We start from the raw sequence: 110,611 nt of genomic DNA, 5'->3' as shown, positions 1-110,611 counted from the left end.
CGGCCAGATCTATTCGTACCCGTACATCACGCCCCGCACGCAGCGCCTGATCGCGTCGGTCGAGGAGTACGGCCCGGGCCTGTTCCCGGACATCCTGGCGAGCGAGCAAGACGGCGAGCGGATGATCCTGCGCGGCGAGCATTGGAGCGCCTTCGTGCCGTTCGCGGCGCGCTGGCCGATCGAGGTGCACATGCTGCCGCACCGGCAGGTCGCCGATTTCGCCGGGACCACGCTCGAGGAGCGCGACGAGCTCGCGGTGCTGTACCGGCGGCTGCTGCGCGGCATCGACGAGGTCTATGAGACGCCGACGCCCTACATCGCCGCCTGGCACCAGGCGCCCGTCGCGGTGCATCAGGGCGACATCCGCCTGATGCTGCAGCTGACTAGCCCGCGCCGGGCCGAGAACAAGCTGAAGTACCTGGCCGGGTCGGAAGCCGCGATGGGCGCCTGGATCGGCGACGTGACGCCGGAGCAGGCGGCCGCAAGCATCCGGGACGCCGTGGAGCGTGCCGCAGGAAAGGACGACGCATGACCGCACCGACCGAGCTCCTCGAGGCCGCCGCCGCCGGGTTCCGCAGCCGGTTCAACCAGGAGCCCGACGGCATCTGGTCGGCGCCCGGCCGGGTCAACCTGATCGGCGAACACACCGACTACAACGGCGGGTTCGTGCTGCCGTTCGCGATCGACCGCCGCACGGTCGTCGCCCTGCGGCTGCGCGACGACCGGATCGTGCGCGTCGCCAGCTCGTTCGCCAAGGAGGCCGTCGAAATCTCCCTCGACGAGCTGATTCCCGAGAACCTGCACGGCTGGTCGGCGTATCCGCTCGGTGTGGCGTGGGCGCTCGGGCAGTTCGGGGCCGACCTCGGCACGCCCCCTGTCGCTAACTCCGGAAAAGCGGACGGGCCCAGTGCCCCAGGCCGCGAACCGGTGGGCGCGTTGGACGGCCAGACGGCCGAGTTTCCGGAGTTAGCGACGGGGAGCGGGCGAGGCTTCGAGGCCTACATCGAATCGGATGTCCCGGTGGGAGCCGGGCTGTCGTCATCCGCTGCGATCGAGAGCGCCGTCGGCGTCGCCCTCAACGACTGCTGGGAACTGGGGTTCGACCGGCGCACACTTGCCCGCGTGGGGCAGCTGGCCGAGAACCGGGTGGTGGGGGCGCCCACCGGCATCATGGACCAGTCCGCGTCGCTCCTCGGCGAGCGCGACGCGGCCGTGTTCCTCGACTGCCGCGACCTCGCCTCGGAGGTCGTGCCGCTCGGCTTCGACGAGGCCGGGCTCGAGCTGCTCATCATCGACACGAAGGTCGACCACGCCCACGCCACGGGCGGCTACGGCGACCGGCGGCGCTCCTGCGAGGCCGGGGCTGCGGCCCTCGGCGTGGAGTTGCTGCGCGACGTGAGCGTCGACGACCTACCGCGGGCCGCCGAGCTGCTCGACGAGGAGACCTTCCGCCGGGTGCGGCACGTCGTCACGGAGGACCAGCGGGTGCTCGACACCGTGCACACGCTTCGCGAGGGCGGGCCGCGCGCCATCGGTCCCCTGCTCGACGCCTCGCACGTGTCGATGCGCGACGACTTCGAGATCTCGGTTCCCGAGCTCGACGTGGCGGTCGATGCGGCGCGTGCCGGGGGTGCGATCGGCGCACGGATGACAGGTGGCGGGTTCGGCGGGTCGGCCATCGCCCTCACGCCCCACGCGCAGATACCGGCCGTGACGAACGCGGTGCTCACCGCCTTCGCCGAGCGCGGCTTCCGCGCGCCGGAGCTCTTCGTGGTGCACGCCGCGGACGGCGCCCGCCGGGAGAAGTAGGCTCGACCGCATGATCATCACGCTGCCGGACGTCCCGACCCCGAGCGTCGCCGAGAGCGCGTTCGTGGCGCCGGGCGCGATCCTCGTGGGCGATGTGACCCTCGGCGACGACGCAAGCGTCTGGTACAACGCGGTGCTCCGCGCCGAGCACGAGCCGATCCACATCGGCCCCGGCTCGAACCTGCAGGACAACGTCTCGTGCCACGTCGACCGCGGCTTCCCCCTCACGGTGGGCCGGGGCGTCTCGGCAGGGCACGGCGCCGTGCTGCACGGCTGCACCGTCGAGGACGACGTGCTCATCGGCATGTCGGCGACGGTGCTGAACGGGGCGGTCATCGGCGCGGGCTCGCTCGTCGCCGCCGGCGCCGTGGTGCTCGAGGGCACCGTCGTGCCACCCGGCTCACTCGTGGCGGGCGTGCCGGGCAAGGTCAGACGCGAGCTAACGGATGACGAGGTGGCCGGCATCCGTCGCAACGCCCAGAATTACCTGGGCCACGCCGCCGCCCACCGCCTCGCGCTCGACCCGCAGGCCTGACCACTCACAGGCCTGACTACGTCGCCGAGACGGACAGATCCGGTCGAGACGCACAGGGGCACCTGGCCACCTCGACCGGACAGGTCAGTCTCGGCGGGAGGGCGCGCGACTACGCCGCCGCGTTCCGCTCCGCGGCCTTCACCACGTTGGCCAGCAGCATGGCGCGGGTCATCGGGCCGACGCCCTTCGGGTTCGGCGACAGGAACCCGGCGACGGATGCGACATCCGGGTGCACGTCGCCGGTGAGCTTCCCCTTGCCGGTCGCGAGGTCCTCCACGCGGGTGATGCCCACGTCGAGCACGGCCGCACCGGGCTTGATCCACTCCGGCAGCACCAGGTGCGGCACGCCCACGGCCGCCACGACGATGTCCGCGCGGCGCACCTCGTCGGGGAGGTCGAGCGTGCGGGAGTGCGTGAGCGTGACGGTGGCGTCGAGGCCCTTGCGGGTGAAGAGCAGGCCGAGCGGGCGTCCCACAGTGAGGCCGCGGCCGATCACGGTCACGTGCCGCCCGGCGATCGGAACGTCGTAGCGCTGCAGCAGCTCGACGATGCCGGCAGGCGTGCAGGGCAGCGGCGAGTGCAGCTCGCCCTCGATGCCGAGCACCAGGCGCCCCAGGTTGGTGGGGTGCAGGCCGTCGGCGTCCTTCGCCGGGTCGATGAGCTCGAGCATGGCGTTCTCGTCGTGCCCGCCGGGCAGCGGCAACTGCACGATGTAGCCGGTGACCTCCGGGCTGTCGTTCAGCTCGGCGATCGCGGCGCGCACGTCGGCCGGGGTCGCTGTCGCCGGCAGGTCGACGCGGATCGACTCGATGCCGACCTCGGCGCAGTCGCGGTGCTTGCCCGCGACATACGAGCGCGAGCCGGGGTCGTCGCCGACGAGCAGGGTGCCGAGTCCGGGCGTGATGCCCTTCGCCTTGAGCGCGCCGATACGGCCGGCGAGTTCCGCCTTCACAGCGGATGCCGTGGCCACGCCGTCGAGAGTGACGGCGGTCACTGCACGAGGCCCGGGTACAGCGGGAACGCGTCGGTGAGGGCCTTCACCCGGGTGCGAAGCGCCGCGGTGTCGGCGCCGGGCTTCAGCGCCTCGGCGATGACGTCGGACACCTCGGTGAACTCGGCGTCGCCGAAGCCGCGCGTGGCGAGCGCCGGGGTACCGATGCGCAGGCCCGAGGTCACCATGGGCGGACGCGGGTCGAACGGGACGGCATTGCGGTTCACGGTGATGCCCACGTCGTGCAGCAGGTCTTCAGCCTGCTGGCCGTTGATGTCCGAGTGACGGAGGTCGGCGAGCACGAGGTGCACATCGGTGCCGCCGGTGAGCACGTCGACGCCGCCGGCCTTGGAGTCCTCGGCGGTCAGGCGCGACGCGAGGATGCTGGCGCCGCGCACCGTGCGCTCCTGGCGGTCCTTGAATTCCTCCGTCGCCGCCAGCTTGAACGCGGTGGCCTTCGCGGCGATCACGTGCATGAGCGGGCCGCCCTGCTGCCCCGGGAATACGTTGGAGTTCAGCTTCTTCGCCAGCTCCATGTCGCGGGAGAGGATGAAGCCCGAGCGCGGGCCGGCGAGGGTCTTGTGCACGGTGCTCGACACGACGTCGGCGTACGGCACCGGCGACGGGTGCAGGCCGGCGGCGACGAGCCCGGCGAAGTGCGCCATGTCCACCCAGAGCTTGGCGCCCACCTCGTCGGCGATCTCCCGGAACGCGGCGAAGTCGAGCTGGCGCGGGTAGGCCGACCAGCCGGCGATGATGACGGTCGGCTTGTGCTCGCGGGCCTTCTCGCGCACCACGTTCATGTCGACCAGGAAGCTCTCCGGGTCGACGCCGTAGGTGACCGGGTTGTACAGCTTGCCGGAGAAGTTCAGCTTCATGCCGTGCGTGAGGTGCCCGCCGTGGGCGAGCTCGAGACCGAGGATGGTGTCGCCGGGCGTCGCGAGCGCGGAGAGCACCGCGGCGTTCGCGGAGGCACCCGAGTGCGGCTGCACGTTGGCGTATGCGGCGCCGAAGAGGCTCTTGGCGCGGTCGATCGCGAGCTGCTCGGCGATGTCGACGAACTCGCATCCGCCGTAATACCGACGACCGGGATACCCCTCGGCGTACTTATTGGTGAGCACCGAGCCCTGGGACTGCAGCACCGCGCGCGGAACGAAGTTCTCGCTCGCGATCATCTCCAGGTAGTCGCGCTGGCGGCCGAGCTCCTGCTCGAGAACGGCGGCGATCTCGGGGTCGACGACCTCAAGGGGCTCATTGAACGTGGAAGTCTGTTGCGTGGACACGGGCGTCTCCTCAAACATGATCAGGTAGTGGAGTGGCCCAGGCGCGCGGCCACCAACCGTGTCGGTCGCTCCCCGATGGTGACCCATCTACGAACTACGCCAGTCGCGACCGGTCCAGCTTATCAGCGGCGCCGAGCGGCCTTCCAGACGGCCACCGCACCCCCGCCGAGCAGCGCCCAGCCCAGCAGGGTGCGTAGGCGCATCCGTTGCGTGCCCGCCCAGCCGCCGGTGATCGTGGCGACGTCGTCGGGCGGCGCATACAGGTTACCGCTCGTGTCAGGCGCCGGCGTGTGCGGCGAGAGCTGGGCCTTGTCGGTGAGGGCCGCCAATTCCCATTCGACGGATGCCGGGTGCCGGCGATGCTCACGCACGGTCGCCTTGCTGAACGCCCCGACCGCCACCTCGTCCCGCGGATCCTTCGCCAGGCCGACGATCGTGCGCGCCACCTTGCCCGGCCCGTACACCGGCGGCATGGCGAGCACCTTGCGGCCCGTGTAGTTCGCCGCGTGCCGGAAGAACGGGGTGTCGATGGTGGCCGGCAGCACGGTGGAGACGTGCACGTGCTTCAGGCCCCGCAGCTGGAGTTCGGAGCGCAGCGTGACGCCGAGAGCGCGCACGGCGGCCTTCGACATTCCATAGGCCGCGGTGTACGGCTGCGGCACCTCACCGAGCACGGACGCGACGTTCACCAGCACGCCCCTCCCCTGCAGCCCCATGTGGATGAGCGCCGCCCGCGAGCCGTACACGTAGCCCATCAGGTTGACGTCGATCACCCGCCGGAAGTCGTCGAGCGGCACCTGCACGAACTCGGCGAAGACCGAGACGCCCGCCGCGTTCACCCACACGTCGATGCGGCCGAACCGCGCGACGGCGGCGGCCGCCAGCGCGTCGACGGCGTCCGCGTCGGTGACGTCCGTGGGCACGACCAGGGCGGGGACGCCGAGCTCCTCACACTGGCCGGCGACCTCCTCGAGGGCGTCGCGGCGACGGCTGGCCAGCACCACGCAGTCGCCGTCGGCGGCGAAATGCAGCGCCGTCGCGCGACCGATGCCGCTGGAGGCCCCGGTGATCACGACGACTCGGTTCTTTCTGGACATGTGCACTCCCACCATCGACGTCACTACCCGGTCTACCCGCAAAGCCGGGCGGAAGGCAGCCCTGCGGCAGGAACCGCGGCGGTTATGCGCTCAGGCGGGGGTAATCGACGTAGCCCTCGGGTCCGGAGCCGTAGAACGTCGCCGCGTTCGGCTCGTTCTCCGGGTGCTGCTCCTGCCAGCGCTCCACCAGGTCGGGATTGGCGATGGCGAGCCGGCCCACCGCCACGGCGTCGGCGTGCGCGTCTTCGACGAGCGCGAGGGCCTCCTCCCGCGTGGTCACCTGGCCGAAACCGCTGTTGACGATGATCTTGCCGTCGAAGCGCGAGCGGATGTCCTGCACGAGCTCACCGGCCGGCTCGCTGTGCAGCACGCTGAGGTACGCGAGGCCGAGCGGAGCGATGCCGTCGATGAGCGCGTCGTAAGTCGCGGTGACGTCGCCCCGGTCGAGCTCCAGCACGTCCTGGATGTTGTGCATGGGCGACAGACGGATGCCGACGCGGCCCGCGCCCACAGCATCCGCGATCGCCGTTGTCACCTCGATCACGAACCGGGCGCGGTTCTCGGGCGATCCGCCGTACTCGTCGTCGCGCTGGTTCGAGACCGGCGACAGGAACTCGTGCAGCAGGTAGCCGTTGGCCCCGTGCACCTCCACGCCGTCGAGCCCGGCGGCCACGGCGCGCTTCGCTGCGGCCACGAACTCGTCGCGCACGTCGGCGAGTTCGGCGGATGTCAGGGCGTGCGGCACCGGGAACGGCGCCTTGCCGTTCGGGGTGTGCGCCTCGCCGTTGATGGCGATCGCGCTGGGTGCGACGATGCGGTCGGTTCCCGTGATCTCGGTGTGCGAGACGCGCCCGCCGTGCATCAGCTGCATGACGATGAGGCCGCCCTTGGCGTGCACGGCGTCCGTCACGCGCTGCCACCCGTCGGCCTGCGCCTTCGTCGCGATCCCGGGCTGGCCGGGGTACGCCCGCGACTCGGCGCTGGGGTAGGTGCCCTCGGTCACGATCATGCCGATGCTCGCCCGCTGCGCGTAGTGCTCCACAATGAGGTCGCCGGGAACACCGGATGCGTCGGCGCGCAGCCGGGTCAGCGGCGCCATGACGACGCGGTTGGCGAGCTGGAGGTCTCCGAGGGTGACGGGCGTGAACAGGTTCAAAAGGTGCCTTCCGTTGGGATTTCGCGGCCGGGTCGCGGGCGACCGGCGCCCTCGCTCCAACGTGGGCCCCGTCCCGGGTATTCCGGGACGGCACGTCGGTCGGCGAGCCCGGGCTTCTGGCCGCCGTCGCCAAACCAGTCGGCAGGCGGCTCCGAACTACTCTCAGACCGGATCCCTGGCCGGTCCAGAGCGAACCCGGAGCACGAGACCATGACCCAGACGCAGACACGTGCCGGCAACCACGTCAAGACCGGGCGGGCGGCGGACGAACCGGCGATCGCATCCGTTCTGACCTGGCCGCTTGCCGGACGGCCCGCGCATTCCGCCTGGCGGCTTGTGGCCGCAGCGGGCGCGATCACCGAAGCCGTCGCCCACATCCCCGTGATCGAGGACCATTTCAGCGAGGCTCCGTATGTCGGCGTGCTGTTCGCCCTGGTCACCGTCGCGGGCTTCCTGCTCGCGATCCTGCTGCTCACCGCCGATTCCCGCGCCGTGTGGGTGTCGACGCTGGTCGTCTCGGCCCTCGCGCTGGCGGCCTACGTGCTGAGCCGCACCGTGGGCCTGCCCCAGATCGACGACGACATCGGCCACTGGGCCGACGCGCTTGGAACCATGGCGATCGTGGGTGAGGCGGTCATGCTGGTCAGCGCCGTCGCCCACATCCTCAGTCCACGCTGGCGCTCCCGGCCCGCTGGGGCAAGAGTGGAGGAATGACTGCTGCCACCGACCTGCTCACCGATGCCTTCCAGCGAATCCAGGGCGCCGTGCGCCGGGCCGTCGACGGGCTCGACGAGAACGCCCTGACGTTCCGCCCGGATCCGGCTGCGAACTCCATCGCCTGGCTGGTCTGGCACCTCACCCGCGTGCAAGACGACCACATTGCGGATGTCGCGGGCACCGAGCAGCTGTGGGCGTCGGCCGGGTGGGCCGAGCGCTTCGGCCTGGCCTTCGACGCGGATGCCACGGGGTACGGCCACTCGTCGTCGCAGGTCGGCGAGGTGCGCGGCGTCTCCGCCGCCGACCTCATCGGCTACCACGACGCAGTCTGCGCGAGCACGGTCGCGTACCTGGCGACGCTCGGCGACGAGGACCTCGAACGCGTCGTCGACACCTCCTGGGACCCGCCCGTGACCCTCGGCGTGCGCCTCGTGAGCGTCATCACCGACGACCTGCAGCACGCCGGGCAGGCCGCGTTCGTGCGGGGGATCGCCCAGCGGGCCCGCTGATCGGGCCCACTCATCGGGCCCGCTGACACGCGCGCCGCGCCAGCTGGCAAGGTCCTCCATCCCCGACCACGCCCGCAGAGGCCGGGTATAGCGTCGAATGACAGTCGAAATGTGAGAAACGATCCGTCACCGGAGGTACGAAGACATGGCAGACACCAGCAAGCTCATCAAGCTCAGCGACAGCGACGAGGCCATCGCGCACGCGAGTGAAGACATCCGCGGCCGCACCATGAAAGACAGCGCGGGCGAGGACATCGGGAAGGTCGACGACCTCCTCCTCGACCCCAGCGAGAATAAGGTGCGTTTCCTCGTCGTCGCCTCGGGCGGTTTCCTCGGCATCGGCAAGGACAAGACGTTCATTCCCGTCGACGCCATCACGCGCATCACCGATGACGCGGTGCACATCGACCAGACGCGCGAGCACGTCGCCGGCGCGCCGGGCTACGACCCCGAGCTCATCGACGTGCCGGACGACGCCGACTACTACGGCAGCGTCTACGGCTACTACGGCTTCGTGCCGTACTGGACGCCCGGATACGCCTACCCGAGCTACCCCGTCTACTGACGCCCGCTCAGAACCCTTCGGGCGCCCGCGGCACGTACGGCGCCGACAGCGACGCGAGTTCGTCGGTGGTGAGCTGCAGGTCGACGGATGCGACGGCATCCGTCAGATGACCGAGCCTGGTCACCCCGACGATCGGTGACGTGACCGCGGGCTGCTGCCGCACCCAGGCGAGGGCGACCTGCGCGCGCGAAACGCCGCGCTGCGCCGCGATGGCGGCCACGGCATCCACGACGGCGCGGTCGGCGGACTCGGCCTGTGTGTAGAGCGTGTGCGCGAAATTGTCGGTCTCGGCCCTCGTCGTCGACGCGTCCCAGTCGCGGGTGAGCCGGCCGCGGGCGAGGGGGCTCCACGGCAGCACGCCGACGCCCTGGTCGAGGCAGAACGGGTGCATCTCGCGCTCCTCCTCCCGGCTGATCAGGTTGTACTGGTCCTGCATGGAGATGAAGCGGGTCCACCCGCCGAGGTCGGCGGTGTACTGCGCCTTGGCGAACTGCCACGCGTACATGGAGGACGCCCCGATGTAGCGCGCCTTGCCGGCCTTCACGACGTCGTGCAGCGCCTCCATGGTCTCTTCGACGGGCGTCCGCGGGTCGAAGCGGTGGATCTGGTAGAGGTCGACGTAGTCGGTGCCGAGGCGCCGCAGGCTGTTGTCGATCTCCGTCATGATGTGGCCGCGCGAGAGGCCGGCGCCGTTCGGGCCGGGGCGCATGCGCCCGTGCACCTTCGTCGCGATGACGATGTCCTCCCGGCGGGCGAAGTCCTTCAGGGCGCGGCCGACGATCTCCTCGCTGGTGCCGTCGGAGTAGACGTTCGCCGTGTCGAAAGTGGTGATGCCGAGCTCCAGCGCCTTCTGCAGGAAGGGGCGGCTCTCGTCTTCGGTGAGCGTCCACTCGTGGTTGCCGCGGTGCGGGTCGCCGAAACTCATGGTGCCGAGGGTGATCGCCGAGACCTCCAGGCCGCTGCTGCCGACGCGAACGTATTCCATGTGCACTCCTCGGTTTCGACGCGTATCCGTTCGTTCCATTATGGGCGTGGGCGGAACGCTGCCGATGGGCATCCGGGTGGGCTTGTAATCTGAACGGATGAACAGTCTTGCCGCGGTGCCGCACCACCACTGGGTCATCTCCCTCGTCTGCCCCGACCAGCCGGGAATCGTGCACGCCGTCAGCGGGGCGATCGTGGCCGCCCGCGGGAACATCACCGAGAGCCAGCAGTTCTCCAGCGCCGACACCGGTCGGTTCTTCATCCGGCTGCAGGTCGAGTCGCCGGCGGACCGCGCCGAACTCGAGGCCGCCCTCGCGCCCGTGATCGCGTGCTACGACATGCACGCCACCATCGACGTGGTCGGCCGCCCGGTGCGCACGCTGGTTCTCGCTTCCAGCGCCGGGCACTGCGTCAACGACCTGCTCTTCCGCCAGCATGCCGGAGCGCTGCCGGTCGAGATCCCCCTGGTGCTCAGCAACCACAGTTCGCTGCGCGACCTCGTCGGCTTCTACGGGGTGCCGTTCGAGTCGTATCCCATCACGGATGCCGCGAGCAAGGCCGCGTTCGAGGCCCGGGTCATCGAGGCGGTCGAGGAGCACGACATCGAGCTGGTCGTGCTCGCCCGCTACATGCGCATCCTCTCGCCGGAGCTCTGCGAGCGCCTCGAGGGCAGGGCGATCAACATCCACCACTCGTTCCTGCCCGGCTTCAAAGGCGCGAACCCGTACAAGCAGGCGCACGCGCGCGGCGTGAAGCTCATCGGCGCGACGGCGCATTTCGTGACGAGCGACCTCGACGAGGGTCCGATCATCGAGCAGAACGTGGTGCGCGTGGACCACTCGCGGAACCCCGCCGAGCTCGTCGCGATCGGCCAGGACGAGGAGAGCCGCACGCTCAGCCAGGCGGTGAAGTGGTTCGCCGAGAACCGCATCCTCCTCGACGGCGCCCGCACCATCATCTTCCAGTAGCTGTCGGCCCATCCGCCCCGCCCCTCCGCTTCCTCCCCCGTGCGTGACTTGCGGAGAAGGCACCTTCGCGGGCGGGTCGCGTCAGCGGGTGCCGGCGGCGATGCCGGCCCGGGTGTCGGCGACCAGCGCAACGGCCTCACCGATCGAGCGGTTCAGCTCAGCGGATGCCTGCCCAAGGTCGCCCGTGATGCGCGCCGCCCGCTCGGCGAAGCGGGCGGGCGCGGTCGGAAGGGACGCGGCGAGCAGCACCGCGCCCTTCTCGTTGGTCACCCAGCCTCCGGGGTCGGCAATGATGCGCCCGAGCCCGACCTCCGCGGCATACCCGTATTCCGGCACGCCGAACGGATGCCCGAGCTGGTAGTGCCGGGTGATGTCCCCCTGCTGTGCGGCCGCGATGCTCGCCTCCACCCGCCCATGAGTTGCGGAAAATGCACGTTGCCGACCGCGAGGAAGGTGCAAGCCCGCACGTCATGCGGCCGTGCCCCTTCGAATGGGCGCCGCGCGTCGTCAGTACGGGGCGGACAAGTCAGGAAACATGGGGAAGTGCTTGATGTTCCTGGTGAGCAGTTGAGCGTCCAGCGCGATGGCGGTCGCGGCGATGGCGAGATCGGCTGAGTCGATGCCGCGACTACCGGGGAGCCAGTGCCGTCCGAGTTCACCGGCGATCTCCGCCAGTTCCTCGCCGACCGGATGCCAGGTGAAGGCCCCGAAAAGCACTCGCGTGGCGTCCTCCTCCCGAGCGCGCATCCCGGCCAGCACTTCCAGACGGGTCACCTCGCTCGCATGCAACGAACCGGCCTGGCGCGCTACCCGGAGGACCGAGGCCGCCGCGGGTTCCCCTCTGAGCACGTCGATGAGGATCGAGGTGTCGACAACGACTGTCACCGCGCGCCTGCTTCGTCCAGCCGCGTGCCGGGCCGAAGGCGCTCGACATAGCCCTCGCCGTCGACGTCGCGCTCGCCCCAGGCTCCGAGCGCGGCGTCGATCGCCCGCAGGTCGTCGTCGGCCTCTCGCCGCGAACCGTACACCTGGGAGACAGCGTCCCGGATGAGCGCGGAGATCGATCGTCCGGTTCGCGCCGACTCCACGTCGAGCAGTCGCCGCTCCTCTGAGGTCAACGAAATCTGCGTCCGAAGCATGATGTAAGATTACATCACTCGCATTTCAGCTGGCATCGGCCCGGTGAGCGCTCGACCGGCCCCGCCGCATCCGCTCACTAGGATGGCGGGGTGACAGACACGCGCACACAGATTTCGCTCGGACCCAACGACGTCCTCCGGTTCCTGCTGGAACTCTTCACCTTCGTGAGCCTCGGCATCTGGGGCTTCGCTGCCTGGCCGCTGCCCTGGCCCGGCGTACTCATCGGCATCGGAGCCCCGGCACTCGCCATCCTGCTCTGGGCGCTGTTCCGCTCACCACGGGCCGTGTTCGCCATGGACCCCTTCGGCAAGGCCGTCATCGAGATCTTCATCATGGGGGCCGCCGCCCTCGCCTGGTGGGACCTCGGCCACCCCATCGTGGCCGTCGTGTTCGCGGTGGTCGCCACGGCCAGCGGCGTTATCGCGGGGCGCAAGGAATTCCCGGCCTAGCCCGCCGCAGGCCGTCCCCGAACCTGAAGCGCATCGGGGAGCGGCGAGGGCTTCTCGGCGCTTTGGCGGCGGTCGTCGTCCTCACGACATTCCTGCTCGTGGGCATGACGGGATTCCTGGACGATGCCGCCACCACCGGAACGCGCGCGATCATCGCCTCGGCCCCCGCGCGCGACCGGGCGATGCAGGTGCAGCTGCGGTCGGCCGACCAGGCGACAACGGATGCCGTCGGCGCGGCTCTCGAGGCCGGCCTGGCCTGCACCCGCGCGGCGCTCCTCCCCAGCACGCGCAGCCGCCCAATCCCCCTCCTCGCGCCCGCAGAATCCCAACCCGCCGCCGTCATCGTCGGCGCCGACCCGGGCCTGGCGGAGCACGCGACCCTCGTGGACGGCAGCTGGCCGGAGCCGCTCATCGGCTCCGATTCCGGCACCGGCGCCCCCGTGCCGGCTGCCCTGCAGGCCGACGCAGCGGATGCCCTCGGCGTCGCGGTCGGCGACACAATCGGCGCCGGCTGGCCAGGGAAGACCGCCCGTTTCCGCATCACCGCCACCTGGCGGCCCACCGACCCCAGCGCGGCTTCCTGGTTCGGAGACCCGGCGGCGGCGACCGGGTTCGATCACGACGCGGTCGGTCCCCTCCTCGTCGGCGGCGCCTGGCCGCACCAACTGAGCTCCGTGCTCGGCGCCCCGACGGCCCGCTGGACGCTCACGCCCTCCGCCGCGATCACGCCCGACGCTCTCCCCGTCCTGGCCAAAGCGATCGGCGGCCTGCAGGAGACCGGCGTCCCCGGCGTCGACGCCGTGAGCGTGACCGGCGACCTCGACCAGACGCTTGCCCGGGTGCAGCATGGGCTCGTCATCGCCCGGGCGATCGCGGCCATCCCTGCCCTGCTGGTCGTGCTGCTCGCCCTGATCACGCTGGGCAGGCTTGCGGGACTGGTCGCCTCGGCGCGCCGCAGCGAGACGTCCCTGCGCGCCGCGCGTGGTGCATCCGTTGCCGCGCTCGCCGCGTTCCACACGGGCGAAGCCGCCCTCGTGGCCGTGCCGGCCGCCGCCATCGGGTCGCTGGCCGCTGCACTCGCCCTCGGCGCGGCGGGCGTCACAGCGTCGCCCTCGGTACTCCCGATCGCCGCCGGAGTCGCAACGGGCGCGGTGGCCACCGCCGCTGTCGTGGCCTGGCGTGGAATCCGCGGTGCGGTGCGGGTGACCCGCGGCACCGAGTCCGGCCGGGCCCGCGCCGCTGCAACCGCCGGCATGACGCTGCTCGTCGCGGGAGCCGCCGCGCTGTCGCTCCGGCAGTTCCTGCTCTACCGGTCGCCGCTCACGGCCGGCCCCGACGGATCCGTGCACCTCGACCCGCTCGCGGCGCTGGCCCCCGCACTGTGCCTCGTGGCGCTCGCGCTGGTCGGCCTGCTGTGCTTCGGCCCGCTGCTGCGGAGCCTGCAGTCCGTGACGACCCGCAGCCGCGGCCTTGCCGTGGTGCTCCCCGCCCGGCAAGTGGCACGGCGCCCGGGTGTCTTCGCCGTCGCCCTGCTCCTCGTCACCCTCGCCGCAGGCGCCGCCACCGTGGCCGCGGGCTTCACCGCCACCTGGGCGGCGCTCGACCAGGGTGCCGGCCTCACCCGGAACGGCAGCGACGTGCGGGTGCAGCTAGACGCGGACCGCACGGCCGGGGGCCCGGGCACGCTCGTCACCGCGGTTCCCTACGCCTCGCTGCCGCAGGTCGACGCCGCTCTTCCCGTGCTCGCCGCGCCGGGCCGCATCGCCACCGACGCCGTCTCCGTGCTCGCACTGCGCAGCGATGCGCTGGCGTCGATCGCGCCCGCCCTCCCACCGGCGCTCCGCGACGCATCCGTTGCGGGGCGGCTCATGCCGGCGAGCGTGGGCAGTGAGCTCGCCGGCACCCGGCTCAGCACGACCCTCACGGTCGACCCCGTGGCGGGAGCGGGACCCGGCGCACGCGTGGACGTCTTCAGCTGGGTCGTCGACGCCGATGGGGCGCTCACCCGCCTCCCGCTTGGCCGCGTCGCCCTCGATTCCGGCGCGCCCGTGGAGCTCAGCACGATGCTTCCCACCGGCCGCGCCCCGTGGCGGCTGCTCGCTTTCGAGGCGACGCGAGCGGATGTCGGCACCTCCGCCCCCGTGCAGGTTCACTTCCGCACCGCGAAAGTCGGTCCAGCCGCTCTCCACACCGCCACGGCCACGTGGAACCATCCCACCGGGCGGGTCATGACGGGCGCGGGCGAAGCCGAACCGCTTCCCGTCGTGCTGACCGATGAGCTCGCCCGGCGGCTGGGCGCGCAGCCGGGCGCGACACTGTCCTTCCTCCTGCCGGGGAGTGGCGCGACGGTCGACGCGGTCGTCGCCGGAACCGCCCCGTACCTGCCCGGAACCGTCGACGACGATGCCATCCTCGCCGACCTGCGGATGCTCGACGACCACCTCCTGCGCGCCGGCGACATCCCGCCGCCGGCCGCCGACATCTGGCTGAGCACCGACGCTCCCGCCGACGTCGCCGGGGAGGCGGCGCTCCTCCCCCACGTCGCCGCCGCGGTGTCGACCGCCGACACCGGTTCGACGCGTGCGCTCCTGGCCCCCGTCGTCACGGCGCTCTGGTGGGGAGTGGCCGGCATCCTCGTGCTCGCTGTCGTCGCCGTGGTCTCGACGACCGTCTCGCTCGCCGACTCGAGGCGCGGAGAGGTGGTCCTGCTCCGCACCCTGGGCCTGACCGCCGGGGCGCAGGTGCGGTCGCGCCTGGCCGAACTCGGGGTGGTCGTCGCCGGCGCGTTCGTGCTCGGCGGCGCCGCCGGTGCCGTCGTCACCCTGCTCACCGTGCCCGACCTCGCGCGCACCGCCGTCGGCGATCCGGGCGCCGCGATCCCCGTTCCCCTGCTCGTCGCGTGGCCGGCGTGGGGCGCGAGCCTGGGCGCCCTGGCGGTCCTCCTGGCCGCCGCCGGGCTCGGCTACGCCGCCCGCATCCGCCGGCAGGCCGCCGACACCGCCTGGCGGGAGGAGACCCGATGAGCGTGAGGTCCTCCCGCCGCAGCCTCCCCGGCCTCGTCGCCCGCCAGGCCGCGACCGGCGTCGGCACGACGCTCACCGTCGCCGTCATCGTGTTCGCGATCGCGCTCCTGGCCAGTGGGGCGCCACGGGCCGTCGCCGCTCTCTTCACCGACAGCCTGCGCGCGGCCGTCGCCGGCACCGCCCCGGGTGAACGCAACCTCACCGTCACCGCCCGCGGACTCCCCGCGCCCGGGCCCGGCACCCCCGAGGCGAGCGCCCTGCCCGGGCCCCTCGAGGCGGTGTGGGGCCGGCACGAGGCGGGCCTCGCATCCGTTCGCGCCGACATGCCCGCCGCGCTCCGGCGCGTCACCGGGCCGGCGCAGTACGTGGTCACCGTCGATCCGGCACCCGCGCTCCCGGTGGCGCCGATCGGAGCCCCGCACACCCAGCTGTCGCTCGCCTTCGACCCGCACCTCGCCGAACGGGTCACGATCGTCGAGGGGCCTGCCCCGGGCGCCATCACCGGCGACCTGCCCTCCGACGCGCCCATCGGCATCCTGCTGTCGCGGGCGTCGGCCGAGCGGATGCAGCTGGCCGTCGGCGACGAGCGGATGCTGACGCTTCCGGGCGGTTCCCGCCAGCTCGTGGCGCTCCGCGGCATCTTCGAGGCGACCGACCCGGACGCCGACTACTGGGAGCAGGTGGCGTCCTCCCTGCATCCCACGGTGCTGAGCGCCGGCATGGAGCCGGTGGTCTTCGGTCTCGCCTACGCCGACCCGGCATCGTGGCCGAAACTGCAGCCGTTCGCGATGTACGCAAAGACGCAGGTCTGGTACCCGGTGCTCCCCGAACGGATGACGGCGGCCGGCGCGCCGGCGTTCGCCGAGGGACTGCGAGCGTTCACGCGCCTGCCGCACGCCATCGGGGCTGCTGACGCCGCTTCCGTCGGCGGCTCCTTTCCCCCGGTCTCGTCGGTCGCATTCGCGAGCAAGCTGGGGCGCGTCGTGCAGGAGGTCGCCGTGCGCACCGCAGCCACGAGCGCGGTGCTCGCGATGACCGCGGCCGGACCCATCGGCGTGGCGCTCGGCGCCCTGCTCCTCGGCGCGCGCCTCATCGTCGACCGGCGAACGACCGCACTGCGGCTCGCGGCGGCTCGCGGCGCGAGTCCCGGGCAGCTGCGTGCGGTTCTCGCCGCCGAGGGAGCCGTCGTCGGGCTTCCGGCCGCCGCCGCAGGCACGCTCGTCGCGGCCCTGCTGGTTCCCGGCCCGCCGAGCCTCGCCGGCCTGCTGCTGCCGGCGCTGGTCGGGCTGGTGCCGGTGGCGCTGCTGGCCGGAAGTCTTCCCCGCGACGGCCGACGGCGGCGCACCGACCTGCAACGGAACCGGCACCGGGTCATTCTCGAAGTCCTCATCGTCGGACTCGCGGCGGCCTCGGTGCTGCTCCTCACCCAGCGCGGGTTGACGACGGCCACCGCCCACCTCGGGGTCGACCCGCTCCTCGCAGCCGCGCCGTTGCTGCTCTCCCTCGCCGCCTGCGTGCTCGTGCTGCGCCTGTACCCGATCCCGCTGCAGCTGCTCATCACCCGCATGAAGGCGGGCCGGGGCCTCGTCGGCTTTCTCGGGGCGGTGCGTGCCGTGCGCGATCCGCTCGCCGGATTCGCGCCCGTGCTGGCCATGGTCGTCGGGGTGTCGGTCGCCGTCTTCTCCGTCGGCGTGCTGGCCACCGTGAACGCGGGCGTGGATGCCGCCGCCCGCGCGGCCACGGGCGCCGACGTGCGCATCAGCGCCCCCTACTTGTCGGCCGAGCAGCTGGCGGCCGTGGGCGACCTGCCCGGCGTCGCCTCCGTCGCCCCCGTCGACGAGGTCGGCACCACGCTCACCATCGACGGCGGCCGCGAGCCCGCCGCGGTGCTGTCGGCGCCGGTGGCCGACCTGGCGGCCGTGCAAGGGGGCGTGCCGGCCGCCCTCAACGTTCCGGCGCGGCTCGGCCAGGCAGCGGATGACCATATGCCGGTGGTCGTGTCGGCCGACCTGGCCGCCGGCCTCGGGCCGGACTCGCACCTCGAACTGGCCGGGATCACCCTCGACGTCGTCGGCACCGCGCCCAGCGTGAGCCCGCTCACCAACCGCCGGGACTGGCTGTTCGTGGACCGGGCGAACGCCGAGGCCCTCACCGGGTACGCCCCGGCACCGGGCCTTGCCCTCGTCGACCTCACAGCCGATTCCGACGTGCGGGCGGCGACCGACGGCATCCGTCGCGTGCTGGGGCCCGACGCGGTCATCGACACACCCGCGGACGCCGCCCAGGCCGCCGGTGCCGACCCGGCCGTGCGCGGGCTGCAGGCGGCCCTGTTGCTCGCGGTGCTCGTGGCGTGGCTGCTGACCGCGCTCACCGTCATCCTGACCCTTGTGCTCGGAACGCCCGCCCGGGCCCGGCTGCTCGCGCTGCTTCGCGCCCTCGGGGCTCCGCCGCGGGCGGCGGGGTCGCTGGTGGCGTGGGAGATCGGGCCGGTCGCAGTCAATGCGCTCGTGGTCGGGACGGTCCTCGGCTGCGCGCTGCCCCTGGTGGTGCTGGCCGGCGTGGACCTCCGGCCCTTCACCCACGGCCAGGTGCAGCCGGCGTTCCGGCTCGACCCCGGCCTGCTCGCCGTGGTGCTCGGCGGCTTCGCGGTCGTCGTGATCGCGGCGTCCGCGTTCGCCCTCCGGCTCGCCCGGCGGGCCGACCAGGCCGGCCAGCTCCGCAGCAGTGAGGAAGGATGACCCTGTGACCGACACCACCTCGCGCTCAGCGCAGCCGCACATCGAGTGCGTCGACCTGGTGCGCATCTTCACCGCGCAGGGCGTGGAAGTTCAGGCGCTGCAGGGCCTGAACCTCCGCGTCGACGAGGGCGACCTCGTGGCGCTGGTCGGCGCATCCGGGTCGGGCAAGTCGACCCTCATGACGATCCTCTCCGGTCTCGACACCCCCACCGCCGGCATCGCCCGCGTCGCCGGCCACGACCTGCTCAGCATGAAGGGCCGCGAGCGCCTGGAGTTTCGGCGCCGGAGCGTCGGCTTCGTGTGGCAGCAGACCTCCCGCAACCTCCTGCCGTACCTGACCGCGGCCGAGAACGTGTCGCTCGCGATGGCCATCGGCCGCGCCGAGCCCGCGGCGAAGCGACCGGCGCGCGTACGCGAGCTCCTCGACCTACTCGAGGTGGGCGGCATCAGCGACCGGCGACCCGCCGAGATGTCAGGCGGCCAGCAGCAACGCGTGGCCATCGCGGTCGCCATCGCCAACTCCCCGCGGGTGCTGCTCGCCGACGAGCCCACCGGTGAGCTCGACGAGGCGACGAGCGCCAACGTGCTGGGGGCGCTGGAGGCGGTGAACCGGGACCGCGGCGTGACGGTGCTGATCGTCACCCACGACCCCACCGTGTCGGAGCATGTGCGGCGCACCGTGCAGATCCGCGACGGGCGCACGTCGACGGAGGTGCTGCGGAGCACGCACCGCGACGAGCACGGCCGGGAACACCGGGTCGCGGAGGAGTTCGCGGTGCTCGACCGGTCGGGCCGACTGCAGCTGCCCGAGGAGTTCACGACGAGCCTGCAGTTGCGGGAGCGCGTGCGGCTGGCACTCGAACCCGACCACGTCGGGGTGTGGCCGGGGCAGCGAGGCCGGGGGCCCGGGCCGGGCAACGCAGAGACCAAGCAGGGGGAATCATGACCGCCACCGGTGCAAGCGTCGCGCGTGCGGCATCCGTCAGTCGTTCATTCCGCATGCCGGGCGGTGACGTGCACGCCCTGCGCGATGTGAGCCTGGCGGTGGGGGCGGGCGAGCTGCTCGTCGTGCGTGGGCCGAGCGGCTCGGGCAAGACCACGCTGCTGAACATCCTCGGCGGCCTCGACCGGCCGGACTCGGGACAGGTGTGGCTCGACGGGCAGGACCTCGGCGGCATGGGCGAACGCGCGCTCGCGGAGCTGCGCCGCACGCGGCTGGGTTACGTCTTCCAGGCGTTCGGGCTGATCCCGGTCTTCTCGGCGAGCGAGAACGTCGAGGTGCCGCTGCGCATCCAGGCGACGGATGCCGCCGAGCGCGACGAGCGCGTGGCCGCCATGCTCGAGCTGGTGGGCCTCGGCGAGCACGGCGCCCAGCGTCCCTACGAACTCTCCGGGGGCCAGCAGCAGCGGGTGGGACTGGCGCGCGCGCTCATCGCGCGGCCGAGCATCCTGATCGCCGACGAACCGACGGGCCAGCTCGACAGCGCGACCGCGGCATCCGTCATGGATCTCATCGCGGACCTCGTGCACTCGGAGGGCGTCGCGGCCATCGTGGCGACGCACGACCCGCTGCTCATCCGCCGCGCCGACCGGGTGGTGGAGTTGCACGACGGCCGGGTCGTTTCCGCGAGTTAGGCCGGCGCCCGCGGTCAGTCGCGGCTGGCCTGCCACTCATCCCAGGCGTAGCCGCCGATGTAGTAGTGCGCCATGCTGTCGAGATTGAGCACCAGCGGCCGTGCCGACTCCCAGTCGGCGTCGTCGCAGTGCTCGAGCGCGTCGGGCAGCGCCTGGGTGATCAGGTTGAAGATCTTCTGCTGTTGCACGTCGTAGAAGGTGGCCAGGTAGACGGCGCCTGCGGCATCACGCAACTCGTCGCAGGCGCCCGGGTACCGCCCCTCGTTGAGCATGCGCTCGGTGACGTGGGCGAGGGCCACCGTGTTCGCCGTCACGGATGCCTCGTCGAGCGCCGGCAACGGACCCTCGTGTCCGTCTTCTTCCCACATCTGCTGCTTCGCCTGGGCGAGGTCCTCGGCGTGCTGCGCGCCGCCGCCGAGTGAGCAACCGGTGAGCAGCACCGCCGTCAGCGCGAGCAGTGGCACGAGTGGCCAGGCCTTCCGCATTACAGATCCCCCGATCAGTTGAGCGATCCTATCGCCTGGCCGTCCTCTGCCGCCATGCTATTCAGCGCCCTGAGAGGGCGCCTCGTCCGTCATCCCTGCCTGCTCCCGGTCGAAGGCCAGTGTCTTCTTGCCCTCGCGGAGCCACAAAATGCCGGCGAGCAGCGGTACGAGGCTGCCCCCGATGAGCCCGCCCCCGACCCCGACCCAACTTCCCAGGAAAGACACGATCGTGCTCCCGATGAGCAATACTGCACCGACGCCGATGAGGCTCCAGCCGATCCGTCGTTCGTTCCTGCCGTGCCGTTCAAGAATGAGCCGGTCCTCCACGAGGCGCCCACGCGCATCCTTGTTCGCATCGTCGCCCATGCCCGCACCCTATCCCTGCACCCGCACCCGCACCCGCGGCATCCGCTGCCCCGCTGTTGCTAACTCCGGGAATCCGCACCCGAGCGCGGGTGCCCCGCCGAACCAGTGCGGAAATTTCCAGAGCGCCGGAAAAATCGCCGGAGTTAGCAACAGGGACATTCGGACGGCACAGTACGCGCTTGCGCCGGTGGAGGCGGCATCCCGCTGCAGCCCGGGGTTGCTAACTCCGGAAGAACGACCGCGGCCGCAGCGGCAGGGCGCGGATAAGTGCGGCACTTCCGCCTCAGCCGCACGGATCTCCGGAGTTGGCGACGGCGAGGAGACGAGAACGGCTGCACCGGGCGCGGCGGGAATCCAGCAGCAGGCACCGGGCCGGCTGCGGCTGCCTAGGCCAGGCGGGCCTGCAGGTTCTCGGCGAGCGCGGCCAGGAACTCCTCGGTGGTGAGGTAGCCCTGGTCGGGTCCGACGAGGAGCGCGAGGTCCTTCGTCATCTTGCCGCTCTCGACGGTCTTCACGACGACGTCTTCGAGCGTGTGCGAGAAGTCGATGAGCTCTTGGTTGCCGTCGAGCGTGCCGCGATGGGCAAGGCCCCGCGTCCAGGCGTAGATCGAGGCGATCGGGTTCGTCGAGGTGGGCTTGCCGGCCTGGTGCTGCCGGAAGTGCCGCGTCACGGTGCCGTGCGCGGCCTCCGCCTCCACGATCGAGCCGTCAGGCGTGGTGAGCACGCTGGTCATGAGGCCCAGCGAACCGAAGCCCTGCGCGACTGTGTCGGACTGCACGTCGCCGTCGTAGTTCTTGCAGGCCCAGACGTAGCCGCCCTCCCACTTGAGGGATGACGCGACCATGTCGTCGATGAGACGGTGCTCGTAGGTGAGGCCCGCGGCGTCGAACCGGTCCTGGAACTCGGCGTCGAAGACCTCCTGGAACAGGTCCTTGAACCGGCCGTCGTACGCCTTGAGGATCGTGTTCTTGGTGGAGAGGTACACGGGGTAGCTGCGCTGCAGGCCGTAGGTGAGCGAGGCGCGGGCGAAGTCGCGGATGGGCTCGTCGAGATTGTACATGCCCATGGCCACCCCGCTGCCCGGAGCCTGGAAGACCTCGAACTGCTGCGGCTCGCCGCCATCGGTCGGCGTGAAGGTCATGGTGAGGGTGCCGGGGCCGTCGAAGCGGAAGTCGGTGGCGCGGTACTGGTCGCCGAACGCGTGCCGGCCGATGATGATCGGCTTGTTCCAGCCCGGCACCAGCCGCGGGATGTTCGAGATGATGATCGGCTCACGGAAGATCGTGCCGCCCAGGATGTTGCGGATGGTGCCGTTCGGCGACCGCCACATCTTCTTCAGGCCGAACTCCTCGACGCGGGCCTCATCCGGCGTGATCGTGGCGCACTTGACGCCGACGCCGTGTTTCTGGATCGCGTGCGCCGCGTCGACGGTGATCTGGTCATCCGTTTCGTCACGCTTCTGAATCGAGAGGTCGTAGTACTCGAGGTTCACGTCGACGTACGGGAGGATGAGCGACTCTTTGATCGCCTGCCAGATGATGCGGGTCATCTCGTCGCCGTCGACTTCGACGACCGTGCCTTCAACTGTGATCTTCGCCATTGGGATCGCCTTACGTGGTCGGGGGCCGAGTGGCCATGGCCCATGCTACGGGAAAGTATCTCGACATCAAGACAGTTTTACCGTGGAACGCCGCCATCGCACGCCCGGACTACCCGCCGCGGCCCGTCGCACGATAGCGTGATGGGCATGGGTGAGCTCAGACTTGAAGAACTGTCCGCTGGCAACGTCGTCGCCGCGAACGGCCTGAGCCTCAAACCCGGGCAGGAACAGTTCATCGCCCCGGTCACCTACTCGGTGGCCGCCGCGACGGTGAACCCGGCCACGGCCTGGCAGCGCGTCGTGCTGCAGGACGACCGCGTCGTGGGATTCATCCACGGCAATTTCGACCCCGACTCCGACCACGAGGAGCTGCGCGCCTGCATCTGGCGCATCAACGTCGACGCCGACGTGCAGGGCCAGGGCGTCGGCACCTTCGCCGCACACGCCCTCGCCGACGAGGCCAAGAAGCGCGGCTTCGACCACATCACCGTCATCTGGGAGCCGGGCGAGGCAGGCCCGGAGGCGTTCTTCCACCGCATCGGCTTCCGCGACGTCGGCGAGACGCAGTACGGCGAGGTAATCGGCGCGCTGCAGCTGTAGCGCGCGGCCATGGCACTCAGCCCCGAGAGCGAGTTCGTCGCGCACGTGCTCGACATCGTCGACGCGATCCCGCCGGGGCGCGTCATGACGTACGGCGACATCGCCGCCACGCTCGGCTCCCGCGGGGCCCGCGTGGTCGGCCAGGTGATGGCGCGCTACGGCTCCGACGTGCCGTGGTGGCGCGTCATCCGCGCCGGCGGGCATCCGCCCGTGTGCCACGAGAACCGCGCCCTCGAGCACTACCGGGCCGAGGGCACGCCGCTGGTGCCGGCATCCGTTGCGACAACGGATGCCTACCGCGTCGACTACGCGTCGGCCCGCTGGTCGCCGGGCGAGTGACGCGTGAGGGGCCAACTCTTCCTAGTGTGACCGCTCTGCCACTAGGAAATGTTGACCCCTCACAAGCCGGAGCTACACCAGCGAGTCGCGCCAGGCCGCGTGCAGCTGCGCGAACCGGCCCGTCCCGCCGATGAGGTCGTCCGGCGAACCGTCCTCCACCACGACCCCGCGCTCCATCACGAGCACGCGGTCGGCGATCGCCACGGTCGACAGCCGGTGCGCGATGATCACGGCCGTGCGGTCGGCCAGCAGTGTCTGCAGCCCCTCCTGCACCAGCCGCTCGCTCGGGATGTCGAGCGACGAGGTGGCCTCGTCGAGGATCAGCACCGCCGGGTCGGCCAGGAACGCCCGCGCGAACGAGATCAGCTGGCGCTGCCCCGCCGACACCCGGCCGCCGCGCTTGTTCACATCGGTGTCATACCCGTCGGGCAGCGCCTCGATGAACTCGTGCGCCCCCACCGCCCGGGCCGCGCGCTGGATCTCCTCGAGACTCGCATCCGGTTTGCCGATGGCGATGTTGTCGGCCACCGACCCGCTGAACAGGTACGCCTCCTGCGTCACCATGACGATCGCGCGGCGGAGGTCCTTCGGGTGCAGGTCGCGCAGGTCCACCCCGTCGAGCAGCACGCGCCCCTCGGTGGGGTCGTAGAACCGCGAGATGAGCTTCGCGAGCGTCGACTTGCCGGCGCCCGTCGACCCGACGAGCGCGATCGTCTGCCCGGCCGGCATCACCAGGTCGAACTGCGGAAGGATGACGCGGTCCGTCTTGTAGGCGAACTGCACGTTCTCGAAGCGCACCTCTCCGCGCGCGGTCCAGAGGTCCACCGGCTGCACCGGGTCGGGCACGCCGGGTCGCTCCTCGAGCACGCCCGAGATCTTCTCCAGCGCCGCCGCCGCCGACTGGTAGGAGTTGTAGAACATCGCCATCTCCTCCATCGGGTCGAAGAAGCGACGCGTGTAGAGCAACGCCGCCAGCAGTGCGCCGATGGTGAGCTGGTCATCCGCTACCCGGAACCCGCCAACGAGCAGCACGATCGCCACCGTGACGTTGCCGATGAGCACCAGGCCCGGGTCGAAGATGCCGAACAGCTGGATGACGCGCCCGTTCACGTCGCGGTACTCCTCGACGAGCCGGCCGAACTCGGCCTCGTTGCGCTTCTCCTTGCGGAACGCCTTCACCGCACGGATGCCGGTCATGGTCTCGACGAAGTGCACGATCATGCGGGCCGACGCGACGCGCGACTGCCGGAACAGCTTCTGCGAGCGCACCTGGAACCAGCGGGTGAGCACCGCGAGCGGCACGAGCGAGACGAACAGCACGAGCCCGCTCACCCCGTCGACCGCGAACAGCGCGACGGCCGTGAACACCATGTAGAGCACGCCCTGCACGAGCTGGTTGATGCCGTCGTCGAGGAGCTCCCGGATCGCGTCGATATCGCTGGTCTGCCGGGAGATGATGCGGCCCGACGTGTACGACTCGTGGAACTCGAGGCTCAGCTTCTGCGTGTGCAGGAAGACCCGCTTGCGCAGGTCGATGAGGATCGCCTGGCTGATGCGCGCGGAGAGCACCGTGTACCAGGCGATGAGGAGCGCCCCGACGACGCCGGTGACGATGTAGACGGCCCCGGTGGCCGCGAGCGGCACCCAGTCCTGGTCGAGCAGCGCCGGCAGCCCGCGGTCGATCCCGATCGCGATCAGCGCCGGGCCCGCCACCTGCGCGCCCGTCGACACGACGACGACCAGCATGGCCAGGCCCACCCGCCAGCGCAGCGGATGCAGCAGCGAACCGAGCAGGCGCAGCGAGCGCCCGCGCATCTGGGCGCTCTCCCTCTTGGTGAAGTCGTCGCGCTCCTCACCCTGAACTCCGGTCACACTCACAGCGAGTCCTCCAATCGGCGCGACTCTCGTCGTTCTTCGTCCTCGAGGCTCGAGATCACGAAGGCGTAGTGCTCGTTCGTGGCGAGCAGCTCGGAATGGGTGCCCACCGCGGTGATCCTGCCGTTCTCCAGCAGCGCCACCCGGTCGGCCAGCATCACCGTCGACGGGCGGTGCGCCACGATCAGCGCGGTCGTCGACGCCAGCACGCGCCGCAGCGCCTCCTCCACGAGCGCCTCGGTGTCGACGTCGAGGGCCGACAGCGGGTCGTCCAGCACGAGCACCGCGGGGGCGGCCGCGACGGCGCGAGCCAGGGCGAGGCGCTGTCGCTGCCCGCCGGAGAGACTCATGCCCTCTTCGCCCACCTTCGTGTCGGCGCCCTCGGGCAGGTCGTGCACGAACCCGGCCTGCGCCACCTGCAGCGCCTCGGCGAGCACCGCATCCGCTTCTGGGCTGCGCTCGGCGAGCTCGGGCCGGCCGAGCAGCACGTTGTCGCGAACGGATGCCGAGAACAACGTCGCGTCCTCGAACGCCATCGCCAGGTGCGTGCGCAGCTCCTCACGGCTGAAGTCGCGCACATCCACGCCATCGAGCGTGATCGACCCGCCCGTCACGTCGTAGAGCCGGGTGGTGAGCGAGGTGAGCGTTGACTTGCCGGAGCCGGTCAGCCCCACGAGCGCCATGGTCTCCCCCGGCTGGAGCACGAGGTCCACGCCGTCGAGGAGGTCGGGGAAGCGCTCCGGGGAGTCGTGGTACCGGAAGTGCACGTCGTTGAACGCGAGCTCACCGCGCGGCTCCGCCAGCGTCAGCGGATGCGCCGGGTCGGTGATCGTGTTCGGCGCGTCGAGGATGTCGAAGAAGCGATCCGTCGCGGTGCGCGTGTCGAACGTCATCGAGAGCAGGAACCCGATCGACTCGATCGGGAACCGCAGCACCGTGGCCGTCGCGAAGAACGCGACGAGTTCTCCCACCGAGAGGTCGCCCTGCCCGGCGAGCCACACGCCGGCGACGAGCGACAGGGCGAATGCCACATCGGGAACCAGCAGCAGCCACAGCCAGATTCCGGCGATCGCCCGCGCCTTCTCGATCTCGGTGCCGCGCAGGCTCTCCGCCTGCGACTCGAAGTTCGCCAGCGCGTACTTGCCGCGCCCGAACGCCTTCAGCACGCGGATGCCGTGCACCGACTCCTCGACGGCCGTCGCCAGGTCGCCGGCCTGGTCCTGGCTGCGCCGGGCGACCACGGAGTACTTCTTCTCGAACACGTAGCCGTAGACCCACAGCGGGACCGAGCAGACGAGGAAGATCAGGCCGAGCATCCAGTTCATGGCGACGAGGATCGCGAAGCCGACGACGATGGTGAGGAAGTTCACGACGAAGAGCACCAGGCCGAAGGAGATCCAGCGCCGGATCAGGTTCAGGTCGCTGACCGCCCGGGAGAGCAGCTGCCCGCTCGGCCAGCGGTCGTGGAACGTCACGGGAAGGTCCTGCAGGCGCGTGTACAGGCTGTTGCGCAGGCGCGCCTCGACGTGCGTGCCCGGGGTCAGCACGAACCAGCGCCGCAGCGCGATCATCACGGCCTCGAGCACGCCGAGCACGAGCACGAGGGCCACGGCCGGCCAGATGTCGCGGGCGTCGCGGTGCGACAGCGGGCCGTCGACCAGGCGCTGCAGCACCTGCGGGATGGCGAGGGCGACGAGGCCGGCCAGGAGCGCGGCCACCATTCCGAGGTAGATGCGCGGCAGGGCCGGCTTGGCATAGGGGTAGAGGCGCAGGAGCGTCTGGAAGGTGTTCCGACGCGGCGCGTGTGGGGGGTGGGCTGAGGTGGCCGTCATTGTCCAGTCCTGAAAATGTGCGTGCGGAGGCCGGGGATGTTCACGGGCTCGTTGAAAGAGGTCGCCGATGGTCGCGCCGAAAACGGCGGCCGAGGCGGATGCGGTGGTGCGGTGGTGCGGCGCTTTGGGCGCTGAAGGCTCTGGGCTAGCTCGCCTGCCGACGAGCCGCGGAGGCGCCGAGCACTGTGCCGGCGGTCGCGAACGGGGCGATCGTGAGCAGTGGTGTCGATGTCATCGTGGCCTCCTGAGCGCTTCTGTGGTCTTCCGTGCCCCCGGGTCAGGCAGCCTTACAGCATATGGCTGAACGGATGCTCCGCGCAACACCCCCGCGCGGCATCCGCTCTCCCCACCGCGCCGACCCGCCGCCGCTACCCCTTCGGCGGCGCGCTACCGCTGGAGCGGGTGCGACCCGCGGACGAGGGCGCGGTTCGCCGAAATGAGGTCGGCGCAGGCAACGGATGCCGCCCGCAACACCCAGCACAGCATCCGCTCGCCACCGCGCAGACCCGCCGCCGCCCACGCGCGGCACCACGCACCCGCCGCCGCTACCCCTTCGGCGGCGCGCTACCGCTGGAGCGGGCGCGACCCGCGGAAGCGGGCGCGACTCGCCGAAACGTGGTCGACGGAGGCCGAGCGCGCGCAGCGAGAACGGCTCGAGGCTAGTGGTAGAAGTGGCGCTCGCCGGTGAAGTACATGGTGACGCCGGCGGCCGTCGCCGCGGCGACGACCTCCTCGTCGCGCACCGAACCGCCGGGCTGCACGACCGCCCGCACGCCCGCGTCCAGCAGCACCTGCAGGCCGTCGGCGAACGGGAAGAACGCGTCCGAGGCGGCGACGGCGCCGGAGGCGCGCTCCCCGGCCCGGTTCACGGCGAGGTGGCAGGAGTCGACGCGGTTGACCTGGCCCATGCCAACGCCGACGGATGCCCCGGCATCCGCGAGCAGGATGGCGTTCGACTTCACGGCCCGGCACGCCTTCCACGCGAACTCGAGGTCGGCGCGCGTGGCGGCATCCGCTTCGTCACCGGAGACGAGCCGCCATTCCTGGGAGCTGAACCCCGCGAAGGTGTCGGGCTCCTGCACCAGCAGACCGCCGGAGATCTGGCGGAGCTCGAGGTCGGAGCGTCGGTACTCCGCGGGCAGTTCCAGCAGGCGGATGTTCTTCTTCGCCGTCAGCAGCTCAAGCGCCTCGGGTTCGAAGCCGGGGGCGACGAGCACCTCGGTGAAGATGCCGCTCACGGTCTGGGCCATCGCCACACTGACCGTGCGGTTCGCGGCGATCACACCGCCGTAGGCCGACACCGGGTCGCAGGCATGAGCGCGGGCGTGGGCGGAGGCGATCGCGTCGCCGGCGCCCGCCTCGGCCACGGCGATGCCGCAGGGGTTGGCGTGCTTGATGATCGCCACGGCGGGCTCGGTGAAGTCGAAGGCGGCCCGAACGGCGGCATCGGCGTCGACGTAGTTGTTGTACGACATCTCCTTGCCGTGCAGCTGGGTGGCCTGGGCGATGCCCTGCCCGCCGTCGCCCACGTAGAGCGCGGCGGCCTGGTGGGAGTTCTCGCCATAGCGCAGCACGGCCGCGCGGGAGGCCTCCACCACGAGGGTCTCCGGGAACGGCAGGCCGGCGTCGTCGCCGAGGGAGCCGACCACGGCGTCGAACTGGTCCAGGATCTCGTCGTCGGTCGCCAGTGCCGCGGTGTCGTCCTGCCAGGGGTCGGCGATGTTCTGCGCGAACCACGCCGAGACGCTGAGGTCGTAGCCGGCGGTGTGCTCGAAGGCCAGGGACGCGAGCTTCTGCCGAAGGCGCAGGGTGGTGCCGCCGGCGGCGACGGCGTCGATGATCTCGCCGTAGTTGCCCGGATCGACGACGATCGCGACATTGGCGTGGTTCTTCGCGGATGCGCGCACCAGGGTCGGTCCGCCGATGTCGATCTGCTCGATCACCTCTGCCGCTGCCGCACCCGAGTCGACCGTCTCGACGAACGGGTAGAGGTTCACGACGACGAGCTCGAACGGGGCGATGCCGAGGTCTGCGAGCTGCTTCTCGTGCGATTCGAGGCGGAGGTCGGCGAGGATGCCCGCGTGCACGGCCGGGTGCAAGGTCTTCACGCGACCGTCGAGGGATTCCGGGAACCCGGTGATCGACGAGACATCCGTCACGGCGAAGCCGGCGTCACGGATGCGCGCGGCCGTCGAGCCGGTCGAGACGATCTCGACGCCTGCCGCGCTGAGCGCCTGGGCGAGCTCGGGCAGTCCGGTCTTGTCGCTCACCGAGAGGAGCGCACGCCGGACGGGAACGACGTCCCGCTCGCGAACGACCTGGTCGGGGCCCTGGTGGCTGCTCATGCGCGTGACTGCTCCTTGAGTTCGAGGTTTCCGTTGGCGATGTCGAGCACGGCCTGCACGAGCAGCCGGCGTTCGACGGTCTTGATGCGCTCGTGCAGCGAGTGCTCGGTGTCGCCGGGCAACACCGCCACCCGCTCCTGGGCGAGGATCGGACCGGCATCGACGCCTTCGTCGACCACGATGATGCTGGCACCCGACTCCTGCACCCCGGCGGCCAGGGCATCGCGCACGCCGTGCGCGCCGGGGAACTCCGGCAGGTAGGCGGGGTGGGTGTTGAGCAGCCGGGGCGACAGCGCCTGCACCACACGTGCGGGCAGCAGGCGCATCAGGCCGCTCAGGATGACCAGGTCGGGCTCCCACTGCTGCACCTGCGCCAGCAGCTCGTCGCCCCAGGCCTCCCGGTCGGGGAACGACGAGAAGGGAACGGTGAAGGTGGGGATGCCGTACTCTTCGCCGAGGTCGAGGCCGTCGGCGTCGCGGTCGGCGCCGATCGCGACGACCCGGGCCGGGAACTCGGCGTCTTCGGCTGCTTCAAGCAGGGCACGGAGGTTGGAGCCGCCTCCGGAGATCAGCACGACGAGTGAGAGCACCCTTCGAGCCTACCGTCCGGCCGCGTCAGCGACGGTCACGGCGGCGGGCGGCGATGGCGCCGAGGCTCGCGGCGATGCCGACCTCCACGAACGCGAGCCCCGCCACGAGGAACGGGTTCGGGCCCACCACGGAGAGGCGACCCGGCCCGAGCGCGCCGCCGGACCACCAGGCGAGAAGCCCGAGCAGCACGGCGGCGACGAGGCCGATCCCGAAGCCGGTCGCCAGCTGCAGGCCGAGGCCGGGCTCGGGGCTGGACCGCGGCATCCGTTGGCCGGCCAGCCAGGCACACACGAACCCGGCGAGCACCGGCACCAGCAGGCCGAGGAAGCCGTAGCCGAGGGTGCCGTGGGGCAGGATGCCGAGGATCGGCACGCCGGGGACCGGCCCGAGCGCGGTGCCGAGGGGCGACACGCTCGACCCCTCCCCGAGGGCGAATCCCGGGCCGACGAACCAGGCTGCGGCCCAGACGACGAGATTGGGGAGGAAGGCGAGCTGCGCCACGGTCAGGGCGATGCCCCCGGCCACGCCGGCCTGCACGGTCTCGTAGAGGCCGATGACGGTGCCGTACTGGGCGAGCACGAGCACGGTCACGGCGAGCGCCGACACCGCGATGACGGCGGCGCACACGGCGGCCCCGCCGCGCAGGGCGGCCTGGATCGCATGCCGGGTGTTCTCGTCGAGAGCCTCGAACCGCGAGCGGATGCGCCCGGCCGGCTGGTCGTCGCGGGGTGCAGGCTCGCCCGTGGCGGTGCGGGGCCGGAGCGCCCACGCGCCGAAGACCACGCCGGCGCCGAACACGAGCGTCGGCAGCACGATGCCCTGCAGCGGCGCGGGCTGCACCACACCCCCGCCGTCGGCGCTCAGCGTGAGGAGCGCGGCCACGACCGCGTAGGTGGCGATGGACGCGGTGACCCCGACCGGTCGGTGGTGGCTCTCGGCGGCACGGCGGCCGGTGCGCACCCCGAGCGCCGCGGCGAGCGCGGCGAAGCCGAGCAGCGCGATGGTGATGGGGAACGGAGCGCCCGCGGCGGGCAGTCCCAGCGTGCCGACCACGGGGTCGCCCAGGTGCACCGTGAGGTCGGCGCCGTTGCCCAGCAGCCAGACGTCGACCGCGGCGCGCCAGAACACGAACCAGTCGATGGCGAGGTTGAACTGCGCCGCCCAGAGGATGGTGAGGGGCACGAGCGCCACGCCGAGGCCGATGGCGGCGACGATGAGCCCCTCGAGGGCGGCGAGCAGGACGGTGGTTATGCGGTTCATCGGCCTCCGAGCCTACCGGTGCACCCGCACCATGAACCGGAGCCGCCCCGCGCGGCCGGGAACTACTTGCCGTCGCGGTAGGGGCCCCTGACGAGCGAGACCGCCGCGGCCCCGCCGAGGATCAGGCCGATCACCCCGAACGTGACGAGGAACGCGTGGAAGAAGAAGTTGAGGTCCATGACTCCAGTATGCCGCCTCATCCATGCCGCCTTGGAAGCCTCCGAATCGACGAAGGGCCCGCCAGTTCGCGGCGGGCCCTTCGAACGGATGCGTCTGCTACAGCCCGGCGATGACCTCGCGGAGCAGGCTGGCCGTCTCGCTCGGTGTCTTGCCGACCTTGACACCGGCGGCCTCAAGGGCCTCCTTCTTGGCCTGCGCCGTTCCGGCCGAGCCGGAGACGATGGCGCCGGCGTGGCCCATGGTCTTGCCCTCGGGCGCCGTGAAGCCGGCGACGTAGCCCACGACGGGCTTGGTGATGTTGGCCTTGATGAAGTCCGCGGCACGCTCCTCGGCGTCGCCGCCGATCTCGCCGATCATCACGATCGCCTTGGTCTCCGGGTCGGCTTCGAACGCGGCCAGCGCGTCGATGTGCGTCGTGCCGATGATCGGGTCGCCGCCGATGCCGATGGCGGTCGAGAAACCGAGGTCGCGCAGCTCGTACATCATCTGATAGGTCAGGGTGCCGCTCTTGGAGACGAGGCCGACCGGGCCCTTGCCGGTGATGTTGGCGGGGGTGATGCCCACCAGCGACTCACCGGGCGTGATGATGCCGGGGCAGTTCGGCCCGATGATGCGGGTCTTGTTGCCCTTCTCCTGGGCGTACGCCCAGAACACGGCGGAGTCCTGCACGGGAACGCCCTCGGTGATGATGACGAGCAGCGGGATCTCGGCGTCGATGGCCTCGATCACGGCGTCCTTGGTGAACGCCGGAGGCACGAACGCGATGGAGACATCCGCGCCGGTCTTCTCGATCGCCTCGGCGACCGTTCCGAACACGGGCAGTTCGACGTCGCCGTGTGTCACGGTGGTGCCGGCCTTGCGGGCGTTGACGCCGCCCACGACCTGGGTGCCGGCCTTCAGCATGAGGGCGGTGTGCTTGGTGCCCTCACCGCCGGTGATGCCCTGCACGATGACCTTGGAGTCCTTGTTGAGGAAGATTGACATTCTCGGATTCCCTTACTTCGCTGCGTTGGCGAGCTCGGCGGCCTTCGCGGCGCCCTCGTCCATGGTGGCGGCCAGGGTCACCAGCGGGTGATTGGCCTCGGTCAGGATGCGGCGGCCCTCGTCGACCTTGTTGCCGTCGAGGCGCACGACCAGCGGCTTGTTGGCGGAGTCGCCGAGCGACTCGAGCGCTCCGACGATGCCGTTCGCGACCGCGTCGCAGGCGGTGATGCCGCCGAAGACGTTGACGAACACCGACTTCACCTGCTCGTCGCCGAGAATGACGTCGAGGCCGGCGGCCATGACCGCAGCGGATGCTCCGCCGCCGATGTCGAGGAAGTTGGCCGGCTTGACGCCGCCGTGGTTCTCACCCGCGTAGGCGACGACGTCGAGCGTCGACATGACGAGGCCCGCGCCGTTGCCGATGACGCCGACGGAGCCGTCGAGCTTGACGTAGTTGAGGTCGTTCTCCTTGGCCTTCGCCTCGAGCGGGTCGGCGGCAGCGGCGTCTTCCAGCTCGGCGTGGTTCGGGTGGCGGAAGCCGGCGTTCTCGTCGAGGGTGACCTTGCCGTCGAGGGCGATGATGTCGCCTTCTTCGGTGAGAACGAGCGGGTTGACCTCGACCAGGGTGGCGTCTTCACCGGTGTAGACCGCGTAAAGCTTGACGAAGACATCCGCTACCTTGTCGACGAGCTCGGCCGGGAAGCCGGCCGCGGTCGCGATCTCGCGTGCCTTGTCGTTGTCGATGCCCGTGATGGGGTCGACCTCGATGCGGGCGAGGGCCTCGGGCTTCTCCACCGCGAGCTGCTCGATCTCCATGCCGCCCTCGACGCTCGTGAGCGAGAGGTACGAGCGGTTGGCGCGGTCGAGCAGCACCGAGAAGTAGAACTCCTGCGCGATGCGTGCGCCGCCGGCGACCATGACTCGGCCCACGGTGTGGCCCTTGATGTCGAGGCCGAGGATGGCCTTGGCGGCTTCTTCCGCCTCATCGGGCGTCTTCGCGACCTTCACGCCGCCGGCCTTGCCGCGCCCGCCGACCTTGACCTGGGCTTTGACCACGACGACGCCACCGATCTTCTCGGCAGCCGCACGCACCTCCTCCGGTGTGTCGGCGATGATGCCCGGGAGGACCGGTACTCCATACTGTTCAAACAGGTCTCTGGCCTGGTACTCGTAGAGATCCACGCTGCTCTTCCAATCCGCGTCTATGGCGTTCGTGCATGGGGGGTGAAGGGCACAGCCGCCGGTGCCGGATTTAGCTCGACGTCAAGACAACTGGCCGTCTAAACTCTACCGCGAGACGCTTGGGGCCGCGTGCGGATGCGACGGGGCCGCGTAATGTAGGACAGCCAAACCTTGCTGGCAGAGCCGTCGCGCGCGTGGTTGGCTCATCACATGAGCGAACTGGTCCACGCTGCGGAGCCGCACGCCACCGGCCTCAACGCGCGGTTGAATTGGCTGCGCGCCGGGGTTCTGGGCGCGAACGACGGCATCGTCTCGGTCGCAGCCCTTGTCGTCGGCGTTGCGGCCGCCACCTCCGATACGGCCACGATCCTGATCGCCGGCATCGCGAGCCTCCTCGCGGGTGCCATCTCGATGGCCCTCGGGGAGTACGTTTCGGTGTCGAGTCAGCGCGACACCGAGCGCGCCCTGATCGCACGGGAGCGCGAGGAGCTCGCGAGCATGCCCGAGCAGGAGCTCGCCGAGCTCGCGGGCTTCTACGAGGCGAAGGGCTTGACCCCGCAGACGGCGAAGCAGGTCGCCCTCGAACTCACCGAGCACGACGCCCTTGCCGCACACCTCGAGGCGGAACTGCACATCGACGCGGACGACGTGTCGAATCCCTGGCATGCGGCACTGGCATCCGCTCTGTCGTTCACGATCGGGGCGCTACTGCCGCTGCTCGCGGTGCTGCTGCCGCCGCCGGCGTGGCGTCTCCCCGCGACGTTCCTCGCGGTTCTGGCGGCCCTGGTGATCACCGGGTGGCTGAGCGCCCACCTCGGCGGTAGCGGCAAGGCGCGTGCGATCACCCGTGTCGTCAGCGGCGGCGTGCTCGCGCTCGCGGTGACCTACGCGATCGGCGCGCTCATCGGCGTCTCGGTGTAGCCCGCCCTCACCGCGAGTCGTGACTTGTGGTCGTTATCCGCGCCATTGCGACCACAACTCCGGTTTCGCGGGGCCGCGTCAGACCACCTCGTCGCCGAGGTCGATCTCTCCGGTGCGCTCGTCCTCGTCGACGCGCTCGTCGGCGTCGTCGTCACGGTCGCCGATGTCCACCGGCCGGTCGTCGGCGTCGATGCGCGGGTGCTCGTCGAGGTCCACGACCGCTTCCTCGTCGACGGGCGCGTCCACGTCATCCACCTCGCGCTCCTCGTCGGGGGCGTCGATGTCTTCGTCGGCCAGCCTGGGCCACAGTCCATCAGGGTCACTCGCCATGGTGCAGCCTCCTCATGTCGATGTCTTGCCCGCCACGGTACGCCGGGCGCCGGGTGCCGACAACCCTGCCGGGCGAACGCTCACGCGGGCATGCCGGCGGCGCCTCGCTCCCGGCGGTCGGCGCGCGCGCGGGCGAACAGCACGATGAGGATCGCGATGCCGCCGCCGAGCGCGGTCTCCACGGCCCGGTCGAAGAGCAGTGTGGACACCGGCACCGGGCTGGCGAGCCGCGACACCGTGAGCGCCAGCGGCGTGATGAACAGCAGGGCGGCGCCGTAGTGCCGGCCCACGAGAATCTCGGCGCCGAACTGGCCGATCCCGATGACCACGATGAGCACGGCCAACGGCGGAGCAGGGAGGAGGATCAGCCCGGTCACGACGACCCCGAGCAGGGTGCCGATGATGCGGTGCCAGGCCCGCGACGTGGAGTGCCGGGCGCCGGGCGGCGGCAGCACGGCCACGACGCTCACGACCGCCCAGTAGGAGTGGCCGATCCCCACGAGCGTCGCCAGAGCCCCCGCGATGAGCACGCCCACGACGTTCTGCGCGATGGTGCGCCACACCTCGGCGTCACGGTAGGCGACCGGGTTCACGACGCCCCGCCGCGGCAGGCCCTTGAACCAGTCCGCCGACCGCTCCCCCACCACGCGCCGCACCGCCCAGCCCGACATGGTCAGCAGCCAGGCGAAGGCAGCGGATGCCGCGGCGACGGCGAGCAACAGGCCGACGTCGGCGGCCCGGGTCGGCACCTGCGCGCATACGGTGTAGGCGAAGACGAAGAAGATCGGTGTCGGCGGGAACAGGCCCGCGGTCGCAGACAGCAGGATGCCGGCCACGATGACGACGATGAGCCCGGCAGCCAGCACGATGAGCGACGGCGACGCGAGCGCCGTCGCGATGCCGAGCGCGATGCTGGCCACCAGCGCGACGGCCGCGACCGTGACCGTGCGCGCCCGGATCCGGTACGGCTCGCTGCGCCCGTAGAGCGCGGTCATCGCGCCGAACGACGCGTAGGGCGCCCACTCGATGTGCCCGATCGCGATCAGCACCACGAGCGGGACGACGGCCGCCAGCGCAGCCCTCGACGCGACTTCGATGTCGAGGGCGCGCAGGGAGCGGATGCGGTCCAGCAGGCTTTCCGGCGACGTGCGCTCGTCGTCCTGCCGGCTACTCATCAGAGTTTCTCGATGGGAGCGATCTTGATCAGGAGCTTCTTCGCGCCCGCCGAGTCGAACAGCACGTGGGCGATGCGCTTGGTGCCCTCACCGGTGACCTGGTTCACGCGGCCGTCGCCGAAGTCGACGTGACGGATGCGGTCGCCGGGTTCCAGGGTGAGGTCACCGTTATCGCGCACCTGCGCGGTGACCCGGTTGGCCCACTCGGTCTTCGGCTTCGGGGCTGGCGGCAGGCCCTGCTGCTCGCGCTTGCCGTACCCGTCGCGGCGGGCGTTCAGCGCGCGCGACTGCGTGCCGCCGCGAGAGTTCGCCATGCCCGGCGACTGCCGCCAGTCGATGAGGTCGGCGGGGATCTCCTGCAGGTACCGGCTCGGCATGGCCACGTTGATGTCACCGAACTGGGCCCGTGTCATCGCCAGGGAGAGGTAGAGCCGCTTTTTCGCACGGGTGATTCCCACGTAGAACAGGCGCCGCTCCTCGGCCGGGCCGCCGGGCTCGTGTGCCGACATCTGGTGCGGCAGCAGTCCCTCTTCCACGCCGGTGAGGAACACGGCGTTGTACTCCAGTCCCTTCGCGGTGTGCAGGGTCATGAGCGACACGGTTCCGGAGGCGTCGTCGAGGTCGTCGGCGGCGGCCACGAGTGAGACCTGGGTGAGGAAGTCGACAAGACCCGCGTCGGGGTTCTCCCGCGTGAAGTCCTTGGTCTGCGCCACGAGCTCCTCGATGTTCTCGGCGCGCGCTTCGTCTTGTGGGTCGCGGCTGCTGCGCAGCACGCTCAGCAGGGTGCTCCCCTCGAGCAGGAAGGTGAGCACGTCGGAGACGCTCGCCGCGCCGGCCGGGCTCGCCGGGTCGAGCATGAGCGCCGCCTCGTCGAGGAGTCGGGCCAGCTGCAGAATCGCGTTGGTCACCTTCGGGCCGAGCCCGAGCGCGGCGGCATCCCGCATCGCCTGCCGGTAGCTGATGCCGTTGTCGGCCGCGAAGCTTCCGAGCTGGGTCTCGGTGGCAGGGCCGATGCCGCGCTTGGGGGTGTTCAGGATGCGCCGGAGCGCCAGCTCGTCGTCGGGGTTGGCGACGGCGATCAGGTAGGCCATCGCATCCTTGATCTCGGCGCGCTCGTAGAACTTGGTGCCGCCGACCACCCGGTACGGCACAGCCGCCCGCACGAGGATCTCCTCCAGGGCACGCGTCTGAGCGTTGGTGCGGTAGAACACGGCGATGTCGCGGTAGTCGGTGCCGGCCTGGTGCAGTGCCTCGATCTCATCGGCGACGAACTGGGCCTCATCGTGGCCGGAGTAGCCGGTGAAGCCGACGATCTTCTCGCCGTCGCCGCCGGCGGTCCACAGCTTCTTCTCCTTGCGGTCGAAGTTGTTGCCGATCACGGCGTTCGCGGCGGAGAGGATGTTCTGCGTGGAGCGGTAGTTCTGCTCGAGCAGCACCACCTTCGCGCCCGGGAAGTCGCGTTCGAACTCGCTGATATTGCGGATGTCGGCGCCACGGAACGCGTAGATCGACTGGTCGGAGTCGCCGACGACCGTGAGCGATGCCCCGGGGATCGCCCCGGTGGAGTCCTGCACGTTCCGCACATGCAGCCCCTGCGCCTCGAGTTCGTCGGCGAGCTCCGCGTCGACGGGCCGGGTGAGCTCCCGCACCAACGCGTACTGGGCGTGGTTGGTGTCCTGGTATTCGTCGACGAGGACGTGCCGGAACCGGCGCCGGTACAGCGCGGCCACGCGGGGGAAGGCGCGGAAAAGATAGACCGTCTCGCCGATGAGATCGTCGAAGTCGAGGGCGCTGGCCGCGCGCAGCCGCTGCGTGTACTGCCGGAAGATCTCGACGAACATGACCTCCTGCGGGTCGCTCATGTTCGCATTGCGGGCGTAACTGTCGACATCCGCCAGCTCGTTCTTGAGCTTGGAGATCTTGGCCGACACGTTCGCCGGGGTGAAGCCGAGGGTGTCGGCGTCGAGGCCCTTGATGATGCGCTTCAGGGTGACGCGGGTGTCGGAGGAGTCGTAGATGCTGAAGGTGCTGCTGAGGCCGGCCCGCTCGGCCTCAGCGCGGAGGATGCGCACGCACGCGGAGTGGAAGGTGGAGATCCACATGCCCCTGGCATGGTCGCCGACGAGCGCGACCACGCGCTCGCGCATCTCGGCGGCGGCCTTGTTGGTGAACGTGATGGCGAGGATCTGGCTCGGCCAGGCCTCGCGGCTTTCGAGCAGGCTGGCGACGCGGCGGGTGAGCACGCTGGTCTTGCCTGAGCCGGCGCCGGCGATGATGAGCAGCGCCTGACCGCGGTATTCCACCGCTTCGAGCTGCTGCGGGTTGAGCCCGTCGAGCAGCGAGCTGCGCGAGTAACCGGATCCGCGTTCGCGCCCGGATTCCTGCACGATCACGGGCGCTCCGGAGACTCCGTTCGCGGTGGTCTGGTCCGGGCCGAAGAGCGTCGTCATATCGCTCTCAAGTGTAATCGCTGCCCCTGACATCGCCCTCCGAGGCGCCGACCGCCTCGGCCCCGTCCCAGGCCCTCGCCAGTCGAAGGTCGGTCGTCAGCAGTGGCGCACCCAAGCGAACGGCGAGCGAGACGTAGAGGGCGTCGACAAGCCGGATGTCGCCACGGCGCTCCCAGGCCCCCGCCAGTAGGTCCATCACCAGGTGGCGGGTCATGGGGAGTTTTCGCAGGCGCTCGAGCGCCTCGTCCACTGCTTCGACCGAGAGGAGACCCGCACGATGAAGCCGGCCGAGTGCGGAGAGAACCTCGGCATCGCAGTGAGCCGGGGCGTGGAGTTCCATGCCGCGCAATCGGGCTGCGGCCGCGGCCGCATGCGTGGTGTCGGCGAGCAGGTCCACAAGCACCGAGGCGTCGACCACGACGACATCAGCCATGTGTGGCGCTCTCCCCGAACTCGTCTCGCGCCGCATGCAAGGCGTCCAGTGCCGCTTCGTGCGAGATGCGTGGCGTGTGCCTAGGCAGGTCGTCGAGCCATGCGTCGACCGCGTGGCGCTCCAACTCGCTCCGGATGGCCTCCTGCGTCAGCGCAGAAACATTAAGACCTCGCTCCCGTGCCCGCTTGGCGAGCTCATCGGGCACATGAACGTTCAGCCGAGCCATACACACACTATACACAACCCGCGGATGTTCAGTCAGCCCTATGGACCCCGAAGATGCGCCAGAACCAGAAGCCCTCTCGTCTCGCCTCGCCGTGCACCTGCGCGCAACTCCTTCAGAACGAGCTCGGCGATGTGCACCAGCGGCGAAAACATCCAGATGCGGGACGCGACGATTCGCCGATCGAAGGAGTTATGCACGTGCACGTGCCGGCCGGCCGGCCGGCCAAGGCTCGTGAGTGAGGGGCCTGACAAGGTCGTGCGAGTCGCGGCGAGCGGATTGAGGAATGCGAAAGGCTCGACGTAGGGTCGGAGGGTGACCGTGAATCCCGATGCACCCCGAGGCAAGGCCAGCCTCGAGGTGCTGCGTGCCGAAGCCCATCAGGAGCTCGACACGGTCATCCACGAGCGCCTGCTCGCCGGCGAAGACCCGTGGGCGTTCATGGAGGAGCTCCCGACGGTCGACGAACTGGTGGTCTACCTGCTTCGCGCCGACGCCATCAACGCCAATGGCGGCCAGCATCCCTCGCCCACGCGCGAGTACCGGGTGCTTCGGCAGATCGCCCTCGAGCACCCCGCGCTCACGACCACGGTGTGGCGGATGCTGGGGCACGACGAGCTGCTCGCCCCGCGCACGATCGACGCCCAGCGCTGAACCCCGCCCCAACCCGGCGCGGGCGGCGCCGACAGGCCGCCGACGGCATCCGTAACCAGCATTTTTATAGCCGGATGCCCAGCCAATCGTTATGCGATCTCCGCTAGATTGAGTGTGTACCGACAACCCGGTGCCCGCCTACCAAGCTGACTGTGAGACAACCATGGCAAGCACGAATCCCGCATTCTCCCGAAACCCCGCGTTCGCCGCTCCCGGCAGCGCTGCCGCCACCCGCACGCTGTCCGACTCTGAGCTGAACGACCTCTACAACGCGCCGGCCGCCGGGTCGCAGGACACCGGCCGGATGAGCTACGAGGACACCATCGCGAAGACGGCGCTGAGCTTCGGCATTCTCGTCGTCGCGGCGGTCGCCTCGTGGATCCTCACGCCCACGTTCGGTTTCCTCCCGATCCTGGCCGCCATCGTCGGCTTCGTGCTGGCCATGGTGAACATCTTCAAGAAGCAGCCGTCGCCGGGCCTGGTGCTCGCGTACGCCGCCGTGGAAGGCCTGTTCATCGGCGGCATCTCGATGATCTTCGAGCGGATCTACCCCGGCGTCGTGCTGCAGGCCACACTGGCCACGGTCGTGGTCGTGGGCGTCACGCTCGCCCTGTTCGCGAGCGGAAAGATCCGCGCCTCGAAGCGGGCCACCAAGGTGTTCATGATCGCCATGATCGGCTACGTGGTGTTCTCGCTCGTGAACGTGGGCATGATGGCCTTCGGCGTGACAGACAACGCCTTCGGCCTGCGCAGCGCTGACTTCTTCGGAACCGGCATCCCGTTCGGCGTCGTCATCGGCGTTCTGGCCGTGATCATGGCGGCCTACTCGCTGGTGCTCGACTTCGACTCCATCCAGCGCGGTGTGCAGAACCGGGCCCCGCGTGTCTACGGCTGGTCGGGCGCCTTCGGCATCATGGTGACGGTCATTTGGCTGTACGTGGAACTGCTGCGCCTCTTCGCCCTGTCCCGCCGGTAGACAACCCTCGCGTGAAGAAGGCCGGCCCCTCGGGGCCGGCCTTCTTTTTGCCTCCGAACTCGGGATGCGCCGCTATCGACGCCCGACTACGGCGCGTATCGGCGTATGACCAATGCCATCGTGATCGCGAAGAGCGCCATGGCAACGGCGAGTGACACAAGAAGCGGGAAAACCCACGGCGACGTCGACAGGGTCAACAAACTCACGACTACGAGGATCGCTGCGATGGTGAACAAGAGGCCGGCTTTCCGTGAGTGGGAATTGCTTTCCAGATGAAGCCGCCCGGGTTCGCCAGTTCATCAGTGCCCACTCGTTAGCGCTCCGGCACCCCTCAAGGCGACAGAGACTCATGTTCAGGATCACATCCTATTCGCGCGCCGCGGTCCGGGACGTGAGCGAACGCAGCGACTCAGCCGAAGCGGCCGCTCACGTAGTCCTCGGTGGCCTGCACGCGGGGGTTGGAGAACATGGTGCGGGTGTCGTCGTACTCGATGAGCTTGCCGGGCTTTCCGGTGCCGGCGATGTTGAAGAACGCGGTGCGGTCGGAGACGCGGGATGCCTGCTGCATGTTGTGGGTCACGATCACGATCGTGTAGTCCTGCTTGAGCTCCTCGATGAGGTCTTCGATCGCGAGCGTGGAGATCGGGTCGAGCGCCGAGCACGGCTCGTCCATCAGCAGCACGTCGGGCGAGACTGCGATGGCGCGGGCGATGCACAGGCGCTGCTGCTGGCCGCCGGAGAGGCCCGATCCCGGCTCGCCGAGGCGGTCCTTCACCTCGTTCCACAGATTCGCGTGGCCGAGCGATCGCTCCACGAGCGCGTCGGCGTCGCCCTTGGGCATCCGCCGGTTGTTGAGCTTCACCCCGGCCAGCACGTTGTCGCGGATCGACATGGTCGGGAACGGGTTCGGGCGCTGGAAGACCATGCCCACCTGCCGGCGCACCAGCACCGGGTCCACCCCGGCGGCGTAGAGGTTGTCGCCGTCGACCAGCACCTCACCCTCGACGCGGGCGCCGGGGATCACCTCGTGCATGCGGTTGAGCGTGCGGAGGAAGGTCGACTTCCCGCATCCGCTCGGCCCGATCAGGGCGGTCACGGTGCGCGGCTCGATGGCGAGCGAGACGTCCTCGACGGCCAGGAACGACCGGTAATAGACGTTCAGGTCACGGACTTCGATGCGTTTCGACACGGGGCTCCTCGGGTCAGCGGTGGGTTTTCGGGGCGAAAGCGGATGCGATGACTCGGCCGGCGAGGTTCAGCAGCATCACGATCGCAATGAGCGCGAGAGCGGATGCCCAGGCGCGACCGAGGAACGACGCCGGGTCAGGTCCCTGGTTCGCGTACTGGGTGTAGGCGAAGACGGGCAGGGTCATCATCCGACCGTCGAACAGGTTGTAGTTCATGCTGGCGGTGAAGCCGGCGACGATGAGAAGCGGCGCCGTCTCGCCGATCACGCGCGCGACGGCGAGCATGACGCCGGTGGTGAGGCCGGCGAGCGACGTGGGCAGCACGACTTTCACCACGGTGAGCCACTTCGGCACGCCGAGGGCCAGCGACGCCTCACGCAGTTCGTTCGGCACCAGGCGGAGGATCTCCTCGCTGGAGCGCACGACCACCGGGATCATCAGCACCGAGAGGGCGATCGAGCCGATGAACCCGCTGCGGATGCCCGGGTCCTGGAACAGCAGGGCGAAGAGGGCGTACGCGAAGAGGCCGGCGACGATGGAGGGGATGCCCATCATGACATCGACGAAGAAGGTGATGCTGCGCGCCAGCGCGCCACGGCCGTACTCGACGAGGTAGATCGAGGTGAGCAGTCCGATCGGCACGGAGATGAGCGCGGCCATCCCGGTGATCTCCAACGTGCCGACGAGCGCGTGCAGCCCTCCCCCGCCGGGTCCGATGATGTTGCGCATCGACTCGGTGAAGAAGCTGGGTGCGATCATGCGCGCGCCGCCGTTCTGCAGCACGGTCCAGACCAGCGACACCAGCGGCAGCAGCGCGATGATGAACGCGGTCGCCACGAGCGACGTGATCAGCCGGTCGACCGCGCGCCGCCTGCCCTCCACGAGCAGGGAGAGCACGAACAGCAGCAGGTCGAAGAGAACGGTGCCGAAAAAGACCGCGCCGACCGGGTTGAACCCGGCCGCCGGGTCGGCGACGGCGAGCAGCGCGAACACCGCCGAGACGACCAGCCAGGATGCCACGAGCAGCCACCAGGCGCTGCCGCGCGGCAGGCGCCCGGCGCTGAACGAGTTGGCAGTGGATGCGGTGAGTGCGGTCATCAGTTCGCTCCCGAGAAGGCCCGGCGGCGGCCGACGATGAACCGGGCGAGCATGTTGACGAGGAGCGTGACCACGAACAGCACGAGGCCGGAGGCGATCAGCGCGTTGACCCCGACACCGGATGCCTCGGGGAACTGGAGCGCGATGTTCGCCGCGATCGTGTTCGGGTTCTGGGAGTGGAGAAGGAAGAAGTTGACGACCAGCGCCGGGGACAGCACCATGGCGACGGCCATGGTCTCACCGAGCGCCCGCCCGAGCCCGAGCATGAGCGCCGAGACGATCCCGGCGCGGGCGAACGGGAGCACCGACATCCGGATCATCTCCCACCGGGTGGCGCCGAGGGCGAGGGCGGCCTCCTCGTGGAGGCGGGGGGTCTGCAGGAACAGTTCCCGGCAGATGGCCGTCATGATCGGGAGGACCATGACCGCGAGCACGATCGCCACAGTGAGGATGGTGCGGCCGGTGCCCGACACCGGGCCGGCGAAGAGCGGGATCCATCCGAGGTTCTCGGACAGGCCGCGGTAGAACGGCTGCACGAACGGTGCGAGAACGACGATGCCCCAGAGCCCGAAGACCACCGACGGCACCGCGGCGAGCAGGTCGATGACGTATCCGAGCGATTGCGCAACCCGGCGCGGCGCGTAGTGCGAGATGAAGAGGGCGATGCCGATGGCGAGCGGAGTCGCGATGACCAGGGCGATCAGGGCCGCCCAGATCGTCCCGAACGCGAGCGGCCAGACGTAGGCCCAGAAGTTCGCCGCTTCACCGGGAAGCTGTGCCGAACCGGCGACGAGCGCGGGGATGCTCTGGACCACGAGGAAGAGCGCCACCGCGCCCAGGATGACGAGGATCGTCGTCCCGGCGATGAGGGCCAGGGAGGAGAAGGCCCGGTCGCCTCGGCTTTGCATGATGGGCGTCCTGGCTGCTGTGTTCGTCGTCACTACTGCTCTTTCCGCTGATCAGGAGCCGGGCCGTGGGCGGGTGCGCCACGGCCCGTCCGTGGGCTACTTGATGCTGTCGATGGCGGTGCGCACGGTGTTTGCCAGGTCCGCCGCGAGCGGCGCCGAACCGGCCTCCTTGGCCGCCGCGGCCTGGCTCTCGTCGCTCACGATGTGACCGGCGTAAGCCTTCACGAGCTCGGCCTTCGCGGCATCCTCGTAGTCGGCGCAGGTGATCAGGTAGCTGACCAGCACGAGCGGCCAGGCGCCCTTCTCGGTGTTGGTGCGGTCGATCGCGACCGCGAGGTCGTTCGCCTCGCGGCCTTCGACCAGCGGCGACGCCGCGACGACCGCTGCGGCGCCTTCCGGGCTCAGCGTGACGTACTCGTCACCGACCTTCACCTGGGCGATCGACAGGCCCGATGCGCCGGACTCGTCGATATAGGTGATCGAGTTGCTGCCGTTGCGCGTCGCGTCGGCGACCCCGGAGGTTCCCTTCGCGGCGTCTCCGACCTTGTAGGGGTAGGTCTGGGAAGGCGCGGCGTCCCAGACGGCCGGGGCGGTGGCGCTCAGGTATTCGGTGAAGTTCTGCGTGGTGCCGGAGTCGTCCGACCGGTGGACGACGGTAATCCGCGCGTCCGGGAGGGCGGCGTCCGGGTTCTGCGCCGTGATGGCGGGGTCGTTCCAGGTGGTGATGGTGCCCTTGAAGATCCCGGCGATGGTCGGTGCGTCGAGCTTCAGCTCGTCGACGCCGTCGACGTTGTAGGCGATGGCGATCGGCGAGATGTAGACCGGCAGGTCGAGCGCGCCGCTGTCGGCCGCGCAGCCGGCGAAGGTCTTCGCCAGTTCCTCGTCGGAGAGTGCCGCGTCCGAGCCGGCGAAGTCCGCGGCCCCGGAGATGAAGCTCGTGCGACCGGCGCCCGATCCCTGGGGGTCGTAGTTGACGGTGACGTCGGGGTTCGCGGTCTGGAATCCTGCCGCCCACACCGTCTGCGCCGTCCCCTGCGCGGAGGAACCGATGCCGTTGAGCGTGCCGGACAGGCCGGCCGTGGTGGAGTCGCCGGCGGGCGTTCCGCTCTCGTTGGCCGCGCATCCGGTGAGCGCGATGGCACCGAGGGCGAGGATGGCGAGCGGGGCACTGTAACGCTTGTGATTCACAAGTCTCCCTTTCAGGGATCGTGGGCAAGTGATGCGGTGGTGTCCGTGGGGACCTCCACCGGCAACGACGCTATTCACGGTGTCTGGCCGGCATCCCACGTCGGGGTGAACGGACGGTGAACAGCGCACGACAATCACGCTCCGTCGGAGGATGACCAATCGCCGGTGGCCAGGTAGCGCACCTTCTTCGCGATGGAGACGGCGTGGTCGGCGAAGCGCTCGTGGTAGCGGCTGGCGAGGGTGGCGTCGACGGTGTCGGATGCCTCGCCCTTCCAGCTCGCGCCGAGTACCTCGGCGAAGACCCCGGCGTGCAACTCGTCGACGCGGTCGTCCTCGGTGCGGATGGCCTCGGCCAGGTCCACGTCCTGGGTGCGGAGCAGGTCCGCCAGCTTGCGGGCGATCTCGACGTCGAGCCGGCCCATCTCGGTGAACGTCGGGCGCAGGCTCGCCGGCACGACCTTCTCGGGGAACCGGTAGCGGGCCAGCTGGGCGATGTGCTCGGCGAGGTCGCCCATCCGCTCGAGGGAGGCGCTGATGCGCAGGGTGCTGACAACGATCCTCAGGTCGCGAGCCACCGGCTGCTGCCGGGCCAGGATCTCGATGGCGAGTTCGTCGAGCGCGAGTGCGAGCGTGTCGATGCGGTCGTCGTCGGCAATGACCTCGTCGGCCAGTCGCACGTCGGATTCGTTGAACGCCGTCGTGGCGTTCTCGATCGAGATGACCACGAGTTCGGCGATCTCGACGAGCCGGTCCTGCACCTCGCGCAGCTCCTGCTGAAATACGTCACGCATGGCGTGGTCCTTCCTGGTGGGGGCAGAGCGGATGTGAACCGCCGTGTGCCTCATGATTCCGGGCGAAGGTTAACGGCTGGTGTCGTGGGCCTGAACTCTGGGCGAAACCGCGACCAGCGGTGCGAGCGCCTGCCGCATGCTCAGTACTCTGGGGCTATGGATTCCCTGTGGTTGGTGCTGCTGCCGCTGGCGCTGGGGCTCTTCGTCGGCGCGGTGGTCGTCGTCCTCGTGCACGTTGCCGCCGAGCGCGGGTCGGAAGCGGCCCGGCTCGCGGGAAATGTCCTCCCTCCCGGCGTCGCGCAGGTGCTGGAGGCGCTGGCATCCGCTGCCGTGGTGATCGACCCGTCGAACACCGTGCGGAAGGCGTCTCCCGCGGCGCTGTCGATGGGGTTGGTGCGGAACGACGCCCTCGTGCACGCACAGCTGCGGGACCTCGTCGACGGCGTGCGCGGGAGCGGGGAACCGGTGACGACGGACCTCGACTTGGCCCGGGGGCCGTTCGGTGACACGCAGCTCCACCTGCGCGTCACGGTGTCCCGCGTCGGGCGGCGCGACATCCTGCTCGTCGCGGAGGACCACACCGAGTCGCACCGGCTGGAAGAGGTGCGCCGGGACTTCCTGGCCAACGTCAGCCATGAGCTGAAGACGCCGATCAGCGCCATCGGCCTCCTCGCCGAGGCCCTGGAGAGCGCCTCGGACGAACCGGAGCAGGTGCGACGTTTCGCGGAACAGCTCACGGCGGAGTCGGAACGGCTGAGCCGCATCACACGCGACATCATCGAGCTCTCCCGGCTGCAGGCGACCGGCTCGGTCACGACGGCACGGCTCGTCGGGGTGCGCGATGTGGTGGCCGCGGCGGTCGAGCGCAACCAGGTGCTCGCCGACGCAAACCGGATCGAGATCGTCGCGCGCGGCGGCAAGAAGGCCTTCGTCTACGGCGACGAGCGGCTGCTGGTCGCCGCCGTGGACAACCTCGTCTCCAACGCGGTGCGTTACTCGCCGGGCGGGTCGCAGGTCGGCATCGGGGTGCGCCGCGTGGAGGGCGTGGTGGAGATCACGGTGACCGACCAGGGTGAGGGCATCCCCGCGGCCGACCTGGACCGCGTCTTCGAACGGTTCTTCCGCGTCGACGACGCCCGGTCACGGAGCACGGGTGGAACAGGCCTCGGGCTCTCCATTGTCAAGCACGCCGTGCAGAACCACGGCGGCGACGTGCGGGCGTGGTCGAGCCCCGGCCACGGGTCCACGTTCACCATCAGGCTGCCCGAAGCCGAACCAGCCACGGCAGGGAGCGACGCATGAGCACCATCCTGTTGATCGAGGACGAGGCCGCGATCAGCGACCCCCTCGCCTTCCTCCTCGGCCGCGAAGGGTACGACGTGACCGTCGCCGCCGACGGCGCCCGCGGCCTGGCCGAATTCGACCGGATGCGCCCGGACCTCGTGCTGCTCGACCTCATGCTGCCCGGCATCCCCGGCACCGAGGTGTGCCGTGAGCTCCGCACGCGCACGTCCACGCCGATCATCATGCTCACCGCGAAGGACTCGGAGATCGACATCGTGGTCGGGCTGGAACTCGGCGCCGACGACTATGTGACCAAGCCGTACTCGAGCCGGGAACTGCTGGCACGCATCCGGGCGGTGCTGCGCCGGCGGGGCGATGCCGAGTCCGTCGACGCGGGGATCCTTGAGGTCGGCCCGGTGCGCATGGATGTCGAGAGCCATACGGTGACCGTGCGCGGCACGGAGGTCAGCATGCCGCTCAAGGAGTTCGAGCTTCTCGAGTTCCTGCTGCGCAACCCCGGGCGGGTGCTCACGCGCGCACAGCTGATCGACCGGGTCTGGGGAAGCGACTACGTCGGCGACACCAAGACGCTTGACGTGCACATCAAGCGCATCCGCTCACGCATCGAAGCCGACCCGGCCCGGCCGGCCCTGCTGGTGACCGTGCGCGGCGTCGGCTACCGGCTCAACCAGTGAGCCCGGGCGTCACTCCCACTCGATGGTTCCCGGCGGCTTCGACGTGACGTCGAGCACCACACGGTTGACCTCGGCGACCTCGTTGGTGATGCGGTTCGAGATCTTCGCCAGCAGGTCGTAGGGCAGCCGCGTCCAGTCCGCCGTCATGGCGTCTTCGGACGAGACCGGGCGCAGCACGATGGGGTGGCCGTAGGTGCGGCTGTCGCCCTGCACGCCCACCGAACGTACGTCGGCCAGGAGCACCACCGGGCACTGCCAGATGTCGCGGTCGAGGCCCGCGGCGGAGAGCTCCTCGCGCACGATCGCGTCGGCCTGGCGCAGCAGGTCGAGGCGGTCCTGCGTGATCTCGCCGACGATGCGGATGCCGAGGCCGGGTCCGGGGAACGGCTGTCGCTGCACGATCTCCTCGGGAAGGCCCAGCTGGGAGCCGATGGCGCGCACCTCGTCTTTGAACAGGGTGCGTAGCGGCTCGACGAGTTCGAACTGCAGGTCTTCGGGCAGGCCGCCGACGTTGTGGTGGCTCTTGATGTTGGCGGTGCCGCTGCCGCCGCCGGACTCGACGACGTCGGGGTAGAGGGTGCCCTGCACGAGGAAGCGGATCTCTCCGCCCTCGGACTTCGCCTCGAGCACCAGGTCGGCGGCCGCCTGCTCGAAGCTGCGGATGAACTCCCGCCCGATGATCTTGCGCTTCTGCTCCGGGTCGCTGACACCGGCGAGCGCGTCGAGGAACTGCGCGCGGGCGTCGATCGTGACCAGGCGCACACCCGTGGCCTTCACGTAGTCCTCTTCGACCTGCCTGCGCTCGTCCTGGCGGAGCAGGCCGTGGTCGACGAAGACGCAGACGAGCTGGTCGCCGACGGCCTTGTGCACGAGCGCGGCCGCCACGGCGGAGTCGACACCGCCGGACAGCCCGCAGATGACCCTGCCGTCGCCCACCTGGGCGCGGATGCGCTCCACCTGGTCGGCGATCACGTTGCCGCTGTTCCAGTCGGCGGGGATGCCGGCGGCGCGGTGCAGGAAGTTCTCCAGCACGTGCTGGCCGTGCTCGGAGTGCTTGACCTCCGGGTGCCACTGCACGCCGTAGAGGCGGCGCTCGTCGTTGGCGAAGGCGGCCACGGGGGTGGAGGAGGTGGAGGCCAGGACGGTGAAGCCGTCCGGCGCCTGCGCCACCGAGTCGCCGTGGCTCATCCACACCGTCTGGTCGGCCGGCTGGCCGGAGAGCAGCGCGTTGCCGGCATCCGTCACCGACACCGGGGTCGAGCCGTACTCGCGGGCGCCCGTGCGGGCCACCTGCCCGCCGAGGGTGCTGGCCATCACCTGGAAGCCGTAGCAGATGCCGAGAACGGGCACGCCGAGGTCGAAGATGCCGGCGTCGAGCTGCGGGGCGCCCTCCTCGTAGACGCTGGACGGTCCGCCGGAGAGCACGATGCCGACGGGGTTCTTCGCGGCGATCTCGGCGGCCGTGACCGAGAACGGCACGATCTCCGAGTAGACGGATGCCTCGCGCACCCGCCGGGCGATCAGCTGCGCGTATTGCGCGCCGAAGTCCACCACCAGCACCGGGCGCTGCGTGAGCTCGTCACCCGCGGGCTGGGCGGCCGGGTCGCCGGTGGTCTGGTCGACGCCGAGTGAGTCCGTTCCGGTGACCGCGTCGGTGCTCATCGCAGTGCTCCCGTCGCCGGGGCATCCGCTGCCGATTCTGTCTGCTCGCGGGCGGCCAGGTAAGCCCTGACCTCGCGGGCGATACGCGCCTCGACGAAGAACGACAGGGTCGGGATCACGCCGCCCAGCGCGATGAGAATGAAGCGGGAGAACGGCCAGCGCATCAGGCTCCACAGCCGGAAGTCACTGAACAGGTAGAGCACGTAGAACCAGCCGTGGGCGATCAGGATGCCGGTGCTGAGGTTGACCGCCGTGACGGTGTCGTTCGGCACGAACGCCAGGAAGCCGGCGGGTCCACCGAGCTCGAGTTCGTGGTGGAAGCCGTACTTGATCACCATCTCCGCGCAGAGCAGCAGCAGGAGCACACCGGTGATGATCGACGCGACCTGGTACAGCCGGAGCGCGCCGGGGATGCGCGGAAGATCGGCGGATTTGGGTTCGAGGGGCATGCCTCAAGTTTACGTGCCCGGCGGGGGTGCCGAAGCCGGGGAGCGTTGTCCCTCGCGCAGTGCCACTTCCTCTTCCTCGCGCTCGAGTGCGTCCTTCACGAGCCGGTACCAGAGGAAGACGGCGAACCCGGCGAACACCGCCCACTCGGCCGCGTAGAAGATGTTCAGCCAGTTGAGCGTGAACGGTTCCTCGGGCGGCGGGGAAGAAATCGTCTCGAGGCCCGCCGGGGCGGAATCGGCGACGACATAGCCGAGGTAGACGTCGGGGCTGCCGGTGGGCGTCCACAGGTTGATGAGCGCGGCGACCGAGAGGGTGCTCATGCTGTGCGGGTCCGCGCCGTCGGCCGGCACGACGGGTGCTTCGCTGGGGAGGAAGCGGCCGGTCACGGTGACGGATGCCGCGGCATCCGCCTCGAGGGTCGCCATGGCGGCCTCGGCGTCGGCCCGCTCCTTGGCCCAGCCACGGGCGACGGGGATGCTCGCGGTGTCGGTCACGAGGTGACTGACCACCCAGAAGCCCTCGTCGCCGTGGTTGACGCGGCCCTGCACGAGCTGCTCATCGCCCGGAACATACCGGCCGGTCACGGTCACCTTCTGCCCGATGGCCGTGTCGTGGACATCGTTGCCGGGGGCGAGCACAGTCGAGAGCGGCACGACGTGCTCCGTCTGGCGCTCGACCACGGCACCGGAGGCGAGGGCGCGCTCGAGCTGCCACTGGCCGAGCAGGGCGAACCCGGCCGCGATGGCCAGGGCGAGGAGGAGCGCGAGCACCCAGCGCGGGCGCAACATCATGCGGATCACGAGTAGTCGCTGGTCCGTTCTTCGGGCTCAGCGGGACGTGAGCCCGCTTGCTCGGTCATGCGCCGCATGGCCACGCGAGTGGCCTCCTCGCGCGAGGGCGTGGCCGACGGTGTCGTGTCGATCGCGTCGACGAGGTTGATCTCCTCGTCGAGCATCGGGTCGCGAGGTGCGCGCGGGGTGGCCGCGGGGCGCTTGCGCCTGCGGAGCGAGGCGCCGATCCGCTCGGAGTTTGCCGCGAAGAGGGGCCCGAGGATGGCCATCACGAGCACGTAGAGGCCGGCGAACGGCTGGAGCCGGTGGTCGAGGCCGGCGCCGACCGACAGCGTGGCGAGGATCAGGGTGAACTCGCCGCGGTTCACCAGGATGCCGGCGGCGTTGATGCCGCCGACGACGCCCATCTTGTTGATCAGGGCCAGGAGGATGCCGGAGAGGAGGTTGAGCGCGAAGGTCATCACCACGGCGATCAGCACGATGACGCCGACCGAGCCGAACTCCCCCGCATTCAGGGCGAGGCCGAAGTTGAGGAAGAAGAAGGCCGCGAAGATGTCGCGCAACGGCACGGCGACGCGTTCGATCCGCCCGCGGTAGGTGCTCGCTCCGAGGACCACTCCGACGAGGAACGCTCCGATGGCGTCGGTGACCCCGATGATCTCGCCCACGCCCGCGAACAGCACGGCGAGGCCGAAGAAGAGGATGGTGAAGAGCTCGTCGTCCTTGGTGCGCATGACACGGGACACCCAGCGGGCGCCCCAGCGCGCGACGGCGAACATGACGACGAGAAAGAGGAACGCGATCGACAACTGCAGCACGATCGGCCAGACCTCGGTCTTTCCGCTCAGCACCACCGACACGATGGCGAGGTAGATCGCGATGAAGATGTCGCCGACGACCGTGACTCCCAGGATCATGGGGGTCTCGGTGTTGGCGAGGCGGCGCAGCTCGATGAGCAGCTTGGTGATGATCGCGCTGGAGGACGTTCCCGTCATGCCGGCGATGACGAGGGCTTCCCGGGTTCCCCAGCCCACCATGATGCCGAAAGCGAATCCGATGCCCATGTTGAGCAACACATAGGAGCCGCCCGAGACCAGGAGCTTCGTGGCGTCGCCGAAGAAGGCCTCCTGGTCGAACTCGAGACCGAGGCTGAACAGCAGCAGGATGAGGCCGAAGATCGCGATTAGCTCGATGTCGGCTGCTTCGAAGTTGAGCGGGAACCAGCCGGTGTGCGGGCTCGCGAGTAGCCCGACGATCATGTAGATCGGGATGGACGGGAGCCCGATGAGCTTGCCGATTCGGCCGCCGACGTAGGCGACGACCAGCAGGATTCCTAGGGTGATGAGGTCTTCGCCGGGCTGCATTGTTATCCCCCGGGCGGCGCGTCGACCGGCTTCGCCTTCACTTCACCGGTTCGGAAGAACGAGAAGGCCTTCGCCACCTTCTCCGGGGAGCCGGCGACGACGAGTGTGTCGCCGGGGAACACCTTGAAGTCGGGTGCGGGGGCGGGGTTCGCGGACTCCCCGCGCACGACCGCGACGACCGTGAGGCCGGCGATGCCGCGCTCGGCGGGGTTGCCGAGCGGCTGGCCGGCGATGTGGTCCTCGTAGTCCACGCTGAACCAGTCGATGGAGAGGCCCGGGATCTGGTCGAGGGCGGTGAGCGACTCGGTGATCTGGGTGCCGCCGAGCAGCTCGGCCAGCGTGTGCGCCTCGTCTTCGTTCAGCCGCAGCGACACCTTGTTGGCGTCGGGGCCGCCCTCGTCGTCGGCGAAGGTGATGAGGTCGCTGTGCCCGGAGCGGTGGGCGATCACGCCAACTTTGCCGCCGTCATCCGTCACGAACGTGTGGAGAACCCCCACACCGGGGAGTTTGACCCGCCGAACGTCAACCATTGCTAAGACTCCTGGGTGCTGAGGGAAGTCTCCCCAGTCTACCGGAGCCGTCTGAGCGCGCCCGTTTCGGCGGACCGCACCCGCTCGAGCGGTAGCGCCAGGCCGCTCAGGTAGCGTGGGCCACGGATTCTGTCCTCCACAGGGCGCTCGTCGCCCGATTCACGCACGTTTTCCGTCCGCTTGCGCTGGAAGCCCGACCCCAGGGGGAACCTCGTGGGCATGCAGACGACCACAGCACTCGATGTTCTCCGCACCCTTGCCGGCGCAAGCGGCTTGATCCTCGCCAGGGAGGCGCGACGGGTCTGCCTCGAACGCGAATTGAGGACCGAGATGGAGCGCGGGAATGTCATCCGCTTGCGACGCGGCGCGTACGTGGCGGCCGCCGAGTGGCAGCTGCTCTCGCCGGGTGCCAGGCGGTTGCTGGCGGTGCGCGCGCATGCGGCGGCCGCCGACGAGCAGCCCGTCTTCTCCCACTTCTCGGCGGCGGCGGTGTGGGGTTTGCCGTCCTTCAACACCTGGCCGACCAACATCCATGTGGCGACGGAAGCGGCCCTCGGTGGTCGCTCCAGTTCCGGAGTGAGCCGCCACCCGCAGCAGGCGCCCCTGGACGTGGTGCAACGTGACGGGGTGCTCGTGGCCTCCGTGGCGGCCACAGCGGTCGCGCTCGCCCGCGTCCTCCCGTTTGCCGAAGCCGTTGCCGTGCTCGATGCGGCCATGCACGTGCCGAGGGTCGGTCAGCCCCTCACCGCCCGACCTCAGCTGGAGGGTGAGCTCGCGCGGCTGGGACGCCGACCTGGCTGCGCCGCGGCTCGGCGAGCGGTGGAGTTCGCGACACATCTGGCCGGCTCACCGGGCGAATCGGTCAGCCGGGCGAACATGTTCCTGCTGGGCTTCCAGCTGCCGGAACTGCAGGTGCCTTTCTTCGACGCACGCGGCCTCATCGGCTACGTCGATTTCTTCTGGCGGAGCATCAATCGGATCGGCGAATTCGACGGCTTCGGCAAGTACGTGCGTGAGGAGTTCACCCAGGGGCGCACCACGGCACAGGTGATGATGGATGAAAAGGAGCGCGAGGACCGGCTGCGCGCGTGCGGGCCGATGGTCTGCCGCTGGGGATGGAGTACAGCGATCGCGCTGCCGATCCTCGGCGGCTTCCTGGCGCGAAACGGCGTTCCGAGGGCCGCGTGACGACGGCACCCACTGCGCCGTGACCACGTTTCAGCGAAACGCTGCCGCTGGAGCGGGCGCGGCTCGCCGAAACGTGGTCAGAGCCGGGAAATGTGGTCAGGGGCGGCGCCGGCTAGGAGGACGTGACGATGTCGGGGGCCTCCAGGCGCACCCGATCGGCCGACTCGTCGTCGGGCTCCTGCTGCGACGCGCGTTCCGCGGCGACACGCTTGAGGTACACCGCCACCTCGTGCTCCTCACGCTCGGCGTCCCAGCCGAGCACCCGGGCCATAAGCTTCGCGGCGACGGGAGCCGCGGAGACGCCGCGGTCCCAGGCCTCGATCGAGATGCGGGTGCGACGCGCGAGCACGTCCTCGAGGTGCATGGCGCCCTCGTGGCTGGCGGCGTACACCACTTCTGCCCCCAGGTAGTCGTCCGCGCCCGGCAGCGGCTCGGCCAGCGACCGGTCCTCGCGGATCAGCTCCAGCAGGTCGTCGGTCATGGTGCCGTACCGGTTCAGCAGGTGTTCGATGCGCACCCGGTGCAGGCCGACCATCGCCGCGGTCTTGCTGCGCTTGTTCCAGGCCGCCTGGTATCCCTCGGCGCCGAGGATCGGGATGTCCTCGGTGGTCGACGCGGGGATCTTGCCGTCGAGGGCGTCGACGGCCGCGTCGATCGCATCCTTCGCCATCACGCGGTACGTGGTCCACTTGCCACCGGCGATCACCACGAGACCCGGCACGGAGTGGCCGACCAAGTGCTCCCGCGACAGCTTGGAGGTCTGCTCCGACTCGCCGGCGAGCAGCGGGCGGAGCCCCGCGTACACGCCCTCGACGTCTTCCCGGGTGAGCGGCACGGCGAGCACCGAGTTGACGTGCTCGAGCAGGTAGTCGATGTCGGCAGCGGTCGCCGCGGGGTGCGCCTTGTCCAGGTGCCAGTCGGTGTCGGTGGTGCCGACCAGCCAGTGCCGGCCCCACGGGATCACGAACAGCACGCTCTTTTCGGTGCGGAGCAGCAGCCCCATCGCCGACTGGAACCGGTCGCGCGGCACCACCAGGTGGATGCCCTTAGAGGCGCGCACCTTGAAGGTGCCGCGCTCCCCCACCATCCGCTGGGTGTCGTCGGTCCACACGCCGGTCGCGTTCACGACCTGCTTGGCACGCACCTCGAAGTGCTCGTCGGTTTGCAGGTCGTGCGCCTTGACGCCCACGACCCGCTCCCCCACCTTGATGAACCCCTCGACGCGCACCCGGCTCGCGGCGTAGGCGCCGTACGAGGCGGCGGTGCGCACGAGGGAGGCGACGTAGCGCGCGTCGTCGACCTGCGCGTCGTAGTAGGTGATGCCACCCACGAACGCATCGTTCGCGAGGCTGGGGATGAGCCGCTGCACCTGGTGCTTGGATAGATGCCGGTGGTGCGGCACCCCGGGCGGGCGGCCGCCGGTGTAGGAGAAGATGTCGTACAGCAGCATGCCGGCGCCGATGTAGAACCGTTCGAAGATGCGCTTCTTCAGCGGGTAGAGGAACCGCACGGGCTTCACGAGGTGCGGGGCGAGGCGCTGCAGCAGCAGGCCGCGTTCGATGAGGGCCTCGCGCACCAGGCGGAAATCGAGTTGTTCCAGGTAGCGGATGCCGCCGTGCACGAGTTTCGAGGAGCGGCTGGAGGTTCCGGAGGCCCAGTCCCGGGCCTCCAGGATCCCGACGTTCAGCCCGCGGGTGACGGCGTCGAGCGCGGCGCCCGCGCCGACGATGCCGCCGCCGACGACGAGGATGTCGAGTTCCTGCTCCTTGAGCTGGGAGATGGCCGCCTTGCGCTCCTCCGGCCCCAGCTTGCCGGACCGTACGTCTGCGTTGATGCTGCTCATGCCCACTCCCATCTCGAGGATGTGATGTCCTGATATGAAGCTAACTAGTTGGTCCGGTACGGCGCAACAACCACTTCCACCCGCTGGAATTCCTTCAGATCCGAGTAGCCGGTGGTCGCCATCGACCGGCGGAGGGCGCCGACCAGGTTGGCGGTCCCGTCGGCGACCGGGGACGGGCCGTAGAGGATCTCCTCAAGCGGGGCGACGCTGCCGACCTCGACGCGCGCGCCGCGCGGCAGCTGCGAGTGGTGCGCCTCGGCACCCCAGTGGTACCCGCCGCCCGGGGCATCCGTTGCGCGGGCCAGCGTCGTGCCGAGCATCACGGCGTCGGCGCCGCAGGCGATCGCCTTCACGATGTCGCCGGAGCTGCCGAGGCCGCCGTCGGCGATGACATGCACGTACCGACCGCCGGACTCGTCCATGTAGTCCCGGCGCGCGCCCGCGACATCCGCCACCGCGGTGGCCATGGGGGCGTGGATGCCGAGCGACTTGCGGGTCGTCGACGCGGCGCCGCCGCCGAAGCCCACGAGCACGCCGGCCGCGCCGGTGCGCATGAGGTGCAGGGCGGCGGTGTACGTGGCCGCGCCGCCGACGATCACCGGAACGTCGAGCTCGTAGATGAACTTCTTGAGGTTCAGCGGCTCCTGGTTCTTGGAGACGTGCTCGGCCGACACGGTGGTGCCGCGGATGACGAACAGGTCGACGCCGGCCGCGACGACCGTCTCGTAGAGCTCCTGGGTGCGCTGCGGCGACAGCGCGCCGGCGACGGTGACGCCGGCGGCGCGGATCTCGGCCAGGCGCGCGGTGACGAGCTCGGGCTGGATCGGGGCGGCGTAGAGCTCTTGCATGCGGGCCGTCGCCTGGGCGTCGGGCAGCCCGCGGATCTCGGCGAGCTGCGGCTCCGGGTTCTCGTAGCGCGTCCACAGGCCTTCGAGGTCGAGCACCCCGAGCCCGCCGAGCTTGCCCATCATGATGGCTGTCGTCGGCGAGACGACCGAGTCCATGGGTGCGGCGAGGAACGGGACCTCGAACTGGTAGGCGTCGATGGTCCAGGAGACCGACACGTCCTCCGGGTCCCGGGTGCGACGGCTGGGGACGATCGCGATGTCGTCGAAGGCGTACACGCGGCGGGCGCGCTTGGAGCGGCCGATCTCAATCTCCATGCCCACCAGTCTAGGTGCAGGCGCCGACGCCCCTTCAGCGCGCCCTCCGCCTCCCTCTCCTAGCCCGTCAGCGGCATCCGTTCGCCACCTTCCCCCCTGGCACCCGAGCGTTATTCAGGAACGGAGTGTGTCGCTGCCCCACCCGCGGCACTGCCCCCGCCGACACGCCGAGCGGCGCTGAATTCGGAGCAGGGCCTGGGGCGATCGGGCGCCGGGGCGGGGGCACTCGACCCGCCGCGGCGGATGCGGCACGATGAAAGGCATGGACACGCAGCCGCTCGACCGTCTCCGCACCCGCACCAGCATCAAGTGGCGCGCCTACCCCGACGACGTCCTGCCGTTGTTCATCGCCGAGCTCGACTTCCCGCTCGCCGAGCCGATCGCGCGCGCCCTGCATGACGCGATCGACCGCTCCGACACCGGCTACGCCTTCCCGTCCCGGCGCCTCGGCGAGGCGTTCGCGGCCTTCGCGTCGGCGCGGTGGGGCTGGAGCGTCGATCCGGGCCAGGTGGCAAGCACCACGGATGTAAGCGTGGCGATCGTCGAGAGCCTGCGGCAGGTCATCTCCCCCGGCGACGGCGTCGTGATCAATCCGCCCATCTACCCGCCGTTCTTCGACCTGGTTCCCGAGGCCGGCGGCGTCGTCGTCGAGGTGCCCCTTGTCCGCTCAGAAACCACCGGGCACACAACGGATGCCGGTGGCTGGTCGCTCGACCTGCCCGGGCTGGAGGCCGCGTTCGCCGCCGGGGCACGCGCCTACCTGCTCTGCAACCCGCACAACCCGCTCGGGCATCCGCACAGCGCGGAAGACCTCACGGCCGTCGTCGAGCTCGCCGCCCGCTACGACGTGACAGTCGTGAGCGACGAGGTGCACGCGCCGCTCACCCACAGCGACGGGCACTTCACGCCCTACCTGTCGGTTCCCGGGGCGGCGGAGCGCGGCATCTGCGTCACCTCGGCGAGCAAGGGCTGGAACCTCGCCGGGCTCAAGTGCGCGCTCATGGTCACGGCGTCCGAGCGGATGCGCGAGCGCATCACGACACTGCCGGAGGAGGTCGCCCTCCGCAGCAGCCAGTTCGGCCTCATCGCGAACATCGCCGCGTACGAGCAGGGCGCGCCATGGCTCGACGAGGTCGTCGCCGCGCTGCAGCGCAACCGGGCGTTCCTTTCCGAGCTGCTGCGGGATCGGCTCCCCGACGTGGGCTACGCGCAACCGCACGCGAGCTACCTGGCCTGGCTCGACCTCCGGGCCCTGGGCTGGGGCGACGACCCGTCCGTTGTGGCCGAGGCGCGTGCAAAGGTCGCCTTGAGTCCCGGTCCCGCCTTCGGCAGCGTCGGCCGCGGCTTCGCCCGCCTCAACTTCGGCTGCTCGCCCGAGGTGCTCACCGAGGCGGTCACCCGCCTCGCCGCCGCCCGCTGACGCCTCCGCCCGCGAGTGCGCGCTTTTCGTCGCCTCAACCGCGCAGCACGCGGCAGAAACTCCGCACCCGCGGTAGGGGGTAGGGGCCAGGGGGCAGCGGGGTGGGGGTCAGCGCTTGTAGTTGGGCGCCTCGACCACGATCTGCACGTCGTGCGGGTGCGATTCCTTGAGCCCGGCGGGCGTGATGCGCACGAACTTGCCGTTCTGCTTGAGGTCCTTCATGGTGCGCGCGCCCACGTAGAACATGGACTGCCGGAGGCCGCCGATGAGCTGGTAGACGACCGCCGCGACGGGGCCGCGGTACGGAACCTGGCCCTCGATGCCCTCGGGGATGAGCTTGTCGTCGGACGGCACGTCCGACTGGAAGTAGCGGTCCTTCGAGTACGACGTCTTGCTGCCGCGGGTCTGCAGCGCGCCGAGCGAGCCCATGCCGCGGTAGGTCTTGAACTGCTTGCCGTTGACGAACACGAGCTCTCCCGGGCTCTCGTCGCATCCGGCCAGGAGCGACCCGAGCATGACGGTGTCGGCACCGGCGACGATCGCCTTGGCGATGTCACCCGAGTACTGCAGACCGCCGTCGGCGATGACCGGGATGCCGGCCTCGCGCGCGGCAAGGGACGCCTCGTAGACGGCGGTGATCTGAGGCACGCCGACCCCGGCGACGATGCGGGTCGTGCAGATCGAGCCCGGGCCAACGCCCACCTTGATCGCGTCGGCCCCGGCCTCGACGAGCGCCTGGGCGCCGGAGCGGGTGGCCACGTTGCCGCCGATGACGTCGACGCCGGCGAACGCCGGGTCTTTCTTCAGGCGGCGGATGATGTCGAGCACGCCGGCGCTGTCGCCGTTCGCGGTGTCGACCACGAGCACGTCCACGCCCGCCTCGAGCAGCGCGGTGGCGCGCTGCCACGCGTCACCGAAGAAGCCGATCGCAGCGCCGACACGGAGCCGGCCGCCGTCGTCCTTGGTCGCGTTGGGGTGTTCCTCGGACTTGTCGAAGTCCTTCACGGTGATGAGTCCCGTGAGGCGCCCGGCATCGTCGACGAGCGGGAGCTTCTCGATCTTGTGCTTCGCGAAGATGGCCACGGCATCCGTCGGCGCCATGCCGACTTTGCCGGTGATCAGCGGCGCCTTCGTCATGGCCTCCCGCACCCGCATGGTGTGCTTGTCGGTCTCGGAGACGAAGCGCATGTCACGGTTGGTGATGATGCCCACGAGGATGCCGTCGTTGTCGACGACAGGCAGCCCGCTGACGCGGAACTGGCGGCAGAGAGCATCGACTTCACCGACCGTGGCGTCGGGAGAGATCGTCACCGGGTTCGTGATCATCCCGGACTCGCTGCGCTTGACGATGTCGACCTGCTCGGCCTGGTCGCCGATGGAGAGGTTGCGGTGCAGCACCCCGAGGCCGCCCTGGCGGGCCATGGCGATGGCCATGCGGGTCTCGGTCACGGTGTCCATCGCGCTGGAGAGCAGCGGGGTGGCGACGCTGATGCGGCGGGTGAGGCGCGAGACGGTGTCCGCTTCGCTCGGGATGACGTCGGTGTGGCCCGGGAGGAGCAGCACATCGTCATAGGTGAGTCCGGTGAAGCCGAACGGATCTGGCTGATCCATGTCTCCCCTTCATGCGCCGGCCGGCGCTCAAGATCGCGGTGCGAGGAAAATCGCTGGGATACCCAATGTTAAGCGATCGAACCTGTGCCTCATTCCCACGGGCCGCGCCCCGATCGGCGGCCTTTCGTCGACCGCGCACCGCGCGTAGCGTGAAGGCATGGCTGACGGCACAGAAACACTGGGTTCCCGGGGCGACGACCCCGACAACAGCGCGTCGAAGGACCCCGAGCAGTGGACGACCGGCGATGAGCCGATGACGGGCGCCCAGCGAAGCTACCTCGACACCCTCGCGCGCGAGGCCGGGGAGGAGATCTCCGCCGACCTCACGAAGGCGCAGGCGTCGGAGGAGATCGATCGCCTGCAGAAGAAGACCGGCCGGGGCGAGTGACTCAGCGGGTGGTCGCGGCCACCTCGTCGAGAAACTGCGCGAGATTGCCGGTTGCGTACCGGTAGACCGGGAGGCGCCCGGCCGTGATGTCGCCGTTGGCGTCGAAGTCCACGGGGCCGGAAACGCCCTGGTAGTCGATGTCCGCGCCGTCTTTCACGAGGGCGGCACACGAGGCGAAGCCGGTGCAGGCGGTGCCGCCTTGCGAGACGCCGCGGAGGTTGTCGCGGATGGTGGTGCCATCGGTGGCGCCACCCTGCAGGGCGGCGAGCGCTACGAGCGTGGTCGCATCGTATGCTTCGGCCGCGTAGCTGAAGATCGTCAGCTCGGTTGATCCCTGCGAGGCGGCCAGGTCCTGCAGCCGCGCCTGGAACGTCTCGTCGGGGATGACGCCCGGGTAGGTGAACCGGGCGCCGGCGATGTCGACGTCGTGTTCGTGCTTGTCGACCACCCCGTAGTTCCCATCCACCCCGTAGAGGGTGTTGAAGTCGAAGCCTGACGCGGCCAGTTGCTTCGCGATCGGCTCGATCTCGGTGAACGACACCACGACGAGCGCGTCGGGCTTCGGCGCCAGGGCGGCGCGCACCAGTTCGGTGACGTCTTTCACTCCCGGTTTGAACGCCTGTTCGCCGACCACGTCCACGCCGCGGGCCCGAAGGCCCGTCGTGATGGCCGAGTCGAGGAGGAGCCCGTACTCGCCCTTCATGTACAGGATCGATACGCGTGTGCCCCCGTCGGCTGCGATCTGGTTGGCGAGCGCGCGGCCCTGTAGCAGGTTGGACGGAGCGGTGCGCCAGTAGTAGCCGTGGTCGGGGACGGTGGAGAAGTCCGTGGCCGTGTTCGACGCCGAGACCTGCACGACTCCGGCGGCGGCGAGCGGTTCGACGATCGCCCGGGACACGTCGTTCGAGACCGCGCCGATGACGGCGGAGACGTGGTCGGCGATCAGGGCGCTGGCCGATTCGGCGGCGACCCCGTCGCCCGCGTCCCCGGAGTCGGTGTGCTCCACTGTGGTGAACAGGCCAGCGGCGGCGTTGTTGATGTCCTGCACGGCGAGGTCGACGCCCGCGACCTGTGGGGGCCCGAGGGCGGCGAGCGTCCCGGTCTCGGGAAGGATGGTGCCGATGTTCAGCAGGAGGTCGCCGGGGGCCGGAGACGTGACCGGGGCCGTTGCGGCGTCACCGCGGGAGCATCCGCTGAGCCCCGCAGCCAGCGCCACGACCAGCAGCACGCCGCACACGGGCCGGGAGCGCCCGCTCACGGGCCCCCTGCTGTGCCCCCTCATGGCGCCCCTTCCGCTGGGATCCGCTTCGATCCGCCGCGATCCGGGAGAGAGCCGTGCCGCCCGGGTCATAGCGACGCGCAGGATCGTAGCACGATGCGGGGTGAGCCTGCTGGGGTTCGGGGCGGCGGAGGCGCGCCGGGCGCGGCGCATGCGTTCAGATGATCGGCAGGCCCAGCCCCCGCTCGCGCGCCCGCGACATCAGCAGCGCCCCGCAGACGACGTCCTGCAGGGCGAGCCCCTGCGACTCGAACACCGTGATGTCCTCCGCCGAGCCGCGACCGGGGATCCGCCCGGTCAGCAGCTGGCCGACCGTCCCGGCCGAGTCGACGTCCCAGTCGTTGGCGGCGAAGTCGCCGCAGTCCGCGCGGGCGACCTCCCGGTCGTCGACGAGGATGAGCGAGGCGCGCTCGAGCACGTCCCGGTCGATCTCGCGCTTGGTGAGCACGTTCGAGCCCACCGCGTTCACATGGGTGCCGGGGCGCAGCCAGGCGCCGTGCAGCACCGGCTCAGACGAACCGGTCGCGGTGACGATGATGTCGGCAACGGATGCCGCGGCCTCCGGCTCGCCCGCGACGACCTCCAGGTCGAGCTCGGCGCTCATCCTCTCGATGAACGCGTCGCGCTTCGCCACGCTCCGCCCGACGACCCGCACCGTTCGAAGGTGCGGCATGGCGCCTACGAGCGAGCGCACCTGGCTCTCGGCCTGGTAGCCGGTGCCGAAGATCGTCAGGGCCTCCGACTCGGGCCTTGCCATCGCGACCGTGGCGACGGCCGTCGCCGCGCCGGTGCGGATCTGGCCGAGCCGGTCCGCCTTCATCATCGACAGGAGCTCTCCGGTCTCCATCGAGTACAGCAGCAGGGTCAGCACGGCGCCCTGGGTGACGTCGGTGCGCACGACCGGATAGGACTTCACGCCCATCACGCCCTCGGTCGGGGCGAGGGCCCACATCACGTTCAGGATCGCCGTGCCGGATTGGGACCGGCGACGGGGAGCGTTCGTCGCCGAGCCGTCGGCCAGGAGCCGGAACGAGCGTTCGACGCAGTCGAAAGCGTCCGCCGTGGTGAGGTGTGTGCCGACGAATTCGTCGTCGAGGTAGACGGTCACCGTGCCACCTCAGACCGACGCGCCCGCGTCGATGGCGCGGAACGCGTCGACGACGACGTCCACCGCCTGAGCGAGGTGTTCGGGCTCGGCGTGCTCCTCGGGGGCGTGGCTGATCCCCTCCCGGCACGGCACGAACACCATCCCCGTGGGCACCTGCTTGGCGATGTGGGCCGAGTCGTGGCTGGCCCCGCTCGCCATGCTGATGAACGAGAGTTCCTGCCGTGTCGCCGCGGCCGCGAGGACGTTCTGCACGCTGCCGTGCAGCACGACGGGCGATTGGTCCGACAGCTGCCGGGCGGTCACCTGGATTTCCCGGCCCGACGCGATCCGCAGCGCGTCGTCGAGGAGGGTCTCGGTCAGCTCGCGTTGACGCTCGGAGTCGATGTCGCGCACGTCGAGGCCGAGCACGACGCGGCCGGGCACCGTCGTGAGCGACCCCGGCTGCACCTCGAGGGTGCCGACGGTGGCGACGGTCGTCGCGTGGCGCTGCGCCCGGCGCTCGACCGCGCCGATGAACTCGCCGGCCGCGGCGAGCGCGTCGCGCCGCAGCCACATGGGGGTCGCGCCGGAATGGTCCGCGCGCCCCTCGAAGGTCAGCTCGACGCGCGTGCTGCCGCCGATCGTGTGCACCACACCGAGCTGGCGGTCCCTGGCCTCGAGAACGCGACCCTGCTCGATATGGATCTCAACGAAGCAGGCCACGGCGGCCGGGTCCCACCGGGCTAGGTGCGTGGCCTCCGGTTTCAGGCCGACGCTGCGGGCGGCATCCCACGCCGTTACGTCGTCCCTGTCGGTCAGTTGCCTGAGCGTGTCCTCGGAGAACGCGCCTGTCATCAGCCGGCTGCCGATGCACGGGGCGCCGAAGCGGGCCCCCTCCTCGCCGGCGAACGCGACGACCCGGAACGGATGCCGCAGGCCCCCGTCCTCGGCGAGGATGCGGGCGATCTCGACGGCGGCGACGACGCCGGCTGCGCCGTCGAAGTTGCCGCCCTGGTAGACGGAGTCGAGGTGCGAGCCGCTCATCAGGTACGGCAGGTCCTCACTTCCGGGCAGCACCCCGAACGAGTTCCCCACCGAGTCGGTCGAGGTCTGCAGCCCGTATCCGTCGAGCCAGCCTCGGAATGCGGCGTGCGCCCGTCGTTCGGGCTCGGTGTAGACCAGCCGCGAGAAGCCGCCGCGTGGGTCGTCGCCGATCCGCGACAGTTCCTCCAGGTGGGCGGCGATTCGGCCGGCATCGGCGCGGGTCATGAGACTCCCTCTGGTAGCAGCACTGATGAGCGGAACAGCGGATCGTAGTCGAGGCCCGCCTTGGCGAACTCGGCTGCGGCGCCACGGTCGCAGTCGACGACGCTGACGACGAGGCCCACCTCCACGCCGGCGGCGCGGAGCTCCTCGACGGCACGCAGGGCGCGTTGTCCCGTGACGACGACGTCTTCGATCAGGACGACGATCTCACCCGGATGCAGTCCGCCCTCGACCGCTCGGCCGCGCCGTTTGTCGCCCTGTCCGCTGCGCACGATGGCGAGCGGCAACCCACTCTCGAGCGACACGGCGGTGCCGATCGCGACGGCGCCGAGCGTCGGCGCGGCCACCCGGTCGGTGCCGGCCGGAATGCGGGCCGCGAGGAATCGCGCGATGCGCCGCAGGATCGTCGGCCGGGCGACCATGAGGTACTTCTCGAAGAAATAGGGCTGCTCGACGCCGCTCTCGAGCTGTACGGCACCGCGTTGGAAGGAGGCACGGAGGATGTCCTGCTGCAGTTCGGCGAGCGTCTCGACGTCGCTCAGCCGCACCCGGTTCTCGTCGTAGAACTTGAGTTCCTTGCTCACCGACACCTCGTTGGCTGGATCGGCCATGTGTTCACCCTCTCGAAAACAACTCGGCGGCGGGAATTCCCGCGGCCAGACCGAACGCCAGCCGGAGCCTGGCCTTGACCGCCGACAACGTGCCTGCACTGTGCAGCCCGGCGGCGAGCAGGTGCACCTCGGAGCCGACACCGCCGTAGGTGTGGTCGAGCACCTGTGGGTCCGCGCACCGGCTGGCCAGCACGACCGGCAGGCCACCGTCGGCCGCCCGGACGAGCGACTCGGCCAGGGGCGGGGCGACGTGGCCGCCGCCCGTGCCTGCGACCACGAGTCCGTCGATGCGATCGGTGATCGCATCGACGACCATGCCGTCCGCACCCGCGACTCCCCAGAGCAGCTCGACGCGCTTGTCGGGCGCGGCGATGCGGCTCAGCCGCTCGCCGGCAGGGGGCGGACCGACGAACGGCACCGCGCGATCCTCGACCACATGGCCGACGGGACCGGTCGCGGGCGACGTGAAGGCGGCGACCCGCGCGCTGTGCGTCTTGGTCACCCACCGGGCGAGGTGGATCTCGTCCTGGAAGACGGCGACGGGGCCGTAGGCCGCGAACTCCGGGTTGCGTGCGACCGCGATCGCGCCGGCCAGATTCGCCGGCCCGTCGGCACCGGGAGAACCGGGAACGCGCATGGCACCGGTCACGACGACCGGCACCGGGGTGTCGAGGAGGAGGGCGAGGGCGTAGACGGTCTCCTCGAGGGTGTCGGTGCCGTGGGTGACGACCACGCCCTGCGCTCCGCCTTCGATCTCCTCGCGCACGGCCGTTGCCAGGTCCCACATGTTCTGCAGGGTGACCGCGCGACTGGATACCTTCAGCACGTCACGCGAGCTGATCTCGAGGTTCCCGCCGTCGTGGGCGACGCCGCCGGCGAGCTGGTCCGCGCCGAGGGTCGGCAGGGCGCCCTGCGGCCCCGCGTTCGTCGAGATGGTGCCGCCCATCGCGAGCAGGCTGATGCGCATCGGCGTCACCTCGCCGAGCCGAACAGCGTGGAGCAGTCCTCGACCTCGCCGAGGCCCGTGAGCCGTTCCCACCACGCGGCGGCATGGTGCCGGTCGTCCAGCAGCGCCTCGAACTTCGCCCGAAGCTCCGTCTCGGTCACGGGTTCCGCGTGGTGGCCGTGCGGGTTCTGCACCTGCGCGGTCTCAACGCCCGCGGCCGTGAGCACGGTGACCCGTGCCGGGGAGGATTCCGGCCAGCTCGCCTCGAGGTCGTCGGCGGTCCGCACCTCGACGCGCCTGGCGAGCTCGGCGACGTCGGGCCGGTAGTGGAAGGCCTCCGGGTCGGTCCGCCCCACGACCGCCGCGGTGGCGACGGCGTACGGGAGCGAGAACCGGGCCGACAGGTCGTTGGGTTGCGCCTGGCGGTCGAGCTTCATGTTGTTGCTCACGGTCTCCACGACGATGCTCTCGATCTCGCCCGCTGCGGGCAGGCGCAGCTGCTGCATGGCGTCGAGCGCCGCGTGCGAGAGCGCGCAGGCGCTGTGCAGCTTGAAGTAGTTGTTCCGGATGCCCAGCCGGCCGTAATCCAGGGGACTCTCGAGCGCCTCCCGGTCCACGAGCTCGCCGGCGATCTGGCCGAACGCGACCTCCAGGGCCGTCGCCGAGCCCGCGAAACCGGCACGGTCGAGCATCGATGCCCGCACGGCGGACTGCGCGGCCAGTCCCATCCACGTATTGCGGGCGGTCGCTCCCTCGTAGCACGCGTCCCACACGGACAGGATCGGCGTGGTGCCGGCGATACGCGCCGCGCGCACCGGGTCGGTGCCCTCGAGCAGCGCGACGGCGACGGCGCCGCCGATCGCTCCGAGGTGACCGTGCGGATGCACCGGGTAGCGGAGGCGGAACGCCCGGAACAAGCGGCTCGTCGCCTCGTATCCGGCGAGCACCGCGCGGAGCAGCTCGGTGCCGCTCGCGCCCGTGCTCTCGGCCACGGCGAGCGCCGCCGGCACGATCTGCATCGCGGGGTGCCCGGTGGGCCGCATGCCCTCGTCGAGCTCGAGGAAGCTCCCCGCGGTCGCGTTCAGGAAGGCCGCCTGCGCCGGCGTCGACGCGGATGTCGGCGTCGAGAGCACGGTGGCCGTACGCTGCGGGCCGGAAGCGACGCCGCCCGCAGCATCCGCGGCGCGCTCGCCGATCGTGCCCTCGGCGCGTGACAGCTCGAGGAGCTGCCGCATCTCCGGCTGCCTGGCGCCCGCGCGGCTCACCCCGACGGTGTCTGCGATGACGTAACCGGCCTGCCGCAGCGCCTCAGGCGGGACCTTGTCCAGCTCGAGGCCGGCGGAAACGGTGACCGCGTGGTCGAGGAGGCTCCCTGGCATGACGCTACTCGGAGTCGTGCCGGGCGGCGACGAAACGGCCGCGGCGTTCCCCGACCGGCTTGCGGTCCTTCATGGCCACCTCGCCGCGAAGGATCACCGTGGTCGGCATGCCCTTCAGCTCGAAGCCGTTCCAGGCGCTCGTCGGCTGCTTCGCGACCAGCTCCTCGTTACGCACCGTCCACGTCGCCTCCGGATCGACGATGGTGAGGTCAGCGTCGCTGCCCGGCAGGATCGCGCCCTTGCGCGGGTAGAGTCCGTACAGTTTGGCCGTCGAGGTCGACATCACCTCGGCGAACCGCTCCGGGGTCGTGCCGCCCTTGAACATCTGGTCGAGCATGACCGGGCCGAAGGTCTCGCAGCCCACCCCACCGGCAGGCTGGGTGGCAAGCGGCTGCGATTTCTCCTCGACGGTGTGCGGTGCGTGGTCAGAGCCGATCGACACGATCGTGCCGTCGTTCACCGCCTCCCACAGCGACTCCTGATTCTCCACGCCACGAATGGGCGGGTACACCTTCATCATCGGACCGATCCGCTCGTAGTCCTCGGCGCTCAGCGACAGGTATTGCGGGCAGGTCTCCGCGGTGACGGGCAGGCCCTCGTCCTGCGCCGCGCGCACCACGTCGGCGCCGGCTTCAGACGCCATGTGCACGACATGGAAGCGGCAGCCGGTCGCTTTCGAGAACTGCGCGCCGACCGCGATGGAGGTCGCCTCGGCGATCGCGGGGCGTGCGGCGAGCAGGTCATCGTACGATTCGATCGGATGACCGAGCTCCTCCTCGCTGGCCGCGAGGATGTCGCGGTCCTCGCAGTGCACGCCGAGCAGGCCGCCCGCGGCGGCGACTGCCTTGAAGATCCGCAGGACCCCGCCGTTCTCGGGCGGAAGGATCAGGTTCTCCGGTGGCTCGTCACCCATGTTGTAGACGAGCTGCTTCGTGTCCTTGCGCAGCGCGTATCCCCAGAACAGCTTGACCGCCGCCGCACCCTCCGCGAACATCGGGCCGATCTCGTCGAGGTTGCTGTCCCCGATCGCGATGCCCCAGAGGCCGAAGTCGACCCAGGCCACCTGCTCATGGTGCTCGCGGCGCTGGCGGAACATGTCCGCCGAGTCGACCGGCGGGATCGCGTTGGGCATCTCGAGGATCGTCGTGACCCCGCCGGTGAGCGCGCCGAGGGTGGAGTGCGCGAAGTCCTCCTTCTCGGTGAGGCCGGGGTCGCGCGAGTGCACGTGCGGGTCGATGAAGCCGGGGAAGACGAGCTGGCCGGTGACGTCGACCACTTCGTCGGCGTCGACCTCGAAGCCACGCTCGAGCAAGGCCGCGATCGTGCCGTTCTCGCAGAGAACGTCGACCTCCTGCACGCCATCCGGGGTGACGACGGAACCATTCTTGACCAGTAGTCTCATTTTTCTATATCCCTAGATATGCTTTGCGGATCTCTTCGCTGCCGCGCAGTTCCTCGGACGACCCGCTCATCGTGATGCGGCCCTGCTCCATGACGTACGCCCGCTTGGCGTACTTGAGGGCCGCGGTGGTGTTCTGCTCGACCAGGAGCACGCTCGTACCGAGCCCGTGCACCTCGGCGAGCTGTTGGTACATCTCGGTGACCAGCTTGGGCGCGAGGCCCTGGGAGGGCTCGTCGAGCATGATCAGCTTGGGCCGCAGCATCAGCGCGCGGCCCACCGCGACCATTTGCTGCTCGCCGCCGGAGAGGGTGCCGGCCATCTGGCCGCTGCGCTCCTTGAGACGGGGGAAGAGGTCGTACACCTCGCCGAGGGTCTGCGCGCGCTGGTCCTTGTCCTTCACGAGCCAGGCGCCGGCCATGAGGTTGTCGTAGACGCTCAGCTCGGGGAAGATCTGCCGGCCTTCGGGGACGTGGGCGATCAGCAGCTGCGGCACCTTGTGCGCGGGCCTGGCGAGCAGGTCGTTGCCGTTGAACACGATCGACCCGCCCTTGGCGCGAACCGTTCCCGAGATGGACTTCAGGAGGGTCGTCTTTCCGGCCCCGTTCGCCCCCACCACGGCGACGTAGTCGCCGTCATCCACTGCGAGGGAGATCTTGTGCAGCACCTCGATGTTGCCGTAACCGGACTGCAGGTCGGTGATCTCGAGACCCATTACTCCACCCCCAGGTAGGCGTCCACGACGCGCTGGTTCTTGCTGACCTCGGCGGGTTCGCCGAGGGCGATGACCGCGCCGTAGTCGAGGGCCAGGATGCGGTGTGAGATGCGCATCAGCGCCCTCATGTTGTGTTCGATGACGATGAGGGTCACGCCGCGTTCCCGGTTGGCCTGCATCATGCGGTCGAGCATCTGGTCGACCTCGACCTCGTTGAGGCCCGCCATCACCTCGTCCACGAGCAGCACGGCCGGATGCAGCATCATCGCGCGGGCCAGCTCGAGCGTGGAGCGCTGCGCCAGGGTGAGGTCCTGGGCGATCACGTCGGCGAAGGACTGCAATCCCCAGAACTCGAGCTCACCACGCGCCGCCTCCCGGGCGGACTTGATCGAGTCGTTCTTCAACAGGGCCGCCACGGCGACGTTGTCGAGCACGCTCATCTCGTCGAAGACCTGCACGCTCTGCGAGGTCTTCGCGACGCCCTTGGCCATGACCTCGTGCGGCGGCACCCCGACGAGGTCTTCGTCCTTGAACCAAACGTGCCCGGAGATGGGCGGGACGACCCCGACGATCGCATTGAACAAGGTGGACTTGCCGGCACCGTTCGGGCCGATGATTCCGAGGATCTCACCGTCGATGATGTCGAAGCTCACATCTTTCAATGCGTGCAGTCCGCCGAAGCGTTGCGAGAGGTCCTGAACCCTCAGTATCGCGCTCACAGTTTCCTCCCGGTCGCCTTCTGCCACACAATCGAGAACAGTCCGCCGATGCCGCGCGGCTGGAACAGCACGAGCAGGATCAGCAGCACGCCGTACGCCAGCTGGCCGAGGGCCGCGAGGTTGCCGGTGAGCTGGGCCGACGCGAACTCCCCGAACGGAATGAGGATCAGGGCGCCGAGGGCCGGGCCCCACCAGAAGCGCACCCCGCCGACCATCGCGAACAGGACGAGGTTCAGCGTCGTGTTCCAGGAGAAGGCGGTGTCGGGGTCCATGAACTGCAGGAAGGCTCCGTAGAGCGAACCGGCCACGGCGACCACCGCGGCGCTCATGACGAGCGCCTTCATCTTCGCCCGGAACTGGTTGACCCCCGCGAGGGTCGACGCCTGCGGGTTGAGCCGGATCGCGTCGAGCTGCAGGCCCAGCACCGACTGGCGCACCCACCGGGCGAGGATCATGACGAGCACCAGCAGCACCGCCGCGATGTAGAAGAACGGCGTGGGGGTGTCGAACTGCAGCGTGTCGAGCCCGGACGGCAGGATCGGCACGGAGATGCCGACCGACCCGCCCGTGAGATCCTCCCAGTACGTTGCGATGATGTGGAACACGGGCAGCAGCGCCAGGGTGGCCAGGGCGAAGTAGTGCCCAGACAGCTGGAACGTCGGCCAGCCGATCAGGAGCGCCACGATCACGGCGAGCACGATGCCCGTCGGGATCGCCAGCCACGGGCTCAACCCGAGCGTGCCCTGGAAGATCACCGTCGCGTATGCGCCGATCCCGAAGAAGACCGTGTGGCCCAGCGAGATCTGGTTGGCATAGCCGCCGATGAGGTTCCACCCCGTGGATGCCGCGCCGAACAGGCAGACGAGCACGAGGATCCGCACGCTGTAACTGCTCTGCAGGTACACCGGGGCGAGGAAGAGCGCGGCGAGCGCCACGAGGTAGAAGGCGATCCGCCAGGGGCGGGACGTGGGCAGCGACCTCACGAAACTAGCTGCGCTTGAGCTTGACGGACGCGTTACGGACACGACTGAGCACCCCCCCGGAGATCAAAACGAGCGCGATGAAGAAGACGATGAACACGGGCAGATTCTGAAGCTCGCTCGGCAGCAGGAGTGTGGAGAGCGACTGGATGACGCCTACCACGAGCCCCGCGATGATCGCCCCGCGGATGGAGCCGAGCCCGCCGAGCACGACGACCGTGAACATGATCAGCACGTATTGCTGGCCGATGAACGGGTAGACGAGCGTGTACGGGAGGATGACCGAGCCGGCCAGCGTGACGAGCGCCACGCCGAGGCCGAACGCGACCATGTACATCCGTTTGGGGTCGATCCCGAGCAGCTGGGCCGCACCGCGGTTCTGCGCGGTCGCCCGCATCGCCTTGCCGAAGCGGGTCTTGTTCAGGAACAGTGCGAGCAACACCGCCATGACGACCGCGTACGCGGCGGCGTACACGAAGGTCGCGGCGAAGTGCAGGCCGAAGAGCGAGAACGTCTCGCCCTGGTAGGGCGTCTTCACACTCAGGAAGTTGTTGCCGAATATCGCCGCCGCCCCGTTGGCCAGGATGATGCCGAGGCCCACGGTGGCGATGATCTGTGCCGACTGGGGCGCCTTGATTATCGGTTCGATGATCGTCCGTTCCACCAAGGCGCCCAGCAGGAATCCCGCGATGCCGATCAGCGGCGCGATCCACAGCGGATCGAGGCCGAACGCCGTGCTGGCGAAGTAGGCGCCGAACATGCCCACCATCAGGAACTCGCCGTGGGCGAAGTTCACGATGTTCATGACACCGAAGATCAGTGTCAGTCCCACCGAGATCAGCGCATACACGCTTCCGATGAGCAGGCCGTTCGCGACCGATTGCGCAACGTGATTCAGGATGTCCATGGATTGATATCCGACTCCGCCGCGCCTACTGGCCGGGCCAGACTGGCTTGCCCTTGACGATGTCGGCGGGCCAGACTCCGATCAGGCTCTTGTTCTGCCACTGCACCATCACGGGCTTGGCGTTCACGTTCACGCCGGTCTCGTCGAAGTCGACGAAACCGCCGGGCATCGAAGCCGCCGCGCCCTGGTCGAACTTGCCCTCGTGCAGGTACTTCGCGAGATCCGTCGAGTCCGTCGTCGGGTGCTCCTCGAGCGCCTGGGCGAAGACGTAGACGGCAGCAGCGTTGTCGTGTGCCTCCTGCGGCATGAACTCGCCGTACTTCTTGAGGTACGCCGCACCGATGTCGCCGTAGCCGTCGGGGTTGCTCGTCGTGATGCTGAACACGTCGTTCACCTGGTCGCCGAGGGCCTTGACGAAGTCGGGGGTGATGTACCCGCCGGTGCCGCCGAAGATCGGCACGTCACTGCCCTGCGCCTTGAGCGCGCGCATCAGCAGCACCGAGTCCGGCACGTAGGCGATCGAGTAGATGGCGTCGGGCTTGGACGCGACGATCTTCGAGACGATCGGGCCGGCGTCGGTGATGTTCGGGGAATAGCCCTCGTTGAGCACGACCGTCTTGCCGGCCTTGTCAGCCTGCGCCTTGAGCGCCTTCGCCTGCGATTCGCCGTACGCGTTGTTCGCGTAGACGATGGCGACCTTGTCGATGCTCTTGCCGGCGTCCTTGGCGATGTCGATCGCGTAGTTGAACTGCGCGGCACCCATGAGCGACGAGGCCGGCGGCAGCTGGAAGAAGTACTTGTAGCCCTGGTGGGTGAGCTCGTCGGCGAAGCCGGTGCTCAGCAGCGGCACCTTGGCGCGCTCGGTGACGCGCGCCACCGTGATGGTCAGGCCGCTCGCGTACGCACCCACGATGGCGAGGGGCGGTTCGCCCTTCGACAGGAACTGGGTGGCCGCGCTTGCCGCCTTGGCCGCGTCGCTCGTCGCATCCGCCGTGGACAGCTTGATCTTCGCGCCGCCCATCGACTTGATGCCGCCGGCCGCGTTGATCTGCTCGACGGCAAGCTCGATGCCGTGCAAGGAGTTGTTGCCGTTCTGTGCCGTGGAACCGGTCAGCGGAAGAATCGTGCCAAGCCGAACCTCGTCGACCTTGACGTTCTTGGAACCATTGCCGCTGCTGTTGTCTCCGCCGCCTGACGAGCAACCCGTGAGGGTCAGGGCGAGGGCTGTGCCCACCGCCGCGACCCGCCAAGCCACGCGCCTGGCCGAGTGCTGCTTGGAAGTCGTAAGTGCATCGTTGAACATACCTTCACCTCTCCATCGTGGTGCCAGGGGCATCCCTGCGTTAAATGTATACAACGGTACGCGATGGGCAGTCAAGGTATTCGGGAAGATTCCCGCAGGGCTATTTCGGCTGGCTCTCCCTCACCATCCGAAGCCTGAGATCGCGGGCGATCGCCATGTGTTCGCGGCCCAGCCGGGCGGCCTCCTCCTCGTTCTGGCTGCGCACCGCCTCGATGATCGCGGCGTGCTCCTCGAGCACGTGCGTCCACCGCCCCGGGCGGCTGACGGTCGGTTCCGGGTAGCGGCGGATGTGCACCTCGAGGCGGGAGAGCAGGTCGACAAGAGTGGCGTTGTGGCTCGCCCGCCAGAGGCGATCGTGGAAGGCGTGGTTCACCGAGGCCTGCTCATACGGCGACGAGTCCGCCGCCTTGACCATCTCGTTCAGTGCCAGCTCGAGCAGCACCAGGTCGTTGTCGGTCCGCGCCCGAGCCGCCCAGCCCGCGGCGGTGCCTTCCAGCACGATGCGGCAGTCATAGATCTCCATGACCTCCTCGAGCGTCGTGACGCGCACCATCAGGTGGCGCCCGCGGTACTGGAGGATGCCGTCCTTCTCGAGCGCCCTCAATGCCTCCCGCACGGGCGTACGACTCACGCCGTACGACTCCGCGACCGCGGCTTCGACGAGAATGGTGCCCGGGCGGAACTCGCCGTTGAAGACCGCTGTGCGCAGCTGGGCGTAGAGCGACTCCTTCCCCGGAGTGTGCCGCAGTAGATCTGTCATAGCACCAGACTCTAGCCGCCCTCCGCAAGAGCGCGAACGCGAGTCGGCACCGCCTCGGCAACCTGGGCCGGATGGTCAGGCCTGCCCGTCGGCTCCGCCCGCCGCCGCCGGGGACAGGTCGGCGCCCCGCTGCCAGGAGAAGACGGGGCCGTCCTGGCAGATCAGCGGGCTCTCGTCGCCCTCGCTGCGCGCGCCGGACGCGCATCCGTGGCAGTAGCCGAGCCCGCACGCCATGTGCGCCTCGACCGACACCTGCAGATCGGCGCCCCACCTGGCGCCGAGCCGCTCGCAGAGCCTGGTGAGCCGGTCGGAACCGCACGTCATGATCGCGTCGGGCGGCGCGTGGTCCCAGTCGCGCGTGAGGACGTCGAAGAGGGAGTCGGGCGCGCTGCTGCCGTCCTCGTCGGTCACGGCGTAGACCACGCTCGCCCCGCGGTCGCGGTAGAAGTCGGCCCCGATCACGGCGCCCGGCGTGCGGGCGCTCGTGACGGCGATCGTCTGCAGGCCACGGCGTGCCCTCTCCTCCGCCACGGTGGTCAGCGAGCAGGTGCCGATGCCGCGGCCGACGAGCAGCACGCTTGGTGAGTCGCCCATCTCGAAGCACCGTCCGAGCGGCCCGACGACGTACATCTGTTCACCCGGCGCGAAGCCGGCCAGCTGCCGGGTCCCCTCGCCGATGACCCCGTAGAGGATCTCGATCGTGCCACCCGCGGGGTCGCGGGAGTACACGGCCATGGGTCGTGGCAGGGCGGGCGCGTTCTCGTGGGCGCGGGCGGCCGTCAGCATGACGAACTGTCCCGGCTGGGCGGATGCCGCGATCGCGGGCGCCTCGAGGGTGAGGGCCATGTAGCGGTCGCCGAGGCGCTCGTGGGCGAGTACGCGCACCGGCCCCGCGGTGGGTGCGGGCCGTTGGTTGCGCGGCAGCTTTACGAGCCGCCACGTCTCGCGCGGGTTCGCGGCGGCCGGCTGCGCGGTCATCGCGTCGGAGGTTCCTGGTCGAGGGTGCCGATGAGCTCGGCCACTCGGCTCACGCCGAGTCGGCCGCAGAGTGGGCCGAGGTCACGAATGATGTCCGCCATCGACGTGGGCCGCGTGAACGTCGCCGTACCCACCTGCACGGCGGTGGCCCCGGCGATCAGGAACTCCGCGACATCCTCTGCCGTCGAGATGCCGCCGCAGCCGATCACGGGGATGTCGACCGCCGCGGCCGCGTCGCGCACGAGCTTGAGCGCGAGGGGCTTGATCCCTGGGCCGGTATAGCCGCCGGCCCCGGTGCCGAGGGTGCTCGCCCGCGAGTGGATGTTGACCGACATGCCCGAGAAGCTGTTGGCGACCGTGACCGCCGCCGCTCCCGCGTCTTCCGCCGCCCGCGCGACCGCACCGATCGCGCTGACGGTGGGCGTGAGTTTCACGAACACCGGCCTGCTGACGCGCTCCAGCACGCCCGCCACGACCTCGGCCACCCGCTCGGGCGACGTGCCGATCGCGAGGCCGCCGCGCTCCAGGTTCGGGCACGACACGTTCACCTCGAAGGCGGCGATGTCTTCCTCGGCCAGGTCCTCGGCCACGGTGTAGTACTCGGGCGTGAGCAGACCTCCGATGCTCACGACGACATGCGTGCCGCTCTCCTGGTAGCGTCGCAGCAATCCGTTTCGGAAGCTCTCGCTGCCGGGGCTCGGGATGCCGACGCTGTTGAGCATGCCGTACGACGTTTCGGTGAGCCGATGCGCGGGATTCCCCGCCCGGTGCTCGGCGAAGACGGTCTTGGTGACGACCGCACCGAGGGCCGCGAGAGGGAACAGCGGGGCGAGTTCGGGCCCGAAGCAGCCCGAGGCCGGCATGACGGGGTTCGTGAGCAGGAGCCCGCCGAGTTCGATCGAGAGATCGGCGGCGCCGGGACCCGGCGGGGTGTCCGCCAGCGCGCCGGCGTCCTTGTCGACAACGAGTCCGGTTTCCATGTGGCGAACGCTCCGCTTCCGTGGGGAGGTACTCGTCTAGGATGAGCCTCTCGCGTCATCGTGTCAATGCCCGGCTTCGGCAGACGCAAGGGGACGGAGCGGGGCCTACGAAACGGCGGCAGCGCCGGCCCATCCGAGGTCCGCGGACATGGCAGCGGCGGCGGACCGGATGACCGCCACGGCCGCCGTGCGGTTCTTCTCGGAATGAAGCCGCTGTGCCGGGGCCGCAAGGGTGACGGATGCCACGACCTGGTCGGTCGAGGTCCGCACCGGGGCCGACACGGCCCAGACGTCCTCGTCCAGCTCCGACTCGCAGATGTCGAAACCGCGCGAGCGCACGATCCTGAGGTGGTCGAGAACCTCGTCGGTCGACGCGGGCGTCTTCGAGGTGAACGTCCGGAGCGGCTGCTCCCCGAGCATCCGCCGCACCTCGCCTTGATCGCGCCAGGCCAGGAGCACGCGCGCGGAGGCCGCCGCGTGCAGCGGCATATCCTGGCCGACGCGCACGAAGAGCCGGAGCGGGTGCGGGGACTCGGTGAGCGCCGAACAGACGGCGCGCCCGTGGGTGAGCTCGCACAGGAACACGGTCTCGCCGCTCTCCCGGCTCGCATCGGCGATCGCGCGGTGCGCGGTGACGAGCGGCGACTGCCGAGGCTGGGCGGCCTCGGCGAGTTCACGCGACGCCGGGCCGAGGAAGTACCGGCGATTGACGGAGGAGCGCGTGACGAAACCCTCGCCCTCCAGCACGGCGAGCAGGCGGTGGGCGGACGCTCCGGGGAGTTCGAGTCTCTCGGCGATCTCGCCGAGGCTCAGGCCCCGCGACGTCCGGGCGAGCAGGCGGAGCACGTTGAGCGACCGGATGACGACCTGCACACGTCCTCCTCGGCAGTGGCGGAAGCCCCGCTTCCGCGGGGCGGATCCAAGCGCGGCCAGTCTACTGCGCGCTCCGGGCCACCATGCGGGCGACGCTCAGGTGGCGGGCTCGAGCGAGACCTTGCGGGGCGCGCGGCCCGACGCGAGCATGTCGACCGTGAGGATCACGAGCGCGAACCAGACGAGGCCGAACCCGATCCAGCGCTCGGGCGGCATCGGCTCGTCGAGGATGAACGCCCCGAACACGAATTGCAGCACGGGCGCGAGGTACTGCAGCAGGCCGATGTAGGTGAGCGGGAGGCGCCGTGCCGCGGCCGCGAAGAACAGCAGCGGGACAGCGGTGATGACACCGGAGCACAGCAGCAGCACGGTGTGCCAGCCGCTGATGTGGCCGAAGGTCAGGCCGCTCGTTGCCCCCACGACGATGAGCTGGACGACGGCGATCGGCGTGAGCCACGCCGTCTCGATCGTCAGTCCGCCGACCGCGTCGACGCGCCCGCCCACCTGCTTCTTGATGAGTCCGTAGATCCCGAAGGTGAATGCCAGCGCGAGCGAGATCCAGGGCAGCGTTCCGTAACCGACGGCCAGGATCACGACCGCCACGGCGCTGATCGCGATCGCGATCCACTGGACGAGGCGCAACCGCTCGCGGAGGAAGATCACGCCGAGGAGGACGGTCACGATCGGGTTGATGAAGTAGCCGAGCGCCGCTTCGAGGACCCGGTCGCTCAGGATGCCGTAGGCGTACACCTGCCAGTTGAGGTAGATGATCAGGCCCGCGAGGCCCATCGCGAGCACGACGCGGCGCTGCCGCAGGAGCGCGACCAGACCGGACAAGGTGCGCGTGGCCGCCACGAGGATCACGCAGAACACGAGCGAGCACACGACGCGCAGTGCGACGATCTCGAAGGCGCCGGTGGGCGCGACGGCGATGAAGTAGACGGGGATGAATCCCCAGAGCCCGTAGGCCAGGAGTCCGTAGACAAGACCCGACCGCGACACCGCTGCGTGGTGTGCACCCGACGCCGGCTGTGATGGGCGGGACGGGTCTGGCACTAGTCGATCGTACCCCTGACTGAAGGCCGCCGATCACGCGGCGCCGGCCTGGCCGCCCGGTTAAACACGAAACCCGGGCAGCGCTCGGCTGCCCGGGTTGTGAGCCAGGTTCTGGCGTGAGCTCGTGTCAGCGAACGACCACGGCGAGCACGTCGCGCGCCGAGAGCACCAGGTAGTCCTCGCCGCTGAACTTGACCTCGGTTCCGCCGTACTTCGAGTAGATCACCTTGTCGCCGACGGCAACGTCGAGCGGAACGCGGTTGCCGTTGTCGTCGATGCGGCCGGGGCCGACGGCGACGACTTCACCCTCCTGGGGCTTCTCCTTGGCGGTGTCAGGAATGACGAGACCGGAAGCAGTCGTCTGCTCTGCCTCGACCTGCTTGATGACGATGCGATCCTCGAGCGGCTTGATGGAGACCGACACGTTTGACCTCTTTCTTGACTAAGACTTGGTTAGCAGACTCACGTCGAGAGTGCTAACACGAGTTTAGGGCCCTTCTGGCACTCACGCAACGTGAGTGCCAGAAGGCGCAGGTGTTAGCGTGGCGGAATGGATCGCGCCGAGCTCGTGGAGCTCCTGTCCCCCGACGGCCTGCGACTGCTGGACTCGTTGCCGCCCTACGAGTCGTCGGTGGATGTCGTGCGCCTGGTCGCGGATCTCCGCAAGGCGGGCCATGGCCCCGGCCTCGTCGCCGCCGTGCTCACGCAGTCAAAGCTGCGCGCGAAGGCTCGTACCAAGTTCGGTGAGTTCGCCGATCGAATGCTGTTCACGGAAGCGGGACTGGAGCAGGCGACCCGGCTGCGGGTGGCGGCGCTGCACGCCGGCCGGTTCACCGGGGCGGGGCTGCACAGCATCGCCGACCTCGGCAGCGGAATCGGCGGCGACGCGATGGCGATGGCGGCGATGGATCTCGCGGTCACGGCGGTGGATGCCGACGAGGTGACGGCGACGATCGCGAGCTTCAACCTGGCGCCGTTCCCGGGCGCCCAGGTGCTGCACGCCGACGCCGAGAGCGTGGATCTCGCCGGTTTCGACGGCGTCTGGCTCGATCCGGCACGGCGCACCGCGGGCCACGCGAACACGTCCCGGCTGTCGGATCCGGGCGACTACTCCCCCTCGCTGGACTTCGCCTTCGGGCTGGGCGCACGCCTGCCGACCGGCATCAAGCTCGGTCCGGGACACGACCGTGGGCAGATCCCCGCGGAGGCCGAAGCACAGTGGGTATCGGTCGACGGCCAGCTCGTCGAGATGGCGCTGTGGTTCGGCCCGCTCGCGCGCAGCGGCATCCGTCGTTCTGCCCTCGTGCTCTCGTCGGCGGGCAGCAGCGAACTCACCGGCCCCGACGACAGCGACGACGTGGCGGTCGGGCCGCTCGGCGAATACCTCTACGAGCCCGACGGCTCGGTCATTCGGGCGCGGCTGATCGGCGATCTGGCCCGGTCGCAGGGTGCGCGGATGCTGAGCGAGGGCATCGCCTACCTGACCTCGGATGAGCTCACGCAGACCCCGTTCGCGACGGCGTTCCGGGTGCTCGAGGTGCTGCCGGCGGATGAGAAGAAGCTGCGCCAGGCACTGCAGGCCCGCAGGATCGGCACGCTGGAGATCAAGAAGCGCGGCGTGGACGTGGACCCCGCCGCGCTCCGCACCCGGCTCCGTCCCAAGGGCGATCAGTCGGGCACCATCGTGCTCACCCGCGTCGCCGGCGCGCGCGCCGCGCTCCTGGTCGAGCGCCTCCGCCCCTGACGCCCCCTTCCCGGTGCGCGAGTGACTAGGGGACCCAGAGGCGGGGGACGACGGCGGTGGTGAAGTAGACCCACCCGGCCGCGAGGAGGAGGCCGGTGACACCGGTCGCGAGGCCGGCGCCCCAGCGCAACCAGGCCCAGCGCTGCGTCGCACGCGCGATGAGTGCCAGCACGACCGCGATCGCCGACAGGGGCGCACCCCAGACGCCGAACACCGATCCGGCCAGACCGAGCAGGCCGAAGACCACGGATGCCGTCGCCAGCGCGCGCCGGTTCGTCACCGCCCGCAGTTCCCCCTCGGTGTACACGTGGGGCACCCAGCGGGTGGGCGCGGTGACCGTCGACTCGTACGGCAACTCCCCCGGCACCCCCGACTCCTTCGGATTGCTCATGACGCTCCCCCCGGGCGTTGACGGACGTTCCCGGCGGTCAGCCGGCTCTCAGGTGCCCCCGCACCCGGTTCAATAGGTGGAATACGGCAGGTTTGCCAGGACCACACTCCACAGGACGATGTCGAGGATCGCCAGCGCGAGGCCGACGAAGCCCGTGATGAGGCCGGTCAGCCAGAACCCCTTGGCCCGCGGCTCCTTGCTCTTGCCGAGGAAGCCGAGCACCACGGCGGCGGCCGGGATGAAGAGGCCGAGCACGCCGCCGACGATCGGAATGAACGCGACGACGGGGAAGCCGACGATCCCGAGGATGCCGGCGACCATGGAGATGATGCTGAGCACCGGCTGCTTGGCCGGCGCGCCGGGGTACTGGCCGGGCTGGCCGGGGTACGGCCCGGGCTGACCCTGGTATGGGCCGGGCTGGCCCTGGTATGGGCCCGGGTTGGAGTAGGCGGTGGCACCGGAATAGGTCGGTGCTGCGTACGGGTTCGGTTCCCCGTATGGTCCGGGCTGCGCGGGCTGGCCGGGGGCGGCCGGAGGCGGGAAGCCGGGGGCCGAGCCGTCTGGATTCTGCGGCTGGTTATGCGGCTGGTCTTGGTTCGGGTCGCGGGGAGGGGTCTGCGGATCGCTCATGGCTGTGCTTCCTTTCGCGCTCTGTTCTAGTAGCTGCCGATCGAGCCGGGATGCGCGGCGATCGCGGCAATGACGATGATCGCGACGATGATCCCTGCGAGCAGCCCGAGGTAGCCGAGGACGAGGCCCGTGATGGCGAGGGCACGACCCTGTTCACCGGTTCGCTTGATCTGGTGCAGCGCGATGTGCCCGGTGATGACGGCGACCAGCGAGATGAAGAACGCCGACACCAGCGACACGATGGCGAGGACGTTGTACTTGTCCGACCGGCCCGGCTGCCCGTACGGCTGCTGCCCATAGGGCTGGTGGCCGTACTGCGGCGCCTGCCCGTACTGCTGTCCGTAGGCACCGGGCTGCCCTGCCCCGGGCTGGTACTGCGGAGCGGACGACGGTGTGCGAGGCTGCTCGTTGGGGTCTGTCATGCCGCCACGATATCGCGCCGCCGCATGGTTCGGCATCTTATGCCTGAATATCGGTCACCGGAAGGGTCGAATCCGCGCCGAACGAGAGCGTGGACGGGGCGTGGCCGGCCATGACCAGCTGGGCGCCGAGCGCCGCGATCATGGCCCCGTTGTCGGTGCAGAGCGACAGCGGCGGGATGCGCAGGGCGATGCCCGCGGCATCCGTTCGTTCGATCGCCACGGCCCGCAGCCGGGCGTTGGCGACCACCCCGCCGCCGAGCAGCAGCCGGGGAACCCCGTAGTCGCGGCAGGCGGCGACGGCCTTGGTGAGCAGCACGTCGACGACGGCCTCCCTGAAGCTGGCCGCGACGTCGGCGACGGGAACCGGCTCGCCGGCATCCGCTCGCTGCTCGACCCAGCGGGCGACCGCGGTCTTGAGCCCCGAGAAGGAGAAGTCGTAGCGGTGCTTCGCCATGTCCTTGGGGAGGCTGAGGCCGCGGGGAAAGCGGATGGCGCGCGGGTCGCCGTCTGCCGCGGCCCTGTCGATCTCGGGCCCGCCCGGGTAGGGCAGGCCGAGCACGCGGGCGACCTTGTCGAACGCCTCCCCCGCGGCGTCGTCGATGGTCTCGCCGAGCAGTTCGACGTCGGAGACGAGGTCGCGCACCAGCAGCAGGGAGGTGTGGCCGCCGGAGACGAGCAGGGCGATGGTCGGATACTCCAGCGGGCCGCCGGAGCCGGTGGTGTCGAGGAGGTCGGCGCCGACGTGACCGACCAGGTGGTTGACCGCGTAGATGGGCGTGTCGAGCGCGAGGGCGAGCGCCTTCGCGGCGCCGACGCCCACCATCAGGGCTCCGGCGAGGCCCGGTCCGCTGGTGACGGCGACGGCGTCGACGTCGGCCAGGCGGATGCCGGCGGTCGCGACCGCCTGGTTGATCACCGGGACGATTTCCTCGAGGTGCGCTCGCGCGGCGACTTCGGGTACGACGCCGCCGAACCGGGCGTGCTCCGCCATGGACGAGGCGATGGTGTTGGCCAGGAGCGTGGTCCCCCGCACGATGCCGACCCCGGTCTCGTCGCAGGACGTCTCGATGCCGAGCACAAGCGGTTCGTGGTGGTTCATGCCGGGTCCTCCTCGGCGGTGGCGGGCGCGGCCGGAGCGGTGACGGGGGCCGGGATGGTCAGCCGCATCACGACGGCGTCGACGCCGTCGGGCTGGTAGTAGCCGCGGCGCACGCCGATCTCGTCGAACCCGAGCCGCTGGTACAGGCGCTGGGCGCCGGGATTGTCCGCGCGCACCTCGAGGAACACCGTGCGGGCGCCCCGCTTGCGGGCTTCGCTGATGAGGCTCTGCATGAGCGTGCGGCCGAGGCCGTGTCCCCGCGCCTCCTCGGCGACGGCGATGGTCTGGATGTCGCTCTCGGCGCCGCCGGGGGCCAGGACGCCCGCGTAGGCGACGATGGTATCGGGATCGTCGGGCGGGAACGCCACCAGGTAGTAGCAGGAGGGATCGGCCAGGTCGCGGGCCATCATGCCCGGCGACCAGGCGTCGCTCTCGAAGGTGCCGTTCTCCAAGCGCATGATGGCATCGAGGTCGCCCGGCGTGGCGTGCCGCAGCTGCCAGCTCGCTGGCCCCTGGGATCTCACTGTCCCACCCGCTTCGGGCCGGCGGAAACGGTGACGTCGGGCGAGCGGAGGTAGAGGGGCTCGTTCGCGGCGAACGGGCGGCCGGCCAGGTGCCCCAGCTCGGCGAGCATTCCGAGGTCGCCGGCCGAGACGGTGTGCGCGTCCAGCCGCTTACGGGCGACGTGCGGGAACGCGGCGTCATCGAGCGCGGCCGGCTTGGCCAGCCCGGGGCCGTCGATCCGCACGGGGAGGCCGGCGGGGTCGCATCCGCTGTAGGCCGACCAGAACAGCTCACGCCGCCTGGCGTCCGTCACCACGAGCAGCTCTCCGGCCCCGCCGGAGCGGTAGTGCCCGAAGGCGACGGCGTCGTGGCTCACAAGCGGCAGGAGCGGCTTGCCACAGCCGAGGGCGAAGACGCGCGCGGCGGCGATGCCGACGCGGAGGCCGGTGAACGGGCCCGGACCCATGCCCGCGACGACGCCGGAGAGGTCGCGCGGCGTGACGCCGGCCTCGTCGAGCGCCTCGCGGATGCCGTCGCCGATGATCTCGGCGTGCCGCATGGTGTCGGCGGTGCTGCGTTCGGCGATCACGCCCCGGTCGCGGTCGACCACGGCGACGCTCGTTCCGGCGGAGGTGTCGATGGCGAGGAGCACGCTTCAGCCTATTCCGTCGGCCACGGGGTCATCCGCGAGCAGACGCCGCAGGCCCGGGTCGCCCGCCCAGCGCGGGCCGTTGGCGATGATGGTCACCGTGCGCGGCTCGTCGAGGTCGAGGTCGGCGTCGCCGACAGCGGATAACGTGGGCGTCACGGCGCCCACCGGCCTGCTGATCTCGATGTCGAGCCAGCTGTCGGTGAGGCCGTCGAGCATGCCGCGGCCCCACTCGACCACGACGATGGACGTGGCGTAGTCGATGTCGAGGTCGTCGAGCTCGGCCGCGCTGCCCAGTCGGTAGGCGTCGACGTGAACGAGCGGCGGGCGGCCGGTGGTCGAGGGGTGCGTGCGCGCCAGCACGAAGGTGGGACTGGTCACGGTTCCGCGCACCTGGAGGCCCTCCCCGAGCCCGCGCGTGAGCGTGGTCTTCCCGGCGCCGAGCGGCCCGGTGAGCACGACGAGGTCGCCGGCGCCCAGCACACCGGCGAGCGCCACGCCCAACCGGTGCATGGCGTCGCGGTCGGCGATCAGCATCCGGCGGCCCCTCCCGTGTAGCGGCGCGTGACCCGGTTGCCGATGCCGGTGACGATGTCGTAGTTGATGGTGCTGGCGGCGTTCGCCCAGTCGGTCGCGCTCGGCACGCCCGTCGCGGGGTCGCCGAACACGACGACCCGGTCGCCGACCGCGGCCGGGGTGCCGCCCAGGTTCACCACGAACTGGTCCATGGCGATGCGGCCGACGGCGGGGTGGCATCCGCTGTCGAGGGCGACCTCGGCGCGGCCCGACGCCTGGCGCGGGATGCCGTCGGCGTACCCGAACGGCACGAGCGCGAGGCTGGTGTCGGAGTCGGCCCGCCAGGTGTAGTCGTACGAGACGCCGGTGCCCTCGGGCACCCGGCGCACCGACGCCAGCTGTCCCTGCAGGGTCATCGCGGGCACGAGTCCGAGGTCGGCAGAGGTGGCGTCGTCGAAGGGCGAGAGGCCGTAGGCGCCGATTCCGAGGCGCACCATCGTGTAGCGGGCCTCCGGCACGCGCAGCGCCGCGGCCGTCGCAGCGAGGTGGGTGAGCTCGGGGGCGAGCCCGGCGTCGGCGGCGGCGGCCAGCCCGCGCTCGAAGCGGGCGATGGCCTCGGCGTCGTCGGCCGGGGAGGCGTTGGAGAGGTGGCTGAAGATGCCGCACACCCGGAGGCGGCCGTCGCGCTCGGCCTCGGCCGCGAGTGCAAACACGGTCGCCCAGTCCGGCTCGGGCACACCGTTGCGGCTGAGGCCCGTGTCGAGCTTCAGGTGAACGGATGCGACGCGGCCGGCCGAGCGCGCGGCATCCGTTGCCTGGCGCAGCTGGCGTGTCGACGACAGGCCGAGGTCGACGTTCGCGGCGACGGCAGCGGCGAAGTCGGGCTCGGGGGCGTGCAGCCAGGCGAGGATGGGGGCGTCGATGCCCGCGGCGCGGAGCTCCAGGGCCTCGGCGATGTCGGCGACGCCGAGCCAGTCGGCGCCCCCGACGAGGGCGGCGGTGGCGGCCGGAACGGCGCCGTGTCCGTAGCCGTTGGCCTTGACGACGACCATGGTGTGCGGTGTGCCGACCTGGGCGCGCAGGTGGCGCACGTTCGCGGCGATGGCGTCGAGGTCGACGACGGCCTCGCGGAAGCCGGTCACGAGCGGTTCTCCGCCACGACGAAGGCGCAGGCGACCCCCGCGTCGTGGGTCATGCTGAGGTGCACGTCGGTGATGCCGCGGTCGGCGACGGCCTTCGCCGCCTGGCCGTGCAGGAGGAACTCGGGGTTCCGCCCGTCGCCTGAGACCACTTCCATCTCCTGCCAGGACACCCCGGCGCTGTCGCCGAGCGCCTTGATCAGGGCCTCCTTGGCGGCGAACCGGGCGGCGAGCGAGTGCGCCGGCAGGGAGCGCTCCCCCTCGGTGAACAGGCGCGGAACCAGGCGGGGGGTGCGCAGGATCTGCCGCTCGAAGCGGGCGAGGTCGACCACGTCGACCCCGATTCCGGTGATCACGCGCCCGGCGCTTATTCGACCGTGACCGATTTGGCCAGGTTGCGGGGCTGGTCCACGTCGAGTCCCTTCGCGGAGGCGAGCGCCATGGCGAAGATCTGCAGCGGGACGACCGCCAGCAGCGGCTCGAAGAGCGCGTCGGCCAGCGGGATCGGGATGACCGTGTCGGCGTAGGGCAGCACGGCGGCGTCGCCCTGCTCGGCGATCGCGATGATGCGGGCACCGCGGGCGCGGATCTCCTGGATGTTGGAGATGACCTTCGGGTGGATCTGCGCGGAGCCGCGCGGGCTCGGCACGACGACGAACACGGGCTGACCGGGCTCGATGAGTGCGATCGGGCCGTGCTTGAGCTCGCCGGCGGCGAAGCCCTCGGCGTGGATGTACGCCAGCTCCTTGAGCTTCAGCGCCCCCTCCATGGCGATGGGGAAGCCGACGTTGCGGCCGAGGAAGAGCACCGCACGGGTGTCGGCCATCCATCCGGCCAGCTCGGTCACCGCCTTGCCGTTCTCGAGCGTCACGGCGATCTTGGCCGGAACGTCCTGCAGCTGCTGGGCGAAGTGCACCAGCTCGTCGTGGCTCACGGTTCCCTTCACGCGGGCCAGGTGCAGCCCGAAGAGGTACAGCGCGGAGATCTGCGCGACGAACGCCTTGGTCGAGGCCACCGCGACCTCGGGCCCGGCGTGCGTGTAGACGACGGCGTCGGACTCACGCGGGATGGTGGCGCCCTGGGTGTTGCACACCGAGATGGTCTTCGCACCGGCCTCGCGGGCGTACTTGACGGCCATGAGGGTGTCCATGGTCTCCCCGGACTGGCTGATCGAGATGATCAGGGTGTCGTCGGTGATCACGGGGTCGCGGTAGCGGAATTCGTGGCTGAGCTCCACGTCCACGGGGATGCGCGTCCACTTCTCGATCGCGTACTTCGCGGTCTGGCCGGCGTAGGCGGCGGTGCCGCAGGCGAGGATGACGATGCGACGGATGCGCGCGAGAGCGTCGTCGCCGAACTCGGTGAGCTCGGGCACCTCCACCACGCCGTCGGTGATGCGACCGAGCAGTGTGTTGGCGACGGCTTCGGGTTGCTCGGCGACCTCCTTGGCCATGAAGCTCGACCAGCCGCCCTTCTCCGAGGCGGATGCGTCCCAGGCGACGTCGAACTCGGTGGTCTCGACGGGGTTCCCGTCGAAGTCGGTGACGGCCACGGCATCCGGCGTGATGGTGACGATCTGGTCCTGGCCAACGGCCACCGCGCGGCGCGTGTGCTCGACGAACGCGGCGACGTCGGAGCCCATGAAGTTCTCCCCCTCGCCGAGGCCGATGACCAGCGGCGAGTTGCGGCGGGCGCCGACCACGACGCCCGGGGCGTCCTCGTGCACGGCCAGGAGCGTGAAGGCGCCCTCCAGGCGGGCGACGACGGCGGCGAAGGAGGCGCCCAGGTCCTGGGTGCGCTGGTACTCGCGGCCGAGCAGCACGGCGGCGACCTCGCTGTCGGTCTCGCTCGTGAAGCTGAAACCCTCGGCCAGGAGCTCGTCCTTCAGCGGCGCGAAGTTCTCGATGATGCCGTTGTGTATGAGGGCCAGCTTGCCCTCGTCGCCGAGGTGCGGGTGCGCGTTGCAGTCGTTGGGGCTGCCGTGGGTCGCCCAGCGGGTGTGGCCGATACCGGTGTGACCGTCTGGGATCGGGTGCTTGGCGAGCTCGTCGGCGAGCATCGCGAGCTTGCCGGCGCGCTTGGCGGTGTTCAGCTGGCCGTCATCGTCGATCACGGCGATCCCGGCGGAGTCGTAACCGCGGTATTCCAGTCGACGAAGGCCGCCCATCAGGACACCGATGCTGCTGCTCTTGCCGACGTAACCCACGATTCCACACATGGGATCGATGATAGTCGGACTAAGCTTGGGGAAATGTCAGAGCCGGTGGGGAGCCGGGCGCTCACCGCCCACAGCACGCCGTTCATCGAACTCTCCCGCTCCGACTGGGCTGCTCTCGCTCCCACCATGCCGCTTCCGCTCCAGGAGGCGGAGCTTGCGCAGCTGCGCGGACTCGGCGAGCCGCTTGAGCCGGCCGAGGTGACGGATGTCTACCTGCCGCTGTCGAGACTGCTGAACCTGTACGCCGCCGGCGCCCGGCAGCTGCACGAGGCAACGAGCGGATTCCTCGGTGTGCGCCCGACGCGGACTCCCTTCGTGATCGGCGTCGCCGGATCCGTCGCCGTTGGCAAGTCGACCATCGCCCGGCTGCTGCGCGAGCTCCTGGGCCGCTGGGAGGGCACCCCCCGGGTGGAGCTCGTGACGACCGACGGCTTCCTGTTCCCCAACGCGGAGCTCGCCCGCCGCGGGCTCATGGAGCGCAAGGGCTTCCCTGAGTCGTACGACCGCCGGGCGCTGCTGCGCTTCGTGAGCGAGGTGAAGAGCGGGGCCGCCGAGGTGCGCGCGCCGTTCTATTCGCACCTGCGCTACGACATCGTGCCCGACGCGCAGGTCGTGGTTCGCCAGCCCGACGTGCTGATCGTCGAGGGGCTGAACGTGCTACAGCCGCCGGCACCGGGGCACGGCCTCTCCATCAGCGACCTGTTCGACTTCACGATTTACGTCGACGCTCGCGCCTCCGACATCGGCCGCTGGTACGAGGAACGCTTCCTCAAGCTGCAGCGCGGCGCGTTCAGCAACCCGGAGTCGTACTTCCACCGCTACGCCGACCTCAGCGAGGAGGAGGCGCGGGCGCGGGCGTCGGGGATCTGGCGCGCCATCAACGAGCCGAACCTCCTGGAGAACATCCTGCCGACCCGCTCGCGGGCGACGCTGGTGCTCCGCAAGGGCCCGAGCCACGCCGTGTCGACCGTCCTGATCCGCAAGGTCTGACCCGACGCATCCGCCCGCGCCCCATCCGCGAAACCGAACTCGTGGTGGTTAACATGCGCCGATCACGACCACAAGTCCCGTTTCGGCGGGAGCGAGGCGAGCGGATGCCGCGCCGCGGCTTCGGTGGGAGCGGCTAGCGGGTGAGGCGAGTGCGCACGACGTCGGCGAGCTGGTGCGCCAGGCGGTCGGCGGTCGGCTGATCGGCGGCCTCCACCATCACGCGCACCATGGGCTCGGTGCCCGACGGGCGCAACAGCACCCGGCCCGAGTCGCCGAGCTCGGCTTCGGCGTCGCGGATCGCGGCGGCGATCTCGTCGTCGGAGTGCAGGGCGTTGTGGTCGATGTCGCGCACGTTCACGAGCACCTGCGGGTACACGGTCATCACCTGGGCGAGCTCGGCGAGGCTCTTGCCGGTGCGCGCCATCTCGGCCACGAGCTGCAGGCCGGTGAGGATGCCGTCGCCCGTCGTGGCGTAGTCCGTCATGATCACGTGGCCGGACTGCTCGCCGCCGAGCGAGAGCCCCTTCGCGGTGAGCTCCTCGAGCACGTAGCGGTCGCCGACGCGGGTCTGCAGCACCTCGATGTCGTGCTCGGCCATGGCCTTGCGCAGTCCGAGGTTGCTCATGACGGTGGCCACCAGGGTCCGGTCCTTCAGGAGGCCCCGCTCGGCCATCGACACGGCGAGGATCGCCATGATCTGGTCGCCGTCGACGACGTTGCCGTCGTGGTCGACCGCGAGGCAGCGGTCCGCGTCGCCGTCGTGGGCGATGCCGAGGTCCGCGCCGTGCAGGACGACGGCCTTCGCCAGGTTGTCGAGGTGGGTCGACCCCACCCCGTCGTTGATGTTGATGCCGTCGGGGTCGGCGCCGATGAGCGTGACGCGGGCACCGGCATCCGTGAACACCTGCGGCGACACGCCCGACGCGGCGCCGTGGGCGCAGTCGAGCACCAGGTGGATGCCGTCGAGCCGGTTCGAGAGCGAGCCGAGCAGGTGCACGACGTAACGATCTTCCGCGTCGGCGAAGCGACGGATGCGTCCCACGTCGCCGCCGGTCGGCGTCAGCTTGTCGAGGTCGAGGTGCGCCTCGATGCGGTCTTCCACCTCGTCGGGAAGTTTCGTGCCCCCGAACGCGAAGAACTTGATGCCGTTGTCGGGGGCGGCGTTGTGCGAGGCCGAGATCATGACGCCGAAGTCGGCGTGGATGTCAGCGATGAGGAACGCGGTCGCGGGCGTGGGGATGACGCCGGCGTCGAGCACGTCGACGCCGGAGCTGGCCAGGCCGGCGGCGACGGCGGACGTGAGGAACTCACCGGAGATGCGGGGGTCGCGCGCGACGACGGCCACCGGCCGGCGGCCCTGGGCGCGACGTTCTGCGGCGCGGCGGCCCTGGGTCAGGACAGCGGCGCTCGCCTGGGCGAGGCCCAGGGCCAGGCCAGCCGTGAGGTCACGGTTGGCCAGGCCCCGGACACCGTCCGTACCGAAGAGTCGAGGCATACGATGCGTGCCTGGATCCAGCGTCGGTTAGCGCTTGGAGAACTGGGGCGCCTTACGGGCCTTCTTGAGACCGGCCTTCTTGCGCTCCTTGACGCGCGCGTCGCGGCTGAGGAAGCCCGCCTTCTTCAGCGTCGGGCGGTTGTTCTCGGCGTCGATCTCGTTGAGGGCACGGGCGATGCCGAGGCGCAAGGCGCCGGCCTGGCCGGAGGGGCCGCCACCGGTGATGCGGGCGATCACGTCGTAGCCGCCGAGGAGGTCGAGGACCTTGAACGGGTCGTTGATCAGCTGCTGGTGCAGCTTGTTCGGGAAGTAGTCCGCGATGTCGCGGCCGTTCACGGTGATGGTGCCGGAGCCGGGAACGAGGCGCACGCGGGCGATGGCCTGCTTGCGACGGCCCACGGCAGCGCCGGGGACGTTGAGGACGGCGCGGGGCGCCTTGGTTGCGGTTTCCGCGGGAGTCTCTGTCGAGTAGCTCTCCGGAGCCGCGTCAATCTGGTCTGCGATCTTCGCCACGATGGTGTGAATCCTTGTCTTAGGTCTGTTGGAGTCGAGAAGTGGGGGCAGCCGCTACTGGGCGACCTGGCCGAGGGTGTACGGCTTGGGCTGCTGGGCCGCGTGCGGGTGCTCCGGTCCGGTGTAGACCTTGAGCTTGGTGAGCTGGGCGCGGCCGAGGGAGTTCTTCGGCAGCATGCCCCGGATCGCCTTCTCGACGGCGCGCGTCGGGTGCTTCTCGAGGAGCTCGGCGTACGACGTGGCGGTCAGGCCGCCCGGGTAGCCGGAGTGGCGGTACGCCTTCTTCTGGTCGAGCTTCGCGCCGGTGAGGGCGATCTTCTCGGCGTTGATGATGATGACGAAGTCTCCCATGTCCATGTGGGGAGAGAACGTGGCCTTGTGCTTGCCGCGGAGGAGCACGGCGGCGTGGCTGGCGAGCCGGCCGAGGACGATGTCTGTGGCGTCGATGACGACCCAGTCGTGCTGGACTTCACTTGCCTTGGGGGTGTATGTGCGCGTCACTGTTGTGCTGCTTTCTTATTCGAACGGAGGTGTTCGTGAATCCCACTCCGGGCGCGTTCCTGTGATAGGAACCCAAACGATGGAGGGCTCACGTTCGTGTGCCTGGCTGCAACGCGCAGACACCAAGGGTCAATGCTAATCCATCCGGCCGCGAGATCAAAACGGATGCCGCGGCTCACTCCGTGGGAAGCTCCCGTCGTGCGCGGGTCTGCACGGCCCGCAGCGCCAGTTCGGCGTCTTCGGGGTAGCCGACCTGCGTGAGGGTGAGGCCGCGCGCCGCCATCACCTTGAACTCGCTGGTCCGCGCCTTGTCGACGCGGAGGTCCACGAGCCGTTCGGGAGCGAGCTTGCCCTCCCCCACGGCGACGGTCGCGCCGACGAGCGCGCGCACCATGCTGTGGCAGAACGCGTCGGCCCGCAGCGAGGCGATGAGCACGCCGTCGGCGTCGCGTTCCCAGCGGAAGTCCTGCAGGGTGCGGATGGTCGTGGCCCCGGGGCGCGACTTGCAGTAGGCGGCGAAGTCGTGCAGCCCCACCAGGGTTGCGGCCGCCTCGTCCATGGCCGCCTCGTCGAGTGCCGTCTCATGCCAGGTGGTGTGCCGGCGCTGCAGCGGGTCGCGTTCGGCGCGCTGGTCGGCGAGGCGGTAGCGGTACCGGCGCCACATGGCCGAGAACCGGGCGTCGAACCCGTCAGGCGCCACGGAGGCGTCTCGCACCATGACGTCGGGCTGACTGCCGAGGATGCCCCGCAGCCGCTGCGCGATGGCGGCGCCGGCCTCAGGCCGGGCCTTGGGCTTGCCCTTGCCCCGCTTGCGGTGCACGAACGCCTCGATCTGCTCGTCGGTGAGGTCGAGGTGCGCGACCTGCCCGCTCGCGTGCACCCCGGCATCCGTTCGACCGGCGACGACCAGGCTCGGCGCGGGCGGGTGCCGGCGGAGGATCGTCGCCAGGGCCTCTTCGATGGCGCCCTGCACGGTGCGCTGCCCGGGCTGTCGGGCCCAGCCGTTGAAGCCCGTGCCGTCATAGGCGATGTCGAGGCGGATGCGGGTGGTCGCCTCGCTCGGGGACGCTTCGGCACTCACCCGGCCAGTTTACTGGCACGACCCCGGTGCCCGACCCGTCGTACGGACGGGCGGCGCGTGACGGGGCTCGATGACGCAAAGAGGGGCCCGGCCGAAAGCCGGGCCCCTCAGACAGTCACGCTGCCGGTGCGACTACTTGGTGTCCGCAGCCGGAGCGTCGGTGGAGGCAGACGCCTCGTCCGCTTCGGCGTCATCCGCCGCGGTGACCGTGCCGGTCTCGTCAGCGGCGTCGTCGACGACCTCGTTCGTGTCGGTGGCCAGCTCGCTCTCGGAGGCGCCTTCCGTCGCGTCGGTGGTGGCGTCATCCGCGGGCGTCTTGTCGGCAGCCGGGGCCGCAGCGGCCGGGGCTGACGACGCAGCCGAAGCCGACTTCTTCACCTTCGGCGTGACGGGCTCGAGCACGAGCTCGATCTGCACCATCGAGGCGTTGTCGCCCTTGCGGAACCCGAGCTTGGTGATGCGGGTGTAGCCGCCCTCACGCTCGGCGACCTGCGGCGCGATCTGCGTGAACAGCTCGTGCACGACGGTCTTGTCGCTGATGGTGGCGAGCACGCGACGGCGGGCGTGCAGGTCGCCGCGCTTGGCGAACGTGATCAGTCGCTCGGCGACGGGACGCAGGCGCTTGGCCTTGGTCTCGGTCGTCTTGATCGACTTGTGGGTGAACAGGGCCGCAGCCAGGTTCGCGAGCATGAGGCGCTCGTGGGCCGGGCCGCCTCCGAGACGGGGTCCCTTAGTGGGTGTAGGCATTTTCGGTATTCTCCAGTATCAAAAATCGAAAGGCAGTCGGGCTCGACGCGCCTTAGACCGTCTCTTCGTCGTAGCCGCTGTAGAAGTGCGCGCCGTCGAAGCCGGGCACGGAGTCCTTCAGCGACAGGCCGAGCTCGACCAGCTTGTCCTTGACCTCATCCACCGACTTCTGACCGAAGTTGCGGATGTTCATCAGCTGCGTCTCCGAGAGGGCGACGAGTTCGCTGACGTTGTTGATGCCCTCGCGCTTGAGGCAGTTGTACGAGCGCACGGACAGGTCGAGGTCTTCGATCGGCACAGCCAGCTCGCTCGAGAGAACGGCGTCGACCGGCGCCGGGCCGATCTCGATGCCCTCGGCGGCCGTGTTGAGCTCGCGGGCGAGGCCGAACAGCTCGGTCAGGGTGCGCCCAGCGGATGCCATGGCGTCGCGCGGCGTGATCGCGGACTTCGTCTCGACGTCGACCACGAGGCGGTCGAAGTCGGTACGCTCGCCGGCGCGGGTGGCCTCGACGCGGTAGGTGACCTTGAGCACGGGCGAGTAGATCGAGTCGACCGGGATCTGGCCGGCCTCGGCGTACTCGGCGCGGTTCTGCGTGGCCGAGACGTAGCCGCGGCCGCGCTCGATGGTGAGCTCGAGCTCGAACTTCGCCGTGTCGTTCAGCGTGGCGATGACGAGCTCGGGGTTGTGCACCTCGACACCGGCCGGGGCCGAGATGTCGGCGGCGGTGACCTGGCCGCTGCCCTGCTTGCGCAGGTACGCCGTGATCGGCTCGTCGTGCTCGCTGGAGACGACGAGACCCTTGATGTTCAGGATGATCTCGGTGACGTCTTCCTTGACACCGGGAACCGTGGTGAACTCGTGCAGGACGCCGTCGATGCGGATGCTGGTGACAGCCGCGCCGGGAATCGAGGAGAGCAGGGTGCGGCGAAGCGAGTTACCGAGCGTGTACCCGAAGCCGGGCTCGAGGGGCTCGATGACGAAGCGGGAACGGAACTCCGAGATGTTGTCTTCGGTGAGCGTTGGGCGCTGTGCAATAAGCACTATTGATTCCTTTCGGCAAAGTGTCCGCTATATGACACTCATGTGGCGAGGTATTGAGTTGTAGTCGCGTGCGAACGGCGACGGCCGCGAAACGCCCGTCGCCGCTCGCAGAGCGGAAAGTGACTTCTTAGACGCGGCGGCGCTTCGGCGGGCGGCATCCGTTGTGGGCCTGCGGCGTCACGTCGTTGATGGAACCAACCTCGAGGCCGGCGGCCTGCAGCGAACGGATCGCGGTCTCGCGTCCCGAGCCGGGGCCCTTCACGAAGACGTCGACCTTCTTCATGCCGTGCTCCTGCGCCTGGCGGGCCGCCGACTCGGCAGCCAGCTGCGCGGCGAACGGGGTCGACTTGCGCGAACCCTTGAAGCCGACGCCGCCTGAGGACGCCCAGCTGATGACGGCGCCGGTCGTGTCGGTGATCGAGACGATGGTGTTGTTGAACGTCGACTTGATGTGGGCCTGGCCCACGGCGACGTTCTTCTTCTCTTTCTTGCGCGGCTTCCGAACAGCCGACTTTGGTGTTGCCATGATTTCTCCTGAATCCTAAAGGCGAGGCTGCCAGGCGGGGCCTAGCGGGCCTTCTTCTTGCCGGCTACGGTGCGCTTCGGGCCCTTGCGGGTGCGAGCGTTGGTCTTGGTGCGCTGGCCGCGGACCGGGAGGCCCTTGCGGTGGCGGATACCCTCGTAGCTACCGATCTCGACCTTGCGGCGGATGTCGGCGGCAACCTCACGGCGGAGGTCACCCTCAACCTTGAAGGATCCTTCGATGTAGTCACGGAGTGCGACGAGCTGGTCGTCGGTGAGGTCCTTGACGCGGATGTTTCCGTCGATTGCGGTGTCGGCGAGGGTCTTGAGTGCCCTCGTGCGGCCAACACCGTAGATGTAAGTCAGTGCAACTTCCACGCGCTTGTCGCGGGGAATGTCAACGCCGGCTAGACGTGCCATTGTGGCTTCTCCTGTTGATGAGTGGAGGTCTGTAGCAATCCCGGTGCATCGGCCTCCAACCGATGGTGTCGCCCCGCAGGGTTCTTCGGATTGCTATTTTTCGTGAATCAGATTCGGGTCGGGCTCGGCGAGGCCGGCCGCGCCCTAGCCCTGGCGCTGCTTGTGACGCGGGTTCTCGCAGATGACCATCACATTGCCATTGCGGCGGATGACCTTGCACTTGTCACAGATCTTCTTGACGCTGGGGTTGACCTTCATTGTGTGTTTCCTTGTACTCGCTGTCTTCGTACCCCCGGAATGCCGGGGGCCGTTACTTACAGCAACCGTTACTTGTAGCGGTAGACGATCCGGCCGCGGGTCAGATCGTAGGGGCTCAGCTCGACGATCACGCGGTCCTCAGGAAGGATCCGGATGTAGTGCTGACGCATCTTGCCCGAGATGTGGGCAAGCACTTTGTGGCCGTTGCTCAACTCCACGCGAAACATCGCGTTGGGAAGAGCTTCGACTACCGCGCCCTCGATTTCGATGACACCGTCTTTTTTGGCCATACACTCACTGTCGCTATAGGTAATTGGTTGCTGGTCATGCGGGATTGCGGCGAAACCGGCAGGCGTTTAACGCACGTGCCAGACACCAAGGGTCAATCCTATGCTATGTCGTTGCCTTTTGGCAATGTGCCCCTATAATCCGTCGTCGGGCACGTTCCAGGCCTTCACGATCGCCCAGCTCACGGCCGCGATCGGCACGGCGAGCACGGCTCCGGCGATGCCGCCGAGGATGGTTCCCGCGGTGAGCGCCACCAGGATGACGAGCGGATGCAGCTTGAGCGACTGCGACATCACGATCGGCTGCAGGAAGTCGCCCTCGAGCTGGTTGACGACGACGACGATGCCGACCACGATGAGCGCTGTCAGCGGGCCTCCCGTGACGAGTGCGACCAGCGCGGCGAGGACCCCGGCGAGGGTCGCCCCGATCAACGGGATGAAGGCGCTCAGGAACACGAACACCGTGAGCGGGAGGGCGAGGGGAATCTGCAGGAAGAACAGGGATCCGCCGATCACGACCGCATCGGCCAACGCGACGATCGCTGTGCCGCGCACATATCCGCCGAGCACGGCGAGTGAGGTGTGCCCGATGCGCACGCCGCGCTCGCGCCCCGCCCCGTGGAACGGACGCAGGAAGAACGCCCAGATGTCGCCGCCGTCCTTGAGGAAGAAGAACAGGATGACGACCGTCAGCAGGATGCCCGTGATGAGCTGCGTGGCGATCGACAGCCCCGCCAGGGCTCCGGTGCCGAACTGGGTGCTCGTGATGAAGTCGCCGATGCTCTGCTGCACCTGTTTGATCTGTTGCTCGTCGATCGGGATGTTCGCCTGCACGAGGTAGTCCTGCAGCTGCTGGAGTCCGTCGCCTGCGGCCTTGGCGAGGGCGGCCCACTGGTTCTGCACGGTGAGCACCATGAGCGTGATCACGCCCCCGAGAATGATGATGCCGGCCAGGAGCGTGATCCAGGTCGCGAGGACGGCCGGCAAGCCGCGCCGGCGCAGCCAGTTCACGGCGGGTGACAGCGCGGCGGCGAGGATGAGCGCGATCAGGAGCGGGATCACCACGAGTTTCAGCTGCACGAGCCCGTACACCAGCGCCGAGACGAGGATGACGACGAGCAGAATCTGCCCGCTGCGGATTCCGAGTCGCCCGAGCCGGTCGGTCATCATCGCCGTGATGGACGGCCGTTCGTCGTCTGTCATTCCCCCACCGTAGCCAGATTCGCGCCGGCCAAGAAGGCGGCCGTCACACCGGCGTGGCAGCCACCACTTTGACGAGGTCGGCGAACAGCGGATGCGCGGGGCCCAGCCCGCAGACCGTCGTGACGAAATCCCCGGCCGGGAGGCTCCCCCGCAACTGCTGCAGCGTGACGCTCTCCTCGTCGGCCGGCACGTCGAACTGCAGGAGCGCCGCCACCGCGGCGAGCAACGCGACCGGGCGCGTTCCGGCCTCTGCCAGCTCCGCCGCGGGTTTGATGAAGCGTTCCTGCCGCCCCAGCTTCCGAAGTGGGGCGCGTCCCACCCGTTCGACCGTGTCGGGCAGGGCGGGGTTGGCGAATCGGCCCAGGATCTTCTCGCGATATACGCGCTGGGCGTCTTCGTCGAGCCCGTGCTTGGCGACGAGGAGGGCCGAGGTCTCCTCGAGCACGTTCCGCGCAGCCTCCGCCACCGCCGGCACCGATAATGCCTCCGCGATGGTCGTCGCACCGGCGAGGAACCCGAAGTAGGCGATGGTGGCATGCCCGGTATTGACGGTGAAGAGCTTGCGCTCGATGTACGGCTCGAGGTCGTCCACGAACGTGGCCCCGGGGATCCGGGGCCCCTCCCCCGGAAACGCGGACTTCTCGATGACCCACTCGTAGAAGGGCTCCACGGTCACGTCGATGCCGCCGGCCGCCGGTTGCCCGGGAACGATGCGGTCCACCGCGGTGTTCGCGAAGACGACACGGCCCGCGAGCGCCGCCCGCTCCGCATCCGGAATGTGCGCAAACACGAAGTCGGCCAGCCGGTCGGTGGCGTTGATGGCGTTCTCGCACGCCATCACCACCAGGGGCGGCAGTGCCGCGTCGCGACGACGGATGCCGTCGGCGATGGCAGGAGCGACGAAGGCCAGCACGGTGGGCCCGACGGCCGTGGTGACGACGTCTGCCGAGGCGATCTCCGCGACCAGCGCCTCAGGGTCATCCGCGCTGTTCACCGCGCGGAAACGGTCCACTACCGTGGTGGTGAATTCCTCCCCCACCTCGTGCACGCTGTAGGTGTCTGCAGCGTTCAGCGCGTCGATGAGCGCGGCGTTCACATCGGCGAAGACCACCTCGTACCCAGCCTCGTGCAGCAGGAGCCCGACGAATCCGCGGCCGATGTTGCCGGCGCCGAAGTGAACGGCTTTCATTCCGCGTTGACCTCCTCGAGGAGGGTGAAGATCGCGTCGGCGTCGCCGGCCTCGATGAGCTTCTGCACCTCGTCCTCGTCGGAGAAAACGATGGCGATCTTGGAGAGGATCTCGAGGTGTTCGTTGTTCAGCCCGGCGATCCCGACGGCGAACCGCACCGGCTCGCCGTTCCAGTCGATCGGGTCGGTGTAGCGCACGAGCGAGAGCGCCGACCGTTTGATCGCATCCTTCGCCTCATTGGTGCCATGCGGGATGGCCAGGAAGTTGCCCATGTAGGTGGACACCGAGCCCTCCCGCTCCAGCATCGAGGCGATGTAGTCCTCGCTCACCGCACCGGAGCCGACCAGGAGCCGGCCGGCTTCGCGGATGGCGTCGTCGCGCGTGGTCGCGGCGCCGCGGGCGACGACGTTCTCACGCCGCAGAATCTCCTCGCTCACCGGTCGGCTCCTTCCGTCGCCTGGTTCTGCAGCAGCTGCACCACTTCGTCGTACTTGGGGCTGTTCATGAAGTTCTCCACCGAGACGTGCAGCGAGTTCGGCGACATGCCCTCAGCCCGGGCGGTGAGGTCGCGGTGGGTGATCACCAGGTCGGCGGTGCCGTCGAGGTTGGCGATGGACTTGTTGGTCACGGTGACACCCTCGATGCCGGCCTTCTTGATCTTGTTGCGGAGCACGGATGCCCCCATGGCGCTGGAGCCCATGCCGGCGTCGCAGGCGAACACGATGTCGCTGAAGCGCCGCCCGTCTGCCAGGGCGCCGTCCGTCGCGCCGCGAGCCGCGGCATCCGTTACCCCGGCAGCCGTGCCGGCGCCGGTCAGGCCACCGAGCACGGAGCTGGACTTGCCCTTGTTGGCCTCGGTCGCGGCAACGGCGGCGGAGAGGTCGCCGGCGTTCTCGTTGGCCAGGTCGCGCTTGCGACTGGCCCGCAAGATGACGGCGGAGATCAGGAACGACACGAGGGCGGCGCCGATGACCGAAAGGATGACGCCCACGTAGCTGTCGGGCGCAGTCTGGATCAGCACCGCGAAGATGCTGCCCGGGGAGGCCGGGGCGCGGAGTCCGGTCTGGAAGGCGACGTTGATGGCGACGCCCGTCATGCCGCCGCCGATCGCGGCGAGCACCAGCATCGGCTTCATCAGCACGTACGGGAAGTAGATCTCGTGGATGCCGCCGAGGAACTGGATGATGATGGCACCGGGGGCGCTGGCCTTGGCGATGCCGACACCGAAGAACGTGAACGCCAGCAGGATGCCGAGACCGGGGCCGGGGTTCGCCTCGAGCAGGAACAGCAGCGACTTGCCGTTCTCCTCCACCTGCTGCACGCCGAGCGGGGTGAGCACACCGTGGTTGATGGCGTTGTTGAGGAACAGGATCTTGCCCGGTTCGATGAAGATGCTCGCCAGCGGCAGTAGCCCGTTTGCGATCAGCCAGTCGACGACCGTCTCGAGGAAGCTGCTGAGTGCCGTGACGACCGGGGCGATTCCGAAGAACGCACCGAGGGCCAGCAGGGCGCCGAGGATGCCGGAGGAGAAGTTGTCGACGAGCATTTCGAAGCCCGGCCGGATCTTTCCTGCCCACAGGCTGTCGAGCTTCTTCAGCAGCCACGCCGAAATGGGGCCCACGATCATGGCGCCGATGAACATCGGGATGGTACTGCCGACGATCACGCCCATGGTCGCGATGGTGGCGATGACGCCGCCGCGGGTGTCGTAGACCATTCGGCCGCCGGTGTTGGCGATCAGGAGCGGCAGCAGGTAGGTGATCATCGGCCCGACCAGGCCCACGTACTGCGGGAACGTGGTGCCGTCCGCGGTCTGGGCGAGCGTGGTGGCGGCGCCGGTCCAGCCGATCTGGTCGGCGTTGCCGAACCCGCCGAGGATGCCGTTGGGCAGCCATCCGGTGGCGATGAAGAAGGCCGTGATCAGTCCCCACGCGATGAACGCCGCGATGTTCGGCATGACCATGCCGCTGAGGAAGGTGCCGAACCGTTGCACGTGCACGCGTGCCCCGGTGCGAGTGGGCCGGGCTGACGTCGTCGTCATTTCAGTGCCTTTCATTCTGTGGTGGTGGAGGCTGCGGCTGCCTCTGCGGCCGCAGCCCTGGCGGATGCCGCGCCGTCGGCCGCGAGCGCGGCGGCGGCGAGGTCCCTGGCCTGGGGCAGGGTGAATCGAGACAGGCTTTCGCGCACGTCCGCGAGCGCGGACGGCGACATGGACAAGGTGGTGGCACCGAGACCGACGAGCACCACGGCGAGCAAGGGGTCGGCCGCCGCCTCCCCGCAGATCCCCACGGGCTTTCCGTGCTGCTGCCCGGCGGTGCCCACCTCCTGCACCAGACGGAGCACCGCAGGGTGCCAGGGGTCCTGGAAGGAGGCGACGGAGCCGAGCATGCGGTCGGCGGCGAGGGTGTACTGGGTGAGATCGTTGGTGCCGATGGAGGCGAAGTCGGCGGCCTGCAGCGCCTTGTCGGCGAGGAGGGCGAGGGCCGGCACCTCAACCATCACCCCAGCGGTTCTCAGCCCCAGCTCATGCGCCAGGGTCACGAAGTAGCGGGTCTCTTCGACGGTGGAGACCATCGGCGCCATCACCCACACCTCGGCGTCCGTCTCAGCCTCGGCCCGGGCGAGCGCGGTGAGCTGTTCGCGCAGGATATCTTCGGAGGCGCGCAGCGAGCGGAGTCCGCGAAGGCCCAGGGCGGGGTTCTCCTCCTCGGCGTCGTTCAAGAACGCCAGCGGCTTGTCGGCACCCGCGTCGAGCGCGCGCACCACGACCTTTTTGCCGGGGAATTCGCGCAGCATCCGGGCGTACTCGCGCTGCTGGCGTTGGACGGTGGGCGCTGAGCCCGAGCCGAGGAACAGGAACTCGGTGCGGAACAGCCCCACGCCTTCGGCTCCCAGTTGCACCGCCTGCGCGGCGCCGTCGGCGTTGCCGAGGTTCGCGAGCAGCGGCACCCTCGTGCCGTCAGCGAGCGCACCGGGCGCGAGGGGTGCGGCGGCGCGGGCCGCGCGAGCCGTGATGCGCTCCTCGGCGGCCCGTTTGTCGGCATCCGTCGGCGCACTGATCACCACGCTGCCCGCAGCATCGACGACCACCTCGTCCCCGTCAACCAGATCGGCGGCTCCCGCGACGCCGACCACGGCGACGATGGACTTCTCCCGTGCGAGGATCGCCGTGTGCGATGTGGGCCCGCCCTCGGTGGTGATCAGGCCGAGCACCTGGCCGAGGTCGAGAAGGGCGGTGTCGGCGGGCGCGAGGTCACGGGCGACCAGAACGAACGGATGCCCCGGGTTCGGCACGCCGGGCGCCGGCAGCCCCTGCAGCTGGGCGACGACCCGCTGCGAGACGTCGTCGAGGTCCGCGGCGCGTTCGGCCATGTAGCCGCCGAGTTCACGGAGCATGTCCCGGAACGCTGCGAAGGCCTCGTGGGTGGCGCGTTCCGCCGTCTTCCCCTCCGCCAGTCGCGCGGAGAGGTCGTCGCGCAGGGTGGGATCCTCGGCCATCATCGCCTGCGCTTCGAGAACGTCCTTGGCGTCGCCGCCGGCGGCCGCGCCCCGGCTGTTGAGTTCGGCGGCGACGGCGGCCAAGGCCTCGTCGAGCCTGGCGCCCTCCTGGTCGGGGCTCAGCGCGCTGAGGGTCGACGCCGGCTCCCGCAGCGGTTCCTCCATTCGCACGACCGTGCCCACGGCAACGCCCTGGCCGATTCCGATTCCACGCAGTTCCATCACAACTCCTCCGCACTGACAGGGGCGAGTGAGGGACGGTTCCGGTTGGTCCTGCCGCTACGCGTCGTGGTCGGCGGCGAGGAACGCCTCGAGCTCGTCGAGCACCGCTTCGGCGTTGTCGCCGTCGACGGACAGCGTGACATCATCGCCGTGGTCGATGCCCAGCGAGATGACGCCGAGGATGCTGGCCGCGTTGACGGCCTTGCCCCCGGCCTTGGCGATGCGCACTGTCGCGCCTGATGCAGCGGCGGCCTGTGTGAACAATTTCGCCGGCCGCGCGTGCAACCCGTGGGTCGACCCGATGCGTACCGTTCGTTCAACCATTGCCTGGCCTTCCATTCCGGACGTCCAATCTCAGTCACACCATAGCGGGATGCGTGCATGCCGCCTACGATCGCGCTTCGCCCCGCCGCGCGCCCGGTCATGACCGTGTCCCCGCCGCGTCGAGGGCGAGGCCGAGCGCGACCTGGCCGTCCCGCTCCCGGAAGATCGTTTCCGGCAGCAGCGCGACCGCGACGTCTGCGGCGCTCGCGCTCGCACGGATCTCGTCGAAGCGGCCGGCCAGGTGCGGTCCGATCAGCAGCACGTCGAGGCCCGCGAGCCGGGCTGGGAGGTCGGATTCGCTTCCCGCAGAGATCTCGGCGGCAACACCCTGCTCGGCCGCGGAGCGCCGAAGTCGGTGGGCGACGAAGGTGCTCGACGCGCCGGCGCCGCAGATGATGAGGATCTTCATCGACACGCCCTTCGTGATTCGCTCGCGGAATGCTCTCACCAGCATCCTGACGCGGCCCTACCGGCGCGACCACCAGAGACTCTTCCGCACCCCCGGAAACGCGGGCGGGACTTCCCCTGCGAGCCGCGGAGGCCGAGAGTGGTGGCATGAGTGAACTACTGGGCGCCGATGACACGGCGACGCAGCTGGCCGGCACAGCCTTCGTCCACGGCGACGGCGTGCTGCAGGCCGCCTACACGACCGGCGACTTCAGCAGCGCCGTGCGGCTGCTCGACCAGGTCGCCCATGCGGCGGATGCGATGAACCACCATCCCGACGTGACCGTCGGTTACGGTTCGATCGGCTTCACCCTCAGTTCCCACGACGCGGGCGGCGTGACCGCCCGCGACGTCGAGCTGGCTCGGCGCATTCAGGATCTTGCCGACGTCGCCGGAGCGACAAAGAAGTAGGAGGCGTGTGTCGGTAGCGTTGTCGAAGCGAGGGAGGTGTCATGGTCGGATCTATCGAATGGTTGCTGCTCGAGTTGCTCATGCCGGCAGACACCTGGCTGCGTATGGAAGTGGACGCCTTACCGCAGGCCGTGCTCCTGGCGCTGGTGCTCGCCATAATCGGCGGCCTGGCGATAGCGATCACCTCCGTCGGGCGTCGTCTGCTGGTCGTGCTCGTCACGCTCCTGCGAACATGGCCCGAGAAGTCCTCGGCAATCCCCGATCTCCTCCTGCTGGCCGTCGGCCGGATCGCCCCCGCCGGGGGCCGCGGGCCACGAGCTCCGACGTATCGGTAACGCCTGCACTTGGCAGGCCTGCCGATCCGTCATTGCTCGCCGCCACCAGGAGTTCTTTTGCCTTCTTCGCACGCATCAATGCCCGTTCCGTCCTCTCGTTTTCCGTCCCGGCGCTCACCGTCCCACCACGCTGGGCGGCTCTTCCTTCTCCGCGTCCGCCATCAGCCGCCCCCGCAGCCGCCGACTGCCGCTGGGCCTCAGCTGCGAAGCTCCGGCGTCAGTCATGAGTCCTGCTGAATCCCGGCCCGCCCGAACACCGCCGCGTGATTCCGCGGGGATCGCAAACCGTCCGCGGCATTCTGCAGGAGTTATGCGCGCTGCCACGGGTCAACGCGTTCCATCGCTGAGGCGGTAGCGAGAGGCGCTGCCGCTTCCCAGACGTCCGAATCGTTGTCCAGCGATCGTCCCCGAATGGTTTACTACTGGGGAGATGGCGGACACCGATGAGCGATAACCAGACACGGATGCTGGACTACCTTCAGCACGCCACCGGCTGGGTGACCGCGGCCGAGCTGTCCGGCCACCTCGGAGTCAGCCCGCGCAGTGTGCGCAGTTACGTCACCCGGGCCAAGCAGGCGGCGCATCCGCTCGACATCATCGACTCGGGACCGGACGGCTACCAGCTCAAGCGGGAGGCGTATGCGGAGTACCGGGGACGGACCGGGACCGCCTCCATGGATGGCGGCACGCCGCAGGACCGGTTGTACCAGCTGGTGCGCCGGCTCACCGACGCACCGGACGGGCTCGACGTCTACAGCCTGGCCGCGGCGCTGTTCGTGAGCGACTCCACCCTGGAGGCCGACCTCACGAAGGTGCGTTCGCTGCTGCCCGCGACCGAGCTCACGCTCACGCGGCAGGGCGCCACCGTGACGCTCGACGGGCCGGAGGCCGGGCGCCGCCGGCTGCTGAGTCGGATGTTCCGCGACGAGAGCGCCCGGGGCATCCTGCAACTGGAGGCGATCCAGCGCGAGTTCGCGTCGGAGAGCCTCGGCGAGTTCAAGACCGACCTGATCGCCATGCTCGACGCGCAGGGCTACTTCGTGAACGAGTACGGCACCGACGCCGTTCTGCTGCACCTGGCGATCGCCGTCGACCGCACGCGCAAACGACTTCCGGCAACACTCTCGCCCGCGGGCGTCACCATCCCGACGCAGCCGGACCGGCTGTCGACGGCCCTCGCCGGCCTCATCCGCTCGCATTTCGACGTGGAGCTCTCGGCCGACGATGTGGAATACCTGGCCCTGCTGCTCACCACGCGGGTGATCACGCCCGGGCACGACCAGCCCGCCGCGCTGGTGGGCGAATACGTGCGGGAGGATGACCTGGAGATCGTGCGGCGCATCGTCGCGCGGGCAAGCGAGGAATACCTGGTCGACCTCTCTGACGAGGGGTTCATGACCCGGCTCACCCTGCACGTGCGCAACCTCATCAACCGCGCGAACGAGTCCTCGTACTCCCGCAATCCGCTGGCCCGCTCGATCAAGACCTCCTACCCGATGATCTACGAGCTCGCCGTCTACATCGCCAGCGAACTGCAGCGGCAGGAGCACATCCGGGTCAACGACGACGAGATCGCCTACATCGCCATGCACGTCGGCGCTCACCTGGAACAGCAGTCGCTGCGCACCGAGCTCGTCACCTGCGCCATCGTCTGCCCGAACTACTACGACATGCACGTGCTCCTGCGTGAACGCATCGAGCGCACGCTGGGCGACGACCTCGAGATCGTGGCGGTGATCACCCGGAGCGACGTCGACTGGAGCAGCCTCCACGCCGACCTGGTGCTGACGACAATCGACCCGCGCCTGCACGCCGACGGCGTGATCGTCATCCAGCCGTTCCTCACCGAGGGCGACGTCGACCGCGTGCGGCGGGCGGCCAGCCGGGTGCGCCGGCTGCGTCGCCGCGCCCAGATCAAGGACGAGCTGCTGCAGTACTTCGACGCATCGCTGTTCCTGCGCAACTTCTACGCCCGTGATGAGGTGGCGATGATCCGGGCGCTCGGCGAGCGGATGACGGCCCAGGGCATCATCGATGAGGCCTATGTGGCGGGTGCGATCGAACGCGAGCGGATGTCCTCGACGGCGTTCACCGACAACCTGGCGGTTCCGCACGCCATGGCGATGAACGCGCGCCGCACCTCGATCGCGATCGTCATCAACGATGCACCCATGGACTGGGGCGAGAACCGGGTGAACGTCGTCGCCCTGATCGCGTTCAGCGCCTCGGGCCGGGCGACGTTCCAGGCGGTGTTCGACCAGTTCGTCGAGGTCTTCGCCGAGCGCGCCGATGTGCAGCGGCTCATCAAGCGCTCCGTCGATTTCTCTTCCTTCATCGAGGAGCTCGTGCACATGATGGACCAGTGAGGTAGCAGGGAGGCGCGATGAAGCGGATGCCGTACGCGGACCGCCGCGACGCGGGCCGCGTCCTCGCCGGGTTGCTGCAGGACTACGCGGGCGCCCCGGGCCTTCTGGTGCTGGCCCTCCCCCGTGGCGGCGTGCCCGTCGCCGGGGAAGTCGCGCGCGTGCTCGGCGGCGACCTCGACATCCTCGTTGTGAGAAAGATCGGCGTGCCCGACCAGCCCGAGGTGGCGATGGGGGCGATGGCTGCGGTGGCCGACGCGATCGAGACGGTGCAGAACGACGATGTGATGCGTCAGCTGCGCATGCTCGGCTGGGACGCCGCGGGATTCGGCGAGGTCGCCGCGCGGGAGGAGATCGAGATGCGGCGACGCCAGCAGGCGTATCGCGCGGGTCGACCGGCGCCCCACCTCGAGGGCCGCACGGTCATCCTCGTCGACGACGGCCTGGCGACCGGGGCCACCATGCGGGCCGCCGTGCTCGCCGTCCGTCGGCACCACCCGCTCCGCATCATCGTCGCGGTGCCGGTGGCCCTGGGCGACACGGAATCCGAGATGCGCCAGCTGGCCGACGACGTCGTGTGCGCCTGGTCGGCCACCCGGTTGCACGCGGTCGGGCAGGCCTATGAGGTTTTCGACCAGACAACGGATGACGAGGTGCGTGCGATCCTCGACGTCGCCTGGACCGAGCGGTAACCGGCGTTGCGGGTCAGAGCGCCGGCGCCACGAGCTGGTAGCCGGCTTCCTCCACTGCGGCACGGATGGCGTCGGCGGGAATCGGCCGCTCGCTCGTCACGCTCACCCGCGACGGTGCCCCCTTCGCCAGGTCGACCGTCACGCTCTCCACGCCGTCGATCGCGCTGATCTCTTCGGTGACGCTCGCGACGCAGTGGCCGCAGGTCATCCCAGCCACGAAATACTGCTCAGAATCGGTGTCCATGGTGAATCCTCTCGTCATTCTCGGTCAGGACCGCACGAGGCGGGCGATGGCTTCGGATGCTTCGCGCACCTTCTCTTCCGCCACCACGCCGCCTTCTGCCGCGGCCTGCGCGACGCAATGGCCGAGGTGGTCGTCGAGGAGGGCGAGGGCGACCGTCTCGAGTGCTTTCGTGGCCGCAGAGACCTGGGTCAGCACGTCGATGCAGTAGGTGTCTTCTTCGACCATCCGTTGGATACCGCGCACCTGGCCCTCCGCACGACGCAGGCGCTTGAGGATGGCTTCCTTGTTGTCGATGTAGCCGACCATGTCGTTTCCCTTTCCCAGGGCAACCCTTGACGATTACCCCCCTGGGGTATACCTTAGCGGCCATGAGCCAGACGCACAAGGATCATGCACCCCGCCTCCCCGAGGCTCGGGGGGAAGAAGCGATGGACCATGACGCCATGGACGACGGCACGCACGGTCACGCGGGGCACGGCGACCACGTCGCCCAGTTCCGCCGGCTGTTCTGGATCATGCTGGCACTCGCGGTGCCGCTGGTCGGCTTCAGCCACATGTTCGCGATGATCGTCGGCTACGGGCTGCCGGACGGCCCCGTCATCCGCTGGATCTCGCCGGCGCTGGGCACCGTCGCCTATTTCTGGGGTGGCAGGCCGTTCCTCTCCGGTGCCATGGCCGAGTTACGCGAGCGCAAGCCCGGAATGATGCTCCTGATCGCGCTCGCGATCACCGTCGCCTTCCTCGCCTCGTGGGGCGCGAGTGTTCGAGTCCTGGACGCCCGCCTCGATTTCTGGTGGGAGCTGGCGTTCCTGATCGTGATCATGCTGCTCGGGCACTGGATCGAGATGCGTTCCCTGGCTCAGACATCCAACGCCCTGGAGTCGCTCGCCGCGCTCCTGCCCGATGAAGCCGAGCGCCTGGACGGCGAGGACGTGGTCCGCGTCTCCCCCGCCGACCTTCACGTGGGCGACATCGTCATCGTCCGGCCCGGAGGCAGGATCCCGGCCGATGGAACCGTGATCGACGGCACCGCCGACGTCGACGAATCGATGATCACCGGCGAGTCTCGCCCCGTGAGCCGGGGGCCGGGTTCCCCGGTGGTCGCCGGCACCGTCGCGACGGACACGGCACTCCGCGTGCGGGTCGGGGCAGTGGGCACCGACACGGCGCTGGCCGGCATCCAGCGTCTCGTCACCGACGCTCAGAACTCGAGCTCCCGAGCTCAGCGCATCGCCGACACGGCGGCCGGCTGGCTGTTCTGGTTCGCCGTCGGGGCAGGAGTGATCACAGCCGCGGTGTGGACCCTGGTGGGCAGCGCGGACGACGCCATCGTCCGGACCATCACGGTGCTGGTCATCGCGTGCCCGCACGCGCTCGGCCTGGCTATTCCGCTCGTGGTGTCGATCTCAACAGAACGTGCCGCAAAGTCCGGCGTGCTCGTGAAGGACCGGCTGGCGCTCGAAACCATGCGGAGCGTCAACACCGTGTTGTTCGACAAGACGGGAACACTGACGAAGGGCGAGCCTTCCGTCATGGGGGTGGCCGTAGCGGGCACCTCGAGCGAGGAGCGGGTCGTCGCACTGGCGGCTGCGGTCGAGGCCGACAGCGAGCATCCGCTGGCCAGGGCCATCGTGCGCGCGGCGGCAGACAGCGGCGTCGCCGTGCCACGCGCGACGGCATTCGAATCGTCGCCCGGCGTGGGCGTCACGGCCACTGTTGACGGGCGACGCGTGAGCGTCGGAGGCCCCGCGATGCTGGCGCGCGTCGGGGCTGACGGCCTCACCGGGACCGCCCACTGGACGCAGGAGGGACGAACGGTCCTGCACGTTCTCGAGGACGGCGCGGTGGTGGGTGCGATCGGCCTGGCCGACGACGTTCGCGAGGAGTCCCGCGAGGCGGTCGCCGCCCTCACCGCCCGGAACATCGAGGTGGTCATGCTCACCGGCGACGCCGAGGCGGTCGCGGCTTCGGTCGCGGCCGACCTTGGTATCCCGCGCTATTTCGCCGGAGTACGCCCGGAGGACAAGGCCAACGCGGTGGCACAGCTGCAGGGCGAGGGACGCACGGTGGCGATGGTGGGCGACGGAGTGAACGACGCCCCGGCGCTCGCCACAGCAGATGTCGGCATAGCGATCGGCGCGGGCACCGACGTGGCCATCGCGTCGGCAGGGGTGATCCTGGCGCGGGACGACCCCCGCCAGGTGCTGTCCGTCATTCGGTTGTCGAAGGCGAGCTACCGCAAGATGACGCAGAATCTGTGGTGGGCGGCGGGTTACAACCTCGTATCCGTTCCCCTCGCCGCTGGCGTGCTCGCTCCGATCGGATTCACCCTTCCGATGGAGGTCGGGGCGCTGCTGATGTCGGCATCCACGCTCATCGTGGCCGCCAACGCGCAACTCCTCCGCCGGCTCGATCTCGAGCCCGAGATGGCGACAGCGCCGGAGGAGCGGACGCGGGTCAGGGAATCGGAACGGGTGTGATCCCGAGGGGTGCGAGACCGGCGGCTCCGCCGTCCTCGGCGGTGAGCACCCAGATGCCGTCCTTGTGCACCGCGACGCTGTGCTCCCAGTGGGCGGCCGACCGGCCGTCGCTGGTCGCCACGGTCCAGCCGTCGTCGCGCACGTAGGTCTCGATGTCGCCGAGCACCACCATCGGCTCGATCGCCACCACGAGGCCGGGCTTGATCTCCGGCCCCTTCTGGCGCACCCGGTAGTTGAACACGGGCGGATCCTCGTGCATGGAGCGGCCGATGCCGTGGCCTACGTAGTCGGTCAGGATGCCGTAGTCGCCCTGGTCCTCGATGTAGCCCTCGATCGCCTCGCCCACCTCGTTGAGGTGCCGGGCGGTGGCCAGCCGCGCGATGCCGTGCCACAGCGACTGCTCGGTGACATCGGAGAGCGCCTGCCGCTCGGCGACGAGGTCAGGCCGGGACGGGTCGGGGAGCACCACGGAGAACGCGGCGTCACCGTTCCAGCCGCCCAGGATCGCGCCGCTGTCGATGGAGACGATGTCACCGGCCTCCAGCACGCGACCCGACGGGATGCCGTGCACGACGTCGTCGTTCACCGACGAGCACACGGTGTGGTTGTAGCCCTGTTCGAGCTTGAAGTTCGGGGAACCGCCCAGCTGGACGATGGCCCTCTCCGCGGCCGCATCGACGTCGAGGGTCGTGGCGCCCACGCGCGCCGCCTGCCGCGCGGCCACGAGGGAGGCTGCGGTGGCCAGCCCCGGTGCGACCATCAGGCGCAGCTGGGCGGGCGACTTGTAGATCGAGCGCCGCAGACTCATCAGGACGCCGCGATTCCCCGCTCGACGAGGGCGGCACGGATGCGCTCGCTCACGCCGTCGACGCTGCCGAGCCCGTCGACGGAGACCACGAGCCCCCGCTCCTGGTAGGCGGCGACCACAGGGGCGGTCTGCTCCTCGTACACCTCGAGGCGGTGACGGATGACGTCTTCCGTGTCGTCAGCGCGGCCCTGTTCGGCTGCGCGGAGCAGGAGCCGCTTCACGACCTCGTCGTGGTCGGCGGTCAGTTGCACGACCGCGTCGAGTTCTTCACCGGTCTCGGCGAGGATCCGGTCGAGTTCGGCGACCTGTTCGCCGGTGCGCGGGTACCCGTCGAGGAGGAATCCCGCTGACGCGTCCTCCTGCTGCAGCCGGTCGCGCACGATGGCGTTGGTCAGCGCGTCGGGCACGTACGATCCCTGGGAGACGATGGCCTGCACCTGGCGGCCGAGCTCGGTTCCCTCCGCAATGTTGGCCCGGAACATGTCGCCCGTGGAGATCGCGGGAATGCCGAGGCGTTCGGCAAGCACCGCAGCCTGGGTTCCCTTGCCGGCACCCGGAGCACCGACGATGAGCAGTCGTACGCCGCGGCCCGAGGGGACCTCGAGCCGTCCTTCTGCCGCCGCCGTCATCGCAGGAGGCCCTCGTAGTGACGCTGCTGCAGCTGCGAGTCGATCTGCTTCACGGTCTCGAGGCCGACACCCACGACGATCAGGATGCTCGCGCCGCCGAACGGGAAGTTCTGGTTCGCGCCGATCGCCACGAAGGCGATGAGCGGAATCAGCGCGATCAGGCCGAGGTAGATCGAGCCCGGGAGCGTCACGCGGGTCAGCACGAAGTCCAGGTACTCGGCGGTCGGCCGGCCGGCACGGATGCCCGGGATGAACCCGCCGTACTTCTTCATGTTGTCGGCGACCTCTTCGGGGTTGAAGGTGATCGCCACATAGAAGTAGGTGAAGCCCACGATGAGCAGGAAGTACAGGAGCATGTAGAGCGGGTGGTCGCCCTTCGTCAGGTAGTTGGTGATCCACACCACCCACGCGGCGGGCTGCTGGCCGGCCGCCGGCTGGTTGAACTGCGCGATCAGGGCGGGCAGGTACAGCAGCGACGACGCGAAGATGATCGGGATGACGCCGGCCATGTTGACCTTGATCGGAATGTAGGTGTTGTTGCCGCCGTACGTGCGGCGACCCACCATCCGTTTGGCGTACTGCACGGGCACCCGGCGCTGCGACTGCTCCACGAAGACGACCGCGGCGACGATGAGCAACCCGATGACGAGCACGATCAGCAGGACGTCGAAGCCCTTCTGCTGCGCGATCGCGAAGAGCGAGTCGGGGAAGCGCGCCGCGATGGACGCGAAGATCAGCAGCGACATGCCATTTCCGATGCCGCGCTCGGTGACCATCTCACCCATCCACATGATGACGCCGGTGCCGGCGGTCATTGTGATGACCATGAGCATGATCGCGTACCAGGCGTCGTTGGTGATCAGCTGCGAGCACTCGGAGCCGCCGGACGTGCCGAAGAGCGCACCACTGCGCGCGACGGTGATCAGGGTGGTCGACTGCAGCACGCCCAGCGCGATGGTCAGGTAACGCGTGTACTGGGTGAGCTTGCCCTGGCCGGCCTGGCCCTCCTTGTAGAGGGTCTCGAAGTGCGGGATGACCACGCGCAGCAACTGCACGATGATCGAGGCCGTGATGTACGGCATGATCCCGAGCGCGAAGATCGACAGCTGGAGCAACGCTCCACCGCTGAACAGGTTGACCAGCTGGTAGAGGCCGCTCGCGTCCTGGTTCGCCGCAAGACACGCCTGCACGTTCCCGAAGTCCACGAAGGGGGTGGGGATGAACGAGCCGAGGCGGTACAGGGCGATCACGCCCAGCGTGAACCCGATCTTCCGGCGAAGGTCAGGCGTGCGGAAAATCCGCGCAATGGCGCTAAACAAAAGGCCTCCAGTTAAATGACGTCGGTCGAGCTTGTCGGGATCTCACCAACGATTCCTCGATTGGTGGTCCCGCAAGCTC

115 protein-coding genes and 1 riboswitch (1 of these 116 cut by a window edge) are annotated in these 110,611 nt (G+C 69.7%); of the genes, 29 read left to right on the top strand and 86 right to left on the bottom strand.

Features of this window, described 5'->3' with window-relative positions:
- The 3 genes in view from galT to EEJ31_RS05540 are tightly spaced (at most 10 nt apart) and all read left to right on the top strand, a layout consistent with a single transcriptional unit that may run on beyond the window.
- Positions 1-532, top strand: partial view of a galactose-1-phosphate uridylyltransferase gene (galT, locus tag EEJ31_RS05550; protein ID WP_407643206.1) — the 3' portion only. It extends 623 nt beyond the left edge of the window; the window shows 532 of its 1,155 coding nt (coding positions 624-1,155); the start codon falls outside the window, past its left edge; its stop codon occupies positions 530-532.
- Positions 529-1,809, top strand: a complete 1,281-nt coding sequence (gene galK, locus EEJ31_RS05545) for a galactokinase (RefSeq protein ID WP_123045302.1) — start codon at positions 529-531, stop codon at positions 1,807-1,809. The genes galT and galK overlap by 4 nt, the downstream gene beginning before the upstream one ends.
- A 10-nt stretch (positions 1,810-1,819) precedes the next feature.
- A complete protein-coding gene (locus tag EEJ31_RS05540) occupies positions 1,820-2,344 on the top strand; it encodes a gamma carbonic anhydrase family protein (protein WP_123045301.1) in 525 nt (174 codons plus the stop codon).
- 109 nt (positions 2,345-2,453) lie between these two features.
- Here EEJ31_RS05540 and EEJ31_RS05535 read toward each other — a convergent pair whose 3' ends face one another.
- From EEJ31_RS05535 to EEJ31_RS05520, 4 genes are all read right to left on the bottom strand, one after another.
- On the bottom strand, positions 2,454-3,338 hold the full coding sequence (locus EEJ31_RS05535; RefSeq protein ID WP_123045300.1) for a bifunctional methylenetetrahydrofolate dehydrogenase/methenyltetrahydrofolate cyclohydrolase: 885 nt from the start codon (positions 3,336-3,338) through the stop codon (positions 2,454-2,456).
- Positions 3,335-4,618, bottom strand: a complete 1,284-nt coding sequence (gene glyA, locus EEJ31_RS05530; RefSeq protein WP_233563744.1) for a serine hydroxymethyltransferase — start codon at positions 4,616-4,618, stop codon at positions 3,335-3,337. The genes EEJ31_RS05535 and glyA overlap by 4 nt, the downstream gene beginning before the upstream one ends.
- Positions 4,619-4,646: 28 nt before the next feature.
- Positions 4,647-4,735: riboswitch (ZMP/ZTP riboswitch) on the bottom strand.
- Positions 4,736-4,740: 5 nt separating this feature from the next.
- A complete protein-coding gene (locus EEJ31_RS05525) occupies positions 4,741-5,715 on the bottom strand; it encodes an SDR family oxidoreductase (protein WP_123045298.1) in 975 nt (324 codons plus the stop codon).
- Positions 5,716-5,797: 82 nt separating this feature from the next.
- Entirely contained in the window at positions 5,798-6,871 is a 1,074-nt protein-coding gene (locus EEJ31_RS05520; protein WP_123045297.1) for an alkene reductase, read from the bottom strand.
- 210 nt (positions 6,872-7,081) lie between these two features.
- On the opposite strand from EEJ31_RS05520, the gene EEJ31_RS05515 reads away from it, so the two are divergent.
- The 3 genes from EEJ31_RS05515 (at position 7,082) to EEJ31_RS05505 (ending at position 8,662) form a co-directional block, all read left to right on the top strand.
- A complete protein-coding gene (locus tag EEJ31_RS05515) occupies positions 7,082-7,585 on the top strand; it encodes a hypothetical protein (protein ID WP_123045296.1) in 504 nt (167 codons plus the stop codon).
- On the top strand, positions 7,582-8,097 hold the full coding sequence (locus EEJ31_RS05510) for a mycothiol transferase (protein ID WP_123045295.1): 516 nt from the start codon (positions 7,582-7,584) through the stop codon (positions 8,095-8,097). The genes EEJ31_RS05515 and EEJ31_RS05510 overlap by 4 nt, the downstream gene beginning before the upstream one ends.
- Positions 8,098-8,242: 145 nt before the next feature.
- Positions 8,243-8,662, top strand: coding sequence for a PRC-barrel domain-containing protein (locus EEJ31_RS05505; RefSeq protein WP_123045294.1), 420 nt, complete (start codon positions 8,243-8,245; stop codon positions 8,660-8,662).
- A gap of 7 nt (positions 8,663-8,669) precedes the next feature.
- Here the strand turns inward: EEJ31_RS05505 and EEJ31_RS05500 are convergent, their stop codons facing one another.
- The gene (locus tag EEJ31_RS05500; protein WP_123045293.1) at positions 8,670-9,647 is read right to left on the bottom strand and encodes an aldo/keto reductase; all 978 of its coding nucleotides are present in this window, start codon (positions 9,645-9,647) and stop codon (positions 8,670-8,672) included.
- Between the two features lie 97 nt (positions 9,648-9,744).
- Here EEJ31_RS05500 and purU point away from each other — a divergent pair, with 97 nt between their 5' ends.
- Positions 9,745-10,614, top strand: coding sequence for a formyltetrahydrofolate deformylase (purU, locus tag EEJ31_RS05495; RefSeq protein ID WP_123045292.1), 870 nt, complete (start codon positions 9,745-9,747; stop codon positions 10,612-10,614).
- Positions 10,615-10,695: 81 nt separating this feature from the next.
- On the opposite strand, the gene EEJ31_RS05490 is transcribed toward purU, so the two are convergent.
- From EEJ31_RS05490 to EEJ31_RS13845, 3 genes are all read right to left on the bottom strand, one after another.
- Complete coding sequence (locus tag EEJ31_RS05490) at positions 10,696-11,022, bottom strand: hypothetical protein (RefSeq protein WP_123045291.1); 327 nt, start codon at positions 11,020-11,022, stop codon at positions 10,696-10,698.
- Between the two features lie 99 nt (positions 11,023-11,121).
- Positions 11,122-11,499 carry a PIN domain-containing protein gene (locus EEJ31_RS13850; protein WP_158603910.1) on the bottom strand — a complete coding sequence of 126 codons (378 nt, stop codon included), beginning with the start codon at positions 11,497-11,499 and terminating at the stop codon, positions 11,122-11,124.
- Entirely contained in the window at positions 11,496-11,753 is a 258-nt protein-coding gene (locus EEJ31_RS13845) for a ribbon-helix-helix protein, CopG family (RefSeq protein ID WP_158603909.1), read from the bottom strand. The genes EEJ31_RS13850 and EEJ31_RS13845 overlap by 4 nt, the downstream gene beginning before the upstream one ends.
- A gap of 90 nt (positions 11,754-11,843) precedes the next feature.
- Here EEJ31_RS13845 and EEJ31_RS05480 point away from each other — a divergent pair, with 90 nt between their 5' ends.
- The 5 genes from EEJ31_RS05480 to EEJ31_RS05460 all read left to right on the top strand — a co-directional run bounded on the left by EEJ31_RS05480 (position 11,844) and on the right by EEJ31_RS05460 (position 19,599).
- The gene (locus EEJ31_RS05480; protein WP_123045289.1) at positions 11,844-12,203 is read left to right on the top strand and encodes a YrdB family protein; all 360 of its coding nucleotides are present in this window, start codon (positions 11,844-11,846) and stop codon (positions 12,201-12,203) included.
- 104 nt (positions 12,204-12,307) lie between these two features.
- The gene (locus tag EEJ31_RS05475; RefSeq protein ID WP_158603908.1) at positions 12,308-15,226 is read left to right on the top strand and encodes an FtsX-like permease family protein; all 2,919 of its coding nucleotides are present in this window, start codon (positions 12,308-12,310) and stop codon (positions 15,224-15,226) included.
- Positions 15,223-17,964 (top strand): FtsX-like permease family protein, encoded by a 2,742-nt coding sequence (locus EEJ31_RS05470; protein ID WP_123045287.1) that lies wholly within the window; start codon positions 15,223-15,225, stop codon positions 17,962-17,964. Before EEJ31_RS05475 ends, EEJ31_RS05470 begins: the two co-directional genes overlap by 4 nt.
- Before the next feature lie 4 nt (positions 17,965-17,968).
- Positions 17,969-18,910 (top strand): ABC transporter ATP-binding protein, encoded by a 942-nt coding sequence (locus EEJ31_RS05465; protein ID WP_233563743.1) that lies wholly within the window; start codon positions 17,969-17,971, stop codon positions 18,908-18,910.
- The gene (locus EEJ31_RS05460; RefSeq protein ID WP_123045285.1) at positions 18,907-19,599 is read left to right on the top strand and encodes an ABC transporter ATP-binding protein; all 693 of its coding nucleotides are present in this window, start codon (positions 18,907-18,909) and stop codon (positions 19,597-19,599) included. Before EEJ31_RS05465 ends, EEJ31_RS05460 begins: the two co-directional genes overlap by 4 nt.
- A 14-nt stretch (positions 19,600-19,613) precedes the next feature.
- Here the strand turns inward: EEJ31_RS05460 and EEJ31_RS05455 are convergent, their stop codons facing one another.
- The 3 genes from EEJ31_RS05455 to EEJ31_RS05445 form a co-directional block, all read right to left on the bottom strand.
- The gene (locus EEJ31_RS05455) at positions 19,614-20,084 is read right to left on the bottom strand and encodes a hypothetical protein (RefSeq protein WP_123045284.1); all 471 of its coding nucleotides are present in this window, start codon (positions 20,082-20,084) and stop codon (positions 19,614-19,616) included.
- A 57-nt stretch (positions 20,085-20,141) separates the two neighbouring features.
- Entirely contained in the window at positions 20,142-20,450 is a 309-nt protein-coding gene (locus tag EEJ31_RS05450) for a hypothetical protein (RefSeq protein WP_123045283.1), read from the bottom strand.
- A 386-nt stretch (positions 20,451-20,836) separates the two neighbouring features.
- Positions 20,837-22,051 carry an NADP-dependent isocitrate dehydrogenase gene (locus EEJ31_RS05445; RefSeq protein WP_123045282.1) on the bottom strand — a complete coding sequence of 405 codons (1,215 nt, stop codon included), beginning with the start codon at positions 22,049-22,051 and terminating at the stop codon, positions 20,837-20,839.
- A 147-nt stretch (positions 22,052-22,198) separates the two neighbouring features.
- On the opposite strand from EEJ31_RS05445, the gene EEJ31_RS05440 reads away from it, so the two are divergent.
- Together EEJ31_RS05440 and EEJ31_RS05435 are read left to right on the top strand one after the other, a co-directional pair.
- The gene (locus EEJ31_RS05440) at positions 22,199-22,651 is read left to right on the top strand and encodes a GNAT family N-acetyltransferase (protein ID WP_123045342.1); all 453 of its coding nucleotides are present in this window, start codon (positions 22,199-22,201) and stop codon (positions 22,649-22,651) included.
- A 9-nt stretch (positions 22,652-22,660) separates the two neighbouring features.
- Positions 22,661-22,990 carry an MGMT family protein gene (locus tag EEJ31_RS05435; protein ID WP_123045281.1) on the top strand — a complete coding sequence of 110 codons (330 nt, stop codon included), beginning with the start codon at positions 22,661-22,663 and terminating at the stop codon, positions 22,988-22,990.
- 72 nt (positions 22,991-23,062) lie between these two features.
- Here EEJ31_RS05435 and EEJ31_RS05430 read toward each other — a convergent pair whose 3' ends face one another.
- The 7 genes from EEJ31_RS05430 to sucC form a co-directional block, all read right to left on the bottom strand.
- A complete protein-coding gene (locus EEJ31_RS05430) occupies positions 23,063-24,868 on the bottom strand; it encodes an ABC transporter ATP-binding protein (RefSeq protein WP_123045280.1) in 1,806 nt (601 codons plus the stop codon).
- Positions 24,865-26,697 (bottom strand): ABC transporter ATP-binding protein, encoded by a 1,833-nt coding sequence (locus tag EEJ31_RS05425; protein WP_123045279.1) that lies wholly within the window; start codon positions 26,695-26,697, stop codon positions 24,865-24,867. The genes EEJ31_RS05430 and EEJ31_RS05425 overlap by 4 nt, the downstream gene beginning before the upstream one ends.
- A gap of 659 nt (positions 26,698-27,356) precedes the next feature.
- Positions 27,357-29,042: a bifunctional phosphoribosylaminoimidazolecarboxamide formyltransferase/IMP cyclohydrolase gene (gene purH, locus EEJ31_RS05420; protein WP_123045278.1), complete on the bottom strand. Its 1,686-nt coding sequence runs from the start codon at positions 29,040-29,042 to the stop codon at positions 27,357-27,359.
- Positions 29,039-29,632: a phosphoribosylglycinamide formyltransferase gene (gene purN, locus EEJ31_RS05415; protein ID WP_123045277.1), complete on the bottom strand. Its 594-nt coding sequence runs from the start codon at positions 29,630-29,632 to the stop codon at positions 29,039-29,041. Before purN ends, purH begins: the two co-directional genes overlap by 4 nt.
- Positions 29,633-29,657: 25 nt before the next feature.
- Positions 29,658-30,893, bottom strand: coding sequence for a cell division protein PerM (locus EEJ31_RS05410; protein WP_123045276.1), 1,236 nt, complete (start codon positions 30,891-30,893; stop codon positions 29,658-29,660).
- 276 nt (positions 30,894-31,169) lie between these two features.
- A complete protein-coding gene (sucD, locus tag EEJ31_RS05405) occupies positions 31,170-32,057 on the bottom strand; it encodes a succinate--CoA ligase subunit alpha (RefSeq protein WP_123045275.1) in 888 nt (295 codons plus the stop codon).
- A 12-nt stretch (positions 32,058-32,069) separates the two neighbouring features.
- A complete protein-coding gene (gene sucC, locus EEJ31_RS05400) occupies positions 32,070-33,239 on the bottom strand; it encodes an ADP-forming succinate--CoA ligase subunit beta (protein WP_123045274.1) in 1,170 nt (389 codons plus the stop codon).
- Positions 33,240-33,449: 210 nt separating this feature from the next.
- Here sucC and EEJ31_RS05395 point away from each other — a divergent pair, with 210 nt between their 5' ends.
- Positions 33,450-34,160, top strand: coding sequence for a VIT1/CCC1 transporter family protein (locus EEJ31_RS05395; protein ID WP_123045273.1), 711 nt, complete (start codon positions 33,450-33,452; stop codon positions 34,158-34,160).
- A gap of 78 nt (positions 34,161-34,238) precedes the next feature.
- Here EEJ31_RS05395 and EEJ31_RS05390 read toward each other — a convergent pair whose 3' ends face one another.
- From EEJ31_RS05390 to EEJ31_RS05370, 5 genes are all read right to left on the bottom strand, one after another.
- Entirely contained in the window at positions 34,239-34,490 is a 252-nt protein-coding gene (locus EEJ31_RS05390) for a hypothetical protein (RefSeq protein ID WP_123045272.1), read from the bottom strand.
- 80 nt (positions 34,491-34,570) lie between these two features.
- Positions 34,571-35,665 carry an FUSC family protein gene (locus EEJ31_RS05385; protein ID WP_123045271.1) on the bottom strand — a complete coding sequence of 365 codons (1,095 nt, stop codon included), beginning with the start codon at positions 35,663-35,665 and terminating at the stop codon, positions 34,571-34,573.
- A complete protein-coding gene (locus EEJ31_RS05380; RefSeq protein ID WP_123045270.1) occupies positions 35,665-38,115 on the bottom strand; it encodes an ATP-dependent helicase in 2,451 nt (816 codons plus the stop codon). The genes EEJ31_RS05385 and EEJ31_RS05380 overlap by 1 nt, the downstream gene beginning before the upstream one ends.
- A gap of 7 nt (positions 38,116-38,122) precedes the next feature.
- Entirely contained in the window at positions 38,123-38,548 is a 426-nt protein-coding gene (locus EEJ31_RS05375) for a type II toxin-antitoxin system VapC family toxin (protein WP_123045269.1), read from the bottom strand.
- Positions 38,541-38,774, bottom strand: coding sequence for a type II toxin-antitoxin system CcdA family antitoxin (locus EEJ31_RS05370; protein WP_123045268.1), 234 nt, complete (start codon positions 38,772-38,774; stop codon positions 38,541-38,543). Before EEJ31_RS05370 ends, EEJ31_RS05375 begins: the two co-directional genes overlap by 8 nt.
- A gap of 312 nt (positions 38,775-39,086) precedes the next feature.
- On the opposite strand from EEJ31_RS05370, the gene EEJ31_RS05365 reads away from it, so the two are divergent.
- Positions 39,087-39,425, top strand: a complete 339-nt coding sequence (locus EEJ31_RS05365) for a tryptophan synthase subunit alpha (RefSeq protein WP_123045267.1) — start codon at positions 39,087-39,089, stop codon at positions 39,423-39,425.
- Positions 39,426-39,588: 163 nt separating this feature from the next.
- The gene (locus tag EEJ31_RS05360; RefSeq protein WP_123045266.1) at positions 39,589-40,401 is read left to right on the top strand and encodes a Bax inhibitor-1/YccA family protein; all 813 of its coding nucleotides are present in this window, start codon (positions 39,589-39,591) and stop codon (positions 40,399-40,401) included.
- A gap of 409 nt (positions 40,402-40,810) precedes the next feature.
- On the opposite strand, the gene pstB is transcribed toward EEJ31_RS05360, so the two are convergent.
- The 5 genes from pstB to phoU form a co-directional block, all read right to left on the bottom strand.
- On the bottom strand, positions 40,811-41,590 hold the full coding sequence (pstB, locus tag EEJ31_RS05355) for a phosphate ABC transporter ATP-binding protein PstB (protein ID WP_123045265.1): 780 nt from the start codon (positions 41,588-41,590) through the stop codon (positions 40,811-40,813).
- 13 nt (positions 41,591-41,603) lie between these two features.
- Complete coding sequence (pstA, locus tag EEJ31_RS05350) at positions 41,604-42,686, bottom strand: phosphate ABC transporter permease PstA (RefSeq protein ID WP_123045264.1); 1,083 nt, start codon at positions 42,684-42,686, stop codon at positions 41,604-41,606.
- Positions 42,686-43,594 carry a phosphate ABC transporter permease subunit PstC gene (pstC, locus tag EEJ31_RS05345; protein ID WP_123045341.1) on the bottom strand — a complete coding sequence of 303 codons (909 nt, stop codon included), beginning with the start codon at positions 43,592-43,594 and terminating at the stop codon, positions 42,686-42,688. The genes pstA and pstC overlap by 1 nt, the downstream gene beginning before the upstream one ends.
- 96 nt (positions 43,595-43,690) lie before the next feature.
- Positions 43,691-44,782 (bottom strand): phosphate ABC transporter substrate-binding protein PstS, encoded by a 1,092-nt coding sequence (gene pstS, locus EEJ31_RS05340; protein WP_123045263.1) that lies wholly within the window; start codon positions 44,780-44,782, stop codon positions 43,691-43,693.
- Positions 44,783-44,916: 134 nt separating this feature from the next.
- A complete protein-coding gene (gene phoU / locus EEJ31_RS05335) occupies positions 44,917-45,573 on the bottom strand; it encodes a phosphate signaling complex protein PhoU (protein ID WP_123045262.1) in 657 nt (218 codons plus the stop codon).
- Between the two features lie 156 nt (positions 45,574-45,729).
- Here phoU and EEJ31_RS05330 point away from each other — a divergent pair, with 156 nt between their 5' ends.
- Positions 45,730-46,875 carry a sensor histidine kinase gene (locus tag EEJ31_RS05330; protein WP_123045261.1) on the top strand — a complete coding sequence of 382 codons (1,146 nt, stop codon included), beginning with the start codon at positions 45,730-45,732 and terminating at the stop codon, positions 46,873-46,875.
- Positions 46,872-47,552 carry a response regulator transcription factor gene (locus EEJ31_RS05325; RefSeq protein ID WP_123045260.1) on the top strand — a complete coding sequence of 227 codons (681 nt, stop codon included), beginning with the start codon at positions 46,872-46,874 and terminating at the stop codon, positions 47,550-47,552. The genes EEJ31_RS05330 and EEJ31_RS05325 overlap by 4 nt, the downstream gene beginning before the upstream one ends.
- Before the next feature lie 9 nt (positions 47,553-47,561).
- Here EEJ31_RS05325 and guaA read toward each other — a convergent pair whose 3' ends face one another.
- Genes guaA through EEJ31_RS05300 form a run of 5 tightly spaced genes read right to left on the bottom strand, consistent with a single transcriptional unit; the run spans position 47,562 to position 52,316 of the window.
- Complete coding sequence (guaA, locus tag EEJ31_RS05320) at positions 47,562-49,214, bottom strand: glutamine-hydrolyzing GMP synthase (protein WP_123045259.1); 1,653 nt, start codon at positions 49,212-49,214, stop codon at positions 47,562-47,564.
- Positions 49,211-49,663 carry a DUF3817 domain-containing protein gene (locus tag EEJ31_RS05315; RefSeq protein ID WP_123045258.1) on the bottom strand — a complete coding sequence of 151 codons (453 nt, stop codon included), beginning with the start codon at positions 49,661-49,663 and terminating at the stop codon, positions 49,211-49,213. The genes guaA and EEJ31_RS05315 overlap by 4 nt, the downstream gene beginning before the upstream one ends.
- 9 nt (positions 49,664-49,672) lie before the next feature.
- Positions 49,673-50,455, bottom strand: a complete 783-nt coding sequence (locus tag EEJ31_RS05310; protein WP_233563750.1) for an SURF1 family protein — start codon at positions 50,453-50,455, stop codon at positions 49,673-49,675.
- 5 nt (positions 50,456-50,460) lie between these two features.
- Positions 50,461-51,819: a cation:proton antiporter gene (locus tag EEJ31_RS05305; protein WP_123045257.1), complete on the bottom strand. Its 1,359-nt coding sequence runs from the start codon at positions 51,817-51,819 to the stop codon at positions 50,461-50,463.
- 2 nt (positions 51,820-51,821) lie between these two features.
- Entirely contained in the window at positions 51,822-52,316 is a 495-nt protein-coding gene (locus EEJ31_RS05300) for a cation:proton antiporter regulatory subunit (RefSeq protein WP_233563742.1), read from the bottom strand.
- 252 nt (positions 52,317-52,568) lie between these two features.
- Between EEJ31_RS05300 and EEJ31_RS05290 the strand changes: the two genes are divergently transcribed.
- Positions 52,569-53,537, top strand: a complete 969-nt coding sequence (locus EEJ31_RS05290) for a hypothetical protein (RefSeq protein WP_148040133.1) — start codon at positions 52,569-52,571, stop codon at positions 53,535-53,537.
- Positions 53,538-53,649: 112 nt separating this feature from the next.
- On the opposite strand, the gene EEJ31_RS05285 is transcribed toward EEJ31_RS05290, so the two are convergent.
- Positions 53,650-55,380, bottom strand: coding sequence for a glycerol-3-phosphate dehydrogenase/oxidase (locus EEJ31_RS05285; protein ID WP_123045253.1), 1,731 nt, complete (start codon positions 55,378-55,380; stop codon positions 53,650-53,652).
- Positions 55,381-55,424: 44 nt separating this feature from the next.
- Complete coding sequence (locus EEJ31_RS05280) at positions 55,425-56,543, bottom strand: GuaB3 family IMP dehydrogenase-related protein (RefSeq protein ID WP_123045252.1); 1,119 nt, start codon at positions 56,541-56,543, stop codon at positions 55,425-55,427.
- A gap of 262 nt (positions 56,544-56,805) precedes the next feature.
- Between EEJ31_RS05280 and EEJ31_RS05275 the strand changes: the two genes are divergently transcribed.
- Entirely contained in the window at positions 56,806-57,963 is a 1,158-nt protein-coding gene (locus EEJ31_RS05275) for a MalY/PatB family protein (RefSeq protein WP_123045251.1), read from the top strand.
- 108 nt (positions 57,964-58,071) lie between these two features.
- Here EEJ31_RS05275 and guaB read toward each other — a convergent pair whose 3' ends face one another.
- Positions 58,072-59,574 carry an IMP dehydrogenase gene (gene guaB / locus EEJ31_RS05270; protein ID WP_123045250.1) on the bottom strand — a complete coding sequence of 501 codons (1,503 nt, stop codon included), beginning with the start codon at positions 59,572-59,574 and terminating at the stop codon, positions 58,072-58,074.
- Positions 59,575-59,731: 157 nt separating this feature from the next.
- On the opposite strand from guaB, the gene EEJ31_RS05265 reads away from it, so the two are divergent.
- Complete coding sequence (locus tag EEJ31_RS05265; protein WP_123045249.1) at positions 59,732-59,962, top strand: DUF3072 domain-containing protein; 231 nt, start codon at positions 59,732-59,734, stop codon at positions 59,960-59,962.
- 1 nt (position 59,963) lies between these two features.
- On the opposite strand, the gene EEJ31_RS05260 is transcribed toward EEJ31_RS05265, so the two are convergent.
- The 18 genes from EEJ31_RS05260 to groES all read right to left on the bottom strand — a co-directional run bounded on the left by EEJ31_RS05260 (position 59,964) and on the right by groES (position 77,624).
- Entirely contained in the window at positions 59,964-61,220 is a 1,257-nt protein-coding gene (locus tag EEJ31_RS05260) for an ABC transporter substrate-binding protein (RefSeq protein WP_233563741.1), read from the bottom strand.
- 178 nt (positions 61,221-61,398) lie between these two features.
- The gene (locus tag EEJ31_RS05255) at positions 61,399-62,349 is read right to left on the bottom strand and encodes an ornithine cyclodeaminase family protein (RefSeq protein ID WP_123045247.1); all 951 of its coding nucleotides are present in this window, start codon (positions 62,347-62,349) and stop codon (positions 61,399-61,401) included.
- Between the two features lie 9 nt (positions 62,350-62,358).
- The gene (locus EEJ31_RS05250) at positions 62,359-63,597 is read right to left on the bottom strand and encodes a Zn-dependent hydrolase (protein WP_123045246.1); all 1,239 of its coding nucleotides are present in this window, start codon (positions 63,595-63,597) and stop codon (positions 62,359-62,361) included.
- Positions 63,594-64,205: an orotate phosphoribosyltransferase gene (locus EEJ31_RS05245; RefSeq protein WP_158603907.1), complete on the bottom strand. Its 612-nt coding sequence runs from the start codon at positions 64,203-64,205 to the stop codon at positions 63,594-63,596. The genes EEJ31_RS05250 and EEJ31_RS05245 overlap by 4 nt, the downstream gene beginning before the upstream one ends.
- A gap of 4 nt (positions 64,206-64,209) precedes the next feature.
- Positions 64,210-65,172: an asparaginase gene (locus tag EEJ31_RS05240; protein ID WP_148040132.1), complete on the bottom strand. Its 963-nt coding sequence runs from the start codon at positions 65,170-65,172 to the stop codon at positions 64,210-64,212.
- A 5-nt stretch (positions 65,173-65,177) separates the two neighbouring features.
- Positions 65,178-66,530, bottom strand: a complete 1,353-nt coding sequence (locus EEJ31_RS05235) for an MmgE/PrpD family protein (RefSeq protein ID WP_123045243.1) — start codon at positions 66,528-66,530, stop codon at positions 65,178-65,180.
- A gap of 4 nt (positions 66,531-66,534) precedes the next feature.
- Positions 66,535-67,932, bottom strand: coding sequence for a dihydroorotase (locus EEJ31_RS05230; RefSeq protein WP_123045242.1), 1,398 nt, complete (start codon positions 67,930-67,932; stop codon positions 66,535-66,537).
- A gap of 4 nt (positions 67,933-67,936) precedes the next feature.
- Positions 67,937-68,644 carry an ABC transporter ATP-binding protein gene (locus tag EEJ31_RS05225; RefSeq protein WP_123045241.1) on the bottom strand — a complete coding sequence of 236 codons (708 nt, stop codon included), beginning with the start codon at positions 68,642-68,644 and terminating at the stop codon, positions 67,937-67,939.
- A complete protein-coding gene (locus tag EEJ31_RS05220; protein ID WP_158603906.1) occupies positions 68,644-69,363 on the bottom strand; it encodes an ABC transporter ATP-binding protein in 720 nt (239 codons plus the stop codon). The genes EEJ31_RS05225 and EEJ31_RS05220 overlap by 1 nt, the downstream gene beginning before the upstream one ends.
- Positions 69,360-70,346 (bottom strand): branched-chain amino acid ABC transporter permease, encoded by a 987-nt coding sequence (locus EEJ31_RS05215; RefSeq protein ID WP_158603905.1) that lies wholly within the window; start codon positions 70,344-70,346, stop codon positions 69,360-69,362. The genes EEJ31_RS05220 and EEJ31_RS05215 overlap by 4 nt, the downstream gene beginning before the upstream one ends.
- A 4-nt stretch (positions 70,347-70,350) precedes the next feature.
- Positions 70,351-71,250 carry a branched-chain amino acid ABC transporter permease gene (locus EEJ31_RS05210; RefSeq protein WP_123045239.1) on the bottom strand — a complete coding sequence of 300 codons (900 nt, stop codon included), beginning with the start codon at positions 71,248-71,250 and terminating at the stop codon, positions 70,351-70,353.
- Positions 71,251-71,275: 25 nt separating this feature from the next.
- Positions 71,276-72,553 carry an ABC transporter substrate-binding protein gene (locus EEJ31_RS05205; RefSeq protein WP_158603904.1) on the bottom strand — a complete coding sequence of 426 codons (1,278 nt, stop codon included), beginning with the start codon at positions 72,551-72,553 and terminating at the stop codon, positions 71,276-71,278.
- Positions 72,554-72,653: 100 nt separating this feature from the next.
- Positions 72,654-73,313, bottom strand: coding sequence for a GntR family transcriptional regulator (locus EEJ31_RS05200; protein ID WP_123045237.1), 660 nt, complete (start codon positions 73,311-73,313; stop codon positions 72,654-72,656).
- A 75-nt stretch (positions 73,314-73,388) separates the two neighbouring features.
- The gene (locus EEJ31_RS05195) at positions 73,389-74,291 is read right to left on the bottom strand and encodes an iron-sulfur cluster-binding protein (protein WP_123045236.1); all 903 of its coding nucleotides are present in this window, start codon (positions 74,289-74,291) and stop codon (positions 73,389-73,391) included.
- Entirely contained in the window at positions 74,288-75,271 is a 984-nt protein-coding gene (locus EEJ31_RS05190) for a dihydroorotate dehydrogenase (RefSeq protein ID WP_123045235.1), read from the bottom strand. The genes EEJ31_RS05195 and EEJ31_RS05190 overlap by 4 nt, the downstream gene beginning before the upstream one ends.
- A gap of 105 nt (positions 75,272-75,376) precedes the next feature.
- Positions 75,377-76,144: an IclR family transcriptional regulator gene (locus EEJ31_RS05185; protein ID WP_123045234.1), complete on the bottom strand. Its 768-nt coding sequence runs from the start codon at positions 76,142-76,144 to the stop codon at positions 75,377-75,379.
- Positions 76,145-76,240: 96 nt separating this feature from the next.
- Entirely contained in the window at positions 76,241-77,200 is a 960-nt protein-coding gene (gene rarD, locus EEJ31_RS05180; RefSeq protein WP_407643201.1) for an EamA family transporter RarD, read from the bottom strand.
- Positions 77,201-77,327: 127 nt separating this feature from the next.
- The gene (gene groES / locus EEJ31_RS05175) at positions 77,328-77,624 is read right to left on the bottom strand and encodes a co-chaperone GroES (RefSeq protein WP_123045232.1); all 297 of its coding nucleotides are present in this window, start codon (positions 77,622-77,624) and stop codon (positions 77,328-77,330) included.
- Positions 77,625-77,750: 126 nt separating this feature from the next.
- Here groES and EEJ31_RS05170 point away from each other — a divergent pair, with 126 nt between their 5' ends.
- Complete coding sequence (locus tag EEJ31_RS05170) at positions 77,751-78,944, top strand: class I SAM-dependent methyltransferase (protein ID WP_123045231.1); 1,194 nt, start codon at positions 77,751-77,753, stop codon at positions 78,942-78,944.
- Between the two features lie 25 nt (positions 78,945-78,969).
- On the opposite strand, the gene EEJ31_RS05165 is transcribed toward EEJ31_RS05170, so the two are convergent.
- The 10 genes from EEJ31_RS05165 to glmS form a co-directional block, all read right to left on the bottom strand.
- A complete protein-coding gene (locus EEJ31_RS05165) occupies positions 78,970-79,335 on the bottom strand; it encodes a hypothetical protein (protein WP_148040131.1) in 366 nt (121 codons plus the stop codon).
- Between the two features lie 69 nt (positions 79,336-79,404).
- Positions 79,405-79,965: a DUF4190 domain-containing protein gene (locus EEJ31_RS05160; protein WP_123045229.1), complete on the bottom strand. Its 561-nt coding sequence runs from the start codon at positions 79,963-79,965 to the stop codon at positions 79,405-79,407.
- A gap of 26 nt (positions 79,966-79,991) precedes the next feature.
- Positions 79,992-80,387, bottom strand: a complete 396-nt coding sequence (locus EEJ31_RS14210) for a DUF4190 domain-containing protein (RefSeq protein ID WP_123045338.1) — start codon at positions 80,385-80,387, stop codon at positions 79,992-79,994.
- A 37-nt stretch (positions 80,388-80,424) separates the two neighbouring features.
- Positions 80,425-81,486 carry a tRNA (adenosine(37)-N6)-threonylcarbamoyltransferase complex transferase subunit TsaD gene (tsaD, locus tag EEJ31_RS05150; RefSeq protein WP_123045228.1) on the bottom strand — a complete coding sequence of 354 codons (1,062 nt, stop codon included), beginning with the start codon at positions 81,484-81,486 and terminating at the stop codon, positions 80,425-80,427.
- Positions 81,483-81,944: a ribosomal protein S18-alanine N-acetyltransferase gene (rimI, locus tag EEJ31_RS05145; protein WP_123045337.1), complete on the bottom strand. Its 462-nt coding sequence runs from the start codon at positions 81,942-81,944 to the stop codon at positions 81,483-81,485. Before rimI ends, tsaD begins: the two co-directional genes overlap by 4 nt.
- Positions 81,945-82,006: 62 nt before the next feature.
- Entirely contained in the window at positions 82,007-82,642 is a 636-nt protein-coding gene (tsaB, locus tag EEJ31_RS05140; RefSeq protein ID WP_123045227.1) for a tRNA (adenosine(37)-N6)-threonylcarbamoyltransferase complex dimerization subunit type 1 TsaB, read from the bottom strand.
- A gap of 3 nt (positions 82,643-82,645) precedes the next feature.
- Entirely contained in the window at positions 82,646-83,176 is a 531-nt protein-coding gene (gene tsaE, locus EEJ31_RS05135; RefSeq protein ID WP_199727280.1) for a tRNA (adenosine(37)-N6)-threonylcarbamoyltransferase complex ATPase subunit type 1 TsaE, read from the bottom strand.
- A complete protein-coding gene (alr, locus tag EEJ31_RS05130) occupies positions 83,170-84,297 on the bottom strand; it encodes an alanine racemase (RefSeq protein ID WP_123045226.1) in 1,128 nt (375 codons plus the stop codon). The genes tsaE and alr overlap by 7 nt, the downstream gene beginning before the upstream one ends.
- Complete coding sequence (locus EEJ31_RS05125) at positions 84,294-84,650, bottom strand: holo-ACP synthase (protein WP_123045225.1); 357 nt, start codon at positions 84,648-84,650, stop codon at positions 84,294-84,296. The genes alr and EEJ31_RS05125 overlap by 4 nt, the downstream gene beginning before the upstream one ends.
- An 11-nt stretch (positions 84,651-84,661) precedes the next feature.
- The gene (gene glmS / locus EEJ31_RS05120) at positions 84,662-86,512 is read right to left on the bottom strand and encodes a glutamine--fructose-6-phosphate transaminase (isomerizing) (RefSeq protein ID WP_123045224.1); all 1,851 of its coding nucleotides are present in this window, start codon (positions 86,510-86,512) and stop codon (positions 84,662-84,664) included.
- A 33-nt stretch (positions 86,513-86,545) separates the two neighbouring features.
- Between glmS and coaA the strand changes: the two genes are divergently transcribed.
- Positions 86,546-87,502 carry a type I pantothenate kinase gene (gene coaA, locus EEJ31_RS05115; RefSeq protein ID WP_123045223.1) on the top strand — a complete coding sequence of 319 codons (957 nt, stop codon included), beginning with the start codon at positions 86,546-86,548 and terminating at the stop codon, positions 87,500-87,502.
- Positions 87,503-87,635: 133 nt separating this feature from the next.
- Here coaA and glmM read toward each other — a convergent pair whose 3' ends face one another.
- The 17 genes from glmM to EEJ31_RS05030 all read right to left on the bottom strand — a co-directional run bounded on the left by glmM (position 87,636) and on the right by EEJ31_RS05030 (position 101,252).
- The gene (glmM, locus tag EEJ31_RS05110; protein ID WP_123045222.1) at positions 87,636-88,997 is read right to left on the bottom strand and encodes a phosphoglucosamine mutase; all 1,362 of its coding nucleotides are present in this window, start codon (positions 88,995-88,997) and stop codon (positions 87,636-87,638) included.
- A 27-nt stretch (positions 88,998-89,024) separates the two neighbouring features.
- Entirely contained in the window at positions 89,025-89,510 is a 486-nt protein-coding gene (rpsI, locus tag EEJ31_RS05105; protein WP_123045221.1) for a 30S ribosomal protein S9, read from the bottom strand.
- A 54-nt stretch (positions 89,511-89,564) separates the two neighbouring features.
- Positions 89,565-90,011, bottom strand: coding sequence for a 50S ribosomal protein L13 (gene rplM, locus EEJ31_RS05100; protein WP_123045220.1), 447 nt, complete (start codon positions 90,009-90,011; stop codon positions 89,565-89,567).
- Between the two features lie 175 nt (positions 90,012-90,186).
- Positions 90,187-91,092 carry a tRNA pseudouridine(38-40) synthase TruA gene (truA, locus tag EEJ31_RS05095; protein ID WP_123045219.1) on the bottom strand — a complete coding sequence of 302 codons (906 nt, stop codon included), beginning with the start codon at positions 91,090-91,092 and terminating at the stop codon, positions 90,187-90,189.
- Between the two features lie 132 nt (positions 91,093-91,224).
- Entirely contained in the window at positions 91,225-91,839 is a 615-nt protein-coding gene (gene rplQ, locus EEJ31_RS05090) for a 50S ribosomal protein L17 (protein WP_123045218.1), read from the bottom strand.
- Between the two features lie 52 nt (positions 91,840-91,891).
- Positions 91,892-92,881: a DNA-directed RNA polymerase subunit alpha gene (locus EEJ31_RS05085; RefSeq protein WP_123045217.1), complete on the bottom strand. Its 990-nt coding sequence runs from the start codon at positions 92,879-92,881 to the stop codon at positions 91,892-91,894.
- A gap of 127 nt (positions 92,882-93,008) precedes the next feature.
- Positions 93,009-93,407, bottom strand: coding sequence for a 30S ribosomal protein S11 (gene rpsK, locus EEJ31_RS05080; RefSeq protein ID WP_022896808.1), 399 nt, complete (start codon positions 93,405-93,407; stop codon positions 93,009-93,011).
- A gap of 41 nt (positions 93,408-93,448) precedes the next feature.
- A complete protein-coding gene (gene rpsM, locus EEJ31_RS05075) occupies positions 93,449-93,823 on the bottom strand; it encodes a 30S ribosomal protein S13 (RefSeq protein WP_123045216.1) in 375 nt (124 codons plus the stop codon).
- A 144-nt stretch (positions 93,824-93,967) separates the two neighbouring features.
- The gene (rpmJ, locus tag EEJ31_RS05070; protein WP_022883251.1) at positions 93,968-94,081 is read right to left on the bottom strand and encodes a 50S ribosomal protein L36; all 114 of its coding nucleotides are present in this window, start codon (positions 94,079-94,081) and stop codon (positions 93,968-93,970) included.
- 68 nt (positions 94,082-94,149) lie between these two features.
- Complete coding sequence (infA, locus tag EEJ31_RS05065) at positions 94,150-94,371, bottom strand: translation initiation factor IF-1 (RefSeq protein WP_055965022.1); 222 nt, start codon at positions 94,369-94,371, stop codon at positions 94,150-94,152.
- 132 nt (positions 94,372-94,503) lie between these two features.
- Entirely contained in the window at positions 94,504-95,571 is a 1,068-nt protein-coding gene (locus tag EEJ31_RS05060; RefSeq protein ID WP_123045215.1) for an AI-2E family transporter, read from the bottom strand.
- A gap of 43 nt (positions 95,572-95,614) precedes the next feature.
- Positions 95,615-96,760, bottom strand: a complete 1,146-nt coding sequence (locus EEJ31_RS05055) for a mannitol-1-phosphate 5-dehydrogenase (RefSeq protein ID WP_123045214.1) — start codon at positions 96,758-96,760, stop codon at positions 95,615-95,617.
- Positions 96,757-97,197 (bottom strand): PTS sugar transporter subunit IIA, encoded by a 441-nt coding sequence (locus tag EEJ31_RS05050; protein WP_123045213.1) that lies wholly within the window; start codon positions 97,195-97,197, stop codon positions 96,757-96,759. The genes EEJ31_RS05055 and EEJ31_RS05050 overlap by 4 nt, the downstream gene beginning before the upstream one ends.
- Entirely contained in the window at positions 97,194-98,801 is a 1,608-nt protein-coding gene (locus EEJ31_RS05045) for a PTS mannitol transporter subunit IICB (protein WP_123045212.1), read from the bottom strand. The genes EEJ31_RS05050 and EEJ31_RS05045 overlap by 4 nt, the downstream gene beginning before the upstream one ends.
- An 11-nt stretch (positions 98,802-98,812) precedes the next feature.
- Positions 98,813-100,480: a phosphoenolpyruvate--protein phosphotransferase gene (gene ptsP / locus EEJ31_RS05040; RefSeq protein WP_123045211.1), complete on the bottom strand. Its 1,668-nt coding sequence runs from the start codon at positions 100,478-100,480 to the stop codon at positions 98,813-98,815.
- Between the two features lie 57 nt (positions 100,481-100,537).
- Positions 100,538-100,804, bottom strand: a complete 267-nt coding sequence (locus EEJ31_RS05035) for an HPr family phosphocarrier protein (RefSeq protein WP_123045210.1) — start codon at positions 100,802-100,804, stop codon at positions 100,538-100,540.
- 97 nt (positions 100,805-100,901) lie between these two features.
- Entirely contained in the window at positions 100,902-101,252 is a 351-nt protein-coding gene (locus EEJ31_RS05030; RefSeq protein ID WP_233563740.1) for a PTS sugar transporter subunit IIB, read from the bottom strand.
- A gap of 107 nt (positions 101,253-101,359) precedes the next feature.
- Between EEJ31_RS05030 and EEJ31_RS05025 the strand changes: the two genes are divergently transcribed.
- The 4 genes from EEJ31_RS05025 (at position 101,360) to EEJ31_RS05010 (ending at position 105,052) form a co-directional block, all read left to right on the top strand.
- Complete coding sequence (locus EEJ31_RS05025; protein WP_123045209.1) at positions 101,360-101,662, top strand: 4a-hydroxytetrahydrobiopterin dehydratase; 303 nt, start codon at positions 101,360-101,362, stop codon at positions 101,660-101,662.
- Positions 101,663-101,703: 41 nt separating this feature from the next.
- Positions 101,704-101,997: a hypothetical protein gene (locus tag EEJ31_RS05020; RefSeq protein ID WP_123045208.1), complete on the top strand. Its 294-nt coding sequence runs from the start codon at positions 101,704-101,706 to the stop codon at positions 101,995-101,997.
- Positions 101,998-102,440: 443 nt separating this feature from the next.
- On the top strand, positions 102,441-104,363 hold the full coding sequence (locus tag EEJ31_RS05015) for a BglG family transcription antiterminator (RefSeq protein ID WP_123045207.1): 1,923 nt from the start codon (positions 102,441-102,443) through the stop codon (positions 104,361-104,363).
- A 17-nt stretch (positions 104,364-104,380) separates the two neighbouring features.
- Entirely contained in the window at positions 104,381-105,052 is a 672-nt protein-coding gene (locus tag EEJ31_RS05010; RefSeq protein ID WP_123045206.1) for a phosphoribosyltransferase, read from the top strand.
- Between the two features lie 13 nt (positions 105,053-105,065).
- Here EEJ31_RS05010 and EEJ31_RS05005 read toward each other — a convergent pair whose 3' ends face one another.
- Positions 105,066-105,296, bottom strand: a complete 231-nt coding sequence (locus EEJ31_RS05005) for a heavy-metal-associated domain-containing protein (RefSeq protein ID WP_123045205.1) — start codon at positions 105,294-105,296, stop codon at positions 105,066-105,068.
- Positions 105,297-105,320: 24 nt separating this feature from the next.
- On the bottom strand, positions 105,321-105,602 hold the full coding sequence (locus EEJ31_RS05000; RefSeq protein ID WP_123045204.1) for a metal-sensitive transcriptional regulator: 282 nt from the start codon (positions 105,600-105,602) through the stop codon (positions 105,321-105,323).
- Between the two features lie 62 nt (positions 105,603-105,664).
- On the opposite strand from EEJ31_RS05000, the gene EEJ31_RS04995 reads away from it, so the two are divergent.
- Positions 105,665-107,776 (top strand): heavy metal translocating P-type ATPase, encoded by a 2,112-nt coding sequence (locus EEJ31_RS04995; RefSeq protein ID WP_123045203.1) that lies wholly within the window; start codon positions 105,665-105,667, stop codon positions 107,774-107,776.
- Here the strand turns inward: EEJ31_RS04995 and map are convergent.
- The 3 genes from map to secY are packed head-to-tail and all read right to left on the bottom strand — an operon-like array spanning position 107,754 to position 110,532.
- The gene (gene map, locus EEJ31_RS04990; RefSeq protein WP_123045202.1) at positions 107,754-108,584 is read right to left on the bottom strand and encodes a type I methionyl aminopeptidase; all 831 of its coding nucleotides are present in this window, start codon (positions 108,582-108,584) and stop codon (positions 107,754-107,756) included. The two genes, EEJ31_RS04995 and map, sit on opposite strands and share 23 nt — an antisense overlap.
- A complete protein-coding gene (locus EEJ31_RS04985; RefSeq protein WP_123045201.1) occupies positions 108,584-109,213 on the bottom strand; it encodes an adenylate kinase in 630 nt (209 codons plus the stop codon). Before EEJ31_RS04985 ends, map begins: the two co-directional genes overlap by 1 nt.
- Positions 109,210-110,532, bottom strand: a complete 1,323-nt coding sequence (gene secY / locus EEJ31_RS04980; RefSeq protein WP_123045200.1) for a preprotein translocase subunit SecY — start codon at positions 110,530-110,532, stop codon at positions 109,210-109,212. Before secY ends, EEJ31_RS04985 begins: the two co-directional genes overlap by 4 nt.
- Positions 110,533-110,611: the final 79 nt, after the last annotated feature.

This window comes from Cryobacterium tepidiphilum (assembly GCF_003716325.1).
GTDB lineage: Bacteria > Actinomycetota > Actinomycetes > Actinomycetales > Microbacteriaceae > Cryobacterium > Cryobacterium tepidiphilum.
Note: the sequence above shows the minus strand (reverse complement) of the source record. Positions and strands in the feature narration are given on the sequence as shown.

Bases quoted from the DNA above. Each gene is read 5' to 3' on its own strand.
- galK (WP_123045302.1), top strand. From the start codon at position 529: ATGACCGCACCGACCGAGCTCCTCGAGGCCGCCGCCGCCGGGTTCCGC.
- EEJ31_RS05540 (WP_123045301.1), top strand. From the start codon at position 1,820: ATGATCATCACGCTGCCGGACGTCCCGACCCCGAGCGTCGCCGAGAGC.
- EEJ31_RS05525 (WP_123045298.1), bottom strand. From the start codon at position 5,715: ATGTCCAGAAAGAACCGAGTCGTCGTGATCACCGGGGCCTCCAGCGGC.
- EEJ31_RS05515 (WP_123045296.1), top strand. From the start codon at position 7,082: ATGACCCAGACGCAGACACGTGCCGGCAACCACGTCAAGACCGGGCGG.
- EEJ31_RS05510 (WP_123045295.1), top strand. From the start codon at position 7,582: ATGACTGCTGCCACCGACCTGCTCACCGATGCCTTCCAGCGAATCCAG.
- EEJ31_RS05505 (WP_123045294.1), top strand. From the start codon at position 8,243: ATGGCAGACACCAGCAAGCTCATCAAGCTCAGCGACAGCGACGAGGCC.
- EEJ31_RS05500 (WP_123045293.1), bottom strand. From the start codon at position 9,647: ATGGAATACGTTCGCGTCGGCAGCAGCGGCCTGGAGGTCTCGGCGATC.
- purU (WP_123045292.1), top strand. From the start codon at position 9,745: ATGAACAGTCTTGCCGCGGTGCCGCACCACCACTGGGTCATCTCCCTC.
- EEJ31_RS13845 (WP_158603909.1), bottom strand. From the start codon at position 11,753: ATGCTTCGGACGCAGATTTCGTTGACCTCAGAGGAGCGGCGACTGCTC.
- EEJ31_RS05475 (WP_158603908.1), top strand. From the start codon at position 12,308: ATGACGGGATTCCTGGACGATGCCGCCACCACCGGAACGCGCGCGATC.
- EEJ31_RS05470 (WP_123045287.1), top strand. From the start codon at position 15,223: ATGAGCGTGAGGTCCTCCCGCCGCAGCCTCCCCGGCCTCGTCGCCCGC.
- EEJ31_RS05460 (WP_123045285.1), top strand. From the start codon at position 18,907: ATGACCGCCACCGGTGCAAGCGTCGCGCGTGCGGCATCCGTCAGTCGT.
- EEJ31_RS05455 (WP_123045284.1), bottom strand. From the start codon at position 20,084: ATGCGGAAGGCCTGGCCACTCGTGCCACTGCTCGCGCTGACGGCGGTG.
- EEJ31_RS05450 (WP_123045283.1), bottom strand. From the start codon at position 20,450: ATGGGCGACGATGCGAACAAGGATGCGCGTGGGCGCCTCGTGGAGGAC.
- EEJ31_RS05445 (WP_123045282.1), bottom strand. From the start codon at position 22,051: ATGGCGAAGATCACAGTTGAAGGCACGGTCGTCGAAGTCGACGGCGAC.
- EEJ31_RS05440 (WP_123045342.1), top strand. From the start codon at position 22,199: ATGGGTGAGCTCAGACTTGAAGAACTGTCCGCTGGCAACGTCGTCGCC.
- EEJ31_RS05435 (WP_123045281.1), top strand. From the start codon at position 22,661: ATGGCACTCAGCCCCGAGAGCGAGTTCGTCGCGCACGTGCTCGACATC.
- EEJ31_RS05425 (WP_123045279.1), bottom strand. From the start codon at position 26,697: ATGACGGCCACCTCAGCCCACCCCCCACACGCGCCGCGTCGGAACACC.
- purH (WP_123045278.1), bottom strand. From the start codon at position 29,042: ATGAGCAGCCACCAGGGCCCCGACCAGGTCGTTCGCGAGCGGGACGTC.
- EEJ31_RS05410 (WP_123045276.1), bottom strand. From the start codon at position 30,893: ATGAACCGCATAACCACCGTCCTGCTCGCCGCCCTCGAGGGGCTCATC.
- sucD (WP_123045275.1), bottom strand. From the start codon at position 32,057: ATGTCAATCTTCCTCAACAAGGACTCCAAGGTCATCGTGCAGGGCATC.
- EEJ31_RS05395 (WP_123045273.1), top strand. From the start codon at position 33,450: ATGAGCGAACTGGTCCACGCTGCGGAGCCGCACGCCACCGGCCTCAAC.
- EEJ31_RS05390 (WP_123045272.1), bottom strand. From the start codon at position 34,490: ATGGCGAGTGACCCTGATGGACTGTGGCCCAGGCTGGCCGACGAAGAC.
- EEJ31_RS05385 (WP_123045271.1), bottom strand. From the start codon at position 35,665: ATGAGTAGCCGGCAGGACGACGAGCGCACGTCGCCGGAAAGCCTGCTG.
- EEJ31_RS05380 (WP_123045270.1), bottom strand. From the start codon at position 38,115: ATGACGACGCTCTTCGGCCCGGACCAGACCACCGCGAACGGAGTCTCC.
- EEJ31_RS05375 (WP_123045269.1), bottom strand. From the start codon at position 38,548: ATGGCTGATGTCGTCGTGGTCGACGCCTCGGTGCTTGTGGACCTGCTC.
- EEJ31_RS05370 (WP_123045268.1), bottom strand. From the start codon at position 38,774: ATGGCTCGGCTGAACGTTCATGTGCCCGATGAGCTCGCCAAGCGGGCA.
- EEJ31_RS05360 (WP_123045266.1), top strand. From the start codon at position 39,589: ATGGCAAGCACGAATCCCGCATTCTCCCGAAACCCCGCGTTCGCCGCT.
- pstA (WP_123045264.1), bottom strand. From the start codon at position 42,686: ATGACCGCACTCACCGCATCCACTGCCAACTCGTTCAGCGCCGGGCGC.
- pstC (WP_123045341.1), bottom strand. From the start codon at position 43,594: ATGCAAAGCCGAGGCGACCGGGCCTTCTCCTCCCTGGCCCTCATCGCC.
- phoU (WP_123045262.1), bottom strand. From the start codon at position 45,573: ATGCGTGACGTATTTCAGCAGGAGCTGCGCGAGGTGCAGGACCGGCTC.
- EEJ31_RS05330 (WP_123045261.1), top strand. From the start codon at position 45,730: ATGGATTCCCTGTGGTTGGTGCTGCTGCCGCTGGCGCTGGGGCTCTTC.
- EEJ31_RS05325 (WP_123045260.1), top strand. From the start codon at position 46,872: ATGAGCACCATCCTGTTGATCGAGGACGAGGCCGCGATCAGCGACCCC.
- guaA (WP_123045259.1), bottom strand. From the start codon at position 49,214: ATGAGCACCGACGCGGTCACCGGAACGGACTCACTCGGCGTCGACCAG.
- EEJ31_RS05315 (WP_123045258.1), bottom strand. From the start codon at position 49,663: ATGCCCCTCGAACCCAAATCCGCCGATCTTCCGCGCATCCCCGGCGCG.
- EEJ31_RS05310 (WP_233563750.1), bottom strand. From the start codon at position 50,455: ATGATGTTGCGCCCGCGCTGGGTGCTCGCGCTCCTCCTCGCCCTGGCC.
- EEJ31_RS05305 (WP_123045257.1), bottom strand. From the start codon at position 51,819: ATGCAGCCCGGCGAAGACCTCATCACCCTAGGAATCCTGCTGGTCGTC.
- EEJ31_RS05290 (WP_148040133.1), top strand. From the start codon at position 52,569: ATGCAGACGACCACAGCACTCGATGTTCTCCGCACCCTTGCCGGCGCA.
- EEJ31_RS05285 (WP_123045253.1), bottom strand. From the start codon at position 55,380: ATGAGCAGCATCAACGCAGACGTACGGTCCGGCAAGCTGGGGCCGGAG.
- EEJ31_RS05280 (WP_123045252.1), bottom strand. From the start codon at position 56,543: ATGGAGATTGAGATCGGCCGCTCCAAGCGCGCCCGCCGCGTGTACGCC.
- EEJ31_RS05275 (WP_123045251.1), top strand. From the start codon at position 56,806: ATGGACACGCAGCCGCTCGACCGTCTCCGCACCCGCACCAGCATCAAG.
- guaB (WP_123045250.1), bottom strand. From the start codon at position 59,574: ATGGATCAGCCAGATCCGTTCGGCTTCACCGGACTCACCTATGACGAT.
- EEJ31_RS05265 (WP_123045249.1), top strand. From the start codon at position 59,732: ATGGCTGACGGCACAGAAACACTGGGTTCCCGGGGCGACGACCCCGAC.
- EEJ31_RS05250 (WP_123045246.1), bottom strand. From the start codon at position 63,597: ATGACCCGCGCCGATGCCGGCCGAATCGCCGCCCACCTGGAGGAACTG.
- EEJ31_RS05245 (WP_158603907.1), bottom strand. From the start codon at position 64,205: ATGGCCGATCCAGCCAACGAGGTGTCGGTGAGCAAGGAACTCAAGTTC.
- EEJ31_RS05240 (WP_148040132.1), bottom strand. From the start codon at position 65,172: ATGCGCATCAGCCTGCTCGCGATGGGCGGCACCATCTCGACGAACGCG.
- EEJ31_RS05235 (WP_123045243.1), bottom strand. From the start codon at position 66,530: ATGCCAGGGAGCCTCCTCGACCACGCGGTCACCGTTTCCGCCGGCCTC.
- EEJ31_RS05230 (WP_123045242.1), bottom strand. From the start codon at position 67,932: ATGAGACTACTGGTCAAGAATGGTTCCGTCGTCACCCCGGATGGCGTG.
- EEJ31_RS05225 (WP_123045241.1), bottom strand. From the start codon at position 68,644: ATGGGTCTCGAGATCACCGACCTGCAGTCCGGTTACGGCAACATCGAG.
- EEJ31_RS05210 (WP_123045239.1), bottom strand. From the start codon at position 71,250: ATGGACATCCTGAATCACGTTGCGCAATCGGTCGCGAACGGCCTGCTC.
- EEJ31_RS05205 (WP_158603904.1), bottom strand. From the start codon at position 72,553: ATGTTCAACGATGCACTTACGACTTCCAAGCAGCACTCGGCCAGGCGC.
- EEJ31_RS05200 (WP_123045237.1), bottom strand. From the start codon at position 73,313: ATGACAGATCTACTGCGGCACACTCCGGGGAAGGAGTCGCTCTACGCC.
- EEJ31_RS05195 (WP_123045236.1), bottom strand. From the start codon at position 74,291: ATGACCGCGCAGCCGGCCGCCGCGAACCCGCGCGAGACGTGGCGGCTC.
- EEJ31_RS05190 (WP_123045235.1), bottom strand. From the start codon at position 75,271: ATGGAAACCGGACTCGTTGTCGACAAGGACGCCGGCGCGCTGGCGGAC.
- EEJ31_RS05170 (WP_123045231.1), top strand. From the start codon at position 77,751: ATGGATCGCGCCGAGCTCGTGGAGCTCCTGTCCCCCGACGGCCTGCGA.
- EEJ31_RS05165 (WP_148040131.1), bottom strand. From the start codon at position 79,335: ATGAGCAATCCGAAGGAGTCGGGGGTGCCGGGGGAGTTGCCGTACGAG.
- EEJ31_RS05160 (WP_123045229.1), bottom strand. From the start codon at position 79,965: ATGAGCGATCCGCAGACCCCTCCCCGCGACCCGAACCAAGACCAGCCG.
- EEJ31_RS14210 (WP_123045338.1), bottom strand. From the start codon at position 80,387: ATGACAGACCCCAACGAGCAGCCTCGCACACCGTCGTCCGCTCCGCAG.
- tsaD (WP_123045228.1), bottom strand. From the start codon at position 81,486: ATGAACCACCACGAACCGCTTGTGCTCGGCATCGAGACGTCCTGCGAC.
- rimI (WP_123045337.1), bottom strand. From the start codon at position 81,944: ATGCGCTTGGAGAACGGCACCTTCGAGAGCGACGCCTGGTCGCCGGGC.
- tsaE (WP_199727280.1), bottom strand. From the start codon at position 83,176: ATGCTGATCGCCGACCGCGACGCCATGCACCGGTTGGGCGTGGCGCTC.
- glmS (WP_123045224.1), bottom strand. From the start codon at position 86,512: ATGTGTGGAATCGTGGGTTACGTCGGCAAGAGCAGCAGCATCGGTGTC.
- coaA (WP_123045223.1), top strand. From the start codon at position 86,546: ATGTCAGAGCCGGTGGGGAGCCGGGCGCTCACCGCCCACAGCACGCCG.
- glmM (WP_123045222.1), bottom strand. From the start codon at position 88,997: ATGCCTCGACTCTTCGGTACGGACGGTGTCCGGGGCCTGGCCAACCGT.
- rplQ (WP_123045218.1), bottom strand. From the start codon at position 91,839: ATGCCTACACCCACTAAGGGACCCCGTCTCGGAGGCGGCCCGGCCCAC.
- rpsK (WP_022896808.1), bottom strand. From the start codon at position 93,407: ATGGCAACACCAAAGTCGGCTGTTCGGAAGCCGCGCAAGAAAGAGAAG.
- rpsM (WP_123045216.1), bottom strand. From the start codon at position 93,823: ATGGCACGTCTAGCCGGCGTTGACATTCCCCGCGACAAGCGCGTGGAA.
- rpmJ (WP_022883251.1), bottom strand. From the start codon at position 94,081: ATGAAGGTCAACCCCAGCGTCAAGAAGATCTGTGACAAGTGCAAGGTC.
- infA (WP_055965022.1), bottom strand. From the start codon at position 94,371: ATGGCCAAAAAAGACGGTGTCATCGAAATCGAGGGCGCGGTAGTCGAA.
- EEJ31_RS05060 (WP_123045215.1), bottom strand. From the start codon at position 95,571: ATGACAGACGACGAACGGCCGTCCATCACGGCGATGATGACCGACCGG.
- EEJ31_RS05055 (WP_123045214.1), bottom strand. From the start codon at position 96,760: ATGAAAGCCGTTCACTTCGGCGCCGGCAACATCGGCCGCGGATTCGTC.
- EEJ31_RS05045 (WP_123045212.1), bottom strand. From the start codon at position 98,801: ATGACGACGACGTCAGCCCGGCCCACTCGCACCGGGGCACGCGTGCAC.
- ptsP (WP_123045211.1), bottom strand. From the start codon at position 100,480: ATGGAACTGCGTGGAATCGGAATCGGCCAGGGCGTTGCCGTGGGCACG.
- EEJ31_RS05035 (WP_123045210.1), bottom strand. From the start codon at position 100,804: ATGGTTGAACGAACGGTACGCATCGGGTCGACCCACGGGTTGCACGCG.
- EEJ31_RS05025 (WP_123045209.1), top strand. From the start codon at position 101,360: ATGAGTGAACTACTGGGCGCCGATGACACGGCGACGCAGCTGGCCGGC.
- EEJ31_RS05020 (WP_123045208.1), top strand. From the start codon at position 101,704: ATGGTCGGATCTATCGAATGGTTGCTGCTCGAGTTGCTCATGCCGGCA.
- EEJ31_RS05015 (WP_123045207.1), top strand. From the start codon at position 102,441: ATGAGCGATAACCAGACACGGATGCTGGACTACCTTCAGCACGCCACC.
- EEJ31_RS05010 (WP_123045206.1), top strand. From the start codon at position 104,381: ATGAAGCGGATGCCGTACGCGGACCGCCGCGACGCGGGCCGCGTCCTC.
- EEJ31_RS05005 (WP_123045205.1), bottom strand. From the start codon at position 105,296: ATGGACACCGATTCTGAGCAGTATTTCGTGGCTGGGATGACCTGCGGC.
- EEJ31_RS05000 (WP_123045204.1), bottom strand. From the start codon at position 105,602: ATGGTCGGCTACATCGACAACAAGGAAGCCATCCTCAAGCGCCTGCGT.
- EEJ31_RS04995 (WP_123045203.1), top strand. From the start codon at position 105,665: ATGAGCCAGACGCACAAGGATCATGCACCCCGCCTCCCCGAGGCTCGG.
- map (WP_123045202.1), bottom strand. From the start codon at position 108,584: ATGAGTCTGCGGCGCTCGATCTACAAGTCGCCCGCCCAGCTGCGCCTG.
- EEJ31_RS04985 (WP_123045201.1), bottom strand. From the start codon at position 109,213: ATGACGGCGGCGGCAGAAGGACGGCTCGAGGTCCCCTCGGGCCGCGGC.